General features: G+C 54.2%; 115 protein-coding genes, 1 tRNA gene and 1 other RNA gene (2 of these 117 only partly in view). 91 read left to right on the forward strand and 26 right to left on the reverse strand.

The window, feature by feature from the left end; all coding sequences use genetic code 11:
- The 17 genes from aspS to nadA all read left to right on the forward strand — a co-directional run.
- On the forward strand, window positions 1-1,288 hold the 3' portion of the coding sequence (gene aspS / locus D9N13_RS09530; protein ID WP_290588659.1) for an aspartate--tRNA ligase. Its footprint begins 482 nt before the window's first position; 1,288 of the gene's 1,770 nt are visible here — the last part of the coding sequence; its start codon lies beyond the left edge, outside the window; its stop codon occupies window positions 1,286-1,288.
- 46 nt (window positions 1,289-1,334) lie between these two features.
- On the forward strand, window positions 1,335-2,081 hold the full coding sequence (locus D9N13_RS09535; RefSeq protein WP_290588661.1) for a YebC/PmpR family DNA-binding transcriptional regulator: 747 nt from the start codon (window positions 1,335-1,337) through the stop codon (window positions 2,079-2,081).
- 183 nt (window positions 2,082-2,264) lie between these two features.
- Window positions 2,265-2,444: a hypothetical protein gene (locus D9N13_RS09540; protein ID WP_290588664.1), complete on the forward strand. Its 180-nt coding sequence runs from the start codon at window positions 2,265-2,267 to the stop codon at window positions 2,442-2,444.
- A 135-nt stretch (window positions 2,445-2,579) separates the two neighbouring features.
- Complete coding sequence (gene ruvC / locus D9N13_RS09545) at window positions 2,580-3,104, forward strand: crossover junction endodeoxyribonuclease RuvC (protein ID WP_290588667.1); 525 nt, start codon at window positions 2,580-2,582, stop codon at window positions 3,102-3,104.
- 19 nt (window positions 3,105-3,123) lie between these two features.
- Complete coding sequence (ruvA, locus tag D9N13_RS09550) at window positions 3,124-3,732, forward strand: Holliday junction branch migration protein RuvA (RefSeq protein ID WP_290588670.1); 609 nt, start codon at window positions 3,124-3,126, stop codon at window positions 3,730-3,732.
- Between the two features lie 39 nt (window positions 3,733-3,771).
- Window positions 3,772-4,812: a Holliday junction branch migration DNA helicase RuvB gene (gene ruvB, locus D9N13_RS09555; protein WP_290588673.1), complete on the forward strand. Its 1,041-nt coding sequence runs from the start codon at window positions 3,772-3,774 to the stop codon at window positions 4,810-4,812.
- The gene (gene ybgC / locus D9N13_RS09560) at window positions 4,805-5,209 is read left to right on the forward strand and encodes a tol-pal system-associated acyl-CoA thioesterase (RefSeq protein ID WP_290588675.1); all 405 of its coding nucleotides are present in this window, start codon (window positions 4,805-4,807) and stop codon (window positions 5,207-5,209) included. Before ruvB ends, ybgC begins: the two co-directional genes overlap by 8 nt.
- Before the next feature lie 26 nt (window positions 5,210-5,235).
- Window positions 5,236-5,919: a protein TolQ gene (gene tolQ / locus D9N13_RS09565; protein WP_290589819.1), complete on the forward strand. Its 684-nt coding sequence runs from the start codon at window positions 5,236-5,238 to the stop codon at window positions 5,917-5,919.
- 17 nt (window positions 5,920-5,936) lie between these two features.
- Window positions 5,937-6,374 (forward strand): protein TolR, encoded by a 438-nt coding sequence (gene tolR / locus D9N13_RS09570; RefSeq protein WP_290588678.1) that lies wholly within the window; start codon window positions 5,937-5,939, stop codon window positions 6,372-6,374.
- 3 nt (window positions 6,375-6,377) lie between these two features.
- Complete coding sequence (tolA, locus tag D9N13_RS09575; RefSeq protein WP_290588681.1) at window positions 6,378-7,118, forward strand: cell envelope integrity protein TolA; 741 nt, start codon at window positions 6,378-6,380, stop codon at window positions 7,116-7,118.
- 30 nt (window positions 7,119-7,148) lie between these two features.
- Window positions 7,149-8,444: a Tol-Pal system beta propeller repeat protein TolB gene (gene tolB / locus D9N13_RS09580; RefSeq protein WP_290588684.1), complete on the forward strand. Its 1,296-nt coding sequence runs from the start codon at window positions 7,149-7,151 to the stop codon at window positions 8,442-8,444.
- Between the two features lie 80 nt (window positions 8,445-8,524).
- A complete protein-coding gene (gene pal, locus D9N13_RS09585; RefSeq protein ID WP_290588687.1) occupies window positions 8,525-9,061 on the forward strand; it encodes a peptidoglycan-associated lipoprotein Pal in 537 nt (178 codons plus the stop codon).
- Between the two features lie 5 nt (window positions 9,062-9,066).
- The gene (gene ybgF, locus D9N13_RS09590) at window positions 9,067-9,891 is read left to right on the forward strand and encodes a tol-pal system protein YbgF (protein WP_290588689.1); all 825 of its coding nucleotides are present in this window, start codon (window positions 9,067-9,069) and stop codon (window positions 9,889-9,891) included.
- Between the two features lie 61 nt (window positions 9,892-9,952).
- A complete protein-coding gene (queE, locus tag D9N13_RS09595; RefSeq protein ID WP_290588692.1) occupies window positions 9,953-10,597 on the forward strand; it encodes a 7-carboxy-7-deazaguanine synthase QueE in 645 nt (214 codons plus the stop codon).
- A gap of 1 nt (window position 10,598) precedes the next feature.
- Window positions 10,599-11,276, forward strand: coding sequence for a 7-cyano-7-deazaguanine synthase QueC (gene queC, locus D9N13_RS09600; protein WP_317622485.1), 678 nt, complete (start codon window positions 10,599-10,601; stop codon window positions 11,274-11,276).
- Between the two features lie 141 nt (window positions 11,277-11,417).
- Window positions 11,418-11,493 (forward strand) — tRNA-Lys (locus tag D9N13_RS09605).
- A 255-nt stretch (window positions 11,494-11,748) separates the two neighbouring features.
- Complete coding sequence (gene nadA, locus D9N13_RS09610; RefSeq protein WP_290588694.1) at window positions 11,749-12,807, forward strand: quinolinate synthase NadA; 1,059 nt, start codon at window positions 11,749-11,751, stop codon at window positions 12,805-12,807.
- Between the two features lie 6 nt (window positions 12,808-12,813).
- Here the strand turns inward: nadA and D9N13_RS09615 are convergent, their stop codons facing one another.
- Window positions 12,814-14,265, reverse strand: coding sequence for a M48 family metalloprotease (locus D9N13_RS09615; protein ID WP_290589825.1), 1,452 nt, complete (start codon window positions 14,263-14,265; stop codon window positions 12,814-12,816).
- A 218-nt stretch (window positions 14,266-14,483) separates the two neighbouring features.
- Between D9N13_RS09615 and D9N13_RS09620 the strand changes: the two genes are divergently transcribed.
- Window positions 14,484-14,723 carry a sulfurtransferase TusA family protein gene (locus D9N13_RS09620; RefSeq protein WP_290588697.1) on the forward strand — a complete coding sequence of 80 codons (240 nt, stop codon included), beginning with the start codon at window positions 14,484-14,486 and terminating at the stop codon, window positions 14,721-14,723.
- 33 nt (window positions 14,724-14,756) lie between these two features.
- Complete coding sequence (locus D9N13_RS09625) at window positions 14,757-15,863, forward strand: AI-2E family transporter (RefSeq protein ID WP_290588700.1); 1,107 nt, start codon at window positions 14,757-14,759, stop codon at window positions 15,861-15,863.
- A gap of 17 nt (window positions 15,864-15,880) precedes the next feature.
- Here the strand turns inward: D9N13_RS09625 and D9N13_RS09630 are convergent, their stop codons facing one another.
- The gene (locus tag D9N13_RS09630; RefSeq protein ID WP_290588702.1) at window positions 15,881-16,351 is read right to left on the reverse strand and encodes a peroxiredoxin; all 471 of its coding nucleotides are present in this window, start codon (window positions 16,349-16,351) and stop codon (window positions 15,881-15,883) included.
- A gap of 61 nt (window positions 16,352-16,412) precedes the next feature.
- Window positions 16,413-16,940 carry a glycine cleavage system protein R gene (locus D9N13_RS09635; protein WP_290588705.1) on the reverse strand — a complete coding sequence of 176 codons (528 nt, stop codon included), beginning with the start codon at window positions 16,938-16,940 and terminating at the stop codon, window positions 16,413-16,415.
- Window positions 16,941-17,202: 262 nt separating this feature from the next.
- Here D9N13_RS09635 and dapA point away from each other — a divergent pair, with 262 nt between their 5' ends.
- The 4 genes from dapA to purC are packed head-to-tail and all read left to right on the forward strand — an operon-like array spanning window position 17,203 to window position 20,734.
- The gene (gene dapA, locus D9N13_RS09640) at window positions 17,203-18,078 is read left to right on the forward strand and encodes a 4-hydroxy-tetrahydrodipicolinate synthase (protein WP_290588708.1); all 876 of its coding nucleotides are present in this window, start codon (window positions 17,203-17,205) and stop codon (window positions 18,076-18,078) included.
- A gap of 58 nt (window positions 18,079-18,136) precedes the next feature.
- Window positions 18,137-19,204: an outer membrane protein assembly factor BamC gene (gene bamC, locus D9N13_RS09645; protein WP_290588710.1), complete on the forward strand. Its 1,068-nt coding sequence runs from the start codon at window positions 18,137-18,139 to the stop codon at window positions 19,202-19,204.
- A complete protein-coding gene (locus D9N13_RS09650) occupies window positions 19,204-19,992 on the forward strand; it encodes an MBL fold metallo-hydrolase (RefSeq protein WP_290588713.1) in 789 nt (262 codons plus the stop codon). The genes bamC and D9N13_RS09650 overlap by 1 nt, the downstream gene beginning before the upstream one ends.
- Window positions 19,993-20,020: 28 nt before the next feature.
- Window positions 20,021-20,734 (forward strand): phosphoribosylaminoimidazolesuccinocarboxamide synthase, encoded by a 714-nt coding sequence (gene purC, locus D9N13_RS09655; protein ID WP_290588716.1) that lies wholly within the window; start codon window positions 20,021-20,023, stop codon window positions 20,732-20,734.
- Window positions 20,735-20,796: 62 nt separating this feature from the next.
- On the opposite strand, the gene D9N13_RS09660 is transcribed toward purC, so the two are convergent.
- From D9N13_RS09660 to D9N13_RS09670, 3 genes are all read right to left on the reverse strand, one after another.
- Window positions 20,797-21,561 carry a TIGR04219 family outer membrane beta-barrel protein gene (locus D9N13_RS09660; protein ID WP_290588718.1) on the reverse strand — a complete coding sequence of 255 codons (765 nt, stop codon included), beginning with the start codon at window positions 21,559-21,561 and terminating at the stop codon, window positions 20,797-20,799.
- A 128-nt stretch (window positions 21,562-21,689) separates the two neighbouring features.
- Window positions 21,690-22,124, reverse strand: coding sequence for an SRPBCC family protein (locus D9N13_RS09665; RefSeq protein WP_290588720.1), 435 nt, complete (start codon window positions 22,122-22,124; stop codon window positions 21,690-21,692).
- A gap of 14 nt (window positions 22,125-22,138) precedes the next feature.
- Window positions 22,139-23,362, reverse strand: a complete 1,224-nt coding sequence (locus D9N13_RS09670; RefSeq protein ID WP_290588723.1) for a saccharopine dehydrogenase family protein — start codon at window positions 23,360-23,362, stop codon at window positions 22,139-22,141.
- Between the two features lie 279 nt (window positions 23,363-23,641).
- Between D9N13_RS09670 and D9N13_RS09675 the strand changes: the two genes are divergently transcribed.
- The 5 genes from D9N13_RS09675 to D9N13_RS09695 all read left to right on the forward strand — a co-directional run bounded on the left by D9N13_RS09675 (window position 23,642) and on the right by D9N13_RS09695 (window position 30,374).
- On the forward strand, window positions 23,642-24,079 hold the full coding sequence (locus D9N13_RS09675) for a CBS domain-containing protein (protein WP_290588726.1): 438 nt from the start codon (window positions 23,642-23,644) through the stop codon (window positions 24,077-24,079).
- Window positions 24,080-24,280: 201 nt separating this feature from the next.
- The gene (locus tag D9N13_RS09680; RefSeq protein ID WP_290588729.1) at window positions 24,281-26,110 is read left to right on the forward strand and encodes a diguanylate cyclase; all 1,830 of its coding nucleotides are present in this window, start codon (window positions 24,281-24,283) and stop codon (window positions 26,108-26,110) included.
- A gap of 77 nt (window positions 26,111-26,187) precedes the next feature.
- Entirely contained in the window at window positions 26,188-27,279 is a 1,092-nt protein-coding gene (locus D9N13_RS09685) for a patatin-like phospholipase family protein (RefSeq protein WP_290588732.1), read from the forward strand.
- 14 nt (window positions 27,280-27,293) lie between these two features.
- The gene (locus tag D9N13_RS09690; protein WP_290588735.1) at window positions 27,294-27,953 is read left to right on the forward strand and encodes a class I SAM-dependent methyltransferase; all 660 of its coding nucleotides are present in this window, start codon (window positions 27,294-27,296) and stop codon (window positions 27,951-27,953) included.
- Between the two features lie 258 nt (window positions 27,954-28,211).
- Complete coding sequence (locus D9N13_RS09695; protein ID WP_290588737.1) at window positions 28,212-30,374, forward strand: M48 family metallopeptidase; 2,163 nt, start codon at window positions 28,212-28,214, stop codon at window positions 30,372-30,374.
- Here D9N13_RS09695 and D9N13_RS09700 read toward each other — a convergent pair.
- On the reverse strand, window positions 30,344-30,988 hold the full coding sequence (locus D9N13_RS09700; RefSeq protein WP_290588739.1) for a TetR/AcrR family transcriptional regulator: 645 nt from the start codon (window positions 30,986-30,988) through the stop codon (window positions 30,344-30,346). The genes D9N13_RS09695 and D9N13_RS09700 overlap by 31 nt on opposite strands.
- Window positions 30,989-31,317: 329 nt before the next feature.
- Here D9N13_RS09700 and D9N13_RS09705 point away from each other — a divergent pair, with 329 nt between their 5' ends.
- The 11 genes from D9N13_RS09705 (at window position 31,318) to D9N13_RS09755 (ending at window position 42,414) form a co-directional block, all read left to right on the forward strand.
- A complete protein-coding gene (locus D9N13_RS09705; protein ID WP_290588741.1) occupies window positions 31,318-32,763 on the forward strand; it encodes a glyceraldehyde-3-phosphate dehydrogenase in 1,446 nt (481 codons plus the stop codon).
- 508 nt (window positions 32,764-33,271) lie between these two features.
- Entirely contained in the window at window positions 33,272-34,606 is a 1,335-nt protein-coding gene (locus tag D9N13_RS09710) for a Na(+)-translocating NADH-quinone reductase subunit A (protein WP_290588744.1), read from the forward strand.
- A 3-nt stretch (window positions 34,607-34,609) separates the two neighbouring features.
- Complete coding sequence (locus tag D9N13_RS09715) at window positions 34,610-35,812, forward strand: NADH:ubiquinone reductase (Na(+)-transporting) subunit B (RefSeq protein ID WP_290588746.1); 1,203 nt, start codon at window positions 34,610-34,612, stop codon at window positions 35,810-35,812.
- The gene (locus D9N13_RS09720) at window positions 35,802-36,617 is read left to right on the forward strand and encodes a Na(+)-translocating NADH-quinone reductase subunit C (RefSeq protein ID WP_290588749.1); all 816 of its coding nucleotides are present in this window, start codon (window positions 35,802-35,804) and stop codon (window positions 36,615-36,617) included. Before D9N13_RS09715 ends, D9N13_RS09720 begins: the two co-directional genes overlap by 11 nt.
- 3 nt (window positions 36,618-36,620) lie before the next feature.
- On the forward strand, window positions 36,621-37,283 hold the full coding sequence (locus D9N13_RS09725) for an NADH:ubiquinone reductase (Na(+)-transporting) subunit D (protein ID WP_290588752.1): 663 nt from the start codon (window positions 36,621-36,623) through the stop codon (window positions 37,281-37,283).
- 15 nt (window positions 37,284-37,298) lie between these two features.
- Window positions 37,299-37,910, forward strand: a complete 612-nt coding sequence (nqrE, locus tag D9N13_RS09730; protein ID WP_290588755.1) for an NADH:ubiquinone reductase (Na(+)-transporting) subunit E — start codon at window positions 37,299-37,301, stop codon at window positions 37,908-37,910.
- A 21-nt stretch (window positions 37,911-37,931) separates the two neighbouring features.
- Complete coding sequence (nqrF, locus tag D9N13_RS09735) at window positions 37,932-39,164, forward strand: NADH:ubiquinone reductase (Na(+)-transporting) subunit F (protein ID WP_290588758.1); 1,233 nt, start codon at window positions 37,932-37,934, stop codon at window positions 39,162-39,164.
- A 16-nt stretch (window positions 39,165-39,180) separates the two neighbouring features.
- Window positions 39,181-40,206, forward strand: a complete 1,026-nt coding sequence (locus tag D9N13_RS09740) for an FAD:protein FMN transferase (RefSeq protein ID WP_290588761.1) — start codon at window positions 39,181-39,183, stop codon at window positions 40,204-40,206.
- Window positions 40,207-40,276: 70 nt separating this feature from the next.
- Window positions 40,277-40,504 (forward strand): (Na+)-NQR maturation NqrM, encoded by a 228-nt coding sequence (gene nqrM, locus D9N13_RS09745; RefSeq protein ID WP_290588765.1) that lies wholly within the window; start codon window positions 40,277-40,279, stop codon window positions 40,502-40,504.
- Between the two features lie 128 nt (window positions 40,505-40,632).
- Window positions 40,633-42,030 carry a Si-specific NAD(P)(+) transhydrogenase gene (gene sthA, locus D9N13_RS09750; protein ID WP_290588768.1) on the forward strand — a complete coding sequence of 466 codons (1,398 nt, stop codon included), beginning with the start codon at window positions 40,633-40,635 and terminating at the stop codon, window positions 42,028-42,030.
- Complete coding sequence (locus D9N13_RS09755) at window positions 42,031-42,414, forward strand: VanZ family protein (protein ID WP_290588771.1); 384 nt, start codon at window positions 42,031-42,033, stop codon at window positions 42,412-42,414.
- On the opposite strand, the gene D9N13_RS09760 is transcribed toward D9N13_RS09755, so the two are convergent.
- From D9N13_RS09760 to D9N13_RS09795, 8 genes are all read right to left on the reverse strand, one after another.
- Window positions 42,411-43,334, reverse strand: a complete 924-nt coding sequence (locus D9N13_RS09760) for an HD-GYP domain-containing protein (RefSeq protein ID WP_290588774.1) — start codon at window positions 43,332-43,334, stop codon at window positions 42,411-42,413. The genes D9N13_RS09755 and D9N13_RS09760 overlap by 4 nt on opposite strands.
- A gap of 31 nt (window positions 43,335-43,365) precedes the next feature.
- Window positions 43,366-44,442, reverse strand: coding sequence for an aminopeptidase (locus tag D9N13_RS09765; RefSeq protein ID WP_290588777.1), 1,077 nt, complete (start codon window positions 44,440-44,442; stop codon window positions 43,366-43,368).
- Window positions 44,426-45,154 carry a glycerophosphodiester phosphodiesterase gene (locus D9N13_RS09770; RefSeq protein WP_290588780.1) on the reverse strand — a complete coding sequence of 243 codons (729 nt, stop codon included), beginning with the start codon at window positions 45,152-45,154 and terminating at the stop codon, window positions 44,426-44,428. Before D9N13_RS09770 ends, D9N13_RS09765 begins: the two co-directional genes overlap by 17 nt.
- An 11-nt stretch (window positions 45,155-45,165) precedes the next feature.
- Complete coding sequence (locus D9N13_RS09775) at window positions 45,166-46,086, reverse strand: carbon-nitrogen hydrolase (RefSeq protein ID WP_290588784.1); 921 nt, start codon at window positions 46,084-46,086, stop codon at window positions 45,166-45,168.
- Window positions 46,083-47,123 (reverse strand): agmatine deiminase family protein, encoded by a 1,041-nt coding sequence (locus D9N13_RS09780; RefSeq protein WP_290588786.1) that lies wholly within the window; start codon window positions 47,121-47,123, stop codon window positions 46,083-46,085. Before D9N13_RS09780 ends, D9N13_RS09775 begins: the two co-directional genes overlap by 4 nt.
- A 69-nt stretch (window positions 47,124-47,192) precedes the next feature.
- Entirely contained in the window at window positions 47,193-47,486 is a 294-nt protein-coding gene (locus D9N13_RS09785) for a hypothetical protein (RefSeq protein ID WP_290588789.1), read from the reverse strand.
- A gap of 70 nt (window positions 47,487-47,556) precedes the next feature.
- Window positions 47,557-48,132 carry a PilZ domain-containing protein gene (locus D9N13_RS09790; protein ID WP_290588792.1) on the reverse strand — a complete coding sequence of 192 codons (576 nt, stop codon included), beginning with the start codon at window positions 48,130-48,132 and terminating at the stop codon, window positions 47,557-47,559.
- A 110-nt stretch (window positions 48,133-48,242) separates the two neighbouring features.
- Window positions 48,243-48,863 (reverse strand): TetR/AcrR family transcriptional regulator, encoded by a 621-nt coding sequence (locus tag D9N13_RS09795; protein WP_290588795.1) that lies wholly within the window; start codon window positions 48,861-48,863, stop codon window positions 48,243-48,245.
- 157 nt (window positions 48,864-49,020) lie between these two features.
- Between D9N13_RS09795 and D9N13_RS09800 the strand changes: the two genes are divergently transcribed.
- Entirely contained in the window at window positions 49,021-49,947 is a 927-nt protein-coding gene (locus D9N13_RS09800) for a ferritin-like domain-containing protein (protein WP_290588798.1), read from the forward strand.
- 14 nt (window positions 49,948-49,961) lie between these two features.
- A complete protein-coding gene (locus tag D9N13_RS09805; protein WP_290588803.1) occupies window positions 49,962-51,434 on the forward strand; it encodes a flavin-containing monooxygenase in 1,473 nt (490 codons plus the stop codon).
- Window positions 51,435-51,526: 92 nt separating this feature from the next.
- On the opposite strand, the gene D9N13_RS09810 is transcribed toward D9N13_RS09805, so the two are convergent.
- Window positions 51,527-52,426: an oxidoreductase gene (locus tag D9N13_RS09810; protein WP_290588806.1), complete on the reverse strand. Its 900-nt coding sequence runs from the start codon at window positions 52,424-52,426 to the stop codon at window positions 51,527-51,529.
- A 203-nt stretch (window positions 52,427-52,629) separates the two neighbouring features.
- Here D9N13_RS09810 and D9N13_RS09815 point away from each other — a divergent pair, with 203 nt between their 5' ends.
- The 3 genes from D9N13_RS09815 to lolD are packed head-to-tail and all read left to right on the forward strand — an operon-like array spanning window position 52,630 to window position 55,266.
- Window positions 52,630-53,289: a TetR/AcrR family transcriptional regulator gene (locus D9N13_RS09815; RefSeq protein ID WP_290588809.1), complete on the forward strand. Its 660-nt coding sequence runs from the start codon at window positions 52,630-52,632 to the stop codon at window positions 53,287-53,289.
- Window positions 53,290-53,333: 44 nt separating this feature from the next.
- Window positions 53,334-54,569, forward strand: a complete 1,236-nt coding sequence (locus tag D9N13_RS09820; protein ID WP_290588813.1) for a lipoprotein-releasing ABC transporter permease subunit — start codon at window positions 53,334-53,336, stop codon at window positions 54,567-54,569.
- The gene (gene lolD, locus D9N13_RS09825; protein ID WP_290588816.1) at window positions 54,562-55,266 is read left to right on the forward strand and encodes a lipoprotein-releasing ABC transporter ATP-binding protein LolD; all 705 of its coding nucleotides are present in this window, start codon (window positions 54,562-54,564) and stop codon (window positions 55,264-55,266) included. Before D9N13_RS09820 ends, lolD begins: the two co-directional genes overlap by 8 nt.
- 19 nt (window positions 55,267-55,285) lie before the next feature.
- Here the strand turns inward: lolD and D9N13_RS09830 are convergent, their stop codons facing one another.
- Window positions 55,286-55,753, reverse strand: a complete 468-nt coding sequence (locus tag D9N13_RS09830) for a DUF2062 domain-containing protein (RefSeq protein WP_290589828.1) — start codon at window positions 55,751-55,753, stop codon at window positions 55,286-55,288.
- Here D9N13_RS09830 and D9N13_RS09835 point away from each other — a divergent pair.
- The 8 genes from D9N13_RS09835 to murB all read left to right on the forward strand — a co-directional run bounded on the left by D9N13_RS09835 (window position 55,637) and on the right by murB (window position 62,671).
- Window positions 55,637-55,909 carry a hypothetical protein gene (locus D9N13_RS09835; protein WP_290589858.1) on the forward strand — a complete coding sequence of 91 codons (273 nt, stop codon included), beginning with the start codon at window positions 55,637-55,639 and terminating at the stop codon, window positions 55,907-55,909. The genes D9N13_RS09830 and D9N13_RS09835 overlap by 117 nt on opposite strands.
- A gap of 6 nt (window positions 55,910-55,915) precedes the next feature.
- Window positions 55,916-58,150, forward strand: a complete 2,235-nt coding sequence (locus D9N13_RS09840; protein ID WP_290588819.1) for a ComEC/Rec2 family competence protein — start codon at window positions 55,916-55,918, stop codon at window positions 58,148-58,150.
- A 133-nt stretch (window positions 58,151-58,283) separates the two neighbouring features.
- A complete protein-coding gene (locus D9N13_RS09845; protein ID WP_290589831.1) occupies window positions 58,284-58,919 on the forward strand; it encodes a MotA/TolQ/ExbB proton channel family protein in 636 nt (211 codons plus the stop codon).
- Window positions 58,916-59,332 carry an ExbD/TolR family protein gene (locus D9N13_RS09850; protein WP_290588822.1) on the forward strand — a complete coding sequence of 139 codons (417 nt, stop codon included), beginning with the start codon at window positions 58,916-58,918 and terminating at the stop codon, window positions 59,330-59,332. The genes D9N13_RS09845 and D9N13_RS09850 overlap by 4 nt, the downstream gene beginning before the upstream one ends.
- Before the next feature lie 14 nt (window positions 59,333-59,346).
- Window positions 59,347-60,399: a tetraacyldisaccharide 4'-kinase gene (gene lpxK / locus D9N13_RS09855; RefSeq protein ID WP_290588825.1), complete on the forward strand. Its 1,053-nt coding sequence runs from the start codon at window positions 59,347-59,349 to the stop codon at window positions 60,397-60,399.
- A gap of 7 nt (window positions 60,400-60,406) precedes the next feature.
- Window positions 60,407-61,171: a 3-deoxy-manno-octulosonate cytidylyltransferase gene (gene kdsB / locus D9N13_RS09860; RefSeq protein WP_290588828.1), complete on the forward strand. Its 765-nt coding sequence runs from the start codon at window positions 60,407-60,409 to the stop codon at window positions 61,169-61,171.
- Between the two features lie 13 nt (window positions 61,172-61,184).
- Window positions 61,185-61,652: a low molecular weight protein-tyrosine-phosphatase gene (locus tag D9N13_RS09865; RefSeq protein ID WP_290588831.1), complete on the forward strand. Its 468-nt coding sequence runs from the start codon at window positions 61,185-61,187 to the stop codon at window positions 61,650-61,652.
- A 2-nt stretch (window positions 61,653-61,654) separates the two neighbouring features.
- Window positions 61,655-62,671: a UDP-N-acetylmuramate dehydrogenase gene (murB, locus tag D9N13_RS09870; protein ID WP_290588834.1), complete on the forward strand. Its 1,017-nt coding sequence runs from the start codon at window positions 61,655-61,657 to the stop codon at window positions 62,669-62,671.
- A gap of 88 nt (window positions 62,672-62,759) precedes the next feature.
- On the opposite strand, the gene rne is transcribed toward murB, so the two are convergent.
- On the reverse strand, window positions 62,760-65,723 hold the full coding sequence (rne, locus tag D9N13_RS09875; RefSeq protein WP_290588836.1) for a ribonuclease E: 2,964 nt from the start codon (window positions 65,721-65,723) through the stop codon (window positions 62,760-62,762).
- A gap of 969 nt (window positions 65,724-66,692) precedes the next feature.
- Here rne and rluC point away from each other — a divergent pair.
- From rluC to D9N13_RS09890, 3 genes are read left to right on the forward strand one after another with little or no spacing between them, the layout of a single operon-like run.
- Window positions 66,693-67,637 (forward strand): 23S rRNA pseudouridine(955/2504/2580) synthase RluC, encoded by a 945-nt coding sequence (gene rluC, locus D9N13_RS09880; protein WP_290588839.1) that lies wholly within the window; start codon window positions 66,693-66,695, stop codon window positions 67,635-67,637.
- 4 nt (window positions 67,638-67,641) lie between these two features.
- A complete protein-coding gene (locus D9N13_RS09885; RefSeq protein ID WP_290588842.1) occupies window positions 67,642-68,298 on the forward strand; it encodes an HAD family hydrolase in 657 nt (218 codons plus the stop codon).
- A 13-nt stretch (window positions 68,299-68,311) separates the two neighbouring features.
- Window positions 68,312-69,316: a S49 family peptidase gene (locus D9N13_RS09890; protein WP_290588845.1), complete on the forward strand. Its 1,005-nt coding sequence runs from the start codon at window positions 68,312-68,314 to the stop codon at window positions 69,314-69,316.
- A 66-nt stretch (window positions 69,317-69,382) separates the two neighbouring features.
- On the opposite strand, the gene D9N13_RS09895 is transcribed toward D9N13_RS09890, so the two are convergent.
- Together D9N13_RS09895 and D9N13_RS09900 are read right to left on the reverse strand one after the other, a co-directional pair.
- Window positions 69,383-70,021 carry a TetR/AcrR family transcriptional regulator gene (locus tag D9N13_RS09895; RefSeq protein ID WP_290588847.1) on the reverse strand — a complete coding sequence of 213 codons (639 nt, stop codon included), beginning with the start codon at window positions 70,019-70,021 and terminating at the stop codon, window positions 69,383-69,385.
- Between the two features lie 113 nt (window positions 70,022-70,134).
- The gene (locus D9N13_RS09900; RefSeq protein ID WP_290588849.1) at window positions 70,135-70,713 is read right to left on the reverse strand and encodes a Maf family protein; all 579 of its coding nucleotides are present in this window, start codon (window positions 70,711-70,713) and stop codon (window positions 70,135-70,137) included.
- A gap of 195 nt (window positions 70,714-70,908) precedes the next feature.
- Here D9N13_RS09900 and D9N13_RS09905 point away from each other — a divergent pair, with 195 nt between their 5' ends.
- From D9N13_RS09905 to rmuC, 14 genes are all read left to right on the forward strand, one after another.
- Window positions 70,909-71,439 carry a YceD family protein gene (locus tag D9N13_RS09905; RefSeq protein WP_290588852.1) on the forward strand — a complete coding sequence of 177 codons (531 nt, stop codon included), beginning with the start codon at window positions 70,909-70,911 and terminating at the stop codon, window positions 71,437-71,439.
- A gap of 28 nt (window positions 71,440-71,467) precedes the next feature.
- Window positions 71,468-71,650: a 50S ribosomal protein L32 gene (rpmF, locus tag D9N13_RS09910; RefSeq protein ID WP_290588855.1), complete on the forward strand. Its 183-nt coding sequence runs from the start codon at window positions 71,468-71,470 to the stop codon at window positions 71,648-71,650.
- Window positions 71,651-71,668: 18 nt separating this feature from the next.
- Window positions 71,669-72,658 carry a phosphate acyltransferase PlsX gene (gene plsX, locus D9N13_RS09915; protein ID WP_290588858.1) on the forward strand — a complete coding sequence of 330 codons (990 nt, stop codon included), beginning with the start codon at window positions 71,669-71,671 and terminating at the stop codon, window positions 72,656-72,658.
- A gap of 147 nt (window positions 72,659-72,805) precedes the next feature.
- A complete protein-coding gene (gene fabD, locus D9N13_RS09920; RefSeq protein ID WP_290588861.1) occupies window positions 72,806-73,747 on the forward strand; it encodes an ACP S-malonyltransferase in 942 nt (313 codons plus the stop codon).
- Window positions 73,748-73,778: 31 nt separating this feature from the next.
- Window positions 73,779-74,519, forward strand: coding sequence for a 3-oxoacyl-ACP reductase FabG (gene fabG / locus D9N13_RS09925; protein ID WP_290588864.1), 741 nt, complete (start codon window positions 73,779-73,781; stop codon window positions 74,517-74,519).
- Window positions 74,520-74,656: 137 nt separating this feature from the next.
- Window positions 74,657-74,893: an acyl carrier protein gene (gene acpP / locus D9N13_RS09930; RefSeq protein ID WP_290579527.1), complete on the forward strand. Its 237-nt coding sequence runs from the start codon at window positions 74,657-74,659 to the stop codon at window positions 74,891-74,893.
- Window positions 74,894-75,113: 220 nt separating this feature from the next.
- Window positions 75,114-76,352: a beta-ketoacyl-ACP synthase II gene (fabF, locus tag D9N13_RS09935; protein ID WP_290589834.1), complete on the forward strand. Its 1,239-nt coding sequence runs from the start codon at window positions 75,114-75,116 to the stop codon at window positions 76,350-76,352.
- Window positions 76,345-77,181, forward strand: a complete 837-nt coding sequence (gene pabC, locus D9N13_RS09940; RefSeq protein WP_290588867.1) for an aminodeoxychorismate lyase — start codon at window positions 76,345-76,347, stop codon at window positions 77,179-77,181. The genes fabF and pabC overlap by 8 nt, the downstream gene beginning before the upstream one ends.
- Window positions 77,169-78,206 carry an endolytic transglycosylase MltG gene (gene mltG / locus D9N13_RS09945; RefSeq protein ID WP_290588870.1) on the forward strand — a complete coding sequence of 346 codons (1,038 nt, stop codon included), beginning with the start codon at window positions 77,169-77,171 and terminating at the stop codon, window positions 78,204-78,206. Before pabC ends, mltG begins: the two co-directional genes overlap by 13 nt.
- A gap of 17 nt (window positions 78,207-78,223) precedes the next feature.
- Window positions 78,224-78,859, forward strand: a complete 636-nt coding sequence (gene tmk / locus D9N13_RS09950) for a dTMP kinase (protein WP_290588873.1) — start codon at window positions 78,224-78,226, stop codon at window positions 78,857-78,859.
- Window positions 78,856-79,863 carry a DNA polymerase III subunit delta' gene (locus tag D9N13_RS09955; protein WP_290588876.1) on the forward strand — a complete coding sequence of 336 codons (1,008 nt, stop codon included), beginning with the start codon at window positions 78,856-78,858 and terminating at the stop codon, window positions 79,861-79,863. Before tmk ends, D9N13_RS09955 begins: the two co-directional genes overlap by 4 nt.
- Before the next feature lie 66 nt (window positions 79,864-79,929).
- Window positions 79,930-80,277 (forward strand): PilZ domain-containing protein, encoded by a 348-nt coding sequence (locus D9N13_RS09960; RefSeq protein WP_290588879.1) that lies wholly within the window; start codon window positions 79,930-79,932, stop codon window positions 80,275-80,277.
- A gap of 133 nt (window positions 80,278-80,410) precedes the next feature.
- Window positions 80,411-81,220, forward strand: a complete 810-nt coding sequence (locus tag D9N13_RS09965; protein WP_290588881.1) for a TatD family hydrolase — start codon at window positions 80,411-80,413, stop codon at window positions 81,218-81,220.
- A gap of 5 nt (window positions 81,221-81,225) precedes the next feature.
- Window positions 81,226-82,695, forward strand: a complete 1,470-nt coding sequence (rmuC, locus tag D9N13_RS09970) for a DNA recombination protein RmuC (protein WP_290588883.1) — start codon at window positions 81,226-81,228, stop codon at window positions 82,693-82,695.
- A gap of 70 nt (window positions 82,696-82,765) precedes the next feature.
- Here rmuC and D9N13_RS09975 read toward each other — a convergent pair whose 3' ends face one another.
- From D9N13_RS09975 to D9N13_RS09985, 3 genes are all read right to left on the reverse strand, one after another.
- On the reverse strand, window positions 82,766-83,338 hold the full coding sequence (locus tag D9N13_RS09975; RefSeq protein ID WP_290588885.1) for a hypothetical protein: 573 nt from the start codon (window positions 83,336-83,338) through the stop codon (window positions 82,766-82,768).
- A 320-nt stretch (window positions 83,339-83,658) separates the two neighbouring features.
- The gene (locus D9N13_RS09980; RefSeq protein ID WP_290588887.1) at window positions 83,659-84,591 is read right to left on the reverse strand and encodes a hypothetical protein; all 933 of its coding nucleotides are present in this window, start codon (window positions 84,589-84,591) and stop codon (window positions 83,659-83,661) included.
- Between the two features lie 18 nt (window positions 84,592-84,609).
- Window positions 84,610-85,752 (reverse strand): aminotransferase class V-fold PLP-dependent enzyme, encoded by a 1,143-nt coding sequence (locus tag D9N13_RS09985; RefSeq protein ID WP_290588890.1) that lies wholly within the window; start codon window positions 85,750-85,752, stop codon window positions 84,610-84,612.
- Between the two features lie 223 nt (window positions 85,753-85,975).
- Between D9N13_RS09985 and D9N13_RS09990 the strand changes: the two genes are divergently transcribed.
- From D9N13_RS09990 to D9N13_RS10005, 4 genes are all read left to right on the forward strand, one after another.
- The gene (locus D9N13_RS09990) at window positions 85,976-86,599 is read left to right on the forward strand and encodes a TetR/AcrR family transcriptional regulator (RefSeq protein WP_317622491.1); all 624 of its coding nucleotides are present in this window, start codon (window positions 85,976-85,978) and stop codon (window positions 86,597-86,599) included.
- Window positions 86,600-86,759: 160 nt separating this feature from the next.
- Window positions 86,760-87,410: a DUF4823 domain-containing protein gene (locus D9N13_RS09995; protein ID WP_290588896.1), complete on the forward strand. Its 651-nt coding sequence runs from the start codon at window positions 86,760-86,762 to the stop codon at window positions 87,408-87,410.
- A 197-nt stretch (window positions 87,411-87,607) separates the two neighbouring features.
- Window positions 87,608-90,040: a response regulator gene (locus tag D9N13_RS10000; protein ID WP_290588899.1), complete on the forward strand. Its 2,433-nt coding sequence runs from the start codon at window positions 87,608-87,610 to the stop codon at window positions 90,038-90,040.
- Window positions 90,041-90,060: 20 nt separating this feature from the next.
- Complete coding sequence (locus tag D9N13_RS10005) at window positions 90,061-90,627, forward strand: DUF1285 domain-containing protein (protein ID WP_290588902.1); 567 nt, start codon at window positions 90,061-90,063, stop codon at window positions 90,625-90,627.
- A 97-nt stretch (window positions 90,628-90,724) separates the two neighbouring features.
- Here D9N13_RS10005 and D9N13_RS10010 read toward each other — a convergent pair whose 3' ends face one another.
- The gene (locus D9N13_RS10010; RefSeq protein WP_290588905.1) at window positions 90,725-92,365 is read right to left on the reverse strand and encodes an electron transfer flavoprotein-ubiquinone oxidoreductase; all 1,641 of its coding nucleotides are present in this window, start codon (window positions 92,363-92,365) and stop codon (window positions 90,725-90,727) included.
- A 162-nt stretch (window positions 92,366-92,527) separates the two neighbouring features.
- Window positions 92,528-94,174, reverse strand: a complete 1,647-nt coding sequence (locus D9N13_RS10015; protein WP_290588908.1) for a CocE/NonD family hydrolase — start codon at window positions 94,172-94,174, stop codon at window positions 92,528-92,530.
- A gap of 334 nt (window positions 94,175-94,508) precedes the next feature.
- Here D9N13_RS10015 and D9N13_RS10020 point away from each other — a divergent pair, with 334 nt between their 5' ends.
- From D9N13_RS10020 to D9N13_RS10050, 7 genes are all read left to right on the forward strand, one after another.
- Complete coding sequence (locus tag D9N13_RS10020; RefSeq protein ID WP_290588912.1) at window positions 94,509-95,378, forward strand: OmpP1/FadL family transporter; 870 nt, start codon at window positions 94,509-94,511, stop codon at window positions 95,376-95,378.
- Between the two features lie 3 nt (window positions 95,379-95,381).
- A complete protein-coding gene (locus tag D9N13_RS10025) occupies window positions 95,382-96,170 on the forward strand; it encodes an OmpP1/FadL family transporter (protein ID WP_290588915.1) in 789 nt (262 codons plus the stop codon).
- Between the two features lie 301 nt (window positions 96,171-96,471).
- Window positions 96,472-98,448 (forward strand): FAD-dependent oxidoreductase, encoded by a 1,977-nt coding sequence (locus D9N13_RS10030; protein ID WP_290588918.1) that lies wholly within the window; start codon window positions 96,472-96,474, stop codon window positions 98,446-98,448.
- 20 nt (window positions 98,449-98,468) lie between these two features.
- Window positions 98,469-99,863 carry a cytochrome c3 family protein gene (locus D9N13_RS10035; protein ID WP_290588921.1) on the forward strand — a complete coding sequence of 465 codons (1,395 nt, stop codon included), beginning with the start codon at window positions 98,469-98,471 and terminating at the stop codon, window positions 99,861-99,863.
- 2 nt (window positions 99,864-99,865) lie between these two features.
- Window positions 99,866-100,441, forward strand: a complete 576-nt coding sequence (locus D9N13_RS10040) for a DUF3365 domain-containing protein (protein WP_290588924.1) — start codon at window positions 99,866-99,868, stop codon at window positions 100,439-100,441.
- A 219-nt stretch (window positions 100,442-100,660) separates the two neighbouring features.
- Window positions 100,661-102,343, forward strand: a complete 1,683-nt coding sequence (locus D9N13_RS10045; RefSeq protein WP_290588927.1) for a glutamine--tRNA ligase/YqeY domain fusion protein — start codon at window positions 100,661-100,663, stop codon at window positions 102,341-102,343.
- A 160-nt stretch (window positions 102,344-102,503) separates the two neighbouring features.
- Window positions 102,504-104,366, forward strand: a complete 1,863-nt coding sequence (locus D9N13_RS10050; protein ID WP_290588930.1) for a hypothetical protein — start codon at window positions 102,504-102,506, stop codon at window positions 104,364-104,366.
- 28 nt (window positions 104,367-104,394) lie between these two features.
- Here D9N13_RS10050 and D9N13_RS10055 read toward each other — a convergent pair whose 3' ends face one another.
- The gene (locus D9N13_RS10055; RefSeq protein WP_290588933.1) at window positions 104,395-104,859 is read right to left on the reverse strand and encodes a hypothetical protein; all 465 of its coding nucleotides are present in this window, start codon (window positions 104,857-104,859) and stop codon (window positions 104,395-104,397) included.
- Window positions 104,860-104,991: 132 nt separating this feature from the next.
- Here D9N13_RS10055 and ffs point away from each other — a divergent pair.
- The 11 genes from ffs to D9N13_RS10110 all read left to right on the forward strand — a co-directional run.
- Window positions 104,992-105,088: signal recognition particle sRNA small type (gene ffs / locus D9N13_RS10060), an RNA gene on the forward strand.
- 143 nt (window positions 105,089-105,231) lie between these two features.
- A complete protein-coding gene (gene dnaX, locus D9N13_RS10065) occupies window positions 105,232-107,064 on the forward strand; it encodes a DNA polymerase III subunit gamma/tau (protein WP_290588940.1) in 1,833 nt (610 codons plus the stop codon).
- 29 nt (window positions 107,065-107,093) lie between these two features.
- On the forward strand, window positions 107,094-107,414 hold the full coding sequence (locus D9N13_RS10070; RefSeq protein ID WP_290588943.1) for a YbaB/EbfC family nucleoid-associated protein: 321 nt from the start codon (window positions 107,094-107,096) through the stop codon (window positions 107,412-107,414).
- Between the two features lie 26 nt (window positions 107,415-107,440).
- Complete coding sequence (gene recR, locus D9N13_RS10075; RefSeq protein ID WP_290588946.1) at window positions 107,441-108,040, forward strand: recombination mediator RecR; 600 nt, start codon at window positions 107,441-107,443, stop codon at window positions 108,038-108,040.
- Between the two features lie 27 nt (window positions 108,041-108,067).
- Window positions 108,068-108,796 (forward strand): ZIP family metal transporter, encoded by a 729-nt coding sequence (locus tag D9N13_RS10080; protein ID WP_290588949.1) that lies wholly within the window; start codon window positions 108,068-108,070, stop codon window positions 108,794-108,796.
- Window positions 108,797-108,898: 102 nt separating this feature from the next.
- Window positions 108,899-110,044 (forward strand): acyl-CoA dehydrogenase family protein, encoded by a 1,146-nt coding sequence (locus tag D9N13_RS10085; RefSeq protein ID WP_290588952.1) that lies wholly within the window; start codon window positions 108,899-108,901, stop codon window positions 110,042-110,044.
- 90 nt (window positions 110,045-110,134) lie between these two features.
- Complete coding sequence (rnd, locus tag D9N13_RS10090) at window positions 110,135-111,283, forward strand: ribonuclease D (RefSeq protein WP_290588955.1); 1,149 nt, start codon at window positions 110,135-110,137, stop codon at window positions 111,281-111,283.
- Window positions 111,276-111,530: a YcgL domain-containing protein gene (locus tag D9N13_RS10095; protein WP_290588958.1), complete on the forward strand. Its 255-nt coding sequence runs from the start codon at window positions 111,276-111,278 to the stop codon at window positions 111,528-111,530. The genes rnd and D9N13_RS10095 overlap by 8 nt, the downstream gene beginning before the upstream one ends.
- Complete coding sequence (locus D9N13_RS10100; protein ID WP_290588961.1) at window positions 111,531-111,974, forward strand: YcgN family cysteine cluster protein; 444 nt, start codon at window positions 111,531-111,533, stop codon at window positions 111,972-111,974.
- Window positions 111,975-111,996: 22 nt separating this feature from the next.
- The gene (locus D9N13_RS10105; protein WP_290588964.1) at window positions 111,997-112,350 is read left to right on the forward strand and encodes a hypothetical protein; all 354 of its coding nucleotides are present in this window, start codon (window positions 111,997-111,999) and stop codon (window positions 112,348-112,350) included.
- A gap of 102 nt (window positions 112,351-112,452) precedes the next feature.
- Window positions 112,453-114,539, forward strand: partial view of a vWA domain-containing protein gene (locus tag D9N13_RS10110; RefSeq protein WP_290588966.1) — the 5' portion only. 409 nt of this gene lie beyond the right edge of the window; only the first 2,087 of its 2,496 coding nucleotides appear in the window; it begins with the start codon at window positions 112,453-112,455; its stop codon lies off the right edge, out of view.

The following is a 114,539-nucleotide window of genomic DNA, read 5'->3' on the forward strand; positions in this document are numbered from 1 at the left end:
TGTGGAAACACCGATTCTGACCAAAGCGACACCGGAAGGGGCTCGTGATTACCTGGTGCCCAGTCGAACCCATCCCGGCAGCTTCTTTGCCTTGCCGCAGTCACCGCAATTGTTCAAACAGCTGCTGATGGTGTCCGGTATGGACCGCTACTATCAGATTGCCAAGTGCTTCCGCGACGAGGATTTGCGGGCCGACCGCCAACCTGAGTTCACCCAGATCGACATCGAAGCCTCGTTTGTGAATGAGGAGGATGTCATGGGGGTGGCGGAAACCATGGTGCGCAAGTTGTTCCAGGAACAACTGGGTGTAGACTTGCCGGAATTCCCCCGTATGCCCTATGCCGAAGCCATGTCCCGTTACGGCAGCGATAAACCGGATCTGCGTATTCCGCTGGAACTGGTGGATGTGGACGACCTAATGCGCCAGGTTGAATTCAAGGTGTTTTCCGGGCCGGCCACTGATCCCAAAGGGCGGGTCTGCGCTCTGCGGGTGCCAGGTGGTGCCAAGCTCAGCCGCAAGGAAATCGACGATTACACCAAGTATGTGGGAATCTATGGGGCCAAGGGGTTGGCCTGGATCAAAGTTAACGAGCTGGCCAACGGCATTGACGGGCTACAGTCGCCCATCGTGAAAAACATGACCAACGTGGTAATGGAAATGATGGCACGGCTGGGTGCAGAAGACGGCGACATTATATTCTTCGGCGCCGGCAAAGCCACCACGGTGAACGAATCCATTGGAGCCCTGCGCATCAAACTGGGCCACGACCTGGATTTGGTGCAGGGGCAATGGGCGCCACTCTGGGTGGTGGACTTCCCCATGTTTGAAGAGGACGACAGCGGCAAATGGAATGCCATTCATCACCCCTTTACGGCGCCGTCCTGCGACCCTGAAATACTGGAAAAAGACCCCGGCGCGGCGCTGTCCCGCGCCTATGACATGGTGCTGAACGGCACTGAACTGGGTGGAGGCTCCATTCGTATCCACGATCCGGACATGCAGCGCACGGTGTTTCGCGCCCTCAACATCAGCGACGATGAAGCCAATGAAAAGTTTGGTTTCCTCCTGGATGCCCTCAAGTTTGGCTGCCCCCCTCATGGTGGTTTGGCCTTCGGCCTGGATCGGTTGATCATGTTAATGACCGACGCCCATTCAATCCGTGATGTGATTGCCTTCCCCAAAACCCAGACGGCGGCCTGCGTAATGACATCGGCACCTTCCACGGTGGACCCCAAGCAACTGCGTGAGGTGGGCATTCGATTGCGCCAGGCGGAAGAAAAACAGTAAACCGACGTCGATAGATCGTAGTGATACAGCAGTAAAGGAGCGAACCATGGCCGGTCACAGTAAATGGGCCAATATAAAGCACCGTAAGGCAGCTCAGGATGCCAAGCGCGGCAAGATATTCACCCGACTGATTCGGGAGATCACCATTGCCGCCCGCTCCGGCGCTGCCCCCGAAGACAATCCGCGCTTGCGTCTGGCAATGGACAAGGCGCTGGCGGCCAATATGACCAAAGAGACCATCGAGCGGGCCGTGAAGCGGGGTGCCGGTGGGGATGACGGCGGTCAGTTGGACGAGCTGACCTACGAAGGCTATGGGGTGGGGGGCGTTGCGGTCATTGTTGAAGCCATGACCGATAACCGTAACCGTACCGCCGGTGAAGTGCGTCATGCGTTCAGTAAGTTCGGCGGTAATCTGGGTACCGACGGATCCGTGGCTTACCTGTTTACCAAGCGCGGCGAGATCACCTTTGAACCGGGGGTGGATGAAGAGTCAGTGCTGGAAGCCGCGCTGGAGGCCGGAGCAGAAGACGTGCTCACACTGGATGATGGCAGTATTGAAGTGATTACGGCCTGGGAGGATCTCGGCAAGGTGAAATCCGCGTTGGATGAGGCGGGTCTGGTATCGGCCGGTGCGGAAATCAATATGGCGGCCTCTGTGCAGGTGGATATGGATCTGGACACCGCAACCACCGTGCTGAAGATGATCGACATGCTGGAAGAGTTGGACGATGTTCAAAATGTGTACACCAACGCCAACTTTACTCAGGAATTAATGGAGCAAATGGATACCTGAGGCGCGCTGGCGAGTGGATGCGCCAGCTAAAAGGCCGCTTTCTGCAAAGCGGCCTTTTTTGTGTCTGCAGTAATCGACAAACCCGCTGGTAATATTTCATAACCATTTCAGGCTGCGCTCCTTAAACTGATCCCAATCGTGACCACCCACACATTGCAGTAACAAGCGAGAAAGGTAACCTCCATGAAACTGACCAACCTGTTGATCATCGCACTGACCACCGGCCTGGTGTTGGCTTTGGTGTTGAGCGGTGCCTCTGGTGAGCAATGGGAGTTTCTGGTTGAGTATGGATGGGTTCTGGTTCTCGCCATCGGATTTGTCGGACTCGTGGGTGCTCGCGAGAAAACGCCTGAAATGGCGTAACCCCCCCTAAGCGGCACCACCCCGGGTGCCGCTTTTTTTTCTAAACTTATGAAATTAGTGGAATTTAGGGTCGACTCGTGACCCAGTGCTGCTAGACTAACCCTCAACTATCCAGATAGCAGGATTCCCATTTTCATGGCCATCGTGCTGGGCATTGACCCGGGCTCAAGAGTCACCGGATACGGCGTGATCGCGGCGGAAGGTTCCAGGCTCATCTATATAGACAGCGGCTGTATTCGGACTCAGTCTGCAGAGACACTGAGCGAGAAGCTGGACATCATCTACCGCGGCATCAACGAAGTCATTCAGCTCCACTCGCCCCAGGAAGTGGGTGTCGAGCAGGTATTTATGGCTCGCAATGCCGATTCTGCGCTTAAGCTGGGGCAGGCGCGGGGGGCCGCCATCGTCGCCTGTACGTTTAATCATGTTCCTGTTTTCGAGTATTCCGCCAGGCAGGTGAAGCAAGCCGTGGTCGGCACCGGTGCGGCTGACAAAGTACAGGTACAGGCCATGATCTGTCGTTTACTGGGTTTGGAGCGGGCACCCCAGGCGGATGCTGCCGACGCATTGGGGGTGGCGGTGTGTCACACCCACATGACACAAGGCATGATTCGCATGGCGGGGGCCCGTAAGCTGAGACGTGGGCGCATGCGCCGTTGACCAACCACAAGACATTTCTATGATCGGACGAATCAAAGGTATCATTATCGAGAAGCAGGCACCGGTATTACTGGTGGAGGTGGCGGGAGTGGGTTATGAGGTGGAGGCACCCATGACCACGTTCTACCGCATTCCCGAAGTGGGTAAAGAGGTCATCCTGCATACCCATTTTGTGGTGCGCGAAGATGCCCAATTGCTGTACGGTTTTTTTGAGAAGGATGAGCGCGAACTGTTTCGGCTGCTGATCAAGGTCAATGGCGTCGGGCCGAAAATGGCGCTGGCCATTCTGTCCGGCATGGAAGGCTCTGAATTCGTGCGTTGTGTTCAGGATCACGATACCCATACCCTGGTAAAATTGCCCGGCGTGGGTAAAAAAACCGCTGAGCGTCTGGTGATTGAAATGCAGGATCGGGTTAAGGCTTTCACCGGTTTGGCGCCGCAACCGGAACTGACACCGGTGAGCAATCAACAGCGTAATCCAAGGGCCGAGATCAATGATGCAGAGAGCGCCCTGATCGCCTTGGGTTACAAACCCACGGAAGCGGCAAAAGCCATTGCGGCCATCGATGCTGATGGGTTAAAAAGCGAAGAAATCATCCGTCAGGCATTGAAACGGATGGTGAACTGACAGCGTAATTGAATATTACAAGGCCATAACGACAGCACTATGCTTGAATCGGATCGTTTGATATCACCGCTGACTTCCCGGGAGGATGCCCACGACAGAGCGATCCGGCCCACCTCGTTGGCCGACTACACCGGACAGGAAGCGGTGCGAGAGCAGATGGATATTTTTATCTCGGCCGCGCGCCAGCGCAGTGAAGCGTTGGATCATACCCTGATCTTCGGGCCTCCGGGGCTGGGTAAAACCACTCTGGCCAATATCATTGCCAATGAGATGGGCGGTAATCTGAAAAGCACCTCCGGACCGGTACTGGAAAAAGCCGGCGATCTGGCAGCGTTATTGACCAACCTGGAAGAGGGTGATGTGCTGTTCGTGGATGAGATTCACCGCCTGAGCCCGGTGGTGGAGGAAATTCTTTATCCCGCCATGGAAGATTATCAGCTGGATATCATGATCGGAGAGGGGCCGGCGGCACGCTCCATCAAAATCGATTTGCCGCCGTTTACGTTGGTGGGGGCCACCACCCGGGCAGGCCTTCTGACCTCACCCTTGCGGGATCGTTTTGGTATTGTGCAGCGCCTGGAGTTCTATTCGGTGGAGGAGTTATCCCGTATCGTGTCCCGCTCAGCTTCCATACTGGGTGTGACCATGGAGCACGAAGGTGCGGTGGAAGTCGCCCGCAGAAGCCGTGGCACACCCCGGATTGCCAATCGCCTGCTGCGGCGGGTGCGTGATTTTGCCGAAGTAAAAAGTGATGGCCGGGTGAGCGCCGACGTGGCGTGCAGGGCCCTGGATATGTTGAAAGTGGATTCCCATGGTTTCGATACCATGGACCGCCGCCTGTTGCTCACCATTATGGAAAAGTTTGACGGCGGGCCGGTGGGGGTTGAAAGCCTGGCGGCAGCCATCAGTGAAGAATCCGGTACCCTGGAAGATGTCATTGAACCCTACCTGATTCAACAGGGATTCATGATGCGCACCCCGCGCGGGCGCGTGGCCACCCGTACCGCGTATCAGCATTTTGGTTTGAATCCGCCGCGGGAAGCCTCGCCACCCACCCCGGATCTTTTTAACGATGAGTGAATTTTTCATTACGGTACGGGTCTATCTGGAAGATACGGATGCCGGTGGAATCGTTTACTATGTCAATTATCTGAAGTTTATGGAGCGGGCGCGTACGGAACTGTTGCGCACAATGGGCTCCGAGTTCGGAGAATTGTTCAAAAATCGGCTGCAGTTCGTTGTACACAGCCTGGAAGCCCAGTATTGTAAGTCGGCCAGGGCTGATGATGAACTCAGGGTAACGGCGGGTGTGGAGAAGATCGCCCGCACTTATATCCTGTTTCGGCAGCAGGTGTTCAGGGATCGTGACCTGATGTGTGAAGCCCGTGTGAAAGTGGCCTGTGTTGATGCAGACAGGCATAAGCCTGCCGCCATTCCAAAACAATTACAGCAACAGTTTGCCGCCGTTTTGGCCTGAATAGGAGACCCTCTCCCGTGGAATCTATGTCCGTTGTCAGTTTGATCATCAATGCCTCCGTGGTGGTGCAGTTGGTGATGCTGATACTGTTAACTATGTCCATGATTTCCTGGTACATGATCTGGCAACGCCAGTCCGCCCTGTCGAAAACCAGCAAAGCACTTAAAGGTTTTGAGGAACGTTTCTGGTCCGGTATGGATCTGAGCCGGTTATTCGTGCAGGTGAATACCGAGCCCAATCATTACAGCGGCGAAGAAAATATCTTTCGCGCCGGCTTTAAAGAGTTTGCCCGCCTGCGCAAGAGTGCTCACAGCGACCCGGAAGCTGTGATGGCCGGTACGGAACGCTCCATGCGGGTGGCTTTGCTGCGCGAACAGGAGAAACTGGAAATGTATTTGCCGTTCCTGGCGACCGTGGGCTCCACCAGCCCCTACATCGGCCTGTTTGGTACGGTATGGGGCATCATGCACTCCTTTCTGGCGTTGGCCAATGAAACTCAGGCCACTCTCTCAGTGGTGGCACCTGGTATTGCAGAAGCGTTGATCGCCACCGCCATCGGTCTGTTCGCGGCGATTCCCGCGGTGATCAGCTATAACCGTTTTTCAGCGGAAGTAGATCGATTACTGCACAATTACGAAACCTTTATGGATGAGTTTTCCAGCATCCTGCATCGCAAGGCCCATTCTTCAGAAGCAGAAGTCAAGGCTTGATGAGGCGGTAAAGTTCTATGTCGCAGAAACGAACCACCGTGCGCCGCAAATCAATGTCAGAAATCAATGTGGTGCCTTATATTGATGTCATGTTGGTGTTGCTGGTGGTGTTCATGATCACCGCTCCCATGATGACATCCGGCATTAAAGTGGATTTGCCGGACGCCGATGCGGAACCCCTGGTGCTGCCAAAGGATCAGCAGTACGTGATTGTATCGGTGAATCATAATGGCCAGTATTTCATCAGTACCGCCGATGACAAGCAAACCCCCAAAGCGCTGCCGGACATAGTAGAAGCCGTTGCCGCCCTGAAGAAGCAGAAGCCGGATACCCCGGTCTTGATGGAGGGGGATGAGCGGGTGGCCTATGGCCTGGTGATGCGCATGATGATAGCGCTGCAACAGGCGGGGGTGAATGACGTGGGGCTGGTGACCGAAAACGGTTCCAGGGAGTAGCGCTTGTCCTTTTCCGGTCTGGACATCTCTGCCCTGATTAAGGCCTTTCTGGTCCATGCGATGGTGGTGGGGCTGCTGTTTTTCAGTTGGCCGGACACCGATGAGGTAGTCAAACTGAAGCCTGTGCCCAGGCACGTAACGGCGGTGGTGGTAGAAAAGCCAAAGCCGAAGGTGGCGCCAAAACCTCAGGCCAAGCCAAAACCGGCGCCTGCACCCAAGCCGAAACCCAAACCTAAGCCAAAGCCAGATAAGCCTAAACCCAAGCCGGAACCAGCGAAGCCAAAGCCCAAGCCGGCTCCCAAACCGAAACCGGAAGAGCCCAAGCCGGCACCGAAAGAGGCGCCATCCGAGGCATTCAGCGATTTGCTGAAACAGGAGATGGAGGCCATCAAACAGGATGAGGCGGAAGCGATGCCCGCCGCCGAGTCCAGTGAAACGGCGCAACAACTGGACGAGATACTGCAGTATAAAGCCATTATTCAGCAGACAATGAAACGCTATTGGGCTCGGCCTCCCAGTGCCCGAAATGGTATGGTGGTGACCCTGAGCATCAGTCTGCTGCCCGGTGGAGAAGTAAAATCGGTGGTTATTGATCGTTCCAGCGGCAACAGCGCATTTGATAATGCAGCTGTGCAGGCCGTGCAGAAAGCTGGACGTTTCAGTGTGCCACCGGACCCGCAACTGTTTGACCGGCATTTCCGTAACTTTAAAATGCGCTTCAAACCGGATGATTTACGCTATTAACCTGACATTAGGGTGAGTATGAGACTAGCTATGAAATACCTGACAACGATACTGTGTTGGCTTGTGTTGTTTTCAGCCCCAGCCCGGGCCGAGCTGATCATTGAAATTACCGAAGGCATCACCGATGCCACGTCCATCGCCATCGTACCTTTTGCCTGGAGCGGGCCCCGTTTGTCAGAGGATGTGGCCGCCATTGTGGCGGCCGATCTGCATCGCTCCGGGCAATTTGCGCCGTTGGAACGCTCCAAAATGCTGAGCCTGCCCACCCAGGAGAGTCAGGTTTTCTTCCGGGATTGGCAGTCCAAAACCAACGGTGCCGAATATTTGGTCATTGGTCGCATGAGCGGAACCAATGACGGAAAGTACCGGGTTGATTATCAGCTTTTTGACGTTTACCAGCAGCGCTCTATCAAAAAATGGTTTGCCACCGGCAATGATCTGCGGGCGCTCTCTCACCATATCAGTGATGTGCTGTACCAGCAGTTGACCGGTATCCGGGGGGCGTTCTCCACCAAAATGGTGTATGTCACCATGGAATACCTCAACAATTCCGGTAAGCGGGTACAGCGCTACCGTCTGTATGTGGCGGATGTCGATGGCCACAATGAGCGCATTTTGATGGAATCCAGCGAACCTATTCTGTCCCCCAGCTGGGCACCCAATGGGCGCCATATCACGTATGTCTCGTTCAAAAGCACGCGGCCGGCGATTTACATCATGGATACCAAAAACGGTCGGGAAAAGAAAATTACCGGGTTCAGTGGTTTGAATGGGGCACCCCGGTTCTCACCGGATGGGCGCAGTATGGCCATGGTGCTGTCAAAAGACGGCAACCCTGAGATCTACACCATGGATCTCAGCAATGGAAAATTGAAACGAATCACCAATCACTATGCCATCGATACGGAGCCAACCTGGTCGCCGGATGGACAAAGTCTCATTTTTACCTCGGAAAGAGGCGGTTCTCCACAAATTTATCGTCAACATCTTGATTCTGGAAAGGTTGAACGCTTAACATTCGATGGCAACTACAATGCGCGACCGGCGCTGACTCCGGATGGTAGATTTCTGGCAATGGTGCATCGCTCAAACGGTATCTTCCACATTGCTGTGAAAGATCTGGTTCGGGGAACGTTTAATATTTTGACTGAAACGAACCTGGATGAATCGCCGAGTATTGCACCCAATGCCAGTATGATAATCTACGCCACAATGGATAAAAATCGAGGGGTTCTTGCTGCAGTCTCTCTGGATGGCAGGGTAAAAGTAAAACTGCCGTCGCGAGTTGGAGACGTGCGAGAGCCTGCCTGGTCGCCATTTATGTAAAAAAAATGTTGCAAGCCTGTTTAAAAACTTTAACTGAACCACTAATATCTGCCAGGAGTTACCCCTCTTAGGAGTCAAATATGTCCATGTTTAACCGTAATGCCCTGTTAGCCCTGTTTGCTGCTGTTGCGATTTCTGCCTGTAGCTCTACCCCTGAAGACACCACTGCTGAACCAGCCGATGCTGGGACAACAACGCAAGCACCTGACCAGGATGTTAGCGGCGGTACGATGGACGATACTTATGGCGCTGCACAAGAGCCTACCAATCCAGCGTTGGAAAACCGTGTAGTGTACTTCGATTTTGACAAAGCCAATATCCGACCCGATGCGATCGCGACCCTGCAAGCCCATGCACAGTACCTGTCTCAGAATCCCGGTGCCCGTGTTCGTGTGGAAGGGCATGCGGACGAGCGTGGCACCCGTGAGTACAACATGGCATTGGGTGAGCGTCGTGCCAAGGCTGCTGCCAGCTTCCTGGCTGCCAATGGTGCATCGGCTTCCCAGTTGGAAATCATCAGCTACGGTGAAGAGCGTCCTGTTGCCTTGGGCCATGATGAAAGTTCCTGGTCTCAAAACCGCCGTTCTGAGCTGAACTACACCGCCGAAGCGCCCTGATATTGATGCTTCGATCGTTACTGGTTCTGGCACTATCCACGGTTGCTGCAATCGCAGCAGCCGTTCCTCCCTACGAACCACTGCCTTCCAACTCCAAATCGACCATTCAACCTGCCAGCAAAAACTCCAGGAGCGCCAGTAAGCCACCTGTGGTGGCCGATGATTATGGCGATGCCGATCCGGGGTTTTCCTACAGTGCTGCTGTGGATAGCAGTCCGTCTGCTGCCACTTCGGGTGTGTCATGGGATGTTATGTCCCAGATGCAGCAACTGCAGCAGGAAGTACTGCAACTGCGGGGAATGGTGGAAGAGCTCAAACACCAGATCGACATCATGCAGAAGCAGGAACGGGAGCGCTATCTGGATCTCGACATGCGCATCAATCAGATGCAGTCCGGTGCCCCCTCTGGTGCCACCCGTGGGTCGGGCGGCAGTGCTTCGTCCACGGCCAAACAGGATGACAAGGCCCTGTATGAAAAAGCCAGTCAATTGCGCAAGGATGGCAAGTACATTGAAGCCATCGCGGTTCTGCAGCAGTTATTGCAGCAATCCCCCTCAGGTTTGTACGCGCCATACAGTGAGTATTGGCTGGGGGAGCTGTATATGGTGGCGGACCCGGTAGACCTGGATCAGGCCAAGCGCCATTTTATCAATTTACTGGCCAATCACGGCGACCATGTGAAAGTGCCTGATGCCATGTACAAGTTGGGCAAGCTCTACGCCAGCAAGGGCGAGAACAGCAAAGCCAAAAGCACCCTGAACGAACTGATCAAGCAGTACCCGGACAAGTCAGCCTCCAGATTGGCCCAGGATCTGGTGAAAACGCTGTAGGCGCTGTAATCCGCCACACGCTTGAGTTAATATTGCCCGTTTTCTATTAACGGGGAAGGGTGTGTCCCAGCTACGTATTACTGAAATCTTCTACTCTTTGCAGGGAGAGGCTCGCACCATTGGGCTGCCGACGGTGTTCGTGCGTCTTACCGGTTGCCCTCTTAGATGCCAATATTGTGATACTGCCTATGCCTTTTCCGGTGGTGAGATGCGCTCCATCTCGGAGATATTGGATGAGGTTGCGCGCTATTCGCCGAAATACATTACGGTGACGGGCGGCGAGCCACTGGCGCAACCGGCGTGCCGGGTTCTGCTGACGGAACTGTGTGATGCCGGTTATGACGTGTCGCTGGAAACCAGCGGGGCATTGGATATCCGGGGTATCGATCCAAGGGTCAGCATCGTATTGGACCTGAAAACACCGGATTCTGCAGAGAGCCATCGCAATCTAATGGACAACATTCCCTTGCTCAAAAGCCGTGATCAGGTGAAGTTCGTCATCTGCAGTCGTCAGGATTACCAGTGGGCCCGCATGAAAGTCGATGAATTGGGTTTGACTGAGCGGGTGGGCGATGTGTTGTTTTCACCAAGTTTTCAGCAAATCAAGGCTGCTGATCTGGCAGATTGGATCGTAGAAGATCGACTGCCGGTGCGTTTTCAATTGCAACTGCACAAGTTGCTGTGGTCGGATGAACCGGGGCGTTGAGATGTCAGATATCAAAAAAGCGGTGGTGTTGTTATCAGGTGGGCTGGATTCGGCGACATGCCTGGCCATTGCCCGCCATCAGGGTTATGAATGCTATGCCATAACCTTTGACTACGGCCAACGTCACGAATCGGAATTGGCGGCGGCCCGGCGGGTGGTGGATGCCCTTGGTGCCATGGAGCTGAAAACCATTCACATTAATCTGGGGGATATTGGTGGTTCCGCGTTAACCGACCGCTCGATCGAGGTGCCCCTTGGTCCCACGGAGGGTATTCCTGTGACCTATGTGCCGGCCCGCAACACCATATTTCTGTCGCTGGCGCTGGGTTGGGCCGAAGTGCTGGATGCGGATGCCATTTTTATCGGGGTCAATGCAGTGGATTACTCCGGCTATCCGGATTGTCGAGCAGAGTTTATCTCCGCGTTCGAGGGGTTGGCGAATCTTGCCACCCGCCGGGGGGTAGAGGGGCGGCCCATGGCCATTGAAGCCCCTTTGCTGCACTTGTCGAAAGCAGAGATTATCCAGAAAGGCCTGCAACTGGGGCTGGATTACGGCTTGACGGTCTCCTGTTATCAGGCCGATTCCAGGGGCCGGGCATGTGGTCAATGCGATAGCTGCCGCCTGCGTCGAGAAGGGTTTCAACAGGCTGGTGTTGCCGATCCAACCCCGTATCGTTAAAACCCTGTTTTTTCAGGTGCTTTGGTCAGTGAGGTGAACGGTCTTGGCTGGACGCAAAAAAGCGTATGAAAATCAAGGCCATAAAAATTAAAAAAATCCTTGTGATTTAATTTTTAATCAGTAATATACGCATCCGTTGACGGGTCGTTAGCTCAGTTGGTAGAGCAGTTGGCTTTTAACCAATTGGTCGCTGGTTCGAATCCAGCACGACCCACCACTCTTCGAAAGGCCGCTTTGTCATGCAAAGCGGCCTTTTTTGTTTTTGTCGGGCAAACCGCATTGCGTTGATTCCCGGTTATTTGCCTCAATATAAACAAAAATAGTCAGGCGCTTGGGTCAGGTTCTTCGTTCGTCAGTTATGGTATTATTTGCCCCCACCTTGCCGATTGCCCAAATCCGCTTAGGGGTAGTTAGGGCTGGAAAGATTGATTACCAAGTGATGCCGGAACTGCATCCTGGAGGTTTAAGTAGCATGAATACGTCAGTTGCCGATTTTGTCAGAGATCATCTGGATGGCAGTCATTTGCAATCGCACCTGTCCCAGGCAGAGAAAGCAGAATATCGCGCTCAGATTAAGGAAATGTTAAAGGCGCAAAATGCGGTTCTGGTGGCCCACTACTATACCGATCCCGAGATCCAGTCACTGGCGGAAGAAACGGGCGGATGTGTTTCTGATTCATTGGAAATGGCACGCTTTGGCAAGGATCATCCTGCCCAGACGCTGATTGTCGCCGGTGTTAAATTTATGGGCGAGACGGCCAAGATACTGAGCCCTGAAAAGACGGTACTGATGCCCACCCTGGAAGCCACCTGTTCACTGGATCTGGGCTGTCCGGTGGAGGCGTTCTCGGCATTTTGTGACCAGCACCCGGATCGTGAAGTGGTGGTTTATGCCAACACGTCAGCGGCGGTGAAAGCCCGTGCCGATTGGGTGGTTACCTCCAGTATTGCAGTGGAGCTGATTGAACACCTGCACAAGCAGGGCAAGAAAATCATCTGGGCTCCGGATAAGCATCTGGGCGCCTATGTGCAACGGGAAACCGGAGCCGATGTCCTGTTGTGGGACAGCGCCTGCATTGTACACGAGGAGTTCAAAGCGAAAGGGGTGGAAGACCTGAAAAAGGTTTACCCCGGGGCCGCAGTGCTGGTGCATCCGGAATCACCGGATGCAGTGGTGAAGCTGGCCGATGCGGTGGGATCCACATCGCAGTTGATCAACGCCGCTAAAAACATGAGCAATGAGACGTTTATCGTTGCCACTGACCGCGGTATCTTCTACAAGATGAAACAAATGGCACCGGAGAAGCGCTTTCTGGAAGCGCCCACCGGCGGCAACGGTGCCACCTGCCGTTCCTGTGCCCATTGCCCCTGGATGGCCATGAACGCTCTGGACAGCCTGGCGCTGGAACTGAAAGAACACAATAACGAAATCAGCGTTGATGATGCGTTAATTGAACAGGCGATGCTGCCGTTAAATCGAATGCTGGCTTTTTCCGAGCAACTCAAGCGGATGAAGCAGGGCGCGGCTTAAATCTGCTTAGATTTCCAGGTCGCGCATGGAGTGTTGCATTTCAGCAATACGGTCGCTGATGCGGGCGGTGACGTGAAAGTCATCACGGGCCAATGGCAGGGCATACTGGAGCTGCTCAATGGCTTTCGTGGTCTGGCCATAGAGATAGAAATATTCAGCCTTTGATTGGTAAACCCCCAACCGATTGCCGGCTTTACCGTGTGCCTCCGCCAGCATAAACCACAACAGCGGTTGGGCTTCCCACTGGGTCAGTTGTTCCCTCAGCACTGTGATGGCTTTGTCGGTCTGGTTGTCCAGGGTCAGGGCGTCGGCGTAGAGCACGCTCAGCGGATAATTGCCCGGTGAGAAGTCCAGGCCTTTTTCCAGTAAACGCAGGGCGGTATCGTACTGACCGGCTTTGTTCAGTATTTCTGCTTTGGAAGCAATGTAGGTAATTCGGGTGGGGCGCCTGCTCAGTAGTCGATCGATGGACTGCAGTGCCTTATCCAACTGGTTGGTTTTCAGATAGGCACAGCTTAAGCCATATTCGGTGACTTCGAGAAAGGATGTGGATTCCTGTTTCTGGTTTTCAAGATCACTGATCTTGGCGCTGGCATCCCGGGTGAACTCCACCTCAACCCGCATCTTCATTAAATGAAACTCCAGTGAATCGCTGCTGGGTTTGGCGGGCAGCTGGGCGGCTCGTGCCCGGGCGTCGGTTATGCGGGATTCAGTGACCGGGTGGGTCAGCAGGAATTCGGGTGGCAGGTCTCCGTAATAACGCATGCTTCTTTGCAGTGCCTCAAAGAAATCGGCCATGGCGGCGGGGTTCATGTCCGCCCGCACCAACGTTTGCATGCCGATGCGATCGGCCTCTTGCTCATTGGCACGGCTAAAGCGAAGTTGGGCATCGATGCTGGCTGCCTGGGTCGTGGCTAATGCAGCCATACCGGCTTCGCCCCCTGCGGTGGCGGCAATGGCGATACTGGCCAGTAATGCGGCAAGGCCGGCCCACGAGTTTTGCTGCGAGCGTTCCACACCCCTGGCGAAGTGGCGTTGGCTCAGGTGGGCCAGCTCGTGCGCGATCACACCGCCCACTTCGTCTTCGGTGCGGGCATTTAATAACAATCCACCGTTGAGTCCCATTACGCCGCCAGGTACTGCAAACGCGTTGATGGCAGCATTGTTAATCACCACCAGTGCGATGTCCGGGCGCTCAATATCGCTGGCCGAGGCAAGGCGATACACCAGGTTATACAGGTAATCGTAGATCAGCGGGTCATGAATCAAGGGTACCTGGGCTCGCAGTTGTCGTAACCAGGCCCGCCCCAGTCGGTATTCCTGGTCCGGGCTGACAATGGCCGAGCTGGCGTCTCCCAGGTCGGGAAGGGGGGCAGCAAAGGAAGGCAGCGTGAGGCTTGTCAGCCAGACAACAATCATCAGGCCGGCAATGGGCTTGCGAAAATACTGCTTGGTCATAATCAATGTGGGGCTGCGTTCCTGAAGGTCTGATGGCTTTGACCGGTGATCAACATAAAAGTTTTGCCTCTGGGGCGTTGGAAAGCAATACTTATGAGCAGGGTAGCAGATGGTTTTTGTCGCCACAAAGTCAAAATTATCATTCGCTTAGGGGGAGCGGTATCAATCTTATCTGCCCTTGTATATAGTGTTGTCGACTTTTGATTGAGTGGAATGTAATGAGTTTGACATTGCCCGATATTGAACTGGATGCCCGCGGCCTGGACTGTCCGCTGCCTCTGCTGAAGCTGAAGCAACAGCTGAACCGAATGGACATAGGGCAGATCATCGCGGTGCAAACCAGCGACCCCGGATCACTCCGGGATTTCGAAGCGTTTACCGGAATGGTAGGCCATATCATTCATGAGCAAACGGAGCAGGACGGCAATTTTCTGTTCATAATCGAAAAGCGCGCCTAGCGCAGCGCGCCGCAGGAATCAGCATAACAGCCTATGTTTCAGATATTTAGTGACTGGTATAGAGAGTATTTTTCCAACAAGGAAGCGGTGGTTTTAATTCTGCTGCTGACTGCCGGTTTGACCATTGTCGTGACTATGGGCAAGGTATTGGCGCCGGTATTTACTGCCATCGTGTTGGCCTATCTGCTGCAAGGGCTGATCAACTATCTTGTCAAACGCAGCGTGCCCTGGCTGTTTGCCCTGATCCTTACCTATCTGCTGTTCCTGACCGCGCAAATGGCATTTCTGTTCGTGCTGGTGCCTCTGACCTGGGGCCAGCTGGTGCGCTTTCTCAACGAGCAGGTTCCCCGCATGTTGGCCGAGGCCAACAGCTTTCTGAATGTGCTGCCGCAACGTTACCCTGACCTGGTATCGGAGCAGTGGGTGCGGGAAATCAGCGCCATGACCACCACGACGCTGAAGAGCGTGGGCGAATCAGTGGTGACCTTCTCCCTGGCAAACATTCCCAACCTGATGGGATTATTGATATTTCTGGTGCTGGTGCCATTGTTGGTGTTCTTTTTCCTCAAGGATAAGGACCGTCTGATTGCCGCTGTGGTGGGATTGCTGCCGGCGGAGCGCCCCTTTATTACCCGCGTTATGAGCGAAATGGATGTGCAGATATCCAATTATGTGCGAGGTAAGGCCATGGAAATCATCATCACCGGTGGTGTGACGTACATTGCTTTTGTGGTGTTGGGCGTGAATTATGCTGCATTGCTTGGTTTGCTGGTGGGTTTGAGCGTGGTGGTTCCCTACATTGGCGCCACGGTGGTGACCATCCCGGTGGCGGTGGCCGCCTATTTCCAGTTTGGCTGGGGCCCGGAATTCATGTGGGTGATGGTAGCCTACGGTATCATTCAGGCGCTGGATGGTAATCTATTGGTACCGATCCTGTTTTCAGAGGCAGTGAACCTGCACCCTGTTTCTATTATCACTGCGGTGCTGGTATTCGGTGGGTTTTGGGGATTGTGGGGTGTGTTTTTTGCCATTCCATTGGCCACCCTGGTGAAAGCAGTATTTACATCCTGGCCCCGGGAGCCCCTGCCTGGCCTGGCCCCGGCAAATGATACCGATGGGCCGGGATCCGACGTGCTGTAGGGGCCTGCAAGCAGCGATCAGTTGATGGCTTCTGCTGCTTCCAGAACTTCTTCTACGTGGCCATTGACCCTTACTTTGCGCCATTCCCGCCTCAGTATCCCGTTAGAGTCAATGAGGAAGGTGCTGCGTTCAACGCCCTGTATCTGTTTACCATACATGTTCAGTGGTTGTATGACATCGAACATCTGGCACAGGTAGGCGTCGGTATCGGATATCAGCTCAAAGGGAAACTGGTATTGCGCCTTGAATTGCTCATGGGATTTCAGGATGTCTTTTGAGACACCGAACACCATGGTTTTGGCTTTCAGGAAGTCTTGATAGTAATCCCTGAAATCCAGGCCTTCCGTGGTGCAGCCCGGGGTGTTGTCCTTGGGATAAAAGTACAGAACCACTTTCCAGCCTTTGAGTTTAGAGAGCACAACATCTTTCTGGCTGGTAGCCTGTGCTGCGAAATCCGGAACCGGTTTGTCGAGTTCGACGATTGCCATTGACTCCTCCTAAGCCTTGCATGGGTTGTTATGGTTAATCTGAATGCCTTTATGCGCAGGCTTAACGGCGCGGTTCAATAGTGGCATCCAGATTACGTTCATCACAAAAAGCAATAAAAGCCTCTTTTAAGGGTGCTATTGCGATTGTTGCGGGTACTTTTACTGCAATTTCCAGAGAAAACATTGGGCTGCCGGTATGGGCGGCGGCATAGGTGCCGGTTTCCATCTCTTCGATGTTGATTTTGCGTTCACTGAAAAAGCCGGCAATTTCCCGCACGATGCCGGGGTGATCGAGTGCAACAACGGAAATGTAATAAGGGCGTGATCCGTCGGCTTCCCGCCGTGGCGCGGTGCGTCTCAGTATCGTAGTCAGGCCGAACGCTTCTGCCGCCTGGGGGATGGAAGATTCAGCAGTGGCGATTTGGTCAGGTAGGCCATTGATCAACATGATCAGGGCAAATTCCCCGCCCAGCACTGTCATCCGGGTGTCCAGAATGTTGCAACCGCTTTCTGTGGCGGTTTGGGAGAGCCCGTTGATGATACCGGGTTTGTCCTCTCCGATAGCAGAAATGACAAGGTATTCTTGCATTGCTCAGTCCTGAGTGGTCAAAAAACGAACTGATTGGGCGTATTCCAAAAAGTCCAGTGTTCTTAACCGGTTAAAAACTGAATTTGAGTTTAGCATCGCTATTTAGGAACAACTAGCTGAAAATGCTACAAATAATGGGAAAGACGGTAAAACCCCCTGAAACCCTTAGATTTTGGGCCCCTCAGCCGGTATCCGCTTGTTATTGTTAACACGCGTCAGTACCATACCGGTTTGCCAAATTTAGGTGGAGATAAAGCAGCAAATGATTACCGGCAGCCTGGTTGCGCTCGTCACTCCGATGCATGCTGATGGCAGCATTCATTGGGAAGCTCTGGCGAACTTAATTGACATGCATATTGAGCAGGGTTCCAACGGGATTGTCGCGGTGGGCACCACCGGGGAATCGGCGACCCTGGACGTGGACGAGCACTGCGCCGTAATCAAATTCACTGTTGAGCGCTCAGCCGGGCGAATCCCCATTGTGGCCGGTACCGGTGCCAACTGCACCCGCGAGGCCATCGAGCTGACGCGGGCCGCCAAGCAGGCCGGCGCTGACGCCTGCCTGTTGGTGGCACCTTATTACAACAAACCCACCCAGGAAGGCCTTTACCGCCACCATATGGCCATTGCCGATGCTGTGGAAATACCACAGATTCTTTACAATGTTCCCGGCCGCACTGTCTGCGATATGCTGCCTGCCACCGTGCAACGTATCAGTACCCACCCAAATGTGGTGGCGATCAAGGAAGCGACCGGGAATTTGCAGCGGGGCAGGGAAATTCTTGAATTGTGTGATCCCGAGTTTCTGTTGTACTCCGGCGATGATGCAACGGCCATGGAGCTGATGCTGCTTGGCGCCAAAGGAAATATTTCGGTCACGGCGAACGTCGCACCGAAAGCGATGTCTGACATGTGTGCGGCAGCCATCGCCGGTGATCGGGCGCGTGCGGAAGTTATCAATGAGCCGTTGCTGGGGCTTCATCAAAATCTGTTTCTGGAGGCGAATCCCATCCCCGTCAAATGGGCTTTGCAGCAAATGGGCCTGATGGAAGAAGGTATTCGGCTGCCGCTGACCCCGCTGTCCGAGCAGTTCCATCAGCCACTCAGGGATGCCATGCAACAGGCCGGCTTGCTGTAGTGCATGGCCTTACCAGGCCCAGGGTAAACCAATAACGACAATGTTCCCGGAGAATTCAATGACCATTCTGCGAGCCGCATCGCTACTTGCTTTGCTGATTGCGCTGTCAGGTTGTTCCTATCTGTTTGGTGATAAAGGCCAGTTTCGTGAGCGGGCAATGGATTACCAACAGGCGGAAAGTCTGCCACCCCTAACCATACCTGAAGGTATGGACAGTAAGCCCATCAGCCAGCGCTACCCCATACCGGAGGTGCGTGGGAACAATTTCTATGAACCCCAAGACAGCGAGTCCGTGCCCAGGCCGCAATCATTATTGAATGTTAATGAAGCAGCAGGGCTGGAATTACGGCAGGACTCCGGCCGGCTTTGGTTGGTGGTTGAGCGGCCGGCACAGGATCTTTGGCAGCAGCTCAATGAGTTTGCAGCCAGCAACGCCTCTATTGATAAAGCAGACCGCAGTACCGGTGTGATTGAAACCGGCTGGCTGGCGCCCCGTCAGTTGCCCAGCGAAGGCGGCTTTTGGAAGTCGGTCTGGCGATTTATCACATTCAGTGGTGGAGAGCGCCGGGAGCGCTTTCGGTTCACAATGCAGACCGAGCCGCGGGCCGATTTTGAATCCAATGTCGTGCACATTAATCATGTGCGGGTGAAGACCCCTTTGCCTGAGACAACGGATTGGCCGGAGGAGCCGGAAAACATTGAGCTGGTGACGACGGTCTATGACGAGCTGATGTTGTTCCTTGAGCAGGGTGGCCGCAAAGCGGGCGCCTCGGTTCTGTCCCAGGATCTCAGGGTGCTGCCAAAGTACACCATGACCCGGGATGGCAACGGCTATCCGATTCTGGTCATTAATCAGGACTTCAATCGGGCCTGGCTGGCTGTGGGGCAGGCGTTGCAGAGATCCCGTGTAGGGGTGTCGGATCTGGATAGGACCCTGGGTATTTACTACCTGGCGGAAACCACCCAGGTGGAAGTGGACGACGAACTGGAAGAGAAAGAGCTGCAATTGCGCTTGATCAGTTCCGAGAGCGGTATCCAGGTATCAGTGCAGGTAGATGATGACACTTTGGCGCCTGAAGAACAGTCGGCGCGTATTCTGAACCAGATCCGGGAGAAACTGCAGTAGTGCGATTTGCTTCCATCGGCAGTGGCAGTGAAGGTAATGGGACACTGATTCAAGCCCCAAATCAGCCCGCTGTCCTGGTGGACTGCGGATTCTCCGCCCGGGAGGCCCTATCGCGAATGGCTGACTTTGGGATAGCAGCAGAAGACATCGCTGCGATTCTGGTGACGCACGAACATACCGATCATATTAAAGGCGTGGCCAGGCTGGCCAATCGCTGCCGGATACCGGTATTCACCACCTGGGGTACCTGGGCTGCCAAATTGAACGGGGTGCTGGACGGGGCATTGTTTCACATGATTACACCCCATGAGGATTTTCAGGTGGCGGGTATGAAAGTACAGCCAGTCGCCGTGCCGCACGATGCGCGGGAGCCCTGTCAGTTCGTGATGGAGCACGCCGGTCACCGGCTCGGCTTGCTCAGCGATGTGGGCAGTGTGACCCCCCATATGCTGGACTGCTATGCCGACTGCCATGCTCTGATGCTGGAATGCAACCATGATTTAGCCATGCTTGCGGAGGGGCCTTATCCGGCCTCATTGAAGCGGCGTGTATCCGGGCCCTTGGGGCACTTGAATAATCAGCAATCTGCAGACATGCTATCGCAACTGGATCAGTCTGGATTGCAGCATTTAGTGGTGGCGCACATCAGCCAGAAGAATAACCATCCCGACCTGGCGGTGGAGGCGTTGCTTGATAAGGGGCGGTGTTCGGAATCGATCATCCGCCTGGCCACTCAGAATTCAGGCCTGGATTGGCTATCCGTTCAGGCCACTGAAAACAGATCATAAACTTGTTTTAGAATCAGGTGATTTTAAGATGGAAAAGCGCGAAGAACTTTACAAAGGTAAAGCCAAGTCTGTGTACTCCACCGACGATCCAAAATCGTTAATCCTGGTGTTTCGCAACGACACATCGGCCTTTGACGGTAAAAAGGTGGAACAGCTTGATCGCAAAGGCATGGTGAACAACAAGTTCAACGCTTTCATTATGCAGAAACTCGAGGAAGCGGGTGTTGAAACCCATTTCAACAAGTTACTCAATGATCAGGAGGCGCTGGTAAAATGCCTGAAGATGATGCCTTTGGAATGTGTGGTGCGCAACGTTTCAGCAGGCAGTATCTGTCGTCGCCTGGGCGTCGAAGAGGGGCTGGACCTTAATCCGCCCACCTTTGAGTTCTTTCTGAAGAATGATGCACTGGGCGACCCGATGGTGAATGAATACCATATCCAAAGCTTTGGCTGGGCTGAAAAAGAGCACGTGTTAAAGATGAAAGAATTGACCTTCAAGGTTAACGACGTGCTGAAACAACTGTTCCTGGATGGCGGTATGCTGTTGGTGGATTACAAGCTGGAGTTTGGTATTTATGACGGGCGTGTAGTGCTGGGTGATGAATTCACGCCAGATGGTTGCCGCTTATGGGATGTGGAAACCCGCAAAAAACTGGACAAAGATCGTTTCCGCCAGGGGCTGGGTGATGTGGTGGAGTCTTATGAGGAAGTGGGCTTGAGATTGGGCATCAAGTTTGACTGAGCCGTTACTGCAAGAAAAAACCGCAGCAAAATGCTGCGGTTTTTTTATGACCGAAGCCCCGCTCAGAAATGGAACGTGGCGGCGATATAGGAGCCGTCCAGTGTAACATCGGCGTCCAGGTCTTCTACATCATCCAATTCCAGTGCCAATTTTCTCATCCCGGCTTCCAGGCCCAGGCCAAAGGCGAAGGTATAGCCCACTTTACCCCACAAGTCATAGAGTTGAGCCCCGCCAGCTCCGATCCAGTTTCCCTGCACGCCCACATATAGACCAGTAATGGGTAATTCGAATTGCGCAGAGCCGTATAGCAATGGTGCCACGAAATCGAGATCCTCACTGGCTGTTTCCGATAGCAGCGGGCTGCTGGCACTCAGCTCGCCATCGAACTGACGCGCGGTCAGGCCCAGGTCCAGGCTTACCCAGTTGTCCAGCACTTCGTAATAAAAGGTGTAGTCATTGTGGGAGAAGTCCAGTTTTGAGCGCACCGGTGCACCGGCCGGAAACGTAATGTCATCGAACTCGATGGAATCCGACAGCACGACGCTGGCCGATTCCTCGATCTCAGAGCGGGCAAAACGAACGTTGGGCAGAATGGGGATGCCATGTTCGAGGGCAATGTAAAAGTAGGAGCCGGAATCACCCTCCAGGCCAAGATCATCGTCAAAGTCGATGGAACTGCTGCCACCTTCCAAATCGGTAAAGTCACCAGACAGATCGTAGCTGATGCTGCCTCCGCCCACATAGATTCCCAGAAGGGTGTCAGCGTAACTGACACTGCCGAAGCCAAGGTTCATGCCGATCAAAGCGGCGGTAGCGATAGATCTCATGTTCTGCTCCCTAATTAGTTTCCTGTTAATTAAAGCATACTGGGAGCAAAGGCCAACCTAAGTCAGCCTTTTTATTCATAGGTTTGCGAACACATTCAAGAACCCGGTGAGGTCTGGCTACCAATTGTTCAGTGGTATTGTTTGGCCAGCTTGTGCAATCCCCGCAGGATCACTTTCTCCAGAACGGATTTCACCACCAGTCCGCTTAAGGGAACAGGCACCTTGGGCTCAAATTGAATGGTGTAGTGCAGGTGGGTTTTGCCACCGTTCTCACTGAACACCATGCGGCCCAGGTGGTTCTTCAGGGGGCTGCCCTTGGTGATGGTGTATTCCACCAGTTTATTGGGTTCGAAGGCGGTGACGGTTTCTTCGAAATCCGCCAGTGGCACGGGGGTTATGCGCCGCACTGAACCTATTCCGTTGACGTCATCCTGCCCATCCTTAATCCGTTTGACTTTAGCGTTGAGCACTTTGCCCATTGCTTCGTGGTCGGACAGGGTGGCGAATACGGTTTCGACCGGGGCATTGAATTCGACATTCATTTGAATGAATTGGCTGCTCATAAAGTGTATTTCCGTTAAATCGTTCTGAAAGTGATGCCGGCTGCATTCAGGCGCTCAATCAGAGCGACTCCCATACCTGCGCCAGGCGTGGTAACACCGTAGTTGGCTGGTAGGTCTTTGTCCTGTGCCAGGCACAAAGCAGACTCAGCCAGCATTTTTGCGGTCTCTCCATAACCGGGGTCGCCTCCTGCAACCTCAGTCCATACATGCAGTCCGTCGGCTTCACCGACAAAGTGAACCTTGAACCAGGATTTATTGCGCATTGCCTCGCTTGGGCCCTGCCCGGGATCTTTCACTTCCAGCAGTTTGTTGCGCGTGTATTTAAACTGAGACAGTGCGATCAGCCCCCCAGCGCCCACCACGCCGCCGATCAGTTTGGGCAATTTTTTAACCAGTATGTAGTGTCCATAAATAAAATCCGGTCCGAATTCCTTGCGCTCGGCAGCGGTGCGCTTGACCACCTGAGGGTCGATGGAGGGGAAGGGGCAGGCCCATGCCTTGTGGGCATTTACCCAGAATACCTTGGGTTGCATGACCCGGGTACGGCGCCGGTCGGTGGGCTTGGTTTTGCGGGTTTTATGCCATTCCTTGCGTTTATTGTGATACGCCCGCAGCCGGGAAAACTGGGTGATGGCAGAATGCCAAGTGCCCCCGGAAAAAGTGCCCTTGGCTTCGATGAAACCTTCCACCTTCACCGGGCATTTTCCCGCCTTGTCCTCACCCAGCAACGTATTTAACTGGTGCACGGTATAGAGTGCACCCAGGTCGTGAGGAATGCTGTCAAAGCCACAGCTGTTGATGATTTTGATCTTTTTCTCCACCGCCTGGTCATGTAGTTCATGTTGCAGGCCTTCCACAAACTCCGGCTCTCCGGTCAGGTCCACGTAATGGGTGCCGGCCTCCACACAGGCTCGAACCAGCGGTTCGCCGTATTTGAGATAGGGGCCCACGGTGGTGATGACAACCTTGGCCTGGGCGGCCATGTTCACCAGGCTGGTGTAGTCGTCGGAGTCTGCGTGCAGCGTCTCAATGTGGGCCTGGCTGTTTATGCTCAGCAGGTCCTGTTGACAGGCTTCTACTTTACCGCGGTTGCGGCCGGCGATTGCCAGCTTCAGTGGGTTGGCTCCCTGGCTCCTCACGAGGTATTCAGCAGTGAGTTTTCCAGTAAAACCGGTTGCGCCGTATACCACGATATCGAATGGCCTTTTGGACGCTGTTTTGGCGGCCTTGGTGGTCATGCTCGTCCCCTGTAAGTCATCAAAATTGCAGTGAAAATTGGTGCTTAGAGTAAGCCGTATGAATTATGGGTTTCAAGAGCCTGATGTTACAAATTTGGTTTTTTATAAGGGGGCAGGGCATCAAGGGGGCCAAGGGGGCGGATCATAAACAGTTGAGCTTAAACAAAAGCTGTGACATTGTTGATTAATGGCCGATGCTGCGGAGCGGGCAAGTGGCCGTGGCCTATATTGGCATACATAATAATCATAACAGCAGTCACCGCTGGGTGAGGAGGTTATATGGTTGATAAGTCGGTTGTGGTTCGTGATTGCATGAGCCGTAAAGTGGTCAGCTTTGATATCAAGGATGATGTTGGGGATGTGGTGGCAGTATTACTGGAAAACAAGATAACCGGTGCCCCCGTGTTGGATGAGAATCAGAATGTGATCGGCTTTATTTCAGAGCAGGATTGCATCAAGGAAATGCTGAATACCGCGTTTTATTGCGATCTGACCGCCAATGCCGGCGATGTAATGAAAACCAATGTGCTTACGGTCGAGCCGGATATGGCCATTTCGGAATTGGCGGATCAGCTCACAACCAATAAGCCCAAGATGTATCCCGTGGTGGAAAATGGCAAGTTGGTGGGGATTGTCAGTCGTTCCGATGTACTCCAGGAGCTCTACGATGCCAGCGTTCGCTGCCATCATCTCAGTGATAAGAAAACCGCCCTGTAAGGTTTTCTGGTGTGGCCGGAACAGCTCGGTCACACCAGTCCGCCCCCAGTGTCACGCACCAGCCTAACAAAGTTAGCTTGTTTTCAAGGCATTAGCTTGTAAATGTCTCAGCCCTCTCTATTGTTAAATTAATAACGCGATAAATAGGGATGTAATCAGGGCTTTTTCATTTTGGGAGTGAACACCTTGTTGGTTTGGCTGATGCGTCCCGTTGTCTTTTTTATTCTGCTGTTACAACCCTGGTGTGCGATGGCCCTGTTGTCTGCAGAAGCATCCTCCTCCGCGGTTAATGAGCACGTCCAATTTCTCGAAGATCCTGACGGTCGTTACACGATCGAAACCGTGCGCAAGCCGGATGACCACTGGGTGCCCCAGGGACAAAAAGCTTTCAACCAAGGATACAGTGATTCCACCTGGTGGCTGCATCTGCAATTGGAGAACCCTGCAGACGCATCGACACTGCGTTATCTGGAACTGGGGTATGCGGTTCTGGATTACGTGGATGTGTGGGTTTACGACTCAGGCAAATTACTCGACTCTTATCAGATGGGCGATAAGCGTGTTTTCGCAGAGCGCCCGATTGAGCACCGGTTTTTTGTTGTTCCGCTGCATTTCCCGCCGGGGGCGACCCTGGATATCTACTACCGCATCAAAACCAGCACTTCCGTGCAGGCTCCCCTCACTTTGTGGCAACGGGATGCATTTGAAAACCGCGAGAACCAGGCCAATATAGCCCAGGGTTTGTATTATGGCGCCATGTTTGTCATTGCCATTTACAACTTTCTGATTTTTATTGTTGTGGGCGAACGCAGCTATCTGTATTACGTGGTCGTTGTCGTCTCTCTGCCGCTGTTTATCGCATCACTCAGCGGGCAGGCTTACCATTATATTTGGCCCAATGCCGTGGGCTGGAACGATCACAGCATACCATTCTTTCTGGCACTGACCTTTGGCTCTTCGGCACTGTTCACCCGCCGTTTTTTACAGGTCAGGGAATGGTCACGAGTCCTCAATATTGGGCTTACTGGAATTGCTGTTGCTGCTTTTTCCACCGCATTACTGTCATTTGTTTCGCCTTATCGTTTGAGTATCCATGTGCTGGTGCCGCTGGGTTTGTTTGCCTGCCTGTTTGAAATGCTGGTGGGAGTCATGTCCTGGTATAAGGGCGTTAACAACGCCCGCTTCTATGTGATCGCATGGCTGTTTTTTTTGGGCGGTGGTGTGCTGCTGGCGCTGAATAAACTCAGTATATTGCCGACCAATTTTATCACTGAATACGCGGTGCAGATTGGCTCAGTGCTTGAGGCAGTACTGCTGTCCTTTGCCATGGCCGAGCGCATTAACGTGGAACGCAAGTTGCGGTTTGCTGCCCAGGATGAAGCTTTGCAGGTTACACGCCGGCTCAATGGAGAGCTGGAGCAGCGGGTCAGGGAGCGCACGCTTGAGTTGGAAAAACTCAATTCCCGCCTGGAGGAAATGAGCAATACGGATCAGCTTACCAAGCTCAAGAATCGCCGCTATATGGAAAACGTCATGCAAAAAGAATGGGCCCGCTGTATGCGCTACAAACGGGATTTCGCCATTCTGATGCTGGATGTGGACTTTTTCAAACGGGTTAATGATGAATATGGACACCCTGCCGGCGATACCTGCCTGAAGCTGGTGGCGGAGCGGGTCAATGACTGCATTCGGTGGCCGTCGGATCAGTTAGCACGTTATGGGGGCGAGGAGTTTTGCCTGATATTGCCGGAGACCGGCGCAGAGGGTGCCCGTGTTGTGGCAGAGCGGATCCGGAAAGCGGTGGCGGCGAACCCCATTGAGACGGACAGCGCCACTTTTAACGTTACCGTGAGCATAGGGGTTTGTGTGGGTGTGCCGCCTGAGGGTGGTAGTGTAGAGGCTATGTTGAAATCGTCTGATCTGGCACTTTACCAATCCAAAGAGAACGGCCGCAACAGAGTCACGCTCTATCGTCAGGATCAACTTGGCAATGTGGCCCATTTAAGCATGGGTAGAGCCTCTAAAGAGTAGCCTGGGCTGCATCTGTTCACTTTTTAATTGGGGTAAATAGCGGCATAATTGCGCCAAATCAACCAGTGTCCGGAAGTATGACCGCAGCTATTCACATCAAACGGCCGATCCTGAGCTGGCTCATTGCACCCCAGGCCCGTGACTATATTCAGCAGCATGGGTTCAGCGCTGAAGACATCGGGATCATGCTGGGGGCATCCGGTGGACCCAAGTGGCTGGTGCTCGCCGGGCTGGATCGAGCCCTTTTCTCTGAGTTCCTACCTACCAGAACGGCACCACTCACCACGCTGGCTTCCAGTATCGGCAGTTGGCGCTTTGCGGCGCTGGCGCAGCGGGATTCCCTGGCTGCTTTGGAGCGGTTTGTTGAGGCCTATCTGGCCCAGAGCTATCCTGCCAAGGTTACCATTCATGATGTATCGCGGGTACTGGATGCAGTGCTTTCCCATGTGTTGGGGGAGCAGGGCATTGATGAGATTCTAACCCACCCGGTCTACCGTAATCACATTGTGACCATTCGCGGTGGTGGTCTGCTGCAGTCCGACCATAAGTTGGCCCTGATGGCCGGGCTTTGCGCCACCTTTCTGGCCAATGCAATGGGGCGTACCCATTTGGGCCGGTTCTGTGAGCGGGCGGTATTTGGTGATAGTCGTGACCGTATGATCGAGTTTGATGATTCGCTGCCCACGCGGCGGGTTGCACTGTCCGCCGATAACCTGGAACTGGCGTTACGGGCTTCAGGGGCCGTTCCACTGGTGTTGGCCGGGGTGCGCGATATTCCCGGCGCGCCTGCCGGTGTCTATCGTGATGGCGGGGTGACCGACTACCATTTTGATGCGTCGCTGTCGGTGTCGAACGGGCTGGTTTTCTATCCGCATTTTTATTCCTATTGCGTACCTGGCTGGTTTGATAAAACCTTGAAAAGCCGCCACCATCAGGGGGGAGCCGGTTCCCGGGGCGCCTGGCAGAACCTGGTGATGGTCGCGCCATCGGCAGAGTTTGTAGCATCCCTGCCCGGCGGCCGGATACCGGATCGCAAAGATTTTTTTGCCATGGACAACCAGCAACGCCTGGTTTTGTGGAAACGTACAGTGACTGAATCAGAGCGTCTGGGTGACGCCTTTCTGGATGCGGTTCACCACCAGCGGTTTGACTGCCCGCGGTTTGACTGAAGGGAACACCTGAATTGAATTCACACCGTGACTTACCAGCGATTCTGGACAGTGTGCAGATTTCGCCCCGCCACTTGCCCAAAGTGCCCGAGATTGCTCTGTACCTGATGCAGGATCAAGTGCCCGAGCATCATTTGCAGCAACAGGATTATCAGCGTTTGATGGAGGCCCCGCCTTACTGGGCCTTTTGCTGGGGTGGTGGGCAAGCCCTGGCACGCTGGATTCTGGATAACCCCGCTGTGGTGCAGGGCCGTCGCGTGGTGGATTTTGGCGCCGGTTCCGGGGTGGCCGGGGTGGCCGCCGCACTGGCCGGTGCCGAGGCGGTGGTCTGTGTGGATATAGACGACGATGCGCTCACGGCTTGTCGCTGTAATGGGGAACTCAACGGGGTTTCACTGCAGACCTCACGCAGTCTTGCGCTGACCAATGGTGAATTGCTACTGGCTGCCGACGTGTGTTACGAGGATACCGGGTATTCAGGGGTGATCAATCACATGGCTGCCGCTGGCGATGTGGTGGTGGCTGAATCCCGTTTGCGCAACCTCGCGGAGCGTTTTCCGCAACTGCGCAGGGTGGGTGAGATGCGGGTGCGCACATTGCCAGACCTGGAAGAGTCGGAAAACTATGACCTGGTGCACATTTTTCGCTCTTATCAGTTCCCAAAAATCCTTTAAAATTCGTGCTGTTACAAAGGTCAACATTTCTTCACATAATGCCCAACGGATGCCCACGTAGTTATCGCGCCGCCTTTGCTATAGTCCTTAGCATAAGAGTACCCCGATACCCTATAACCCAATTCACCTTAACTATGTATTCAGACCAATCCCGCTTGTATGTCGGAGCTGTTATCAATGCTGCAAGGCGCAACTCACAATTCAGATCTGGCACTCAGTTGGAGTGCGTCGGGGCGCCTTGCTCAAGGGAAGGGGCCTGTGCTTACTGAAGGTTACAGCCAGGACGACATTAAGAACGGCTTCAGGGTGGATTCGCTTACCCCCAAGCCCCTCGGCGACCGCCTGAAGATGGGGTGTGCTGCGCTCTTTTCCATATTGATTCCGGTGTTCTTTCTTGCCGCTTTGTTGTTCATCACAGGAAGCTGGTTGAATTTGACCTGGCTAACGTTGACCTCGGAACAGGGCTATTCCGGCCTTTCTTTGGGCATCTATTTGTTGGGCGACGTGTTTCTGTTGGGGTTTCTCTATGCTCTTTACCGCCGCCTGGTATTGACCCGCAAACAGTCTAAAACCTATTACACCGTCAGTGAGGCTACTCAGCCCGAGCTGCATGCCTTTATTCGTCACATTGCGGACATGCTGGGAGCGCCCAACCCGAAGAGCGTGAAGCTGGATGCAGAGGTCGGGCTGGTGTTGAGGCCTGCCAGCCTGCGTGATGTGTTGGTGGGTGAGGGTCCGGAGGTGGTGATTGGATTGCCGTTATTGTACGGCCTCAGTGCCCGCCAGTTGTCCGGGGTAATCGCCCACGCGTTTGCCGGTTATTCCCGGGAAGCACGATTACATGGGTATCCTTTGTTGAGCAGTGTGGATCGCTGGTTGTTTACCCAGACTGGTTTGGGCCGTCTCAATGCATTGAGCCAATCAGATTTTGATTCGCGCTCCCGTTCCCGCCTGGATGCGATATTCAAGCCGTGGGATGTGCTGGTGCAGGGCACCTTCTATCTGGTATACCGAGTGGTCAGTTCCATGACGTTTGACGTCAGCCGCAAGGTGGATATGGCCGGGGATTTGCTTAGTGCGCGGATTGCCGGTTCCACTGAGTTCCGTTCCACCCAGTTCCGTCTGCGCTCGTTGCATTACGGGCAAGTCAATGCCAATCAGGAGCTGGTGGGAAGCTGGCGTACCAAGAAGCTGTCGGATAACTTTCCTGCCCTGGTAGTGGATCACGCGGACACGCTGCAGTTGTCGTTGCGCCCCCGGTTGATTCAGGAAATGGAAGAGTTGGTGACGCCATTAACCCGCAGTCGCATAGTGGATCTGGGGCGTATCGTTAACGTTGAGCATACCCAGGAAGAGGGGGCGTGTTTTCTGTTGGGCGCGGCTATTTCACTGTTGCGGGATCCGGCTAAAGTCAGCAAGGCAGTTACCTTGTCCCATTATCGGCATATTGGGATCCGGCATCCTGATGTGTATGCCGCGCAAAAAATGCAGTCGATCCAGAAGGCCGAGCGGGAGAAAGCCAAGCGCCATCAGGTGTTTTTGGGGCTGGAACGCAGCGGCCGTATCGTGCGGGTGGATGAGTTCGAACGCTATCAGGCCAATGCCGTGGAATCCCGCCTGGTGGACTACAGGATGCTTTCCGACAAGCTATCGCAGAGTGAGTCCGAAATCGCCCATTTGGCGGATGCCGTGCGGGAATTTGAATTCCGCAAGAATCTTTTGCATACCCGCAAGGCCCTGGAAGAGTGTCGCGATGCCGATGGCGAGGTACTGCGGGATCTGGAAGTGCAATGGCTTACCCTGATCAAGGATCAGAGTGACTATAAATCCCGTTTGGCTGCCTTCGAAACCTGTTTTTCCCGCAAAGCCGCTATTGCTCTCAGCCTGGCGCTGGATTCCGCCGTGGTTCAGGAGCAATTGCAGATGAGCCGCCACGAATTGCAATCCCACTTTGCACGGGTGGTGGATGCCCTCAGTTTTCTGCATCGCAGCTTTGAGAGCATACAGCGTTTGCGTTCCTACACGCAGGTGTTGGGACAGATTCTGGTAGAGATCGGCTCCGATATGAAGGTGAATCCGGGGCTGGTGGAAATGAGCAATCGTTATCAGCGTTACATGATGATCGAACTGGATGCGTTGAATCGCGTGTTTGCCGGGGTCAACTATCCTCTGGGCGGATTTAATTTCCGTGGCGCAGGGGCCTCAAGCCGTGAATCGGGCATGTTAACCGTGGGTGATGTGGTGCGGGAAGAAGTACCTGATCTGGATTCCGCAGGCTCATGCCCGGAAGCCTGTCACCGCGTTGCCAACGCCGTATGTCAGTACCTGGATGCGTTCAACGAGCAGGTGCAGCAGCGTATTACGGTGGTATTGAACGCCGTGGACCTCGCTTACCCCATGGACGAGGAAGCATCCAGATAGGTGCTGGCCACCGCGTCCAGCATCTCTTTGCCCTCATCGGGCAGGTAGGGTGTCAGATGGCTCACAACCTGATACACACCCGCTTCCAGGTCATCCGGTTCTTCCCGATGGATCATGTGCCGAATGTGTTGATAGTTGAGCCAGTACGTTGCGGTGATGGTGATATTGGTGGCCAGGCGTTGAGCCTCGTCCTGGGCGATCTGAATCAGTGATTGCTCCTGCATCATTTGCAGAATCAGCAAAGCCGAATCTCGCTTTTTGTCGAGAATACGATTGAACTTCTTTTGCAGTTTTTCATTGCGTTCGAGAACGGTGACGGGATCCCGGTACAGGAACCGGAATTCCCAGATCTTCTCAAAGATCATGTGCACGTACATCCAATAATCCATCATGTCCAGCCCCGGATCGGTAGGGGATTGCAGGGCTTCGTGCATACCGGCTTCGAATACTTGAAACAGCTCGGCGATGATTTCGTCTTTATTGCGGAAGTGGTAGTACAGATTGCCGGGGCTAATCTCCATTTCATTGGCGATATCAATGGTGGTGACGTTGGGTTCGCCACACAGGTTGAATAACTCCAGGCTGGTTACCAGAATGCGGTCACGTGTTTTCATTTATGATTATCTTATTCCCTATACGGCTTTGTCTGCGCGCTGTGCCCCCTGTCTAGCCTTAAGCATACGTCAGCACTGCTTCCAAGTCATCAAGCCAATTGCCGGAGGTGGATTTAACTCTATGAAAATTCTAGCAAAAGGCGATATATTTCGAAGACGTATCCCGTCCTGGGTCAAGTCAGATTGATAATTGCGCCCATTAAAATGATAATAGGCGCCCCGACGAACCGGCTAATGGTATTTTGCGAGCAAATAATGGTGCAAAGCCAGGGCAAATGGCCGGTTGAAGCAACAAACCGCTTTGAGCAATGTATTAAAAGGTATTAGCCGTGGCAGACAAGTCTACTCAACATTTGCAATCCTGGATCAACCGAGAAGCGCTGGCCGAGTCCATGATCCCCATGATCGGTAAGTTGTATCGCGAGCACAACGTGGTCACCTCAGTCTATGGAAGGCCCATCATCAATCGTTCAGTGATTGATATCATCAAAGCCCATCGCTTTGTTCGTCAGCTGCAGGTTGAGGCGCTGGATGTGTCTGAAACCTTTCCGGTGCTGGAAGCGCTGGTGGGCTTGAACCTGGGCCCTGCCCGAATCGATATCGGCAAATTGGCGGTCAAATATCGAGCAGAAGGGAAAGGCCAGGACGTGGCTGACTTTGTGCGTTCGGAAGTGGCTGATGCCCTGGATCCCAGCGCCTCATCCATTGCTCCGCCCAAAGACATTGTCCTATACGGTTTTGGCCGCATCGGCCGTCTGCTGGCGCGAATCCTGATTGAGAAAGCGGGCGGCGGTGCGGCGTTGCGTCTGCGTGCCATTGTGGTTCGTCAGGGCGGTGCCGAGAATGATCTGGTAAAGCGTGCCAGTCTGTTGCGTCGCGATTCAGTACACGGTTCTTTCCGCGGCACAATTTCCGTGGACGAAGAGAATCAGGCAATTATTGCCAATGGTAATTACATTCAGGTGATCTATTCCAATGACCCTGAGTCGGTTGACTACACCCAGTATGGCATCCAGGATGCCATTGTGGTGGACAACACCGGTAAGTGGCGTGATGAAGAAGGTTTGGGCAAACACCTGAAATGTCCCGGTGTGGCGCAGGCGGTTTTGACCGCTCCCGGCAAAGGCAGCGTGAAAAACATTGTCATGGGAGTCAACGACGACCTCATCACCAGTGATGACCATATCCTGTCCGCAGCAAGCTGTACCACCAACGCAATCGTGCCGGTGTTGAAAGTCATCAATGACACCTATGGAATTGAGAACGGCCACGTTGAAACCGTACACTCCTACACCAATGACCAGAACCTGATCGATAACTACCATAAAGGCAACCGTCGCGGCCGCAGCGCGGCACTGAACATGGTAATTACAGAAACCGGTGCGGCTAAGGCCGTTGCCAAGGCATTGCCTGAGTTGCAGGGTAAGTTGACGGGTAACGCGATACGGGTTCCCACGCCGAATGTTTCCATGGCGATTCTGAACCTGTCTCTCGGCAAGGAAACGTCCGTGGAAGAGATCAACGGACAATTGCGTGAAGCCTCCCTGGAAGGTCCGCTGCGCAAGCAAATCGACTACGTAAACTCCCCCGAGGTGGTCTCCACCGACTTCGTGGGCTCGCGCTACGCCAGTATCGTCGATGCGGAATCCACGATTGTGAACGGCAATCGCTGTGTGCTTTACGTTTGGTACGATAATGAGTTTGGTTACAGCTGCCAGGTGGTCAGGATGCTGCAGAAAATGGCCGGAGTGACTTACCCGGCGTTTCCCAAATAAACTGGCTGTATCAGTAAGATATTGAAAATCCAGGCAGGGGCGGCAAATACCGCCCCTGCCTGCGTTTCAGCTCAGTCGCTCACTTAAACCGGTCAAAGTGCAATAAATTCGGTTCTCAACTAGCCAATGCGGACGATACAAATTATAATCCGCCGGCAAATTTAGGGTTGAGGGACTGGATTCGTCCAGATTTTCGTGAATGCACCTTCCTGAAGTAATCGGAGTGTTGGCCAACAGAAGTACGATTTCATATTAGAGTAGACGAAACAGTCACTCTTAAACCATGGAAAACCAAGCTGAACAAAGCATCCACACAGCTCTGATCTGCGTGGTTTTTGTACATTCGGTTTACTGTATCCGTACTACACTGTTGTCTGACGGAGCTCAGATGTGAGCGGTCTCTGAACCTCTGCCTTAAGTTTAAGCATCTACACTTGAACGGGAATTGTCGGCTCATAAGGCATAACAATTCACTAAAGCGTAAATTTAACAGAAACGGTTAGGGGCTATGATCAAGATCAAGCGAGGTCTGAATCTCCCCATAAGCGGCGCACCCAAGCAGACCATCGAAGATGGGCCTAGCATTCGGACTGTAGCCGTTCTGGGTAGTGACTATGTGGGTATGAAACCCACGATGCATGTCAAAGTAGGTGATCAGGTCAAGAAAGGCCAGACGCTTTTCGCTGATAAGAAAACCGAAGGGGTACTGTTCACGGCACCGGCTTCGGGCACCATCTCAGCAATTCACCGTGGTCATAAGCGGGTATTGCAGTCTGTAGTGATCGATGTGGCGGGTGACGAAGAGGAATCCTTTGACGCTTATGCCCCAACCGAGCTGAGCAGCATCGGCCGGGACAAAGTCCAAGACAACCTGGTTAAATCCGGATTGTGGACTGCGTTCCGCACACGCCCCTTTAGCAAGGTTCCCGCGCTGGGTTCCGAACCAAGTTCAATTTTTGTCACTGCAATGGACACCAATCCTTTGGCCGCCGATCCTGCCGTGGTCATTAAGGAAGAAGCAGTGGCGTTCCAGCAAGGTCTGGACGTGCTGTCCAATCTTGCCAAGCAGGTCTGGCTGTGTAAGGCCGCAGGAGCAGGAATCGGCGGCAACGGTATCGCCAAAGAAGCGGAGTTTTCCGGCCCTCATCCCGCCGGTTTGGCCGGTACCCATATCCATTACCTGGATCCGGTATCCGCCAACAAGTTTGTCTGGCATATCAATTATCAGGATGTGATCGCGGTCGGTAAACTGTTCACGACCGGTAAACTGAGCCTAGAGCGCGTGATTTCGCTGGCCGGACCCCAGGTCAGCAATCCCCGCCTGCTCCGCACCGTGCTCGGTGCCAGCACCGACGAGATCATCGCCGGTCAGGTGGAGAGCGGTGAAAACCGCGTTATCTCCGGTTCGGTATTGTCCGGCACCAATGCCCATGGTCCTTATGCCTTCCTGGGCCGCTACCACAACCAGATCACGGTGTTGAAAGAAGGCCGCGATCGTGGAATGTTGGAATATTTGTGGGCCGGCAAAGACAAGCATTCCGTGCTTAACACGTTCCTTTCCGCCCTCAGCCCCGGCAAGCTGTTTTCGTTCACCACCACCACCAATGGCAGCCCCCGGGCTATGGTTCCGGTTGGTTCCTACGAGAAAGTGGTGCCCCTGGATGTACTGCCTACCCAGTTGTTACGCTCATTAATCGTCGGCGATACCCAGACCGCCCAAGAGCTGGGATGTCTTGAGTTGGATGAAGATGACGTGGCTCTTTGTACTTATGTTTGCCCGGGCAAATATGAATACGGCCCCATCCTGCGCGACAACCTCGACCGAATTGAGAAGGAGGGTTAACCGGTGCTACGTGATTTCTTCGATAAACTGGAACCGCATTTCGAGAAGGGTGGCAAGTACGAAAAGTACTACGCGCTCTACGAAATGGTGGACACGTTCTTTTACAGCCCACCTTCAGTGACCCATGCCGCCTCTCACGTACGCGATGGCATTGATCTGAAGCGTATTATGATTACGGTATGGTTGTGCACCTTCCCCGCCATGTTCTTCGGTATGTACAACGTAGGTGCGCAGGCCCTGGGCTACATGGCGGAGAACGGCATCACCGCGACCGGTGACTGGCGCTTCTTCTTTACCGATCTGCTGATCGCATACAACCCGGACAGTATCTGGGATTGCTTTATCTATGGTGCAGCCTACTTTATTCCTATTTACGCGGTCACCATGATTGCTGGTGGATTGTGGGAAGTTTTGTTCGCTGTGAAGCGCGGACACGAGGTTAACGAAGGCTTTTTCGTCACCTCCGTGCTGTTCGCACTGACCTGTCCTCCCTCGATTCCGTTGTGGCAAGTAGCGTTGGGTATATCCTTCGGTGTGGTGCTGGGTAAGGAAGTGTTTGGCGGTACCGGCAAGAACTTCCTCAACCCGGCGCTTACCGGCCGTGCCTTCCTGTTCTTTGCCTATCCGGCATCCATGTCCGGCGATTCAGTCTGGACTGCGGTGGACGGCTTCTCCGGTGCCACTGCGCTGAGCGTGGCGGCCAACGGCGGTATGGAAGCACTGCAAGGCTCCCTGACCTGGTTCGACGCCTTCTTCGGCAACATGCAGGGTTCCGTCGGCGAAACCTCTTCGCTGGCCTTGCTGATTGGTGGGGGATTCCTGCTGATTACCGGAATCGCGTCCTGGCGCATCGTATTGGGCGTATTCCTGGGCACTGCGGTCATGGGGCTGGTGTTTAATGCAGCCGGCAGTGACACCAATCCAATGTTTGAGATTCCATTCTACTGGCATTATGTGCTGGGTGGTTGGGCTCTGGGCACATTCTTTATGGCCACCGATCCGGTGTCCGCATCCATGACCAATAAAGGGAAAGTGGTATTCGGTATTCTGATCGGGGTTATGGTAATGCTGATTCGGGTGGTCAACCCGGCCTTTCCGGAAGGCATGATGCTGGCGATCCTGTTTGGTAACCTGTTTGCACCAACCATTGACCACTTTGTCATTCAAGCCAACATCAAGCGGAGGTTAGCACGCAATGTCCAGTAACGATTCAACCGGAAAAACCCTGCTGGTTGCGTCACTGCTGTGTATCGTATGCTCAATCGTAGTATCGACCGCCGCAGTGGCCCTGAAAGGGGAACAAGTAAAAAACAAACTGTTGGACAAGAATAGAAATATTCTTGCTGCAGCAGGCATGTTGGAAGAGGGCAAATCCGTACAGGAAATCTTCGAACAGCGTTTGGAAGTGAAGCTGGTGAATCTGGATACCGGTGAGTACCTGACCGAGGAAACTGCAACGGAAGACTGGCAGAAAGCCGCATTGAAGAATCCAGTTGCCTATGATCAGCGCAAAGCCGCCAAGACCAAGGGCCAGAATGAAATTCTGGAGGGTTCAGAGGATATTGCCAGTATCAAGCGTCAGGCCCAGTATGCAACGGTGTATTTGGCCAAGGACGAAGCCGGTAACGTAGAGACCATTATCCTGCCGGTTCACGGTTACGGCCTGTGGTCTACACTCTATGGCTTTTTGGCCTTGCAGACCGATGCCAAAACAGTGGTGGGCCTGGGTTTTTATGAACACGGTGAAACACCCGGTCTGGGCGGCGAAGTGGACAACCCCAAGTGGAAGTCTATGTGGCCAGGCAAGGAAGTGTTCGATGAAGAAGGTGATGTGGCAATTCGCCTGGTAAAAGGCTCGGTAGACCCCAAGGCGCCGAATGCCGAGCACAAGGTGGATGGATTGGCAGGGGCGACCCTCACCAGTAACGGTGTGACCAATCTGTTGCAATTCTGGCTGGGTAAAAATGGGTTTGGCCCATACCTGGAAAAAGTCAAAGAGCAGGGGGTGTAAGACATGGCATCTGAAACCAAAAAAGTCCTGTTTGGACCAATATTTGATAACAACCCCATTGCATTGCAGATCCTCGGGATTTGTTCTGCGCTGGCGGTTACCAGTAATCTGAACACCACGGTCACCATGTGTATCGCGTTGACCACGGTAACTGCGTTTTCCAACTTTTTTATCAGTTGTATACGTAAGCAGATCCCATCCAGCATTCGGATCATCGTACAGATGGCGATCATCGCGTCGCTGGTTATTGTGGTGGACCAGTTTCTCAAGGCGTACGCCTATGCCATCAGCAAGCAGCTGTCGGTATTTGTGGGCTTGATCATAACCAACTGTATCGTCATGGGGCGGGCGGAAGCCTACGCCATGAAGAACCCACCGATTCCCAGTTTCCTTGACGGCGTCGGTAACGGTTTGGGCTACAGTGCTGTGCTGTTGAGTCTGGGTGTGGTGCGTGAGTTGTTTGGTGCAGGCAAGCTGTTCGGCATTGAAATTCTGGCCACAGTGAACGACGGTGGTTGGTATGTGCCCAACGGCCTGTTGTTGTTGCCGCCCAGTGCATTCTTCCTGATCGGTTTACTGATCTGGGCGCTGCGTTCCGCCAAGCCTGAGCAAGTGGAGAAATCAGAATTTTCCATGGCCCCTCAGTCCAAGGCATTGGCCCATTAATCGGAGGTTATTAAGATGTTAGAGCATTATTTAAGCCTGCTGGTTAAGGCAATATTCGTAGAAAACATGGCGCTGGCCTTCTTTTTGGGTATGTGTACTTTTATAGCCGTATCCAAGAAAGTGCAGACCGCACTGGGGCTGGGTATTGCCGTTATCGTGGTGCAGACAATCACGGTGCCGGTCAATAACCTGATCCTCACGGGGCTGTTAAAAGAAGACGCCCTGGCCTGGGCCGGTCTTGAGGGTGTGGACTTGAGCTTCCTCAGCCTGCTCAGTTTCATCGGTGTTATTGCGGCGCTGGTGCAGATTCTGGAAATGTTCCTGGATAAGTATGTACCGGCACTGTACAACGCACTGGGTGTATTTCTGCCTTTGATAACGGTGAACTGCGCGATTCTGGGTGGCTCCCTGTTTATGGCGGAGCGCGATTATACATTCGGCGAAAGCGTTGTTTATGGCGTTGGATCCGGCGCCGGTTGGGCGTTGGCCATTGTGGTGCTGGCCGGTATCCGTGAAAAGATGAAATACAGTGATGTGCCCTCCGGCTTGCGTGGGTTGGGTATTACCTTCATTACCGTTGGTTTGATGTCGCTGGGCTTTATGTCTTTCTCTGGCATTCAGTTGTAAGCAGACGGGGAGAGTAGAGTTATGGATCAATCAACAATCTTTTTGGGCGTGGGCATGTTCACCGTCATCGTATTGGCGTTGGTGATGTTGATTTTGATGGCGCGCTCCCGCCTGGTGAGTACCGGTAATGTGCACCTGGATATCAACGACGATCCGGAGAAAGGCATCGATGTACCAGCCGGCGGCAAGCTTTTGAATACCCTGGCGGACAAGGGCATTTTTGTGTCATCGGCCTGCGGTGGTGGTGGCACCTGTGCCCAATGTAAGGTGATCGTGAAGGAGGGCGGCGGTGACATACTGCCCACTGAAGAGACTCACTTTACACCCCGTGAGGCAAAGGAAGGCTGGCGCCTGTCCTGCCAGGTGGCAGTGAAGCAGGATATGAAAATCGAGCTGGACGAAGCCTTCTTTGGCGTTAAAAAGTGGGAAACCACCGTTCGCTCCAATCATAACGTGGCGACCTTCATCAAGGAATTGGCGCTGGATCTGCCGGAAGGTGAGATCGTTAATTTCCGCGCCGGTGGTTACGTACAGCTGGAAGCGCCGGTACACCATGTTAAGTACAAGGATTTCGATATTGAGGAAGAGTTCCGTGGTGATTGGGAACGATTCGGTTTCTTCAATCTGGAATCGAAAGTGGATGAGCCGGTTATCCGGGCTTATTCCATGGCCAATTACCCGGAAGAGTATGGTGTGCTGAAGTTCAACATTCGTATTGCCACACCCCCACCGGGCTCCCACGGTATTCCGCCCGGCCAGATGTCCTCCTGGGTTTTCAGCCTGAAGCCGGGTGATAAGGTTACCGTATACGGTCCCTTTGGTGAGTTCTTTGCGACGGATACTGACAATGAAATGGTATTCATCGGTGGTGGTGCCGGTATGGCACCCATGCGCTCCCACATATTTGATCAGCTCAAGCGCCTCAAAACCAATCGCAAGATTTCATTCTGGTATGGTGCGCGCAGTCTTCGTGAGTTGTTTTACAAAGAAGATTATGATCAGTTGGCCGAAGAGAATGATAATTTCGACTGGCACATTGCGTTATCCGACCCTCAACCGGAAGATAACTGGAGCGGCCTGACCGGGTTTATTCACAATGTGTTGTACGAGCAATATCTGAAGGATCATGATGCACCTGAAGATTGTGAATACTACATGTGTGGGCCTCCGATGATGAATGCCGCCGTGCTGAAAATGCTGGAAGATCTGGGTGTTGAACGCGATAACATCTTCCTTGATGATTTCGGCGGCTGATCGAGTTAGCGTGCCAATGAAACCCTTGCAGCCCGTTATCATCAGTCTGGTTTGGATCAGCCTGTTGATAACGGGCTGTTCTCGTTCTGAGGCTCCGGATCTGCTGGAGTTCAGCGGTCGAACCATGGGTACCTGGTATACCGTTAAAGTGGTGGATCTACCGCCCACCAGCACGGCGCAGGCGTTGGCAGCAGTAATTGAAGCAGAGCTCAACAACGTCAACAGTAAGATGTCCACCTACAAAGCCGATTCCGAGTTGTCGCGCCTGAATCAGGCTGCGGTGGGCGAGCCATTCCCGGTATCGAGGGACACTTTTGAAGTCATATCGCGGTCACTGGATATCTGGCGCCTGAGTCAGGGAGCATTCGACATTACCATCGGCCCGCTGGTCAATCTGTGGGGATTCGGGCCCAACGGCAGTCCGGACCGGTTACCGACCCGAAGCGAAATGAAGCAAGCCTGGAATCGTGTGGGGTCCGATGGTTTGACCTTACACATGGATGATCTGGAATTGGTTAAGCGTAAGGATCTGTATGTGGATCTTTCAGCAATCGCCAAAGGCTATGCGGTGGATCGGGTGGCAGAGGCTCTGGAGAACCAAGGGGTACGCCGCTATCTTGTGGAAGTGGGTGGAGAAATCCGCGCCGGCAACAGTAAATCCCCCACCCATTCCTGGCAGGTGGCGGTGGAGGAACCGGTTTCCAGTAAACGTGAGGTTCACAAGGTGATTAAGCTGGATAATTCCGCCATGGCCACGTCAGGGGATTACCGCAACTATTTTGAGGTGGAAGGGAAACGTTATTCCCATACCATCGATCCGCGGGATGGCAAGCCGATTTCTCATGATCTGGTGTCAGCCACAGTGATTATGCCCAGCTGCGCCGATGCCGATGCCTGGGCCACGGCAATGATGGTGCTGGGGCCGGATTTGGGATTACAGATCGCAGAAGCAAACAATCTGGCCGTGTATATGATTGTGAAAGCCGGGTCCGGTTTTGATAGTCGTTACAGCCCGGCCTTTGGCCGCTATATTAATGAATAGTGAAACTGTGATTTGTTAAGCCCGCTACCCAGGGTGTAAACTGCAGTAACAGTGTAGTAAGGAGTTGGTTATGACAACCTTTTTGATTGCGTTCGTGTTTTTTGCCCTGGTGATCGCTGCAATGGCGGTGGGTGTCATATTCTCCAATAAACCCATTCAGGGATCCTGTGGCGGCCTTAATAACATAGGGTTGGATGGCGATTGCGAAATTTGCGGTGGCAATCGCGATAAATGTGAAGAATCCCAGAAGCAGGATGGAGCGCCAGCCGATCTTGCCTACGATGCCACCAAACGCTAGATACCGCCTGAACTCAGCAAGAAAAGCCCCGCAGGATACCGAAAAGTTCCTGCGGGGCTTTTCTTTTTCTATACTGAAAAAAGACTGATTTTCAGATGTTTATTCTTCAGTAGTATCAGGGTTTAAAAATGCCGACGCATTATGAAGTGGTAGTAATCGGAGCGGGGCCGGCGGGTGAAGGTGCTGCCATGCGGGCCGGTAAAACCGGCCTGAATGTGGCAATGGTGGATGACAAACCCATGGTTGGGGGCAATTGCGCCCATCTGGGTACCATACCGTCCAAGGCCTTACGTCATGCAGTCAAGCAAATCATTACGTTCAATACGGATGCCCTGTTTCGTGATATTGGTGGGCCGCGTACGTTTTCGTTTCCCAAAGTGTTAAAACGGGCAGAGAGTGTGATCGCCAAGCAGGTTAAGTTGCGCACCACGTTCTATGCCCGCAATCGCATCAAGGTGTACAGTGGCCAGGGCCGGTTTACGGATTCGCACACCCTTGAGGTGGTGAAGGCCGATGGTTCCATTGAGACCCTGATTGCCGATAAATTTGTCATCGCCACGGGCTCCCGTCCATACCGCCCAACGGATGTTGATTTTAATAATCCCCGAGTCTATGACAGCGATACCATTCTTAAACTCCAACACACTCCCCGTAAGATTGTCATCTACGGTGCCGGTGTGATTGGCTGTGAATACGCTTCTATTTTTTGCGGATTGGGAGTGCGTGTGGAACTGATCAACACCCGGGAACGCCTGCTGGATTTTCTGGATTATGAGATATCCGATGCGCTCAGCTATCACCTGCGGGATATCGGCGTGCTGATTCGAAATGGTGAAGAGTATGAAGAGGTGGTGTGCCGGGAAAACGATGTCATTGTTAAGCTGCAATCCGGCAAAGTGGTGAGAGGGGATGCCTTTCTGTGGTGTAACGGTCGTACGGGTAATACCGACAGTCTGAATCTGAATGCAGTGGGTTTGACGGCAAACCATCGTGGCCAGTTGGAAGTGAATGACCATTATCAAACATTAAGTGCTCATGTCTATGCCGCAGGTGATGTCATCGGCTGGCCCAGTCTGGCCAGCGCAGCTTATGATCAGGGGCGTTCTACCGGAGCCTGCGTAGCGGAACTGGATGACTTTTATCTGGTCGAAGACGTGCCGACGGGTATTTATACCATTCCGGAAATCAGCTCCCTGGGGTTGACCGAGCAGGAGCTTACGCAGGAAAAGGTGCCTTATGAAGTGGGGCAAGCAGCGTTTAAAACGGTAGCTCGTGCACAGATTACCGGGGAAACAGTGGGTATGATTAAACTACTGTTTCATCGTGAAACTCTGCAGATTCTGGGAATCCATTGCTTTGGAGACCAGGCATCGGAAATCATTCACATAGGCCAGGCGATTATGAATCAGCCTGGTGGCGCCAATAGTATTGAGTATTTTGTGAACACTACCTTCAATTATCCAACGATGGCTGAAGCCTATCGCGTGGCGGCACTCAATGGTTTGTATCGGGTGAGAAGTCTCTGAATGTTACCAATTCCTTTGCAGTCCCATCAGATTACCTGGTTTTTCAGGCTGGCGTTATTACTGAATTTGCTGGCCATCAGTTGGTTGGCCTTCAGTGCCCGCCCGTTGATGATCATGCCCGATATGCTCAGTGACAAGATACACCATTTTATTGCTTTCTTTGTGCTTGCCTATTGCCTGGATGCCGGCTTTCCGAAACGGCGCTTTCTGGTGTACAAGTTGGTCCCGCTGCTGTTCTATGGCATTGCCATAGAACTGATCCAGAGCCGCATACCCAATCGTGATGTGTCAGGATTGGATTTGTTGGCGGATGCGCTGGCCATCGTTAGTTACTGGTTGATCCGCCAGCCAATGCGAAAACTGCTGGTACCCGCAAAGCCCTAGTCGAACAGCGCCGACAGCTCTACGGATGGTCGTGCTGGCGGCGAGGTGGCACCAATGACTTTGTAATCGGAATTGGTGGTGTCCCGGCGCACCGGCCCCATGTAAGGAATTCTGTTGGCGTCGAACAATGCACGCACCAGGGGAATTGGGCTGTTTTTCTGGCGTTTTACCACGATAGCGGTTTCCCCATTGGCCAGTTTGACCCAGGTTCCCGGAGGGTAGATGCCAATGGATTTGGCAAAGTTCAACAACAGGCCTTTTATCCTGGGGTCTTCATCATTTTGAAAGTGGGCCAGTGCTTCCCGGGCCAGCACCGGTTTTCGGTGGGCCCGGTTATCGATGCGCGCGGTATACACCTCGCACATGGATACCACTAAAGCCAGATCTGAAATATCCTTGCTGGGCAGATGATTGGGATAGCCACTGCCATCGGGGCGTTCGTGATGCTGACGAATGGCCTTGATCATGTGCGGGTCCATAAAGCCCGCTGCTTCCATCAGCGTGGCGCTTTGTAAGGGGTGCTTTTCCAGTTTTATTCTTTGTGCCTCAGTCAACTTGCCGTCCATGCGGTTCAGCAGCACCTGAAATTCATAGAAGGTAATGTTGCAAAAGAGGACGGCCTGCATCAGCGCACGAGTCCTGTGTTCGTCCAGTTGTTGTTGCTGGGCGAACAGATGGGAGATCACGGCACAGTAGATGGGTTGTTTCAGGGGCGAGGTTTGTTTCGATAAATGAATGGCCGCCAGGGCAGCGTCGGGATTGGCGTCCGTGATGGTGGCGATGGTACCCATCAGTTTATCCATCATCAGCGCCGCTTTTTCGTGCTTGGATTTGATCGCGGTATACAAATCGGACAGCACCGGGATCAGGCCGTCCAATTGGGTAAAAGGATCAATGGTTTTCTTGGCCACTTGCGTCATGGTCGGAACTAACCGCCTTGAAATCAGAAACTTAATTCTGAGTATAGACGATGTTGCCGGAGGCAAGCTCATTTAGGTGCTGGTGCCGGTCGTCCCGTTCCAAAGTGGCAAGCCGGCGGCATTCCTGGATGAAAGTGGTTAAATTTTGCCCGGAAACTTCATAAAGCGCCAAGAAACCCGGTTTCAATCCATGGTACGCCGCCACGGTGCTTAATTGAGCATTGTTAAGGCCTTTGGCCACCCAATTATCGTATCCATCGTATTGCCATGTCTGTTTGAAGTCTGCGTAGTCCTGGTGCATGTCCTGGATCAGTTGGGCCTTGCGCCGGCGCTTTTCAGAAGTCTCCAGGTCTGACTGAAACAGATCCGTACGTTGCTGCTGGTGTTGCAATACCAATTGGGTGAACGCGGCCTGTCGTGCCTCCATCCGGCGGTAGGTTTGCCAATCTTCCTGCAACGCCTGCTGTTGGATCCAGCGCTGCAGGAGCAGGGTCTCCACACTGGAGGCAAAGCTCTCATTGAACTCAGTGTCATCCTGCACATACAGTACCTGGTGTGCCAGCTCATGGAACAGCAGGGCCGCCAGTGAAACCTTGCCACGCTGTAAAAAGGTGCTGAGCACCGGATCGTCAAACCACCCTAAGGTGCTGTAGGCGCCCACTCCGGATACATAGGTGTCAAAACCCTCTTGCTTTAACGCTTTGGCGTACGCTTCGGCATCGGTTTCGTCGAAGTAGCCACGATAGCTCACACACCCGGCGATAGGGTAGCACCAGGTATGGTTTTGCATGGACAGTTCCGGTGTGGCAAATACGTTCCAGGAAACGTATTCCCGTTGCAGATCCACGTATTGCAGATAACTTTGGTTGTCTTCCAGCTGCAGCTGTTCGAGCGCGAAGCTGCGCGCGCTCAGCAAATAGTTCAGTGCCTGCCTGGTGGCAGCGGGTGTGGTTGAATCCTGCAACAGTTCTGCAATCGGGCGTTGCCGTTGCATCAAATCCAGCTGACCCCTGGCGGCCTGCCAGTAATAAGCGGTATCGCAACCGGATACCAGCGCACAGAGTGCCAGGGCAACGAGGTAAACCGGGGTTTTATTCTGCATCCACATGAAGGTGTTTCAATAGCAGGCTGGGTACATCGGTAATGATGCTGTCCACACCCCAGTGTTGCAACCGGCGGGCGGCATTCACCTCGTTGACGGTCCAGGTGGATACCTCCAGGCCAAGGTCATGGGCCGCATCAATCATACCTGGTGAGCAGCGGTGATGGTTGATGACCAGGTGGCTGCAGTGATGGTTCAGGCACACTTCCAGCGGATCCCGGGTGAAGCGTTCTGCAACGAACCCCCGTCGAACCTGGGGTGCGATACGATGCATGATGCTGAGCAGGTTTTGGTCCGAGGAGGTAACCACGGCGTTGTTAAGCAGGGTAAAACGGTCAATCAGTGTAGCCAGCCCCCGGCCAATGCGTTCCAGAATAGCCTTATCGGCGGTCTTCACTTCCAGTTGGATGCTTTTGAGATCCGGCCACTTTGCAATGACCTGCTCCAGCTCGGGTACACCACAGGGCTCCGGCCAGTTGGGCAGGGGCAGGGTGGCATCCAGTTGCTGTAACTGGTGGGTGTCAAGCTCCAGCACTTTGCCTTTACCGTTGGTGGTGCGGTTGACGGTGGCATCATGCAGTACCACCAGCTTGCCATCTTTGGAGAGCCGGACATCCAGCTCCACATGATTGATGCCCAGCTGGCGCAGATGGTGGAAACCAGCCTGGGTGTTTTCCGGTGCTTCTTTGCGTGCTCCGCGATGGCCGATGAGGATCATGGCGCTTAAACTCAGGGTTTCAGGAAGCGTTTGCTGAGGCCGCCGTAGGCATCAATGCGGCGGTCGCGGAAATAGGGCCAGATACGGCGCAGGTATTCAGTGCGGCCGGTATCAATTTCAGCAATCAGATATTGGGCGCTGTGGGCGTCGGCTTCAGCGATGATATTGCCTTGCGGCCCGGCAATAAAACTGCCGCCCCAAAACTGGATACCTTCACTTTGCCCGGCTGGGTCCGCTTCCAGCCCCACCCGGTTGGCTACCACCACCGGCAGATGATTGGCCACCGCGTGAGAACGCTGAATCAGCGTCCAGGCATCTTTTTGACGCGCCTGCTCGGCATCGGTGTCGGCGGGATCCCAGCCAATGGCGGTGGGATAGAGTAAAAGATCCGCGCCCGCCAATGCCATCAGGCGGGCGGCTTCCGGATACCACTGATCCCAGCATACCAGTACGCCTAATTTCCCGATGCTGGTTGCAATGGGTTTAAAGCCGCTATCGCCATCCAGCGTTTCGGCATCGCCGGGGGTAAAGTAAAATTTTTCGTAGAATCCGGGGTCGTCCGGAATGTGCATTTTGCGATAGTAACCACACAGGCTGCCGTCGCGATCGAACACCACGGCCGTATTATGAAACACGCCGGGGGCGCGTTTCTCGAATATTGATCCCACCAATACCACGTTGTACTGCTTGGCCATAGCGCTTAGGCGCTGGGCACTGGGGCCATCCAGGGGCTCAGCCAGGTCAAACAGGCTGGTGTCTTCGGTCTGGCAGAAATAGTGGGTGCAATGTAATTCCTGCAGCAGCACCAGATCCGGCGCCGTTGCGGTTGCCAGGCCTTCCAACAAGCGTTCGGTTTCTGCCAGGCTGCGGGATTTATCCGGCCAGGCTGGTTGCTGGATGACACCCACTTTCAACAGGCTGCTGTCACTCATGCAATGACCCCCTTGGGTAGCTGCATGGTGGCGCAATGCGGTCCACCATATTGTTTGATGAGGTTATGCCCGGGTACGGCCACAATCTTCTTATGCGGGAAACAGAGTTGCAAGCTGTCCAGCGCCGGTTGATCGTGATCACAGCCAAACACAGGCACGATGACACTGCGGTTGAGAATCAGGAAATTAATGTAACTGCCGGGCAGGCGCTTGCCTGCTTCGTCGAATTGTGGGCTGGGAAGGCCGATGGGCACCAGTCGATAGGGGGCGCCGTTTGCCTGTCTGAAGCCCTGTAGTTGACGGGCCATGGCAGCAAGGGGAGCGAAGTGTGGGTCCTGTTCGTCGCCGCAACTCGCGTACACGATGGTGTCGGGGCCAGTGAAGCGAGCCAGATTGTCGATATGGCTGTCGGTGTCGTCACCAATGAGGGCGCCTTCACTGAGCCACAAGGCACGGTCCAGCCCCAGCTTCTCCAGTACCAGTGTTTCGATTTGCTGGCGGCTCAGGTGCTGGTTGCGATTGCTGTCCAACAGGCAGTGCTCGGTGGTCAACAGGGTGCCCTGGCCATCGGTTTCGATACTGCCGCCCTCCAGCTCGAAATCGATACTGGACATCGGAGCCTGCCACAAACTCTGTAACGCCTGATTGATGTTGTTGTCCAAGCTGGCATCGTATTTGTCGCCCCAGCCATTGAAGCAGAAGTCCAGCAGGCGCATCTTGGCGCGGTCGGGACTGCCGCCATCGGCCAGGGTAATGGGGCCGTAATCCCGGCACCAGGTATCGTTGTAAGGCTGGATCAGAAAACGCGGTGCATGGGCGCAGCGCTGTGCCAACAGCGACTCGATGTGGGCCTGGTGGGCCGGGTCCTGGCATAGAATCAGCGGTGGTACTTCGCCGGCAATGGCAATCGCCAACGCGGCGTAATCCTCATCGATGGCGTGCAGCCAGGGTTGCCAGTCGGTACAGGCGTGGGGCCATGCCATCAATACGGCAGCCTGTTCTGCCCACTCCGGAAGCAGTTGAAAGCGTGTGGTCATATGCTCGGAATTGATAGTGGAGACGAGGCGGTAAAATAGCGTAATACCGCCCCGGTTAAAAGCGGGATTTTAGTTACGGTGCAGAACGCTGTGGATCACATGATCATGCTCGAAGTAAACGGTGTAATGGTCGTACACCCAGCGTGTGATGGGCGGCTCACCAACGGCGGCGTACTTCTCACCGGGGGCCCCGAACTGATTGTTCACCTGATCCATGCTCATGCCGCTGCGTGGACGGGGTTCATTGGAATATTCACCGCCCTGCTGGCCCACTGGAACCGGCATGCTGACGTTATCTGCCAGGGCAGAAACACTGCAAATGAGGAGCGCGCTGGCGAATAGGGGCTTTATTATATTCTTCATGGTAAAGACCTTTTTTCGGCTGTTTGCCTTGAGTATCTTTTTAGTTATAGCAGATAAATCTTTGCTTTCGCTATTTGTTTTCGTCTGAAGTATGGGATTGTTCACGAATCTCGCGGGATTGGATGCGGCGGATATGGCGTACAATCTGTTTCCGGTCCGGTTCCTGCAACACTTCAAATTCCACACCGATCCGGTAGATGACCGGTTGCTCTTCGATTTTTTCACAGGCTTTGACGATGCCGATGCTGGCGATGGTGGCGTAGCTGGGAAACAGCACCAGGATCAAGTGCAGGTAACTGTCTAAGGGCAACTCGGTGCTGTTATAGAAGGAAATACCGCCTTCACTGAGGTTGATGGATTCCCGTTGGCTGATCTGCTGGTCGTGGCTCACCACGTATTTGGCGATCAGATCAATTTTCTCTTCCATGTAACGCAGGTAGCTGCCCAGGGCCCGGTTATAGTCACCGACCTGGCGCAACAACTCGCGGCTCTCATTGTCGATGGATTGCAATTGACTGATCAGCAGTGCCTGGCGCGGCAGGCTGTATTGTTCACCGTAGGGGTCGTCCGACAGCAGATGCTTCTCAATGGGTGTCTTGATCAAATGCACCCTGTCTTCAATACGATAAAAGTCCCGTCTTTCCATTATTCCCGTTTCCTAACCGGTTTTTAGTCATTTTAGACTGTTTGCGGTGGCGCGGTAAGGTGTTGCCCTGAAACCTTGCCAGCCAGCTATGATCGGCGGGTTGTCACCGTTCAGGATTCAAGGCGATTGATATCCCCTTCGATATTGTATTGCACCATTCTGGCCAGCCCCTCTGTCAGGGCATCGAAATCAAAGGCCGGGCTGCGTTCACTGAGGTGACGGATCACCGTGGCAATACCACCATGGATCATGATGTAGCTCATCACGGGAATATTCGGCAGGCGGCTCAGTTCCGGGTGATGCATCATGAACTGGATGGTGAGTTCCGCCAGTACGTGATTGACCGGCTTCAAGTAGTGACCCGGGGTGAAATGCCCCATCTGGGTGGCGTAAGTAAGATACAAATTGTCCCTCTGCCGGAGAAAATCCCGAAAGGCGTAGAGCAGGGCGCGGGTGGCGTCTTCAGGTGATTGCTTGACCAATTCCGGAATCAGGGGTTTCACCACCCCCACGATTTCATTGACCACATGCTCGTGTATGGCGGCAAACACGTCGTCTTTATTGGAAAAATATTCATAAAGGGATCCGACACCAATACCGGCGGCATCTGCTATTTTACGGGTGGTGGTGCCCTCCACGCCATGCTGCTGAATGCACAGTAAGCCAGCTTCCACAATGGCTGCCACCGTTTGGCGGGAACGTTCCTGTTGGGGTTTGCGAGTCTTTGGCATATCCGAATTGAACCCGAACAAATGATCGGGTTAATGTTACATCATACGGTGTAACAGTCAAGCAAGTGCTTGGTTGTTTTTATTCCAGTGAGCGCAGCCAGTGAGCACAGGAAGGCGCTCCAACCCAATCCAAGGTATCAGCGGGAGGAACGGAACGATGGCAATGATTGATCTGGATAAGATGCTGGAGAAAATCAAGGGCACTCAGTGGGCGTTGGCGGATTTCCAATGGGACGCCCCCGGAGCGGAGCAAATAACGCCGGAACAATGGCCGAAGCTGAAAGCGTTCATGGCGGACCTGATGTGGATAGAGCACGTGGGCGCGCGTGGTTTTGCGGCCATGGCGAAGAAGGCGCCTACCGATACCCTGCGCCAGATTTACCACTATTTTCATGCCGAGGAACAGCGTCATGCCAATGCGGAGATGGCATTGATGAAGCGCTGGGGCATGCTGGAAGGGGATGCTATACCGGAACCCAATGTCAATTTGCGCCTGGTGATCGAATGGCTGGACCGTTATGCCGATGAGATGCCGTACTATGTGCTGGGCACCGTGATCCCCATGCTGGAAGTGGCTCTTGACGGTGCCCTGTGCAAATTCCTGCTGGATACGGTGGATGATCCCCTGTGTCATGATGTATTCCATCGTATCAACGACGATGAATCCCGTCATTTGGGCGTGGGGTTCACGGTGATGGAGATGCAGGGACACAGTGCCACTTACATCAAAGCCGTGCAGATGTTGGGGCCATTGCTGGATCCACGGTTGATGCTGGGTATTCTGTCTTATGTGCCCTTGTTAAATAAAATGCGGGATAACATCGTCGCCATGGGCTTGCCGGAAGAAAACCTGTATGCCGCCATGCAGAAGTTTGAGCGTATTGGAGGGCGTACCGCAGATGGCCGGCGCAATCCCTGGTATCAGATTATCAAGCGCCATGGCCGGATCATGGTGAACCGCAACAATCGCTTCTACCATGGGCCGGTGGATGCCTTGGTGAGCGTAACCGGAAAAATTCCCCGTGCCGCGTTGCCCAGGGTGCCATCCTGGGTGAAAGAGCTGACCTATCAACCGACCGCATAATCGAGAATCAGGGTATGACAAAGCACACCAACCACGCCGATGTACTGATCATCGGTGCCGGCTTTGCCGGCTTGGGTATGGCCATCCGCCTCCGGCAGGCCGGAATCCATAACATTATTATTCTGGAGCGCAGTGATCAGGTGGGTGGAACCTGGCGTGACAACCAGTATCCCGGGGCTGCCTGTGATATTCCATCTAACCTCTATTCCTACTCTTTTGCCCCCAACCCGAATTGGTCCCGCAGTTATTCCGGCAGCGCCGAGATCCTGGATTATGTGCACGCCATGGTGCGTGATTTTGATTTGCTGCCATTGATCCGGTTTGAGCAGTCGGTCAACGGTTTGGCGTTCGACCTGCAACAAGGGCTCTGGCGCGCCACCACCAGCGCTGGAGAATGCTTTTCCGGCCGTGCCGCGGTAATGGCATCCGGGCCACTCTCTAACTGCAGCTTACCTGATATCCCCGGCATTGATGGTTATGGGGGCACCATGATCCACAGTGCCCGCTGGGATCATGGCTATGACTTCAAGGGAAAGAAAGTGGCGGTGGTCGGCACTGGGGCCAGTGCAGTGCAAATTATTCCCGAGCTGGTGAAGGAGGTGGAGCAGCTGACCGTTTTCCAGCGTACAGCGGGCTGGGTATTGCCGCGACTGGATCTGGCAACACCGGAATGGAACAAAGCCCTGTTTCGTTCCCTGCCTGTTACCCAGAAGATGACCCGGCAGGCGCTGTATGGTGTACACGAAGCCATGGCGCTGGCGCTGATCTGGCAGTCACCGCTGACAGCGCTGGCGGAAAAGGTGGCTCAGGTGCACTTACGCAATCAGGTAAAAGACAAATGGCTCAGACGGCAGTTGAATCCGGACTTCCGCATTGGCTGCAAGCGGGTATTGATGTCCAACGACTATTACCCCGCATTGCAGCGCCCCAACTGCAAACTGATTACCTGGCCCATCGTAAACTTGTGCGAAAAAGGCATTCGAACCGTGGAAGGTATTGAACACCAATTCGATTGTATTGTGTTTGCAACGGGGTTTGATGTGGGCAATGCCGGTACGCCTTTCCCGGTGCAGGGCCTGGATGGTCGTGAACTGGGGCAGGAGTGGCGTGCCGGTGCCCGCGCCTATAAGAGTATTAATGTCGCGGGTTACCCAAATCTGTATTTTACCTTCGGGCCGAATTCCGGGCCTGGCCACAATTCGGCACTGGTCTACATGGAGTCGCAACTGGAATACGCCGTGAAGGGTATTCGCAAGATTCTGGATGGGAATCTCCTGGCGCTGGATGTGAATGCGTCCGCGCAGTCGGCTTTTAACCGAACTATCCAGAAACGATTGGCAAAAACCAACTGGAATTCCGGTTGCAAAAGCTGGTATCTCACTGCTGATGGCTTTAATGCCACTATGTATCCGGGTTTTGCGACACAATACAGTGCGCAAATGAATGAATTCAAAGAGTCAGACTACCACGCCGTCAGCACCGTGTGATGACGCCCGACTTTATGGGTTGTTCTTGACAGGTGCGACTGAACCCTGTGTTTTCCAGTCGCACCTTTTTTTACACGCTGCCGGTGAACCGTTCAGTTAGCGGCAAGAAACGATTCCCGCGTCAGACGTTCTGATACTTCCCACAGTTTTCTTGCTACTTCGGTATTGTTGGACAAGGCATTGGAATAGGCCAGATCCGGTTCACCCTGCATTTCCATAAATCCACTGGGACCAATGTATTCGCCACCTTTGAGCGCATCACTGGTTGCGGCGCAGAGCGTCGGCAGTGCGCCTCTTGCCTGGGATTGGGAGAATATCGCGTTAAACACACCGCCGCCGGGGACGTGCCGTTGCAGATGGGTATTGGAATAGCCGGGGTGAGCGGCCACCGCCATCACCTTGGAGCCGCGTGCAGACAACCGGCGCTGGAGCTCCTTGGCAAACATCAGATTGGCGAGTTTGCTTTGGCCATAGGCCAGCCAGCGGGAATAGTGTTTTTCCCAGTTCAAATCATTAAAGCGAATCCGGCCAATGCGATGGGCGACACTGCTGATCACCACCACGCGGCCGGCGTTAGCCTGTTCCAGCAAGGGCAACAGCAGCGCCGTCAAGGTGAAATGGCCCAGGTGGTTGGTGCCGAACTGGCTCTCGAAGCCGTCTGCGGTTTTGCTGTAGGGCGGGGCCATGATGCCGGCGTTATTCACCAGAATATCCACGTGATCTACTCTCTGTTTCAAGGCATCGCTGAAGGCACGTACGGAGTCTAAACTGGACAGGTCCAGGCCCATTAAAGTGAGTTCAGCCTGAGGGGTGGCCTGTTTTATCGTTTCGAGGGCGGCGGCGCCTTTTTCCAGGTTGCGACAGGCCAGAATCACGTGGGCGTTCCTGGCGGCAAACACCTTGGTGGCTTCCAGTCCGATACCGCTGTTGGCACCAGTCACCACAATGATTTTATCCTTCAGATCCGGAATCGTGTCGATGGACCAGTCCATACTGTCCTCCTTAGCTTCGAGCAAGGCTTGGGGCCATTGCAGATGGGTACCTGCCCCCTGCGTCATCCATGACTTTGGGCGGGATGGGTAGAAATACAGGGATTACCAAAATAAAAGACCAATGGTCACTTGTCAACAGGGCTGGTCAGGGTGTTGTTGCGAGTGAGAAGATGGGCAGCAGCGATCGTGCTAGAATCGGGTCCATGAAGTGTGTAAGTGATTTCAAGCGGGCGCGACAGCCTGAACAGAGAGAGCAGCGCAGACAGGATATTCTGCAATCTGCTGCCCGGCTGATGGCTGAGAAAGGCTTTGATCAAGTGAGCCTGAACGCCATTGCCAGAGGCGCGGGAGTAGCAAAATCCAATGTCTACCGCTATTTTGAAAGTCGTGAAGAAATCTTCCTGACCTTGCTGCGGCAGGACTGGGATGACTGGCTGGTGCAGTTTGAACCCGCAGCCAAACCCCTGGCGGATAGCGGCGATATTCAGAAACTGTCGGCGTTAATCGCGACTTCCATTGCCGAGCGACCACGGATGTGCGAACTGGTGAGCGTACTGGCGTCGGTGCTGGAGCAGAATCTGTCCGAGCAGGCGTTGCTGACCTTTAAAACCGAGTCCATGCAATTGGGTGGGCGCATCATGGCCATTGTGCAGTCGGTGTTACCCACTTTGCCTGCCCATAACCTGATGGCGATCGGGCACACCTTATTCGCTTTGATCGCCGGGTTGTGGCCGTTGGGAAATCCCCCAGAACCGGTACAAAAAGTCATGTCACGACCTGAGTTGGCAGCATTTCAACTTCAATTCAGGCCCGCGCTGGAATTGGCATTGAACTTGATGCTGAAGGGAGCCTCTAACCCTTGACCTTGCCGTAGCTTTACTCTTAACCCTGTGGTTTAATGCGCCCCATGTTCAGACCTGTATCCTTGTATATTGGATTACGATACACCCGCGCCAAGCGCCGTAATCATTTTATTTCCTTTATTTCGCTGACCTCCATTCTGGGGCTGACCCTGGGGGTGATGGTGCTTATTGTTGTGCTGTCTGTGATGAATGGCTTCGACCGTGAGCTGCAGCGACGTATCCTGGGCATGGTCCCGCAGGCCAGCATTGTGGGTTACCAGCCTTTTTCAGGGTGGGAGGACATCGTTGCCAATGCCGAGCAACATGCGGAGGTAGAAGGGGCTGCCCCCTTTATTCAGCTCCAGGGGTTACTCAGTAATAAAGGGGCGGTGGACAGCGCCTTCATCAGTGGCATCCACCCGGATTATGAAAGCCGGGTGTCGATTCTGCCGCAGCATCTCAAGTCCGGTTCCCTGACGGAACTGCAGTCAGGCAGTTTCAATATCATTCTTGGCTCGGCGCTGGCCCGTAAGCTGGGGCTGGCCATTGGTGACAAGGTCACCCTGGTTCTGCCGGAGGCCGCGGTAACACCGGCCGGTATCATTCCCCGTTTCAAGCGTTTTACCGTTGCCGGTACCTTTCAGGTGGGGGCCGAGCTGGATGGTATGGTGGGCTTCATCAACCTTGAGGATGCGGCACGCCTGGCCCGAATGAAGGGCAAAGTGGAAGGTGTGCGTCTCAAGGTGAAAGATCTGTTCAGTGCCGGCCGGATTTCCTGGGATCTGGCCACAAAGCAGGAAGGACAATTCTACGCCACAGACTGGACCCGAACCCATGGAACCCTGTTCCAGGCCATCAAAATGGAAAAAACCATGATGGCACTGTTGCTGCTGCTCATTGTGGCGGTGGCAGCATTCAACATTGTGTCCAGCCTGGTGATGGTGGTCACTGACAAAAAATCCGATATCGCCATTTTACGCACGCTGGGGGCTTCTCCCGGTACGATCATGGGTATATTCATGGTGCAGGGCAGTTTTATCGGGGTCATAGGCACCTTGGCAGGTACCGCGCTGGGTGTCACCGTGGCCCTCAATATCAGCGATTTTGCCCTCTGGCTTGAGCAGGTTTTGAATACCAAGTTGTTCGAGCAGTATTTTGTCAATTACCTGCCTTCGGAATTGCGCTGGGAGAACGTCATCTTCGTCAGCAGCATGGGCTTTTTGATGAGCTTCGCGGCCACCCTGTACCCGGCCCGCAAAGCATCGAAAGTACAACCGGCAGAGGCGTTGCGCTATGAGTGATGTAATTCTGGAATGCCGTGAACTTGGTAAAAGCTTCGATGAAGGGCCAAGCCGGGTTCAGGTATTGAAGCAGGTTGAATTCGCCCTTAAAAAAGGTGAATTTGCGGCCATTATTGGTAATTCCGGCTCAGGCAAAACCACGTTGCTGCACCTGCTCAGTGGGCTTGATGTGCCATCGCAGGGGCAGGTGTTGATTGATGGCAAGGATTTCAGTTCCCTCAGTGACAAGCAGCGGGGCGTGGTGCGCAACCACCATATTGGCTTTGTCTACCAGTTCCATCATTTGTTGCCTGAGTTCAGCGCGTTGGAAAACGTTTCGATGCCGTTGCTGTTGCGGCGGTGCTCCCTTGGTGAAGTGAAACAACGGGCCTGCGCCATGCTGGAGAAAGTGGGGTTGGGTCATCGTATGCAGCATAAGCCGGCTGAATTGTCAGGGGGTGAACGGCAGCGTGTGGCAATCGCCCGGGCGCTGGTGACGGAACCTTCCTGTGTGATGGCCGATGAACCCACGGGCAATCTGGATGTGCATACGGCCCGCGAAATCCAGGCGTTAATGCACGATTTGAATCGCAGTCTGCAGACATCGTTTTTAATCGTTACCCATGATCTGGGGTTGGCGAGTCAGGTGGACAGAGTGGTTAAGATGGAAGACGGGCACCTGGCGGAGGCCGATAGAGCCGGTCTGGCTGCTCTTTGATGGCGCTGCAACTGCCGCTTCAGTGATGTTTCTTGAGGCGGCGTTCCCGGCGATGATGCCATGAGCGGTAGATATGCATGCGCCATAACAATCGGATCGCAACAAAGCTGAGGGTTGCGCTGACCAGGCCCACCAGGGCGCAGCCAATCATCAGTGGGCCGATGGCTTTCCATCCCAATTCCGCGATCTGTTTCAGAAAGCCATCGAAATCCGTCAGAATTATATTGAAGTCAACACCAATGGGATTGCCTTGTGTATCCACGGGTACCCCCACGATCCAGGCTCCCACTTCATAGCAAAAGTAATATAAGGGAATATAGGTAAACGGGTTGCTGACCCAGGTTGATGCCACGGAGATAGGCAGGTTACCGTGAATAAAAAAGCACAAGAATATTGCGACGAAAATTTGGATGGGCAGGGGAATAAAGGCGCACAGTACGCCTGCGAAAATACCCGCCGAGACCGAGCGTCGGTTGAGATGCCACAGATTGGGGTCTTTGATTCTCGGGCCGAGTTTCGAAATCCAACGGTTCTCGATAATGGTGTGGGGCGCTGGAATGTATTTTTTGAATATATTTTTCAAGGCCGATGGTTACCTGATTCCTGCCAAAGCGCGCCTATTATGCCGCCAATGGAGGCATAACACTAGATGTGGTCAATGGTGTTGGGGCTCCCTGTTGGAATTCTTATTGCGGTACTGATATTGCCGGTGTATCCGCCGGGCTTCGGCGCTTATGCGTTGATTGTATTGCTATTGTCGCTGGCGGCCGCCGTTGTATGCCTGCGCTATGGATACCCGGCCTTGCGGGCGCTGCGGCAGATTTCGGTGCTGCTGGCGGCATGCCTGGCGGGCGTTGGGCTAGGCACCTTTGTCGAGCAGAGACTGAACCCCTGGGGGCTGCAACCGGGTACCACCTATTACCTGACCGGGACCGTGTCGGGTGTTCCAAAATGGGGCAAGTACAGTCGTCGTTATTGGTTGGAAACTGAGTGCGTCGGCACCCGCGCCGACCGTTGTGATGTATTCCAGAATTTCCTCACCCTGCTGTGGCCCGTGGTGGTTGAGTTGACGGTTTCCAACCCCAAGGTGGAGCTGCAACCAGGGCAAACAGTACGCATCCAGGTCCAGGCCAGGTCATCACGCCAGGACGCCAGTCCGGCGCAATTTAATGTGGCGCGCTGGTTGCGGACGAACCATGTGGTGGCTCGGGTCAAACTGGCCAAATCCAGCCCGGTGGCTGTGTTGAGCGAGCCGCTGGTTTCCGTTGATCGCTTGCGGGCCGATCTCAATCGTTACCTGGCGACGCGGCCGTCACTGCAAGGGGCGGGCGGGTCATCAGGGTTGTCCCCCTATCCGGTGCTGTTGGCGCTGGTGACCGGCGACAGGGCGTTGATGGAAGATCGGCACTGGTATGTTTTCAATCGCACCGGTACCACTCATCTGGTGGCCATATCCGGTCTTCACGTTGGGTTGGTGGCAGCTTTTGTCACTCTGGTGACTTTGCCCCTGTTTCGCCGCTGGCGCTGGTTAACGGCCCGTTACCCGGCCAGCCACGGAGCTTTGATTCTCGCCTGGGGCGCTGCTTTGTACTACACCGCACTTGCCGGGTTTGCGCTGCCCACCCAGCGGGCGCTGATCATGCTCAGTGTGTTTGTGCTGTTGAAGCTGACCGGCAAAGCCCGGCAACTCTGGTTTGGTCTGGCGCTGGCATTTTGCCTGGTACTGGTTTGGGATCCCGTGGCCTGCCTGAGTCTGGGATTCTGGCTTTCCTTTGTGGCGGTTTATTTAATCCTGTGGCTGATTGGCGGGAGCGTTGACAAGCCGTCCATCGCCCGGCAGTGGACAACAGTGCAATTAGGTTTGTTTGTGGGGTTGGCGCCGGTTTTACTCTGGTCGGTACACTCGGTTTCCCTGGTGTCTGCGGGCACCAATATCATTGCCATTCCGGTCATCGGCTTTGTGGTGGTACCGCTGACACTGATCTGGGCTTCCCTGTGGACGGTGTGCCCGGATCAGGTTCAGTTTCTGTTGCAGGCGGTGGCAGTGATAACGGATGGTTTGCTTTGGCTGCTGGAGATGATGGCATCGGGGCATTATAGCGTTTGGTCTGTGGGGCAGCGTGGCTTTGGCAGTTTGTTACTGGCTTTGCTGGGGGTGTTGTGGCTGGTGAGTGCCGGTCTGCCCGGCCGGATCTGGGGGTGGTTGTTGATGTTGCCGCTGCTGTTGCCCCAGGTCCAGGGTACCGGGCTCTATGTGATGGGGTCGGGAGTGGCGCGTTTGCTGGTTCATGATGAAGAACGAGTGTGGTCCATATCGGACTCCCATTGGCCGCAGCCGGTGGCGCGCTGGCAATCCTCGCTGTTGCAACACTGGGGTATCGGATGGGTGCAGGGTGGTTTGGGCTATCACAACAGTGCGGCCCTGTGGTTAGCCCCAGGGCCGGTGATCACCGAGTTCACCCTCAGGGTTGATGGGATTGGTTCGCGTCATTTGTCCACGGCTACCTATCACAACCCCTGTGAAAAGGCGCACTGGCGAATCGGCGACACAGAGTTTCAGCGTTACTCGGCAGAGAGTTATCCCGCTCAGTGCGCGGTAGGGTTTGAATTTAATCACAAGCGGTGGTTGTATTGGCCCGTGCAAGGGGTGCGAGCCCAGTTGGCGATACAGGAGCAACTGGCCGGTGAACAATTTGATATGTTGCTGCTGATGCCGGGAAGAGGGCGATCCACCTTGCCCGGTTTACTGACTTTGCTGACCCCGGATGCCCGACTCATCACCATGAAAGCCTTGTCCGCTAATGACCAGGAAGCAGTGGAGGCATCAGGCATTCCGGTTCATGTTGTTAAGGCTCATGGCTATTACCATGAGCCCCTCCCTTGAGCCGTATAATGCGCTTCATCGGTGTCCATAATTGGATCAAAATGAGATCCAGGCAGCGCCCGCGCTGCGAAAAACTGGTACAGTGTGCTAGAGTAAAAAACAGTTATAAAATAGGAGATTACAGCGCGTGCGAGTGCTAGATGTGATTTTGTCCGGTGGGGTAGTGATGTACCCCATTATTTTGTGCTCTATTCTGGCGTTGGCCATTATTGTTGAGCGGCTGTGGGCCCTGCGAGTGAATAAAATCAGCCCCCGTAACCTGATCGCGCAGGTTTGGGGATGGGTCAAGAACGGTAAAATGGATGGCAAGAAAGTCAAGGAGCTGAGGGATTCCTCACCCCTGGGGCGGGTGTTGGCTACCGGGCTTATCAATGCCAAGCATGGCCGCGATATCATGAAAGAAGCCATTGTCGATACGGCCACCCATGAGATTCATGAGATGGGGCGTTTTCTGAATTTGTTGGGTTCCATTGCGGCCGTGGCGCCTTTGCTGGGTTTGCTGGGCACCGTCATCGGCATGATCAAGGTGTTTAACGCCATCGTGCTGGAAGGTGCCGGTAATGCCGCCATTCTGGCCGGGGGGATTTCAGAAGCCCTCTATACCACAGCAGCGGGCCTGGTGGTGGCGATTCCCGCGTTGTTCTTTCATCGTTTCTTCAGTCGCCGTATTGATGAGATCGCCGTGTTGATGGAACAGGATGCCGTCAAACTGGTGGACGTGATCCATGGTGATCGTGAGGCAGAAACCGCGGAAGGTGACAAAAAGTGAAGTTTCAACGTCAGCCGGTAGAAGAGGTAAATGTCAATCTCACCCCTTTGATTGATATTGTTTTTTTGCTACTGATTTTTTTCATGGTGTCCACCACGTTTACCCGGGAGCGGGAATTGACGGTGGAACTGCCTGAAGCGGTGGGTGAATCCAGCGCAGAGACCCCTCAGTATATTGAGATTGAAGTCAGTCAGGATGGTGAATATGCGGTCAATCAGCAGCGGCTGGTGAATCGCAACAGAGAGACGTTGATCAAGGCGTTGAAGGCAGAAGCCGATGGCGATTTTGATATTCCCCTGATAATTACCGCGGATGCCAATGCCACCCATCAGGCGGTGATGACGGCCATGGATGTGTCGGGCGAACTGGGTTTTACCAAACTCAGGCTAACCGCGCAGCAACCGGAGCAATAACCGCTCCGGTTGCCATGACAGTGTTGCACCGTTTCTTCAATTCCATCTGGTATCAACCCAATGCTTTAGCCTGGTTGTTCTGGCCACTGGCTTGCGTGTTCGGGTGCCTGGTTCAGCACCGGCGCCGACAGTATCTTGGTGGTAAAAAAGCGGCCTTTCATCCTGCAGTGCCGGTCATCGTGGTTGGCAATATCAGTGTGGGTGGTACCGGTAAAACGCCGGTGAGCATCTGGCTGCTGGAAGAGTTGAAGCGGCGAGGGCTGCGACCGGGACTGGTCAGCCGTGGTTATGGCGGTAAAGCGCCTTCCTATCCTTATCTGGTGTCGGAGACGGATGAAGCCTCAGTAACCGGAGACGAACCGCTGATGATTCACCTGCGTACCGGCGTGCCCGTAGTGGTGGACCCGGATCGTTCAAGTGCGGTGCGCTATCTGCTACGAGAATGCGATGTGGACGTCATCATCAGCGATGATGGTCTGCAACATTATCCCCTGGCCAGAACCGTGGAGTTGGCGATTGTTGATGGCAGCCGGGGTTTCGGTAACGGCAAGCTGATGCCCATGGGGCCGTTACGGGAGCCTGTGGCGCGTCTGCAAACTGTCGATGCCATCGTCGTAAACGGGGGCCTCGATCATACTCTTGGACAGAACTTACAGATACCGGCGGATAAGTGCTTCGACATGACGTTGCAGCCTGATGCCTGGCGGCCATTGCACACTCGCGCCGGGGATGATGCCCAACCCTGGCGCGGCGATGAATGCCATCTGCCGGTGCATGCCCTGGCAGGAATCGGTCATCCCCAGCGTTTCTTTCAGACGCTGGATCAACTGCAGATTCCACACCAGCCCCATCCTTTCCCGGACCATCATGATTACACTGAACTGGATGTGGAGGCATTTGAAAGCGGCTGGGTGCTGACCACGGAAAAAGATGCGGTCAAATTGCGTAAATTCGCGCAATTAAAAGGGGCTTACCTACCGATGAATGCCCGGGTTCAGCCGGGATTGATCGATGTTATAATAGCCCGACTCGACGATTTTGACCGTCACCATCGCCATTTGTATTGAGAAATCCATGACAGAGTATCGCGTCATTATTCCCGCCCGCTATGCCTCCACCCGGCTGCCGGGCAAACCGTTGCTGGATATTGCCGGCAAACCGATGATTCAACGAGTGTATGAGCAGGCGAGCCGCAGTGGTGCCGCAGAGGTGATCATTGCCACCGATGATAGCCGCATTGAGGAAGCCGCCAGGGGCTTTGGCGCCAGGGTGGTCATGACCCGGGAAGATCATGAATCAGGCACGGATCGCTTACAGGAAGTGGTGACCGCCTTATCGTTACCCGATGAGGCCATTGTTGTGAATGTACAAGGGGATGAGCCTCTGATTCCTCCGCAGGTGATCGACCAGGTGGCACGGAATCTGGCACAGTCAACGGCTGGCATATCGACTCTGAGTGAACCGCTGGATGACATCACCACAGTGTTCGATCCCAACGCTGTGAAAGTGGTGGCGGATGCCGCTGGCTATGCCCTGTATTTCAGCCGGGCGCCGATTCCTTTCAGCCGCGAAACCTATAACGTGGCGAATAATACTGGCGCACTGCCCCCGCACATGTCGGTACAACGCCATATTGGTATTTATGGTTATCGCGTCAGTTTGTTGCACGACTTTGTGCGCTGGGGTTCCTGCGCGCTGGAGAAAACCGAATGCCTGGAACAGCTTCGTGCCATGTGGCATGGCGTAAAAATTCATGTGGAGCAGGCTGCTGTCACACCGCCGGCTGGCGTGGATACCCAGGCGGATCTGGACCGGGTGAGGGCGCACTTCAAAACCTGATGAAGGTACCATAGTGAAGAAAGTACTGTTTGTCTGTCTGGGTAATATCTGCCGCTCACCCACTGCGGAGGCGGTGTTTCGGGTCAAAGTGAAAGCAATGGGGTTGCAGGGCCAAGTGCTGCACGATTCCTGTGGTACCGCAGGCTATCATGTGGGCGAGGCGCCCGATCGCCGGGCGACCCAGGCCGCGCAAAAGCGGGGTTATGCCATGGCCGATTTGCGCGGACGCCAGGTAAGTGATGCCGACTTCCAAGAGTATGATCTTATCCTGGCCATGGATCGTGCTAACTATGCCGAGTTGAAACGGCGCAGCCCAACGCGGTTCCACAGCAAAATCCAGTTATTTCTCAAGTACGGATCGTCCGACGAACGGGAAGTGCCGGACCCTTATTACGGTGGCGATGAAGGTTTCGATCATGTGCTTGACCTGGTGGAAGACGCCTGTGAGGGGTTGCTGCAGCGCCTCCGGGATGAGCCCTGATCGTGTCAATAACCATCGCACAGGATTATTCCTTACGCCCTTTTAATACCCTGGCGGTGGCGGCCCGCGCGGCCCATTTCTGCAAGGTGCAGTCGGTGCTTGAGTTGCAACAGGTACTGGCGCAAAACACCGATCCCTTATTGATCCTGGGCGGCGGCAGTAACCTGGTGCTGACCGGCGATTTTCCTGGCCTGGTTATTCTCAACCGGATTCCAGGGATTGAAATGCTTGAGCAAACAGCGGATCAGGTGTTGATACGGGTGGGTGCGGGCGAGATCTGGGATCATCTGGTCGAGACCTGTGTGGCGCGGGGATGGTTTGGCCTGGAAAACCTAAGCTGGATTCCGGGCTCGGTAGGGGCGGCACCGATTCAGAATATTGGAGCCTACGGGGTTGAGCTTAAGGATGTTGTGGAATGTGTGGAAACCCTGTGTCTGGAGGATTTGCTGCCCCGCACATTCAGTGCCCGGCAATGCCGGTTCGGTTATCGCGACAGCGTGTTCAAACGCAGTGAACAAGGCCGCCACATTATTACCCACGTGCAGTTGCGATTATCCAGGCAGCCATCGCTGCATCTGGATTATGGAGAGATTCGTCGCTGTGCCGAGCAGTGGGGTTATGACATCGCGCAACTGACTCCGTTGGATGTGCGTCAGATTATCATCAGAATACGTTCTGCAAAGTTACCTGATCCGGCAACGGCACCCAATGTCGGCAGCTTTTTCAAGAATCCGTTGGTCGGTGCGGCTGATTTTGAGCGTATCAAAGCGGATGCGCCCGGTGTGGTGGCCTATCCCCAGGCGGATGGTACGTTGAAACTGGCCGCGGGTTGGTTGATCGACCAATTGGGCTGGAAAGGGCGCCGCCAGGGATGCGCTCGTGTGCACGATCGCCAGGCTCTGGTGCTGATTAATGAAGGCAGCAGCAGTCACGACCTGTTAGAACTGGCCGGAAACATACAGCAGGCAGTGCTGCAGCGATGGGGTATCGAGCTGGAAATTGAGCCCAGTGTTGTATAACTAAAAAAAGGGCCTGCCCCGATGACGGGGCAGACCCTTTTCCTAAGAGCGGCACTATCTAATGCTCAAATCTATCTAATGCTCAACTCTAACCTTCTTTCTTTGCTGCTTCTGCGGCCTTTGCCGCTTTAGCTGCTTCCTGGCGGCGGCGGATTTCCCTGGGGTCATTGGACGCCCGTTGGCCGGGTTGCTCTGCCGGCTGATCTGCCTTGGGTGCAGGCTTTTCAGTGGCGGGTTTGCTGGCAACGGGATTGGCCGCTGCGGGCTTGGTTTCCGCTGCTTTGGGCTCAGGCGCTGGTACCACCTTAGCCTGTTGCTTCTCCGGTGCATTAGGAGCAGCCTGTGGCTCGGGTTTGGCCGCCGCTTTGGGCGGCTCCGCCTTGGCTGCAGGTGCGGCCGGTGCCGGCGATTTGCCTTGGGCTGGTTCCGCGGGAGCCTTGTTCGGCTCCGGACGGTTGTTGCTGGCAGCCGGTTTGGCCTCCGCTACAGTAGGCTTCGGGGCCTGGGGTTTGGCTGCTTCGGATGTTGGCGCTGCCGGTTCAGTTCGGTTGGGTTTTTCAACCGTGTTTTTATCAGCAGTACCTTTATGGGCAGCAGCCTTCTCAGCAGCGCCTTTCTCAGCGGCGCCTTTATCCACAGCGCTTTTGTCATCGGTGCCTTTCTCAGCAGCCTCAGCAGCGACCGGCTTGCCTGCGGCCTCAGCAGCGGGCTTGACCTGATTTTCCGCTGGCGCTGGTTTTGCCGGCTGGGAAGCAGAAGCCGTCTTTTCCTGGCCCTGGTCAGTACCGTCACGCTTGTCTTTGGCAACCTCCTGCGGTTTGGTTGAACCTTTTTCCGCCGGAGCAGGTTTGGTTTCCCCCGCAGCAGGTGCCGGTTGGTTACCATTACCTTGTTCGGGCGCTGGATTCTTATCCCGGTCGGTAGACTGCGCTTTACTCTGACGACGACGGCGGTTATCACTGGGATTGCGGCGGCGGCCACGGCGGGCATTGCCAGAATCCTGATTGTCACCGCTGTTGTCGTCCGATTTTTGCTTGTTTTCCGGCTTTTGGTCGCGATTATCCGGTTGGTCTTTCTTCTGGTTACGACCACGGCCGCCGCGACCCTGTTTCGGTTCCCGGTTCTGGTTATCCTTGCCGGACTCTTTACCGGAATCCTTGCCGGCTTCCTTATCTGTCTGGTCCTTACGCTTGTTGCGTGGCTCCCGGGTGTCATCCTTGCCCTGCTTTTCGTCCCGGCGGTTGCGATTACCACCGCGCGGGTTACGATTACCGCCACGCTGGTCGCGATTGCTGCGCTGGTTGCGATTATTGGCTTGGCCGCGCTTGGGTTGTTGCTGGGTGGTTTCCTGTTCTTCATTACTGCTGAACAACTGGATGAACCAGGCAAACAAGCGTGAGAAAAAGCTCGGATCCTTCTTGACGATAGGTGTCGGCGCAGGGGTGTTGGGCTGAATCATCTGAACCGCAGCCTGCTCCTGGCGATGAATGGGGCTTTCGCCCGGTGCCAGCAGGGTTTCTTCCACTTCATCGGCGGCATCAATCAGATCGTAGCTGGTGGTGCCTTCGCCTTCCACCTGGTCGTTGCGGAAACGAGACACTTCAAAGTGGGGCGTTTCCAGGTTGGGGCTGGGCAAAACCAGAACCCGAACCTTGTTGCGGCCTTCAATTTCGACAATATTGTCACGCTTTTCGTTCAGCAGGTATGTGGCAACGTTGACCGGTACCTTGGCGTGGATTTCGCTGCTGTTTTCCTTCAGCGCCTCTTCTTCGATCAGGCGCATGATGTTCAGCGACAGGGAATGCAGGTCACGGATAAAGCCTACGCCACTGCAGCGAGGGCAGATATGCCCGCTGGTTTCGCCCAGAGAGGGGCGCAGACGCTGACGGGACAATTCCATCAGACCAAAGCGAGAAATTCTTCCCACTTGCACCCGGGCCCGATCCAGCTCCAGCGCGTCGCGCATGCGATTTTCGACTTCGCGCTGATTGCGGTTGGCATTCATGTCGATGAAGTCCACAACGATCAGACCACCGATATCCCGCAACCGCAACTGGCGCGCAATCTCATCCGCGGCCTCCAGGTTCGTCATCAGTGCGGTTTCTTCGATGTCAGCACCCTTGGTGGCTTTGGAGGAGTTGATGTCGATGGACACCAGTGCTTCCGTTGGATCAATAACAATGGAACCACCGGATGGCAGCTTCACTTCGCGCTCAAATGCCGTTTCAATCTGGGATTCAATCTGGTAGCGATTGAACAGGGGAATGTTATCGGTATAGAGCTTGATCTTACTTTCGTATTGCGGCATTACCTGACGCACGAACGTCAGCGCCTCCTGATGAACCTCTGCTGTGTCGATCAGAACTTCACCGATATCCTGGCGCAGGTAATCCCGCACCGCCCGTATGATCACATTGCTCTCTTGATAGATCAGGAACGGGGCCGGGCGCTTGTCGGAGGCTTCAGTGATCGAACTCCACAGGGTCAGCAGGTAATCCAGATCCCACTGCAGTTCTTCCACGCTGCGGCCAATACCGGCCGTGCGAATGATGACACCCATGTCCTGAGGAATATTCAGGGCATTCATCACTTCCCGCAGCGCGGCACGATCATCGCCATCGATACGCCGGGAAATGCCACCGGCACGGGGGTTATTTGGCATCAATACCAGGTAACGGCCCGCCAGGCTGATAAACGTGGAAAGGGCGGCACCCTTGTTGCCACGTTCTTCTTTGCCCACTTGCAGGATGACTTCCTGGCCTTCCTTGATCACATCCTTGATGGTGAATCGGCCCTGAATGTCTTTGGGGTTTTTAACAAAGTATTCACGGGAGATTTCTTTCAACGGCAGGAAGCCGTGACGTTCCGAGCCGAAATCCACAAATGCGGCTTCCAGGCTGGGTTCAATACGGGTGATGCGACCTTTATAAATATTGGATTTTTTTTGTTCGCGGGTACGGTGTTCGATATCCAGATCGTATAAACGCTGTCCATCGACCAAGGCAACACGCAACTCTTCTGAGTGTGTTGCGTTAATCAACATTCTTTTCATGCAGGTGTGTATCCAGCAATAAATGCGTACAACAGCGGTATAAAACACGGATTACGGGCGGGAAGTGAGGTATCAACCGATCTGAGCAACCTCGCTGCAGATCAGCGGCCTGACCCATCATAATGGCAGGCAACTGTGACAACGCGGAGTCTGACTTAATGCGTCGTAGCACACACTGTCCGGCTTGAACTACTGTTGCATTCAAGACCGGTTAATTCACTTTTCACCGGGGCGGTTTGCGCTCTGTTAGCGGGTCGCCCTTTATCTGGCCATGATGCTCGATTTTTGATCGCACTGTGTGAAATCGTCTGTGCGATGGACTGATGGAGCGTTTCAAATCAGGCCGCGATAAATAATCTAGTCTTTATAATCACTGTTAAACGCGTGTTTAACATTCACGTGCTCCATACTGACTTTTGGTCAAACGGATGCAACGTACCTATTTTCTTTCTTTCATTTGCGCTTGCTTGCCGGCCCGCTTGGCGCACCGGTTTGCATTGCTGATTTTTTGCTCACTGTGCGTTTTGGAACGTTGGTCTGGCACGTATCGGCACAAGTTAGTGGTTCCGCCGCACAGTGTTGCCGTATGGGGCGTCGCCCGACTCTACAGCGATTATCGTTTGGTGGGGTCAGTATTCAGGCCTGAGCGCTGACAGTACTGAAACATCCACGTCGGATAATGTTAACGTGCCGCAAGTTCAGTTCGCGCTTGTCGTACGTCAGTCATGCAGCGTACGTTGAGCAGAAGTGTTGCGGCTGTTGGGCCTCTGGCAGCGGATATAGCAGGATAATTAGGTGATCGCCGCAATTCTGGGTAGAATATGCAGCCCTTGGATTCCTGGCTTTGACTGGCAGGGCGGTTCAGGGAAACCCCTGATAATGCCTTGCCTGCCGCTTTCGTAGGCTCACCGCAATATAGCAGGAATTGTTAACCTCATCAAACAGATAGCTTTAAGTCCTTGATTCTTCATGAGCAGTAATGATAAGCGCCCCTCGGTAGCCATGGTCACGGTTACCGAAGACCAATTTGGTCAAAGGCTCGATAATTTCCTGATGACCCGCCTGAAAGGTGTACCAAAATCAGCGATTTATCGCATGATTCGCAAGGGAGAGGTGCGTGTGAACAAGGGGCGCACCAAGCCTGATTACAAGCTGCAGCAAGGGGATCTGGTGCGGGTACCGCCGGCGCGAACCAAAGAGGTGTCCGCTAGTACGCCTTTTGTGGGAGATAGCTTGAAAAGCCAGCTTGAAAGCGCCATTTTGTATGAAGACGATGGATTAATCGTGCTCAACAAGCCCAGCGGCCTGGCCGTGCATGGCGGCAGCGGGGTCAGCCTGGGTGTGATTGAGGCACTGCGGCAGATACGGCCGGGGCAGCGTTTTCTGGAGCTGGTGCACCGGCTGGACCGGGATACCTCCGGCTGTTTAATGGTGGCGAAAAAGCGAAGTGTCCTGAAAAAACTGCATGAGGATCTGCGGCTCGGCGCAATGCAGAAAACCTATCTGGCCCTGCTCTGGGGGCGCTGGAGCGGGCTGGAGCATCGAATCGAGGCACCGTTGCGCAAGTTTCATTTGGCGTCAGGAGAGAGGGTGGTCCGGGTTTCGGCCGATGGCAAGCCGTCCCTGACCCTGTTTCGCCAGCTGGAACTGTACGAACAGGCCACACTGGTCGAAGCCCGGCCGATCACCGGCCGCACCCATCAAATCCGGGTGCACGCCCAGCATGCCGGTCACCCCATTGCCGGGGATGACAAGTATCTGCATCGTGAGCAGGCGGTCTATTTCGAAGAGAGGGGGCTCAAACGGCTGTTTTTGCATGCCGCCAGTCTAGAATTGCAGGATTTGGACGGCAATTCCCGTTTGTTTGAAGCTCCTTTGCCGCCGGAACTGAGCACCTTTCTGAGCAGGTTGTAATGGCATGTCTGAATATAAACTGATTGTATTTGATTGGGATGGCACACTCATGAACTCGCTGTCCCGTATCGCCGCCTGCATGCAGGCGGCGGCCCGGGATCTTGCGATCGACCCCGCTACTGAACTGCAGGTGCATGAGATAGTGGGGCTGGCGCTGGATCTGGCGATTCAGCGCTTGCACCCGGCCCTGGGAGTGGAACAGATTCAAGCCATGCGCCAGCGTTATTCCCATCATTATATTGAGGCAGAGGCCAATCCCAGTCCATTTTATGACGGTATTCCACAGATGCTCAGCAGCCTGAGTGACCGTGGTACGTTGCTCAGTGTCGCCACCGGTAAGAGCCGCAAGGGCTTGTCACGGGTGTTCAATGCCCACGGTGTGGGGGAGCTGTTTCACAGTTCACGCTGTGCCGACGAAACCCGTTCCAAGCCGGAGCCCGATATGTTGCTGGAGATTCTGGAGATGCATGAACTGGCGCCCCGTGACGCGGTCATGGTGGGGGATACGGAATTTGATCTGGAGATGGCCAGTCGCGCCGGTGTGGATGCGGTTGGCGTTACCTGGGGTGCCCATGATATAAATCGGCTCCAACGCCATAACCCGAAAATATGCGTGGACAGTGTGGATCAGTTATCCCGCTGGCTACACCAGGCAGTGTAAGGAAAGAGAATACATGACTGAAAATCAGAACAGTAACAGTAATTATCAGCGCAATGACCGGGGTCGCTTTAACCGGCCCCGTTCCAGTAAAGAGTGGAAGCTGATTGAAAAAATGGTGATGTCGTCCCAGGATGAGCATCGCAAGGCACGGCGCTGGGGCATCTTTTTCAAATCCCTGACCTTTGTGTATTTGTTTGTCATGCTGATGATCTTCAATCCCGGTATGTGGGATTCCGGCACTGTTACCGCCAGCGAGCCCCACGTAGGCCTGGTGGATCTTAAGGGTATGATCATGGACGATTCTGAAGCCAGCGCCGACCGCCTGGTATCCGGCCTGCGTGACGCGTTTGAGGCAGAGCATTCCAAAGGGGTGATTCTGCGTGTCAACAGTCCCGGCGGCAGCCCGGTGCAGTCCGGTCTGGTGTATCGGGAAGTACAGCGTTTGAAACAATTGCACCCGGAAAAGAAGGTGTATGCGGTCATCACGGATATCGGTGCGTCCGGAGCTTACTACATCTCAGCCTCAGCCGATGAGATCTACGCCGACCCCGCCAGCCTGGTGGGCTCCATTGGCGTCGTCAGTGACGGTTTTGGTTTTGTCGGTGTAATGGAGAAGCTGGGTGTTGAGCGCCGGGTATATACCTCCGGCACCAATAAAGCCATGCTGGATCCGTTCCAGCCGGAGGACCCCAAGCAGAAGGAATTTTTCTCCAGCATTCTGTCTGATGTGCATCAGCAGTTCATTGATGCGGTGAAAGAAGGTCGTGGTGATCGGATCAAGGATGATGATATTGTGTTTTCCGGATTGTTCTGGTCCGGGCGCCAGGCATTGGAGTTGGGGCTGGTGGATGGCCTTGCCAGTCCGGGCCAGGTGGCACGGGAAATTATCGGGCAGGAAGAAATCGTCGATTATACCCCCCGTGTCAGCCCGTTGCAGGCGTTTACCAGCCGCCTGGGCGTATCGATGGCGGACCGGTTAATGGCCACTCTGGGCATCGGTACCATCTCGTTGAAATAACCCGCCAGCAAAAGGGCGCCCTGTCGGCGCCCTTTGCTTGCTCATGATTGTTGGTTGCAATAAATCTCAGCTCACGTTCAGCAACCGATTGATTATGGTATCCACCGTGCTTTGCATGGTGTGGTATTCCACAAACACAACGCCGTTTTCATCGTTGCGCGTTGGCAGCCAACTTAATCGCATCAACATGAAGCCGTGTACGCAGGCAATAAAATCTGCAGCGCTGAGCTTGTTGCCTTCTCCGCAATGGCGGTCGATCAGGTTCTGCACCCGGGTGTGCATATCGTTGATTTCTGAAGGCAGTCCGAAGTTCTGATTGACTGCGGCGCGATGATTCAGCGGGTCATAACCCAGCGGTACCGATTGATCGCGAAGAATCAGGCGAAAGTAAGCAGGGTGGTCACCAAGAAATGCCAACATGTCCTGGGCGCCTTTCTTCAGTGTTTCAATGGGAGATTCACCTGGTTTGGCAACATAAAGCAAAGTCATGCCTTTGCTGATGCGGCTGCCCATTGCCGCCAGTATGTCTTCTCGCCCGCTGAAGTGTGCGTACACAGAAGGCAGTTTGATACCGATTTTGTCGGCAACATCCTGCAGCTTCAAATGTTCGATACCATGTAACGCAGCCAACGCTTCTGCTTCGTCGATAATCTTTTCTTTCGTGTTTCTGCGTCTTGGTTTGTTGATCTGAATATCATCGGCCATCAGTTTTTCGCCTCTATCACAGGGTGCGCGACATACAGCTCGCACACGCCGTAGCACCTAACAATATAAGTGTAGACGCCCGCTGAAATTTGTTCAGAAATTGGCAAAAAAAATTACGGAATTTGTATACCCTGATTTCTAAGCAAATCAGCTAATTTTATTAGGGGTAAGCCAATCAATGCGTTAGGATCATCTCCTTCCAGTTTGCGGAATAAGCTAATTCCCAGACCTTCTGATTTAAAGCTACCAGCGCAGTTAAATGGCGCCTCTTTGTCCAGATAGCGGTTAATTTCATCGTCCTTCAGATGGCGGAAGTGAACATGAAAGGGCTCAACCACTAATTCACTTCGGTGAGTACTGGCATCATAGAGGCAGAGGCTGGTAAAAAACGTGACCGTGTTTCCACTGCTGGCCTTCAGTTGCAGAAAGGCCTGTTGTTGATTACCGGGTTTGCCGTTGATCTTGTCATTCAGCACTGATACCTGATCGCTGGCAATGATCAGCGCACTGGGAAAATGCGCTGCAACCGCTTTTGCCTTGGCAATGGCCAGGCGGCCGACCAGGTCTTTGGGTGTTTCTCCCGCATGGGGGGTTTCGTCAATATCGGGTGAGCAGGTCTCGAATTCCGGTATCAGTTTGCGCAATAATTCTTTGCGAAAAGGGGAGCTGGAACCCAGCACGATCTGTTTCACTGTTTTCTCCGAAAAGCGGTCAGAAGATCAAATGGTTAGCGGCGGGCGCTCGGTTAAGCTAAGAGACTTAGGCGGGCTTGCCTTGTGTGCCCGGGCGGCGGTCATGATCTCATAGCCAAAATGCCTGATCCAGTTGAAAAAAAGCCTGTTAAAGCCTTTGACAGAGTACGGCCTTGACCCTAGAATTGCGCGCTTATGTTTGAGCACCCACTGCCATTAACGATTAAACCGGTCAAACTTGCCCGCCAGGAAGGCAAGCTCAGCGGGTTTATGCCGTTGCAGCAGCTGACCACTCTGGCAGCCGATTGTGTTTCAGAAGAAGGGCGGGTCGAAGCCGATCTGCAACTCAGAATGGAGCAGTCCCGGCCGGAAATACACGGTACGGCCAATGCAGAAGTGAAGTTGGTGTGCCAGCGTTGCCTGGAACCGGTGGCAGTGAAAGTGGATGTGAGTATTGCTCTTGGTTTTGTCCAGGACGAAGCCCAGATCGCCCAACTGCCGGAAAGCCTTGAGCCGTTCATGCTCGAGGAAGAGGAAGTTCCTCTGGCGGAGCTGCTCGAGCAGGAACTGATTTTGGCGCTGCCCATCGTTGCTTACCATGATACCTGTGAACCGTATCCGTACGCAGGCAAGGAAGAAGCCGAGGCTGCGGTGGCAGATGAAAAGCCCAACCCTTTTGCTGTGCTGGAACAGCTAAAGGACAGTTTGAAAAAATCCGATAAGTAATAGTTGTAACGTTAGTCAGGAGCATACAATGGCAGTTCAACAGAACCGTAAAACCCGATCCAAGCGTGGCATGCGCCGTTCTCATGACAGCCTGCCCGGCCAAACTCTGTCTGAAGACGTAACCACCGGTGAAACTCACCGTCGTCACCACGTAACACCAGACGGTTTTTATCGTGGTCGTCAGGTTATCGCCAGTAAAGACGACGAGTAAGTAAGCCAAGCCGTCTGCATGGTTACCCTTGCGGTTGACGCAATGGGCGGGGACTTCGGTCCCGATGTGACAGTACCCGCAGTTCTGCGTGCTCTTTCTGAGCAGCAGGATTTGCGGGTTTTGTTGTTTGGCAATAAAAATACGATTCAATCCCTGTTGGGGCCTCGCAATGTCGATCGTTTGGTGGTACGCCACACGGAGCAGGATATCGGCATGTCAGAATCCCCTGCCATCGCCTTGCGCACCAAAAAACAATCCTCCATGGCGCTCATGTTGCAAGCTGTCCGTGATGGTGATGCCGACGGTTGTGTCAGTGCCGGCAATACCGGAGCACTGATGGTGTTAAGCCGCCATATTCTGAAAACCACCGAATCCATTGATCGGCCCGCCATTATTTCCGCATTGCCGCGGGAAGACGGTAAGCACACCTTTGTGTTGGACCTGGGCGCCAATGTGGGGTGTGATTCGGAGCAGTTGTATCAGTTCGCGGTGATGGGACAGGCCGTTGCTCAGGTGCTTGACGACACCCGGCAGCCATCCGTTGCCTTGCTCAATATCGGCAGCGAAGAGATAAAAGGCAATGATCAGGTGAGGGCAGCCAACGATCTGCTGCGGGAGGACACCGGGTTGAATTATATCGGCTACGTGGAAGGATCGGATTTGTTCCGGGCCAAAGCCGATGTGGTGGTCTGCGACGGTTTCGTTGGAAATGTGGCGTTGAAAACCATTGAGGGACTGGCACGGTATGTGATGTCGGAAGTGCGCAGGGAATTCAGGCAAAACTGGTGGAGCCGGTTGCTTGGGCTGTTGGTGTTACCGTTGTGGAAAAAAGTGGAAGAGCGCATCAATCCCAGTGGTTATAATGGCGCAGCGTTTGTGGGGTTAAGGGGCGTAGTGGTAAAAAGCCACGGCAATGCGGACGCCTATGAATTCAATCAGGCCATTCTGTCAGCCAGGCAGTATGTGGATAAAAATCTACCGCAGAAAATAGAGAATCTGTTGAGCTGACGTTGCTAAATTTTGTTACTTTTCCGGCAAGCAGCCTTTGCTTATGCCGGGTATGATTGGGAAAATCTGCCAGTACAGGGATCGCCAAACTGCACTTCGCCGCTGGCAGTTAAACTGGCAGTTAAAGTAAGGTACACAAGGTATTTCATGAATAAAGAACTCGCATTTGTCTTCCCCGGACAAGGATCTCAATCCGTTGGTATGATGGCGGATCTCAACCAAGCCCACCCAGAGGTTAAGCAGACGTTTGACGAGGCCTCCGAAACCTTTGGCCAGGACATGTGGTCACTGGCGCAAAATGGTCCGGAGCAGCACCTGGCCCAGACCGAAATCACCCAGCCCATTATGTTTGTTGCCGGCGTTGCCGCCTGGCGGGCCTGGTCGGCGACTACCGATATCCAGCCTGCGTTGATGGCGGGACACAGTCTGGGGGAATACAGTGCCTATGTTTCAGCGGGTGCCATCAGCCTTGAAGAGGGTGTCAGGCTGGTCAAGCGTCGCGGTGAACTGATGCGCGATGCCTGTCCGGGTGGGCAGGGAAAAATGGCAGCCATCCTGGGCCTGGATGACGATAAGGCCATTTCTGTGTGCGCGGATGCCGAACAGGGCCAAGTGGTTCAGGCAGTAAACTTTAATTCCCCCGGGCAGGTGGTGATTGCAGGTCATGCGGAGGCGGTGGATCGGGCCATTGCTCTGGCAAAAGAGGCGGGCGCCAAAAAAGCCATGCCCCTGGCGGTGAGTGTGCCGTGTCATTCGGATCTGATGAGGCCGGCGGCTGAATCGCTGGCCGAGCAATTGCGGGCCACCAACATCCAAGCACCGTCCATTCCGGTGGTGAACAATATTGATGCAGAGATTGAGCTGGACCCTGCCAAGATCCGTGACAAGTTGATCGCCCAGCTGTACAGTCCGGTGCTTTGGGTTGCATCGGTCAACACCATGGCTGCAGCCGGGATTACCTCCCTGGTGGAATGCGGCCCGGGTAAGGTTTTGTGTGGTATGAGTAAGCGTATCGTGCGTGGTATGAACGTATCCACATTACAGGATCAAGCCGGCTTTGACGCCACTTTGGCGGCACTGACGGAATAAAAAACGACAACAATGAGAAAAGGAGCGCGAAATGTCCCTAGAAGGTAAAGTGGCCCTGGTTACAGGCGCCAGCCGTGGTATAGGCAGGGCTATCGCCGAAGCGTTGATCAAACAGGGTGCAGTGGTATTGGGTACCGCCACCACTGAATCCGGTGCCGAGCACATTTCTGAATACATTAACGCCGCCGGTGGTAACGGGCGGGGTTTTTGCCTCAATGTGACGGATCCCGCCAGCATCGATGTGGTCATGAATCAAATTCAGAAAGAGTTCGGTGCGCCGCAGATACTGGTTAACAATGCCGGTATAACCCGGGACAACCTGATGTTGCGCATGAAGGAAGAAGAATGGGATCAGGTTATCGATACGAATCTTACTTCCGTGTTCAGAATGAGTAAGGCTTGCCTGCGGGGTATGACCAAGGCCCGCTGGGGCCGTATTGTGAACATCAGTTCCGTGGTGGGTTTGATGGGGAACATGGGGCAGGCGAACTACAGCGCTGCCAAATCCGGCCTTGAGGGCTTTACCCGTTCCCTGGCGCGGGAGATCGGTTCCCGTGGTATTACGGTCAATGCGGTGGCGCCCGGATTCATCGATACTGATATGACCAAAGAGCTGCCGGAAGCGAATAAAGAGGCGATGCTGAGCCAGATTCCTGCTGGCCGACTGGGGCAGCCCGAAGAGATCGCCGCAGTGGTTTCTTTCCTTGCCAGTGAAGAATCTAGTTACATTACAGGGGCAACAATTCCTGTTAATGGCGGTATGTATATGTGATATAGTTGCCGCACTGGTTTGATGGTGTCTGCCTGGGCTCTGACCGAAGTGGGGGAGGGTTCTACAGGCACAATGATTATATATAAACGATAAAACCCTAATTTCTGTAGGGATCATTCACAGGAGATAAGAGTCAAATGAGTAGCAATATCGAAGAGCGCGTCAAGAAAATCGTGGCCGAACAGCTTGGCGTTAAACTGGAAGAGGTCACTAATGACGCTTCTTTCGTCGAAGATCTGGGGGCTGACTCTCTTGACACCGTCGAGTTGGTAATGGCTCTGGAAGAAGAATTTGAAACTGAAATTCCTGACGAAGAAGCAGAAAAAATCACCAAAGTTCAGGAAGCGATTGATTACGTGCAGGCAAACCTGTAAGCACGCCGTCAGAGCAGTAAAGCCGCTGATTTTTCAGCGGCTTTTTTTTGTGTGGGGTGTGGGAGTTGCGGCACTGCTGAGTGTTTTTTGAACTAAACTTTTTACGTCTGGTTACGAAATCTTTTGAAAGACATTTCAGGTATATAACAATAATGTAACAGGGGTAAACTAGCGTCCCCGGTAGAAATACTTAGAACTGAGAATAGTATTTGGAGGAAATATTGTGAGCCGCAGAGTGGTGATCACTGGAATGGGGGCTGTTACCCCCCTGGGTAACAGCGTAGAAGACACATGGAAAGGTCTGCTGGAAGGAAAGAGCGGAATTGCCCCCATCGAGAACTACGATGTCTCCAGCTATTCAACCCGGTTTGCCGGCCAGATCCGCAATCTGGACGTGACCGAGTACCTGTCGTCAAAAGAAGCCCGCAAGATTGACCCTTTTATTCAGTACGGACTGGTTGCCAGTATACAGGCGATACGGGATTCCGGACTGGAAGTGACGGATGCCAACCGTAAGCGAATCGGTGTCGCTGTGGGGTCGGGAATCGGTGGTATCGGCACCATCGAGCGCAACAAGGAGTTACTGGATAAGGGCGGTATTCGCAAAGTCAGCCCGTTTTTGGTGCCCGGTTCCATCATCAATATGATATCCGGAAATTTGTCCATTATGTTTGGCCTGCAAGGGCCGAATTGGGCCATTACCACTGCCTGCACCACGGCCACTCACTGTATTGGTTACGCCTCACGCATGATCAAGTACGGTGATGTGGATGTGATGATTGCCGGTGGCGGTGAGTGCGGTTCGTCTCCGCTGGGTATGGCGGGCTTTGTCGCAGCAAGAGCCCTTTCCACTCGTAACGATAACCCACAGGGTGCGAGCCGCCCCTGGGATCGTGATCGTGATGGCTTTGTGTTGTCCGATGGTGCCGGCGTATTGGTACTGGAAGAATATGAGCACGCCAAAAAGCGGGGTGCAAAGATCCATGGCGAGCTGATCGGTTTTGGTGCCAGCAGCGATGCTCATCACATCACGGCGCCGCCGGAGAATGGCCGCGGCGCAGCGGATGCCATGTTGAATGCACTGGAAGATGCAGCCATCGCCAGAGATTCTGTGGGTTATATCAATGCCCACGGTACCTCCACCCAAGCGGGTGATATTGCGGAAACCAATGCCATCAAGACAATTTTTGGTGCTCATGCCCACAAGCTTTCGGTCAGTTCCACCAAGTCCATGGTGGGGCACTTGCTGGGGGCAGCCGGTGGTGTGGAGGCGGTGTTTACATTACTTGCATTGCAGAATCAGGTAGCGCCACCCACCATCAATCTGGATAACCCGGATGAGGGCTGTGATCTGGATTACGTGCCGCACACCGCCAAGCAGCGCGAAATCAACGTGGCGTTATCCAATTCCTTCGGCTTTGGCGGCACCAACGGCACCCTGATCTTCAAGCGTGCCTGACAACGGCGTTGATGTTTCAACCTGGTTCAACGGACAGCCTGGCGACCGGCTGTCCGTTTTCGATCGTGGCCTGGCCTATGGCGACGGTGTCTTCGAAACCATTCGTATAACACCACAGGGCCCGGTGTTGCTTGATTTTCACCTGCAACGAATGCGCAAAGGTTTGGATCGGCTTGGAATCGATTGTCACTGGGACAGCCTGGAAGCAGAAATCCGGGCTTATCCCGGACTGCGGCAGCCCGCCGTGGTCAAAGTGGTGTGCACCCGTGGCGTGGGCGGCAGAGGCTATGCAACCAGCCAGGTACAGGGCCCCACCCGCGTTATCTCCACCCACCCGTTACCGCAGTATCCGCAGCATTATGCGGCCCGGGGAGTCAGTATTTTTTCCTGTCGTCAACGTCTGTCCATTAACCCGGCCCTGGCCGGGATCAAGCATCTCAATCGTCTGGAGCAGGTTCTGGCCAGGAAGGAATGGGACAGTGACGATTACCAGGAAGGGTTGATGTTGGATAGCCTGGGCAGAGTAGTGGAAGGGGTATTCAGTAACCTGTTTCTGGTGCTGGGTGGCCGTGTTATTACACCCAATCTGGAGCAGGCCGGAGTAGAGGGTGTGATGCGACGTTGGTTGTTGGATCAGTTTGCCAGCCAAGGGGTTTCCACTCATGTCGGTCAGATCACGTTGCAGGATATCCAACTTGCCGATGAGTGGTTTTTTTGCAACAGTGTTTATGGTGTATGGCCGGTGCGCCAATGGGAAAATCGAACCTGGGCAGTGGGTGATATGGCTGGCCGGGCTCAGCAGTGGGTAATGGATCATTGGCAATTCTGAAAAAACGCGTGTTGTTGTTGCTGGTGCTGGGTGCTGTTTTTGCAGGCGTCGCGTTGTTTGCTGTTTCCTGGCTGAATCATTGGGCGCAATCACCTCTGCTGCTGCAGCAGGACAGGGTGCTCAATGTTCCCCAGGGGTCATCGCTTTACAAGCTTTCCATCGAGCTGGAGCAGTCGGGCCTGATTGAGCACGGACGTTACCTGCGTTGGTATATCAAGCTCAATGATCTGGGCCATCTGATTCAGGCGGGCGAATACCATGTGCCGCTGGGCACGACACCGGCACAGTTGATCGAAAAGATCCAGAATGGTGCCGTCATCAAGTATTCGGTCACCTTAATTAACGGCCATACTTTTCAGCAATTTCTGCAGGCTCTTGCGGCCGATCCGGTGCTGGTGCAGCGCTTGCCAGGAATGAGTACCGAGCAGATACTGCAGGCATTGGGGGAGGAGCATAAACACCCGGAAGGCCTGTTTTATCCGGACACCTATCATTTTCAACGGGGTGATTCCGATCTGCAGGTGCTGCAACGAGCCCACCAGCGGATGCAGAAGCTGCTGCAGCAGGCCTGGGCGCAGCGAGAAGAAGGCCTGCCCTATGGGAATGCCTATGAGGCCCTGATCATGGCCTCCATCGTGGAGAAGGAAACAGCCGTGGGTGAGGAGCGGTCTTTGATCGCCGGGGTGTTCGTGAATCGCCTCAACAAGCGGATGCGCCTGCAGACCGATCCCACGGTCATTTATGGCTTGGGGGATCAGTACCAGGGCAATATTACCCGGGCCCATCTTAAGGCCTACACACCGTATAATACCTATCGCATAAACGGCCTGCCGCCGACCCCCATTGCCAATCCGGCTTTACCCGCCATCGAAGCTGCGTTGCACCCGGCAGCGACAAAAGCGTTATACTTCGTGGCCAAAGGTGATGGCAGCCATCATTTTTCGGAAACTTTGCAGGAGCACCAGCGTGCCGTCCGCCAGTATCAGTGGAAACGACGCTCCGACTATCGTTCCAGCCCCAAGTAGACAGCGAACCCGATTTCATGACTCAACGTGGCAAATTCATAACGGTTGAGGGTACCGAGGGCGTGGGTAAGACCACCAATCTCGAGTATATCCGCAACTGGCTTCAACATAACAAGATCGAATTCCTCAGTACCCGGGAACCCGGTGGTACGCCGCTGGCAGAGCAGTTGCGGGGGTTGTTACTGCAGCCGCGCGACGAACCGGTGGACCAGACCGCAGAATTGTTGATGGTGTTTGCGGCCCGTGCCCAGCATCTGAATCAGGTCATCCTGCCGGCGCTGGAGCAGGGAATATGGGTGCTCTGTGATCGCTTCACCGATGCCACTTATGCCTATCAGGGCGGGGGCAGGCAAATGGATAGCGGTATAATCGCGCGCCTGGAGACGCTGGTTCAGGGTGACCTGCGACCAGACGCGGTCATACTGTTGGATGTTCCCGTTGCAGTGGGGTTGGCCCGTGCCAAAGGCAGGGGCGTACTGGATCGCTTTGAGCAGGAGGATATTGCCTTCTTCGAGCGGGTGCGCGGTACCTATCGTGAGCGTGCCCAAGGTAATCCAGCTTACCATCTGGTGGATGCCGGACAGGCTCTGCCGCAGGTGCAGGCGGAACTGGATAAGGTGCTTGTTCAGCTGAAAGGGCGGTGGCTGCCATGAGCCAGTTGGAAACGGATCACGTGCAGGCAGCGCTGCCCTGGCAGCATGAACAGTGGGATGGATTAATGGCCCGCTTGCAGGAACAGCGCCTGCCCCATGCGTTGATGCTGCGGGGGGAGCCCGGTACCGGCAAGAACCGCTTTGCGGTGGCCCTGGCGCAGTATCTGCTGTGCCATAAGCCCTCCGCCAATACTGCCTGTGGTCAGTGCAAGGGGTGCCTGCTGAATCTGGCCGGCTCGCATCCGGACATTGCGTTGCTGGAACCGGAAGACACCGGTAAAGCCATCAAGGTGGATCAGGTGCGTGGGGTGGTGGATTTTGTCGGTAAGAAAGCCCAGCTGGATGGCTTTCGGGTGGTGATCATCAGTCCCGCAGAAGCCATGAACGTTAATTCCTCCAATGCGCTGCTGAAATCCCTGGAAGAGCCGGGGGAGAAAACAGTACTGATCCTGGTTTCCAATCAGATTACCGGGGTGCTGCCCACGATTCGCAGTCGCTGTCAGGTTATGGACTTTCCCATACCGGATCGTCTGCAGGCCCTGTCCTGGCTCAATACCCTGGTGGGTGATGCAGCGAAATCCGAAAAACTGCTTAATGTAGCCAGCGGGGCTCCGGTGCGGGCGCTGGAACTGAATCAAAGTGAATGGCTGGGCGAGCGGGCCACGGTACTACAGCAGTGGCTGGCGGTGCTCAGTGGAAAGCGGGATCCGGTGCGCACCGCCGATGCCTGGATCCAGTACCCGCTGTTGGATGTGCTGGCCTGGTTGCTGGCCTGGCAGATCGACCTGGCGAAACTGGTATCCAGTCAGAAGCAAAGCATCATGAATGAGGATTTGCGTGCGGACCTGAGCGCTGCCAGTGCTCTGATCAATGTGAGCCGGCTCTTTGCCTGCCACGATCATCTGCTGCAGGTAAAGCGCATGCTCAACAGTCAGGCCAATCCTAACCCTCAGTTATTATTAGAAGAAATTTTGTTGAAATGGTCACAGGCCCGCCTGCGTTAGCTGGCATACACTAGGTCAGATGCTAAACTCAACTACAATCATAAGTGAATTTGGTTCGATAAGACTATGGCAATTGGTGGTTCCCGAAGCGGTATCCTGTCGCTGACAATCAAAGACAAGGCAGTGCTCTATGCCGCTTACATGCCCTTTATCAAGAACGGTGGACTCTTCATTCCGACCAACAAGCAATACAAGTTGGGTGAAGAAGTCTTTTTGCTGCTGAACTTGATGGAAGAGACTGAAAAAATTCCGGTGGCCGGCAAGATTGTCTGGGTGACACCGAAAGGCGCCCAGGGCAACCGGGCCGCGGGCATCGGCGTGCAATTCAACGACCAGGACGATACCGCCCGCTCCAAGATTGAGACCTATCTGGCGGGCGCCCTGGATTCAGACCGCCCCACTCACACCATGTAATGTTCATCTGCCGGGGCCGGGACATCACCGGCCCCGGCTGCCAATGTTCCCCGCTTACCTCGAACCGGCAACGGGTTCCGTGTAAAATCCCCACTCATTGTTTTATGGTCATTTCATAACAGGAATCCTAATTATGCTGATTGATTCCCACTGTCATCTCGACAAACTGGATCTGGCAGCCCATGGGGGCGATGTGAACGGCGCGCTGCAGGCTGCTTACGCGCGCCAGGTCAGTCATGTTCTGTGCATTGGAATCAATCTGGAAAACATGGGTGATGTGATTGCCCTGGCGGAAGCCCATGATCCGGTATTTGCGTCGGTCGGGGTTCATCCCCTGTATCAGGAGAGCCGGGAACCCACCTGTGACGAACTGTTGGCCATAGCGGCGCACCCCAAGGTGGTGGCCATTGGCGAAACCGGCCTCGATTATTTCTACGGTGAAGGCGACCTGCAGTGGCAGAAGGACCGCTTTATTGTGCACATCGAAGCGGCAAGAGAGTGCCAGTTGCCCCTGATTATTCACACCCGTGGTGCCAAGGAGGATACTTTGGGGTATTTGCGAGCGTATGGCGGGGGTGCCGTCAACGGCGTTTTGCATTGCTTTACCGAAGATCTGGATATGGCCAAACAGGCGGTGGACATGGGGTTTCTGATTTCCATTTCCGGCATTGTCACCTTTCGCAATGCGTCCGCGTTGCGTGATGTGGTGAAAGCATTGCCCCTGGATCGCCTGTTGGTGGAAACCGACGCGCCCTGGCTGGCGCCGGTTCCCCATCGCGGCAAGAAAAATGAACCGCAGTTTGTGGTGGAGGTGGCGGAGAAAGTGGCTGATTTGAAAGGGATGACCGTGGCGCAGGTGGCACAGCAGACCAGTGCCAATTTTTTTGGGTTATTTCAAAAAGCCCAACCTGGAGTGGCCCGGTCGGAGGCGCAAAACGGATGACAGAGATGCCGTTAGTGATCGCTTTGGGTGGTTTACTGCTGGGCTTGGCACTGGGTTTGGCATTGGGCTTGGCCTTGGGTCATTTCCGGGCGCAGGCAGCACTGCAAAAACTACGCTCCGATGGGGAGCGTGAACGGGCGCTACAGCAACAATCCTCAGAACAGCAGGTGCAGAAGCTGGCGCAACTGGAGGCGCTGGAACGGGATCTCAAGTTAAGCCTGGAGCAGGCCCGGCAACAGTTGGGTGAGGCTCAGCGTGGCTTGGCCCAGGCCGAAGAGCAGGGCCGGCATCATCAGCAACTGCAGCATAAGCTGGCAGCTACCGAGCAAACGGTGGTAGAGCTGCAGAATGAATTGCGGCGGGAACACGGACAGGTGACGGACCTGAGAGCGCGCCTGGAAGCATCGCAGAAAGAGACCCAGGAAAAGCTGCAATTGCTGCAGGAAGCCAAGGAGCAGATGAAGCTGGAGTTTCAGAGCATTGCTCACAAACTTTTTGAAGATAAAAGTGAGAAGTTTACCCAGCAGAACAAGAGCAACATGGGTGAAATCCTCAATCCGTTGAAGGATCAATTATCGGAGTTTAAGAAAAAGGTGGAGGATGTGTATGACAAGGAGAGTCGGGACCGGGTCAGTTTGCTGCAGGAAATAGTATCCCTTAAGGAACTCAATACCCGCATGAGTGCAGACGCCCTGAATCTGACTAAAGCATTAAAGGGCGACAGCAAAGCTCAGGGAAACTGGGGTGAAATGGTGCTGGAGAAGGTGCTGGAAGCCTCCGGCCTGCAGAAAGGACGTGAGTACGAAACCCAGGGCAGCTTCAGTAACGAGGATGGCCAGCGCCTGCGACCGGATGTGGTGGTACATCTACCTGAGAACAAACACGTGGTGATCGATTCGAAAGTGTCGTTGACCGCCTGGGAACGCTTCTCCTCCGAGACGGAAGAGCAACAGGAGCTGCAGTTACGAGCGCACATCGAATCCATTCGCGCTCACATCAAGGATTTGAGCGCCAAGAATTACCAGGATCTGTACGGCATCAATACACCGGATTATGTGTTGATGTTCATCCCCATTGAGCCCGCATTTCTGAAGGCGCTGGAAACCGATGCCCGCCTGTTTGGCGATGCCTTTGACAAGAACATCATGCTGGTTTGTCCGTCCACCCTGCTGGTAACGCTGAAGACCATTCACAATATCTGGCGCTTTGAGTATCAAAATCGCAATGCTCTGGAGATTGCCCGTCAAGCCGGGGCTTTGCATGACCAGTTTGTGCTGTTTGCGGAAGCGCTGGAAGACATTGGTGACAAACTGGATAAGGCGCAACGGGCCTATGAAACCGCCCACAAGCGGCTTTCCTCCGGCAAGGGCAATCTGGTTGGTCGGATTCAACGTCTGGAAACACTGGGCGCGAAAGCGCGTAAGAGTATACCGGAAACGCTCAGATTGGACTCTGAGGAGGAGGAAGAGGTTTAGCCATCCGGCTCTTCAGATGGCGAATATCGACATCCATGTGAGTTCACTGCCGACTATTCGCGGGTCCAACTTAACGGTGTTTGCAGGGTTCAATAAAATCAATGACGAACTGATCGAAACCGATCACAAGCACGCCGATCGGGTGACGTGAACGGGGGTTATACACCGGGGCAGATATTTTGATCAGCATAAGATGGGTGCTTTCATCCAACATTTCTGATTGCACGTACACCTGACCGGCGGTAAGGCCGATTGCTTGCAGGAACTGTGCTTCATCCCCTTGCCAGAAATCGGTGGTTTTTTCAGTGGCTGCCACCAGTCCACCGTTGCGGCCGATGAGCAAACCTTCACCCTGGATGGAGATATGTTTGATCCAGTCCCGCATCTCATCTGCAGAAGGGTTGTTTATGATATCCCCCAGGCGTTGATCCTCCGGCTTCAAACTATTCCAAATCTTGTCCATCTGCTGTGGATTGGGAGGCGATGAATTGTAATTGTTGATACCGGCAATCAATTGCGGGTGACTGGCCAATTCAGTGACTTCCTTTTCCAGGCATTCTATGTGGTTGTAGGCTGCTGCGTACTGAGTTTCTGCACAAACCGCAGAGCAGATTAACATCAGAAATGCACAGAGTGTTCGCATCAAGTTCTTATTCTCCACCCTTCCATGTTTAATCAGTCTAGCAAAAACTGCCAAAAAAAAACCCGGTATCCTGGGGGGGGAACCGGGTTAAGACCAATAGGAGTTAAATATGCGGTACTCGATCCTCGGTACCTGGACCACACTAGGTGACCCAACCAATGTTCTTTCTCACGTTTGGGGGGAAGTGAGCAACATCAGTAATGGTAAGTATTGTCGAGGTTCGGAAAACGTCCAGTATGTACTTAAACTTATTCGCAATTAAAATAGGACACATCCTTTGCTTTAAGAATAAGTGGCTGGCCGCCGCCGTTCAGCCCCTGTCAGTCTTGCCGTGAGTTGATTGGTGTCACCTTGTGTGCGTTGTCTGCCTGTGGGGCTTGGGGCGCTTTTGCTGTTTCTTCAACCGGTGTCGGGGCGGGTGTTTCCTCACCGGATTGGAATACAAGCGCTGGATCCTGCTCCACACCTGAATAGATGCCGCTGCCTTTCCAGGGTATCAAGCGCTCATGTTCATACAGTTTAAAATCAATAAAGGGATATTTGATGATTTCAAAATTGGGGGATTGGTCAATTTCATAGGGCATGCACAATACTGGATGGCGCCTTAAGAGTTGCACACCCTGTTCTCCCGTTGTTTTCACCAGCGGATACACTGGGAACTGGATGAAACCAAAGCATTCCGCAACAAATGCAGCGGTCACGTTCTTGGTATGGCGGCCGGCCCAACGCTTGAAACCACTGCAACGCCAATCCGTGGGCAGCAGGCTCCAGGGAAAAAAGAACCGGAACAGATCAAACAGATAACCGCCCCCCTTGTGGGCACCAAGGCGGTTGATCGCGAATCGTATTACCTGGTCGGCATCTTTGCTGCTCAAACTTTTCGGGCGGCATAGGCGTATGTGATCCTGCTCGTACAGGTCCAGAGGGGTTACCACAATGCCTTCACCCAATCGCGCTTCGATCAGCAGTGGGGTGTCCGGTGGCCCGTTGAAAAAGTGGCTGATGATGGTTTTCAGGTCGGAATCAGCGATATCCAGAGGCCGCCCTATGTACAGTGCTGCATGGCTCCAGGGTGATCGGGTTACGGTCTGAATGACCCGGTCGGATTTGCTGCATCCTTCCACCAGTACCACGTCGCAGGGTTGAACCTCAGCACGAACCCGGTGGAAATCACTGAGGCCATGGTCCCGGACTTCCCGTGATCGGGTCAGCCAGTCCAGAATAAAAGTAATGATCTGTTTGAACATTTGCATAGGAACTCCAATCCCGGCCTAAGCGCTGGGAATAAGGTCAACAGCTTTGCGCAGCACCGGGTAAGGCGTGTAAAAGTGCGGTGAAAAGCGAATTCCACCACCACGACAGGCGCATACCACACCTTGCTGTTTCAACCGTTCAAAGAGTAATTCTGGCGCAATTTCACGATGACGGAAAGTCAGAATGCCGGATCGCTGAGGCCGATGGATATCGGTCAACAGTTCCAGGTCAGAGCGCGCCAACAGAGCCTGTTGCAGGTACTGAATGTTATCCATAAGTGCGCTCTGTACCTGGTGCATCCCGATTTCCAGTAACAGTTCCAGGCTGGCATTCAGCGCATAGGCGCCCAGCATATTGGGGCTGCCACACTCAAAGCGCTTGGCATCGGTGGCGATTTCCCAGGTTTTGCGATTGTAATTTCCGCGGTCCTCCACCATATGCCAACCATATTGATTCAGGGAGAGCAGGTCCATGGCCCGGTCGCTGACGTAAAACAGTGCGAGGCCTTCTGGTCCAAGCATCCACTTGTGACCGTCCGCCACCACAAAATCGGCCTGGCAGGCCGTTACATCAAAGGGCAGGGCGCCGATACTCTGAATGGCATCCACACAGAACAGGATGCCCTGTTCCCGGCAGGCATTGCCCAATTGTTCAAGGTCGAGCACCAGGCCGTTGCCGTACTGTACGGAGCTCACTGACAGCAGTCGCACGGAGCTATCCAATGCGGCAATGATATTCTGCTCGGGGGTATCCGTATCCTGGCCGTTGCCAAGGGGCGCCTCTATCAGTGAGACGCCTTTGGATGCCAGGGATTCCCATACGATTCGGTTGCTTGGAAACTCCTGGTCGGTAATGACAATGGCGTCACCCGCCTGCCAATTGAGTCCGTAGGCGATGGCCGACAAACCCTCCGAGGTGTTTTTCTGCAGGGCAATATTGGCGACGGATTCGGCTCCGATCATCTGCGCCAGTTTACTGCGCAGGCTTTGCTCGGTCTTAAGCCAGGCGGGGTAATCCGCGGCTCCGCGATGAAGGTTCTCACGGGCAAACTTTGCAACGGCCGTGGCCGCCCGCTGTGGCCAGGGGGACACGGCGGCGTGATTGAGGTAGTAAACGTCAGAATCCTGTGGAAATTCCTGTTGCAGCGATAGTTCAGACACAAAAGCTCATCCTTGTTGATCGAAGGGATAGTCTATATTGTCAAAGGGTGTGACTCAAAGGTCACCCGAAATGGATTCGGCCGTTGTTTTACAACCTATTGTTCTATAAGGTCAATGTGGTCAAAAAGCTGCAATAATTGCCGTCAAGTAATAGGAAATAGAGTTTAAATTGCGCATAATTGCGCCCCAAAATCGTGGTATCGGAGTTATGTAGATGACTGATTTGCAGAAAGCCAGCCAGAAAGCCCAGGAATTTCGCAAGCGGGAAGAGGAAATTCTCGAGCGAGCACAGGAACTGTTCATCGCCCACGGCGAAGACAAGGTCACCGTGGAGATGATTGCCGATGCGGTCAATATTGGCAAAGGCACCATCTACAAGCATTTTGAAACGAAAGACGAGATTTATCTGCGGCTGATGATTCGATACGAAGAAGAGTTGGCGGAGATGTTTGATCGGCTCAATGAAGGCGACTCAAAAGACCGCGCCAAATTGGCCAAGGATTATTTTTCCTTCCGCATGAAGGATCCGGATAAGTACGCATTATTTGACCGCTTGGAGCACAAATTAACCAATAAAACCTCCTGTCCTGACCTGGTTTCCAAGCTGCATGAGATCCGGGCCAGCAACCTGGATAAGCTGGCGGGGGTAATCAAGGCCAAGATTGACGATGGCACGTTGGAGGATGTTCCACCGTATTTTCACATCTTTGCCGCCTGGGCGTTGGTACATGGGGCCGTCGCCCTCTATCACTCCAAGTTTTATCAGGAGTTCATTGAAGACAAAGATGCCTTTTTCAATTTCCTCGGTGACGTGGGGATTCGAATGGGGAATCGGCGCAGCAAATAGTTGTTTTTCACATGGTACCGGTCAGGATACTTCCGCATCCGCTGCGTGGTGATGAGTCTGCGCAGCGCTTGATTCACCCCGCCTTTCCTTGATTCAACCAACCTTTCCCAATCAGATCAATTAACTATACTGAGATCACCATCTGGTTTCAGGAGCCGACGTGTTGTTCAAATACTTACTAGCTGTGTTGTTGCTTGGCGTATCGGCGTGCAGTTCCAATTCGTATATTGCCAATACCTCCACTGATGCACTGGACAGTCTGTCCCCGGTTGACAGCCGCCAGGTGAGCCGAGAGCAACAACTGGTCCTGGCCAGCCACTACCATATTGAGGTGGGTTACGCGGCTGACGGCCTAAGAAGTGAGGACATTACGGACTTGAACCGCTTGGCTCGGGATGCCCTGGCGCGGCATCTGCGCCGTTACTTCGCCCATGTGGAGGTTGCGACGACGCCGCAGACTCTGCAGCAGGCTTTACGTACCGCGGCCAGTCATTCCGCTCAACTGCTGCTGTTCCCCAGAATTGAAAACTGGCCGAATATCGAGCCTATCCGGTTGCGCGAGTGTCAGGACGAGGAAGGTAACGTCATGACCAGCCTGGGGCAGTGTGAAGAGAAAGACGAGGCCCAGTCGGATGAGCTGGTAGTGGTGGTGGGGATTTACGATGTCCTCTCCGGAAAACATCTGGATTCTGTTCATGCCCGCTCCCGACGCGGGGTGGCAGCCTATCTCTATGAAGACAGTGAGCAGGAACTGGAGGTCTTGAACCAGTTGATGGTGCAGCGCCTTGCGCCTAACGCTAGGCGCTACTGAGCGTTATGCATCTGTCACTGATTGATGGTAACATTTGTTTTGTCCAACAGTAGCACAAGGCAGAACAACAAGGCGTCGGCAACATAACACTGTAATCTTGTTCAACCACGTTTGGGTACCAGGGATGTACGCTTCGATCATTGCGCACTATGTATATGTGACATTGGCCGCCATTGCCGGTCAGGGGGACCTCACCGGTGAAGCAGCTGTTTGACCGGCTATCGGTTGCCAATAAACTGGTTTTGATTAACCTCGTGGTGGTGGTGGCGGCGCTGGCTTCCGCGTTCCTCTTTTTTCTTTTCTCTGAGCGGGCTGAGCATCGTGAGCATTTTGTGGATGATCTGCGAACTCACAGCAGCATCATGGTGCAAAGCCTGATACCGGCTCTGGAATCCGGCGATGAAGCGTTGGCGCAACGGATACTGGACGCCAACAGCCATGAAGATAGTGTTATCGAAGCCATTTTGTTTGATCAGCAGCGCCGGGTTGTGGCCTATTACAACCGCAATCGCCGGCCCCTGGCAGAGACGGATTACGCCTATCTGTACGGCGGCCGGTTACAGTGGCCCGGCGATAACAGCAGTTCGGTGGTGTTTTCGCGGGAAGGGGTTTTCCTGTTCCAGCAGATTGAATACGGTGATGGACTGCTGGGGGGGTTGTTTTTACACTCATCCCTGGCGGGTATCAATGCCACCAAAAACTATACGTATTGGGTCTTTCTGGTGGTGTTTCTGGTGGCACTGCTGGTGTCGCTGTTGATTATCCGGCGCATGATCTCGGTGGTGGCCGAGCCCATCCATAATCTCTTGAATGCTGTAAACGAAGTCAGAAACGATGGTAATTATGCCGTGCGCGTTGAGGGGCATATGCAGGATGAGCTGGGGGAGCTGGCAGAAGCGTTCAACAACATGTTGCAGGCAATAGGGGAGCGCGATGCGGAGTTGAGCAAGCAGCATCTCAAGCTTGAAGCGGAAGTGCAGGAGCGAACGCAGGAGCTTCGCATTACCAATGAAAACCTGGAAAAGACTGTAAAAGCCCTGCAACAGGCCAATCGTGCCATTCGGATCTCTGAAGAGAATAAACGCATTGCCGAAGCCAGCGCCCGCGCCAAGGCACATTTTCTTGCCAATATGAGTCACGAGCTGAGAACACCCATGAACGGTGTTCTGGGCATGCTTTCCCTGCTGCACGATACGACATTAAGCGAAGAGCAGCGCGAATATCTGGATGTGGCCTACGAGTCCGGTCATGTTCTGCTGGAACTCATCAATAACGTGCTGGATTTGTCTAAGATCGAGCAAGGCAAGCTGGTATTGGAGAGCATCCCCTTCGATTTGCGGCAATCCATAGAAGAGGTGCTTTCCATTCTGGCTGAACCCGCCCAGAGTAAAGGCCTGGAATTGGCTTTGGACTGGACGCCCTTCACACCCACCCGGGTCATCGGTGATCCGGTACGATTTAAACAACTGTTACTGAACCTTATCGGCAATGCGGTGAAATTCACCCCCAGTGGCCATGTGATGGTGACGTTTCGCTTGGTGGGAGACTTCGGTTCCCGTAAGCGCTACCGGTTTGAAATCTGTGACACTGGTGTGGGCATCAAAGATGAGGTGTGTAGCCTGATTTTTGAAAAATTCTCGCAGGCGGATGCTTCCACCACCCGTGAATACGGAGGCACTGGGTTAGGGCTCGCGTTGTGCAAGCAATTAACCCGCCTGATGGAGGGAAAGATCGGCGTGCACAGTCAGTATGGTCAGGGCAGCACATTCTGGTTTGAGGTGCACTTCGAAGAGCAGGACAATGTGGCGGGAGCAGAACGAGTACTGGCGGCAGAGTCGGCGGCATTGCTGTTGCTGGAGCCTGATCGTGCGGCGCAGTCCAGCTTTGCATCGTATCTGGGGGCAATGGGAGCCCGTACGGATGCGGTGATGGATATGGAGAGCTTTGTGGGGCGCTTGGAATCCAGGGAAAAAGATTACCACGGCGTCATTATGAGTATGAATGCCGGTGTCGACGTGATTCGCTCCATGCTCGCCGCCAGTATTGTTACCCAGCGCTTCAACAATGTGCAGATCATGATAAGCGGTACTACCTACCAAAGACAGGCACTGACAGCAGAAGAACGGTTGCAGCACAGCTTTATTTGCAAACCACTGCGCTATGACCGCTTGCTTGCCGTATTAGAGGATGCCATCGGGGATAAAAAAGCCCAATTGCAGGTCCAACCTACAGACAGCAACATTGTTTCACTCTCAAACAGGAAACTGTTGGTGGTGGAGGATAACCTGGTGAATCAACAGGTGGCGCGGGGGCGATTGGAAAAAATGGGATTTGATGTTCATGTTGCGGAAAATGGTGCCACTGCGTTGGAAATGCTGAATCAGGAGCGTTACGATTTAATCTTTATGGATTGTCAGATGCCGGTCTTGGATGGTTACCAGGCTACCCGCCGCATTCGTGAAACGGAGCAACGGGAAGCGTCCACAAGAATTCCCATCGTCGCGATGACCGCACATGCTATGGCCGGTGATCGTGATCAGTGCCTGCGGGCGGGGATGGATGATTACGTTTCAAAACCATTCAAAACAGAAGAACTGAAATCCATACTGGAACGCTGGCTAAACCAATAGGACTTTTCAACAGGTACATCATGAACGACAAGCTCAATCTTAATGATCTGGCCGACAAGGTTGAACAGACCGCAGAGACGGAAAAAAAACTGCCGCCCCTGGAAAAATGGAATCCCCCGTTTTCCGGGGATCTGGATATGCGAATCCAGCGGGATGGTAAGTGGTTTTATCTGGGCTCTGAGATCAAGCGCCAATCCCTGGTTAACCTGTTTTCCACAATACTGTGGCGGGAGGGTGATGAGTACTTCCTGGTCACACCGGTGGAGAAGTACCGGATTCAGGTTGAAGATGCGCCCTTTGTGGCAGTGTTGGTGGAGCAGGTAGAAGAGCAGCAGGGGCCGGCGCTGCGCTTCCAAACCAACGTCGGTGATTTTGTGGTGGCGGGGGAAGATCATCCAATTCGGGTGGATGTGGATCCTGAAAGTGGCGAACCAGCGCCATATATTCTGGTGCGGAAAAATCTGGAGGCGCTTATATCACGCAATGTGTTCTATCAATTGGTGGACCAGGCTGAGGTGGGCTCCGGTGATGGCAATGAGTTGTTCATAGACAGTCGCGGCTGTCGTTTCAGTCTCGGGCGCTTTTAGCGGATATCGAGTTTGGGCAGGGCTTCCCGCCCTCCGCAAAAAAAAGAGCAGGTATAGTACCTGCTCTTTTTTTGGGCCTGTTTATCTACATGCTGGTCTACATGTTGGGATAGTTGGGCCCACCGGTACCTTCAGGAACCACCCAGTTGATGTTCTGACTGGGGTCTTTGATGTCACAGGTTTTGCAGTGTACGCAGTTTTGCGCGTTGATCTGAAAACGCTTACTGCCGTCTTCATTATCCACCACTTCATACACGCCTGCCGGACAATAACGTTGTGCTGGCTCAGCCCATTTCTCCAGGTTAACCTCGATGGGAATGGACGGATCCTTCAACTGCAGGTGGCAGGGCTGATCTTCTTCGTGATTGGTGTTGGATAGAAACACCGAACCCAGCTTGTCGAAGCTCAACTTGCCATCAGGCTTGGGGTAGTTGATGGGTGAGTAGTTGGCTGCCGGTTTGATGCAGGCATAATCCGGTGTGGTGTCGTGCAGGTTCACCGGCAGTTTGCCATTGAAAATATTCTGGTCGATAAAGTTGAACGCGGCCCCGATAAAGGTGCCGAATTTGTGCATGGCGGCACCAAAGTTACGGCTGCGGAACAACTCATCAAACACCCAGGAGCTTTCGAACTTGCTGGTGTACGCAGTCAGCTCGGCTGGAGGGGTGTCCTGTGCCAGTGCTTCAACCACGGCTTCGGCTGCCAGCATGCCGCTCTTCATGGCAGTGTGAGTGCCTTTGATCTTGCTGAAGTTAAGTGTGCCGGCGTCACAACCAATCAACAGACCACCGGGGAAGGTCATTTTGGGCAGTGAATGCAAGCCACCTTTGATAACCGCCCGTGCACCGTAGGAAACGCGCTTGGCGCCCTGCAGGGTGTCGGCAAACAGCGGATGATGTTTCATGCGCTGGAATTCGTCGAACGGGCTCAGGTAGGGATTGTCATAGTTGAGATCCGTAATGAGACCCACCACCACTTGATTGTTTTCCGAGTGATACAGGAAGAAGCCGCCGGTGGCACCGTTTTCGGCCAGTGGCCAGCCGGCGCCATGCACCACCAGGCCTTCCTGGTGCTTGGCAGGGTCGATATCCCACAGTTCTTTGATGCCGATGCCGTAATGCTGGGGATCTTTGCCCGCATCCAGCTTGAAGTGCCTGATCAGCTCTTTGCCCAGATGGCCGCGGCAACCTTCCGAGAAAACAGTATATTTTGCGTGCAACTCAAAGCCGGGCTGGTAGCTTGGCTTTTGCTCACCGCTCATTGAAACGCCCATATCACCAGTGGCTACGCCTTTGACGCTGCCGTCTTCGTTGAACAGAATTTCAGCGGCGGCAAAGCCGGGGTAGATTTCAACGCCCAGGCCTTCAGCCTGCTCGGCCAGCCAGCGGCAGACGTTGCCCAGGCTCACAATGTAGTTGCCATCGTTGTGCATGGGCTTTGGAATGCCAAAATGGGGAACCTTGGACGCCTTGCTGTCACTGGTCAGAAAGTAGACTTCATCACCTTTAACCGGGACGTTCAGGGGAGCCCCCAACTCTTTCCAGTTGGGAAACAGCTCGTTCATGGCACGGGGTTCGATGACGGCACCGGACAGGATGTGGGCTCCCACTTCGGACCCTTTCTCCACCACACAGACGGTGATTTCCTCGTTCAACTGTTTCAATTTACATGCAGTCGACAGTCCGGCAGGACCCGCACCCACGATGACGACATCATATTCCATCGATTCACGTTCCATAGCGTGTCTCCTCTGGCAAGCCTATGGATAAATGTAAGGAGGGCGGCCGAACAGTTGGCCCAATCTGGATGGCCCCAAGTGCTGATGATTGGGGGCGCCCGCTAATTCAAACGGGCGTATTATAGGAGAGAAGTAAAACAAAACCAATGAATTGCGCAGAATTCAATGTTTCATTTGGTTGCCGGAACTAACCCGTTTTGGCTCGGCATCCAGTAATGGAAGCTGGATCAGGCCTTCCAGGGTGGCGTTCATGAACCATCCGCTGTGGCTGAATCGATACTGGTTGTGATAACCGAACAGCCAGGTACCGACGGTGTCACCGGGCTCCAGATGAGTACTGATGGCCATCATTTCCACTTGGTGATCACCTGCGCCCCTGAGGGGCGTTACCTGGTCGCTGACTAATTCATAGTAACGGCCCCTGGCCCTTTTTACCGCCACACCCAGAAACACCATGGGGTCTGCCTCCTGGCTGGCAAGATGCCCCCGGAACAGGGGGATGCCCACCATATTCTGGGGCTGTTGGGCCACATAAAGCGGGGTGAAGGCAGGGCGCAGCGTGCCGGAGTTGTTATGGGTGGCAAGCGTTGGGGAACGGTCCGTGGGGGTAAACCATCCCAGCATGCGCTCCAATGCCCACAGAGGCGCTTCAAAAAATCCAGTAAAACCGGAGCGTATCTCGCTGGGGGGAACGGTGAAGGTTCTTCCCCCGCGCTGAACATGGCTCAGAACAATGCCCCGTTGGTAGTCCTGGGTCAGGCACAGGGTGGGAATGTGGTCGGCTTTGCCGGTAATGCCCTTCAGTTTCTCGTCCAACCAATCCACTACCACCTGGGTAAGCTCCAGGGTTTGGTTGCCACAGTGCACCACCGGTTCGATTTCATACCCCGGGGTGGGAAAGGACCACTGGGTAAACGGCAGTAGATGGCCTCCCTGGGTACCAATCAGCCTGACATCCCGGCCACTCTGCTCCAGGCAGGCTTTGTTGCCAAGGGCTTCGTTGATGGGAAAGGCCACATCCCGAAAGCCCTGTATAAGCAGGGTATCGGCGCTGACCTGAGTGTAATCTGAGCAGTAGGATTTTGGTGATCTCTGGGTGAGGTAGTCTTCTATTTCAGGCCCTAATTCTCCGTCCCTGGCGTCCCAGTATGAGCGGTTGATAATGGGATCCATCGACCCGGGGTGCAACGTGTTACTGACCATGAGCAAGGTGGTGAGCCAGCCACTTTTGGGAACCGTGTTGGGGGCCAAACTGGCGGGAAAATCGTACCAGGTGGTAATGGGAATCATGGCATCGATGCGGGGTTCATTGCGGCTATTGAGCAGCATGGCGCCACCGCTGTAGCTTTCACCCAGGGTACCGATCAATGGATCACCGGAAGGGTCGCGGCTGATTCGAACCAGGTTTTCCAGTGACCAGTCGATCACTGTGCTCAGATCGATTACCTCGTGCTGGGGAGACATCAGGCGATTGATGTCACTGCTGTCGCCATGTCCCCGCTGATCGTAACTCACCACCCAGTAACCTGCTTTCCAGACTTGCAGTGCGGCTTCGCCACTGAACACCAGCTGACCGTAAACACTGATCGGCCCTGACATGCGAAAAATACCGAAACCATGGCTGTGAATGACCAGTGGCGCAGTTTGACCGGGTTTCAACACTGGCTGAAACACGGTTGCGCGAAGTTGTTGGCCATCATGGGTGGTAATCGAAACGTCGTAATAGTCGGCCGGAATCGCCGTGTTTTGTTGCAGGTAGTGAGGGCCTTCCGTAGGCACACTGGCGCAGCCAATGAGGGCGATAACCATGCTGACGGCAATTGCCAACTGATTGATAACTATAGTCAGTATCCTTTTTAAGCCGGAATTAGGCCGATTTTGGCCAACGCTGCAAAGGCGCTTTTGGTAAGTTGTAATGGAGGTCATTCGTCTTAAATCTTGTGGCTTTGTGCGGGTGGTTTTCGGATTCGAACAATTCCCTGGCTTGAAACAGGCCGAAACTTGGTAAGAAAGGGATTGTGAACACACTATAATCGAAAATATAATGTTCGGAAATGATTTAAATCGAATATTTTGTTTTCGTTAAAGGGTGTTTGCCACCTGCAAAATGAAAACACAATAATAATAATTGAGAAGTCAGATTATGAGCCCAAACCCGGTGCGTTCTGCATTATTGATGTGCGGAATCAGTTGTACGCTATTGTTGCCCGCTCAATCCCATGCCCAGCTGGCGCAAAATATCTTTATCGGTAACCCAAAGGCACTGGCTTTGGGCAATGCAGTAACGGCGGATCCCCCTGGCATCGATGCCATCCACTTTAACCCCGCCGGGCTCGCCAAGCTGCGCGGGCGGCAGTACGAGATCAAGGGCATTGCCGCGGATTTCTCACTGGAAGCGGAGTTTTCACCCGGCCCTGAATTGCAGACCGCATTTGAACTGTTCCCGGAGACCCTCTCTGATCCGCTGGTGAATGGGCAGACCAGTGAGCTTTCGGGAACCTCCGTGATGCTGCCTTTTTTCGGCCTCACGGAAATACCGGCACTATTGGCGGCCACCGGTGGTGCCAGTTTTGAAGTGGAAGAGCAGAATATGGTGCTGGCTACCGGTGTGTTCGCGCCGATGTTGCTGGGCTTGAAACGGGAGCCTGATGATCCCGGTATTTATTCCGGGGAGGAAGTGGGGATCACCCGCTTAACCTATTTCTCACCGTCGGTGGGCTATCGCATCAGCGACACCCTGTTTGTTGGTGCAGCGCTCAATTTCAGTTATGTGGGGGTGGGCCTGAATTTCGATATGCGGCTACCCAATTTCACCTTTGGTGCATTTGATACGCTGCAGCAGGGTGGCTGTTTTGATCCGGACGGCAGTATTGTCTCCAACCCCCTGAATGACATCATCTGCCCCCAGGATCTGGAGGATCCTGCTCGTTTATCGCCCTTTCAGGGAATGGCGTACATCGAGGCGGAATTTGAGCGGCCCCTGTCCACCACCTTCAATGTGGGGGTGTTGTAGGATGTGCAACCCTGGCTGAGCCTGGGAATGGTGTACATGAGCGGTGCGCGGGACCGCATTGATGGCGATGTGCGTATTGACTATTCCCCGGGTGTGCAGGGGTTTGTCAATAACCTGGCCCAAGACCCTACAGTGGTGGGGCTGATTGCCAGAGGCGTGGGCCTGGAGGCGATCTCAGTGGATGAAACCCCTGCCAGCCTGACCCTGGAGTACCCCCAGCATTTTTCTGTCGGGGCATCCATCAAGGTCACACCCCGCCTTAAAACCAACATCGATATCAAGTGGACCGATACAGCGGTGTGGGATGAATGGAATATCCAGTTTGAGGAATCCGTGCAGTTTCTGGGGGTGCTGGGAGCCATTGTTCAAAGTCTGGATCAGGGCACAACAGGGGGGTATCTCGGCGCCGACAGCCTGGTATTACCCAGAGACTACGAAAGCGTGTGGACCTGGGCCATCGGCTTCGAGTACCAGTACACTGACCGCCTGGCGTTTCGCCTCGGCTACGAACCCCGCGGCAGCTCCATTCCGGAAGATAAGCAGGATCTGTTCGTGCCGATTGGGGATACCAAGCTCTACTCCACTGGTTTTGCGTTCCACTGGTCCAGGGACACCTTTATTGAAGGCTCCCTCGGCTACGTGCATTCAGAGCAGGATATTCCCTCCAATGGCAGTACCAATTCCACTTCCACAGCCATCGATAATTTCATCTATAACCCCTATGCCGGCTACAACATGAAAACGGAGTTAAAGGTGATTGTGGGTGAAATCAGCATCCGCTCTACCTTTTGATATAACCCGTAGCAGGGTTGAACGGGAAAAAGGCACCTATACGGTGCCTTTTCAGTTTTTGATGACGCTATTTTGAGGCGCTCATTTTCGGTCTGATATTTCATTTCCCGCTAATTATGAACCGATTTGGTGAACAGGAAAATCAAGCCTGCCTGCATGCGGTGCAAAAAAGAGATTTTCAGGCCTAAACAGAAAGGTTGGTTGGATTTGGCACAGCTCTTGTAAAGGCAAACCCATCTAACTGTCTGTGTGAGTTGTCATGGCCGAGCCCCAGTTAATTAGCCAATGGGATGATGGAACAGTGCCGAGTTCCGATAGTCCTGATCCGCTGCCCAACCATAAGGTCATGGTGGTCATCGGAAGCGGGCCGGTGGGTGTTCAGTTTGCACGGGAGCTTCTCAATCGTGGGTATCCCGGCGTCATCAAACTGTTCGGCGACGAGCCCTGGCGACCCTACAACCGTATTCAGCTCTCTTCTCTGGTGGCGGGGGAAGTCCGTTACAGCGAGATACTGTTTCCCGAAATTCGCGATGAGCGGGACAACTTTCAGTTCATTAACCGGCGTGTAGTACAGCTTGATCAGCGCAGGCAGACACTGCTGGACGACAAAGGGGTTAGCCACCGCTTTGATCAAGTGGTGTTTGCCACAGGTTCCAACCCCTGGGTGCCCAATGTGACGGGCATTGAGCTGTCCGGTGTGTATGTTTTTCGAGACCTGAACGACGCCCAGCAGTTGATGGCCCGCAGCGTGCGCACCCGGCGCACCGTGGTGGTGGGTGGCGGGTTGCTGGGAGTGGAAGCCGCTCGCGCCATGCAGCGCAATAACACCCAGGTTGTCCTGGTTCACCAAAGTAATCGCCTGATGAACCGGCAGCTTGATATCGAAGGTGGCGCCATTCTTAAGCGAACTCTGGAAGGGTATGGAATAGAAGTGTTCCTCAACTCCGGTGTGCGCAAATTGGTGGGTCAACGCAATGTTACTGCGGTTCTGCTGCGTAATGGGCAAACCATTGAGTGTGACACCGTTATTTTTTCCACCGGAATTCAACCCAATGTGGACCTGGCCCGCGGTAGCGGGGTAAAGGTAGGTCGCGGTATTGTGGTGAATGATCACCTGCAAACCAGTCAGGAGAATGTGTTTGCCATCGGGGAATGTGCAGAGCACCGGGGTGACATTTATGGTTTGCTGGCACCCGGCCTGGAGCAGGCTGCCATTCTGGCTGACCGGCTGTGTGAGGGCTCGGCGACTTATACGGGTTCCATTGCTGCCACGCAATTGAAAATTCTCGATCTGCCGATATTCACCATTGGTTGGATCAGCGATGAATATGAGAATCAGATCGATCAGACCATCACCTTTCACAATGAGAATGGTGATTACCGCAAACTGTTTCTGAAACGCAGTCGGTTAAAAGGGTTTGTTGCGGTAGGCGCGTGCGCTGAGCGCAGTCGCCTGCAGCAGGCGGTAGTTAATGAACAACGGATTTTTCCCTGGCAGGTTGCCCGCTTTAAATCCGAAGGTCGAATCTGGCCACAGGAAGATACCGCCCATGTAAGGGAATGGCCTGCGTCCGCTATTGTCTGCAATTGCCGGGCGGTGGATAAAGGCACCTTGGTGGAAGCCCAGTTGCAGGGTTGTCAGTCGGTTGCCGATCTGGCCCAGTGTACCGGAGCGTCTACGGTGTGCGGCTCATGTAAGCCGTTACTGGCCGACCTGGCGGGGGCACCCTTTGTGCCGGAACCGGTGGTGGCGACTGGTAAACCCTTGATTGCAGTGGTTGCGCTCAGCGCGTTACTGGTGGTGGCTAATTTCCTGTTACCGAGCCCCGTTTATTCGGAGCACTTTGAATCCGCCAGCTGGTTGGAGTCGTTCTGGACGGATTCGCTGTTGAAACAGATTACCGGCTTTACGTTACTGGGCATCAGTGTGGCGGGTATTCTGATTTCCTTACGCAAGCGGATCAAAAAGTTTACCTTGGGAGGCTTTCCCTGGTGGCGCTTTATTCACACTGTGCTCGGCGTTCTGGCGCTGGTGATTCTGTATTTACACACCGGCTTTTCACTGGGTGAGAACATTAACCAGTATCTAATGCTCGATTTCCTGTTGCTGGCCCTGGTGGGTGCCTTCGCCGGTGCGGTAATCGGTGGCGAGCGCTATACCAAGATGGGTTACACCGGCAAGCAGATGCGACAGTGGTTTACCCATGCTCACATTGTTCTGTTTTGGCCTTTGCCGGTGTTGTTGGGCTTTCATGTGTTGAGCGTGTATTTCTTTTGATGGGTAGCTGAGGTTTCGGTGTGAAAAAGGGTGTTAGAAAAGTAACCCTGTTGTATTCCCTACTGACAATCGCAGTGTTGGTGATGGCGGGAATCTGGGCCAATGAGCTGTTTATGAAAACGGAAAAAGAAACTTTTCTGATTGGTGAAACCACGCATGGCCACCATCAAATTGAAATGGCTTGCGCCACCTGTCATCAATCACCATTTGGTGGCGGGGATGTGTTGCAGGATGCCTGTGTTGGATGCCATGCGGCAGAGTTGAAAGCGGCGCATGATTCGCACCCCAAATCGAAATTTACCGATCCCCGTAATGCGGATCGGTTGGAGCAAATAGATGCACGCTATTGCGTTGCTTGCCATCGTGAACACCAACCGCGTATCACGCGGGACATGGGGGTGACCATGGCGACGGACTATTGCGTGGCCTGCCACAAGGATATTGCGGAAGATCGCCCGTCCCATGAAGGCATGGCATTTGATACCTGCGCTTCCGCCGGGTGTCATAATTACCATGACAATCGGGCGCTGTATGAGGATTTCCTGCTTCAGCATTCCAACGAGCCTGCCATCAGTGCGCAACCGATTATTGCTGCAATGCAAGCCTATGTTGCCGAGCCCGCGGCAGTGAATGCTGCCCCGCAACCGGATTACCCCGTGCAGACATTCAAGGCCGCCGAGGCGGAAAAGCAGTGGTTGCACAGTGCCCATGCCACCGAGGACAGTAACTGTTCATCCTGTCATGGCGCGGGGGAGCGATTTACCGAACAGCCGGATGCGTTGGTGTGTTTGGATTGTCATCAAGCGCAGGCAGAAGGGTTTCTCACCGGCAAGCATGGCATGCGTCTGGCGGTAAAGCGGGATGCGGTGGAATCATTCCCCTTAAATCCGTCACTGAAGGCTTTGCAGAATCCAGAAGTGAGATTGCTCACACCCATGACCCCGGCCCAGGGCCGGCTGCCATTCAAGGCGGACGTTCATGATCAGAGCCTCACCTGCAACACCTGTCATGGGGCTCACGATTACCCGTTGGGCGCCAGTGCCGCAGTGGAGGCCTGTATGGGGTGCCATGATGACCGGCATACCAATGAATATAAGGCATCGCCTCATTACGCCCTGTTGTTGCGCGAGGCAGCCGGTGAGTTGCCGGCAGGCAGTGGGGTGACCTGCGCCACCTGCCACATGCCCAAACTGGAGAGCGAGCAGGAGCCCGGGGAGTTCCATACCCAGCACAACCAGAACGCGAATTTAAGGCCAAACGAAAAAATGATTCGGACCGTTTGCCTGGACTGTCACGGTTTGCAATTTGCCTTGGATGCCCTCGCGGATCCAGCGCTCATTGAGAACAACTTCCAGGGGCGGCCCAGCGTTTCCATCGACAGTATTAAAATGGCAATAGAGAGAGTGAAGGAGTGATCATGAAAGTAACTAAACTGTGGGGTTCATTGGTGTTAGCCGGTTCTGTGGTTCTGACCGCAGGCTGTGGGGGTGAGGAGAAGGCGGCTGGGATTGATCCTAAGATCATGGCCGACTCCCTGTTTGCCGTTATGGCATCCGACCGGGCTAACTATACAAAGCTGATTATCAAACGCCTGGGAGCCCAGGGTAAATTCATCAAACCCGATGAGCATTGGGAAGATCTGGAAAACGGTGCTCCGCTGCCGGCTCAGATGTTCCGTTTCGGCGCCGAGGCAGTGGCTGAGCGCACCGACGCGTTCACCTATTCGCTGCAATCGCTGTGGCCCATCAACAAGCAGAATGCACCGGTGACGGAAGCGGAAAAGGCGGGTCTGCAGTATATCGTGGACAACCCCGGCAAAAACTACTACGGCGAGGAAGAACTGGGTGGTGTGAAGTACTACACCGCTGTGTACCCGGATGTGGCCGTGGCGACCCCTTGCGTGGATTGCCATAATGAGCACAAGGATTCCCCCCGCACCGATTTCAAAATCGGTGACACCATGGGTGGTGTGGTGGTCCGTATTCCTATGTAAAAAGGAACCATCAAGCGGTCAGAATAGCGGTCAGGTTAAGATACCCGGGCTGCTATGGTTAAGTGGAGACGCTTGGCCGGGCGCTGTGCCAGATTTGCAATGCTGGCACAGCATTCTGACGCGCCTTATTGGGTTGTGCTCCTGAATCCCCTATACTACGCGGCAGTAGCAGCCGCCAGCCATTTTACCTGGCGTATCAGACGGGATTATTGAGATCATATGAGCAAATCCGAGCCAGTTAAACCTGCCCACTTTATTCGCCAAATCATCAGCAAAGACCTGGATTCAGGCAAAAACGATGGTCGGGTGGCCACCCGGTTTCCCCCGGAGCCCAATGGCTATCTCCATGTGGGGCACGCCAAGTCAATCTGCTTGAATTTTTCCATGGCGGAGGAGTTCGGCGGCACCTGTAACCTGCGCTTTGACGATACCAATCCGGAAAAAGAAAGCCAGGAATATATAGAAGCCATCAAGCGGGATGTCACCTGGCTTGGTTTTGAATGGCATGCCGATGTTCGCTATGCGTCGGATTATTTCGACCGGCTTTACGAGTTTGCCGTGGAGCTGATCAAGCAGCATAAGGCCTATGTGGATGAATCCACTCCCGAGCAAATCCGTGCCATGCGGGGCACACTGACTGAGCCCGGTCAGGACAGCCCTTACCGCAGCCGTACCGTGGAAGAAAATTTGCAGCAGTTTGAGCGCATGCGGGCGGGTGAGTTCGCTGATGGCAGCGCGGTGTTGCGGGCCCGGATCGATATGGCATCCCCCAATATCAATATGCGGGATCCGGTTATATACCGGGTGCGGCGTGCTCACCACCATCAGACCGGTGATAAATGGTGCATATACCCCATGTACGATTACACCCACTGTCTTTCTGATGCGCTGGAAGAAATCACCCACTCCCTGTGTACCCTTGAGTTCGAAGACCATCGGCCATTGTATGACTGGGTGCTGGATCAGCTGGATGTGCCCTGTCATCCCCAGCAGATTGAATTTGCCCGCCTCAACCTGAATTACACGGTCACCAGCAAGCGCAAGCTCAAACAGTTGGTGGATGAACACCATGTCAGCGGCTGGGATGACCCCCGAATGCCCACCATCGCCGGCATGCGGCGGCGGGGATACACACCGGCATCCATTCGCAATTTCTGCGAAATGATCGGGGTGACCAAGAGTGAAGGGGTGGTGGACGTCAGCATGCTGGAGTTCGCCATTCGTGACGACCTGGATAAACATGCCCCAAGGGCAATGTGCGTCATGCACCCACTTAAGGTGGTGATTACCAACTGGAACCAGGTTGCAGAGCAGTCCCTCACCATACCGGCCCACCCCAAGGACGAAACGTTGGGCAGTCGTGAGATATTCTTTGGCAACACGCTGTACATTGATCGCAGTGACTTTGAAGAAGAGCCTCCCAAAGGCTTCAAGCGCTTGATTCCGGGCGGCGAAGTGCGTTTACGGGGTGCCTATGTGATTCGTTGCGATGAGGTCATCAAAAACGAGCAGGGCGAGGTGGTCGAATTGCGTTGCAGCTACGACGATCAAACCCTGGGTAAAAACCCGGAAGGCCGCAAGGTGAAAGGTGTGGTGCACTGGGTGTCTGCCGCCAAGGCATTACCGGTGGAAGTGCGACTGTATGATCGGCTGTTCAATCATGAAAGCCCGGATGCCGCCAAAGACGGTACGGACTTTGTGGATCACATCAACCCAGACTCGCTGACGGTCATTACCACTGCCATGGCAGAGCCGTCACTGCAAAATGCCAAAGCTGAACTGCCCTATCAATTTGAGCGGGAAGGCTATTTTGTATTGGACAGTGAGGATGCCACCGCGGATAAGTTGGTGTTCAACCGCACGGTCACCTTGCGGGATACCTGGGCCAAATCGCAAAAGTAAGATGCGGCAACCCCCAGGCTGCTTGGTTTATAAGGCTGCGGATCCCCGGATTCGCGGCTTTTTCTTTTGCTGAAGTTGACCGTTTTGAACAATCCATCGCAGCCGCTCTACGTTATAACGAGGGGTATTAAAACAATAATACATAAGAAGGAGATCAGGGATGAGCATTGCCAAGACTTCCGCGATCCTGTTCATGGCTGCGTCTGTGTTGCTGGGTGGCTGTTATAGCCCGGAAGGCCCCATACCCGAAGCCAAACATGATAAGTTACAGCCCTTGTGGTCAGATTCTGAGGTTGATGCGGTTGTGTCGGTCACCTACGAGTCAGTGCCCGCCATCCACCAGATCGATGATCCCATGTTGCCCGAGCAGTGCCGGGATGTGAATTTCCTCCGCTTCAAAACCCGGGACAGCGGCCCGGATGCGGCCCAGGCCGATGCCGCTGTGTTATTGGTGCCCGGCATTCTGGAAGGGGCCAATGGCTTTGAATATATTGGCCGGCAGCTGGTGTATATGGCGAAAACGTTCCGCAGCCAGGACATAGAGATCTGGGCCATGGACCGGCGTGCCAACTGTTTGGAGGATCTGACCGGAATGCAGGCTGCCGAGCAGGCTGCAACGGTGCAGGAGGCAGAGGACCTGATCCTGGGGTATTACTATTTCCAGCAACCCGTTAACGGTAAATTTTTCGCGGGTTTTCTACAGGGGCGGGATATGCCTTTCTTGGTGGATTTCGGCATGGAACAATCCACCGAAGACATGTACGCCGTGATACAGGCCATGATTCCCGATCCGGCCGTGAGCCGCAAGAAGGTATTCGTGGGCGGACACTCCCTGGGTGGGGCGCATACCTCCATGTTCCTGGCCTGGGATCTGGATGGGGATGTGGCTACCACGGAAGACCAGGGTGCCAACATGGTGGCCGGTGCCATCGGCTTCGATACCACGATTGGCAATATTACAGATGCGGTAGGTGCGTCGCCCGCCACCGTGCCGGTGATGGACGTGCAGGCGACCCTGCAGCAGGCCACGGCGCAAGCCGCGGCAGAAGGTGATACCGAAGCCGATGCTGGTTACCGTCGAACACTGCGCTGGATTGAAACCGGCATATTGCCCAAGAACATCGATATTCCCCTGGTATTCAGTGCTGAAGCCATAGCCTTGCCGGAAGCGGTGGGCCTGTTGGCGGCCAAGGCACCGGATGAGGAAAGCACAGTGCTGGATCGCCTGCCCAAGTCACCGGTGCTGAAAAATCTGTTTCGTTTCTTCCATACCCGGGACGCCAACAATTATGCCTGGGGACCCTTTATTGATGACTTTCGTTATACCAATGAGGCCCAGGTTGGGCTCATGTTTGACGACCATTTTTCCATCCTCAGCTTTCTGCAAACCAGTCTTGGTCATCTCAATGGCGGTGCGGTGGTGACGAAATCCCCTTTCTTCAACCTGATGCGCAGTATTCCCATTTTGGGCGATCTGGTGAATGCGGTATCCGGCCCCAAGCAGCAGCATATTGCCGCTGATGCCGGCCCCAATCGGCGTAGCCTTGGGCAGGGGCCCCTTTACAGTTGGGCCGACATGGATGAGATCGGAACCCCTTCGGACCCAACATACGGTGATCAGACCGGTATGGTTGAGTACACCAATTTAACTGAAGAAATGGTCCGTATGGAGGACTTTGTCAGGGCTCTTTATATCGGGGAAACCAATTTAACGGAATGGTACTTCCCGGTGCGCATCGTGGTGGATATTAATGCAGCCAGCAAACCCTTTGCACCACAGTACGGACTGCATACTTATTTTCAGCAGGCCTATAAACAGGTTCCAACGTTGCTGCTGATGGCAAAAGGCGGCGGCTTATCGTTCCCCATGCCGGATGAGCCCGATCGTTTACTGGAGGTGGTTGACCTGGAGGGCCAGTCCCACCTGGATCCGATGTTTGCCAGCGTCAACATGCCCGCATTGCATCAGAACCAGGTGGCGGACAGGTTGCTGGATTTTGTTTTTCAGCACGTGCAACCCTAGTCGGTAGGCGGGTGGAGTCTGCCCGCTGTCAATGCCGCTCGACGGCACGCAAGGCGGCGCCGGAACCACGCAGGCTTTCCTTGAGCTCGGTGCCATCGGGCAGACTAAGGATCAAATTGCTGCCTTTTTTCAGCCCATCCCAATGGCGCCGGTCGATTTCCACCGTGATCAGCGCGCGCTCATCATGGATGTGACCCTGGGCCGTGCGATAGTACTTGTCCACGTCCACGCCTACATCAATGAAGGGGAAATTCGGTGACTTCCGGTGCTTGTGCAGTTCCGGGAGTTGATCCCTATCCACGGGAATGTTGATCTTGGCCCAGACGGTTTCAGTAGGGGAGGCCACCATATACACCTGCAACTGATAAGTGGGTGTGATGGCCATCAGGGTGCCATCGACGGTTTGGTTGGTCCAGCGATCAGCAGCCTGAGTCGACGCGCTGCAGACCAGTAGCACCAGGGGCATCAGAAAATGTAGGCTCAGCGCTTTCACAAAGTTCATCCTGTATTGAGTGGTATTCACCCCTAGCTTAGCGCATTCTGCACAAAATACTGTTACTTCAATTGCTTGCCTTGAAATGGTTCACGAAATAAGGAATAATCGCCCACCTTGTCATGGTGGCTCTATTGGTCCCCTCGCAACGATAACCTGTGAACCCCGCCAGGCCCGGAAGGGAGCAACGGTAGCAGGCGACTCGTGTGCCGGGGTGTGGCTGATAGAGTCGCCTCCACTTCCCTCCATTCCCGAATCCTGCTTTTAAAATCAATTCATTGGTTTATCAAAGCGTGCTGCCGTATTACACTGGGCGTCTTTTGTTGGCCTTGCCGGCCTGCCAGATATCACCCAGAGCAGAACCAAAATTACATGAGTTATCAGGTCCTTGCGCGTAAGTGGCGTCCCCGAACATTCCGCGAGATGGTGGGGCAGGAGCACGTACTGAAAGCCCTTATCAACGCCCTTGATCATGGTCGGTTGCACCATGCCTATTTGTTTACCGGTACCCGCGGCGTGGGGAAAACCACCATCGCCCGCATTCTGGCGAAATCCCTAAATTGTGAAACCGGCATAAGTTCCGAGCCCTGTGGCCAGTGCAGTGCCTGCCAGGAGATCAACGACGGCCGATTTGTGGATCTGATCGAGGTGGATGCCGCCTCCCGTACCAAGGTGGAAGATACCCGTGAGCTGCTGGAAAACGTGCAGTATGCTCCCACCCGTGGCCGCTACAAGGTTTATCTGATTGACGAAGTCCATATGCTGTCGGGTCACAGCTTTAATGCTTTACTGAAGACTCTTGAAGAGCCACCGGAGCACGTCAAATTCCTGCTGGCCACCACCGACCCGCAGAAGCTACCCATCACCATCCTGTCCCGTTGTTTGCAGTTCAGCCTCAAGGCCATGACACCGGAGCGCATTGTTGGCCACCTGAAAAAAGTGCTGGACGCGGAAATTGTCGAGTTCGAAGAACCTGCCCTGTGGCAGTTGGGGCGCGCGGCTGATGGCAGTATGCGGGATGCCATGAGCCTGACGGATCAGGCTATTGCCTTTGGTAATGGCAAGGTTCAGGAAGCAGATGTGCGCGCCATGCTGGGCAGCATCGATCGTGAGTATGTGTTTGGCATTGTCGAGGCGCTGGCGCAAAATGAGGCTGAGCAGCTGCTGCAGCGGGTGGCGGAAATGGCGGAGCAGAGCCCCGATTACGCGGGGGTGCTGGCGGATCTGATCAGCACCTTGCACCGTATGGCGGTGGCCCAGATCGCCCCGGAAGCGGTGGACGACAGTGATGGTGATCGAGCCCGAATATTGGAATACGCCGGTCGCTTCGCACCGGAGCAGTTGCAGCTGTTTTACCAAACGGCGCTCCTGGGCCGGCGCGATCTGCCTTTGTCACCGGATGCCCGCAGTGGCTTCGAAATGACCCTGTTGCGGCTTTTGATGTTCCGGCCCCAGGGTGTCGTACCCATGGCCGGCGGCACGGCCACCCAGCCTGCAGGAGTGCCACAGCCGGGAAAGCCCTCTAGCCCTGCTGAGGCGGCAGGGCTGGCCTCCACAAACCCTGCCACCAAAACGGCTCAGGCTATCCCAACGCAAACGCTGGGCGGCGCTGACGGCCATATGGCACAGGTGAGAGCCACGTTGGGCGAGGGGCGTGACACCAGGCCGCCATCGGCCAACGCCGCGGTGAGCACCCCCGCGGCACCGGCCAGGACGCCGCCTGCCGCGCCATTACCCGGTGAATCCGCTGCCGCAGAGACGGTTTCCAACCATGCACCACCCCAGCCCAAGGCGAAAGTCAAAACCAAGGTCATCAAACTGGGGGACGAATGGGCAGATCTGGTAGGGGTTCTGGAGTTGGATGGCCCGGTCAGAAACTTTGCCCGCAACTGTTCCCTGGAAAGTAAGTCAGACGGCCTGTGGACCCTGGCCATCAGCCCCCGGTTTGAAGTGTTGTACAAAGATGAGAATCGAGATCTGCTGGCGCAGGCATTGTCGGCAAATGCCGGTCAATCCATTAGACTGAAAGTGGATGTGACCGAACCCAGCATGCCCACCCCGGATCAACTGTTGGCAACATATCAGCAGAAAAGAAAAGAAGCTGCGATCGCCCTGATGCAAGAGGATGCGTTTGTCCGGGATCTGCAGAACCTGTTCGGCGCTACACTGGATCTTAATTCGGTAACGCCGGTAGATGAAGATTGAACCCTAGTGAGATATGAGAAGGTGACAGCATGAAAGGCCCTTTTGGTGATTTGATGAAGCAGGCGCAGGAAATGCAGGAGCGCATGCAAAAAATGCAGGAGGAACTGGCCAATGTGGAGGTCAATGGTGAATCCGGCGCCGGGCTGGTAAAGGTGACCATGACCGGGCGACACGATGTGAAGCGGGTGCAGATCGACGATAGCCTGCTGGGCGAAGATAAGGAAGTGCTGGAAGATCTGTTGGCGGCGGCGGTGAACGATGCGGTGCGACGGGTTGAACAAACCAACCAGGACAAAATGGGTGGTCTGGCGGCTGGAATCAACTTACCACCTGGCTTTAAGTTTCCTTAATAATTCATTGAAATTTCTGGTGTTGAATGAGCTTTAGTCCGCTGACCCAACGTCTTATCGAGTCGCTTACCTGCTTACCCGGGGTTGGCCCCAAGTCCGCCCAGCGCATGGCTCTGCATTTGTTGGATCGTGATCGGGTGGGGGCGCAGAAACTGGCCGATACGTTACAGTTGGCGATTGATAAGATCGGCCGCTGCCAGCGTTGCCGAAACTTCTCCGAGGCGCCGGTGTGCCATACCTGTAGCCAGATGTCCCGTGATCCCGGGTTGTTGTGCGTGGTGGAGACGCCGGCGGACGTGATTGCCATCGACCAGTCCGGCAGTTTTCGCGGGTTCTATTTTCTGCTGCTGGGGCACCTGTCACCCATCGATGGCATCGGGCCTGAAGAGATCGGAGCCGATCTGTTGGACAAACGCCTGGCGGAAGGTGAAGTCACCGAACTGGTGATCGCCACCGGTACCACAGTGGAAGGGGAAGCCACTGCTCATTACCTGTCTGAGATGGCGCGCCGTCATGGTGTAGTGGCCTCACGAATTGCGCACGGCGTGCCTATGGGTGGCGATCTTGAGTATGTGGACAGCAACACGCTCACCCTGGCGTTGCAGGGCCGTCGCGTGATCGAGTAGCAGTGTGAACAGCCCGAAGGCCTGCCAGTGAACGCCCTGTGGATGGTTTTGTTGTTGGCCTGGGGCTCAGGTTTGATGGCTTTCCTGGGTGGCGTGCTGGCGCGTTGTGTACCCCTGGGCAACGGAGTCAGGTCACAGGAATTTCTTCATGGCTTGGTGGGGTTCGGCGGCGGCATCCTGTTGGCGGGTGTGGTGTTCGCCTTATTGCCGGATGCCATCGAGCGCCTGGAGCCCTGGTTACTGGCGGCGGTGTTTATTGCCGGCGGGGCGGTGTTTTGTGCGGTGGATGCCTATCTGAGTCAGCAGGGCGGTTCCAGGGCTCAATTGCTGGCCATGCTGATGGATTTTGTGCCGGAAGCCATCTCTCTGGGGGCAGTGTTTGTCTACAACCGTGAGCTTGGTATTCTGCTGGCATTGTTTATCGGCGTTCAGAATCTGCCGGAGGGCTTTAATGCCTTCCGGGAAATGACAGCCACTTCCAAACCGGATGCCTCCCACCGGCCTGGGGCGGTGCTTGGGCTGCTGTTTCTGGTGTCCTTTCTTGGGCCCGTGGCCGCTGCCACCGGCTATTTCCTGTTGCAGGATCACCCCAATGTAACCGCTTCGATTATGGCGTTCGCAGGGGGCGGTATCCTTTACCTGCTGTTTGAAGACATCGCGCCCCAAACCACCATGAAAAATTATTGGTTACCGCCCATGGGAGCGGTGTTCGGCTTTCTGGGGGGCATGATCGGAAATATGCTGATTGGCCATTAAAAAGGGTGATTGGTCGCTGTGTTTCATGGCTGAAACCAAGCGCTTGCTTGGTGTTGTTCGTCCGGGTTATAGTCCAGCAAGACGTAACACAGAGGACAGATCATGACGGACTACCAACGCTACTTTGGTGAAACCCAGAACCTGGTGCGGGAATCGGTGCGGGCCTTTGTTGCCCGCGAGATCTCCCCCAATGTAGAGCGCTGGGAAGAAGCTGGTGAATTGCCCAGAGACCTGTATCAGAAAGCCGGTGACGCCGGCATTCTGGGTATCGGCTACCCGGAGCAATACGGTGGCACCGGTTTCGATATGTTCAGCAAGATCGCTGCCAGTGAAGAGATCATGGCCGCCGGTTCCGGTGGGGTAGCGGCCAGCCTTGGTTCCATCGATATTGGTTTGCCACCGGTGGTGAAGTGGGGCAGTGACGCGCTCAAGGCCCGCATCTGCCCCGACGTGATTGCCGGTCGCAAAATTCAGTGCCTCGCCATCACCGAGCCCGGTGGCGGCTCCGATGTAGCTAACCTGCGCACCAAAGCGGCGAGAGAGGGTGATCACTTTGTGGTGAACGGCTCCAAAACCTTCATCACCAGTGGTGTCAATGCAGACTACTACACCGTGGCAGTCCGTACCGGTGATCCCGGCTACGGTGGCATCAGCCTGTTGCTGGTGGAAAAGGGCACCCCGGGTTTTGGTGTGGGCAGGAAGCTGAAAAAAATGGGCTGGTGGGCCAGCGATACCGCTGAGCTGTTCTTTGACGATTGCCGGGTACCGGCGGCGAATCTCATCGGCCAGGAAAACGCCGGTTTCTATGTGATCATGACCAACTTCCAGATGGAACGTCTCAATTTGGCGGTGATGGCCAACTGCACGTCGCGGCTGGCGCTGGAAGCATGCCTGCAGTATGTGAAACAACGGGAAGCCTTTGGTAAAACCCTCAACCGGTTTCAAACCCTGCGTCATAAACTGGCGGACATGGCCACCCAGACAGAAGCCTCGACGGAATTCACTTATCGCATTGCCGCCCGCATTGCCGCCGGTGAGAACGTGGTCAAGGAAGTGTCGATGGCCAAGAACTTTGCCACCAGTGTCAGTGACAAGGTCACCTACGATGCTGTACAGATTTTTGGTGGTATGGGGTACATGCAGGAGTCCCTGGTGGAACGGCTGTATCGGGATAATCGCATATTAGCCATTGGTGGTGGCACCTATGAGATCATGAACGAAGTCATTGCCAAGCAGCTTGGCCTGTAGAATCAAATGGTTAGCGGGTTCAGGTAGTCATATTCGGCCATTCTCTCTATAATGCGCTGGTTATCGCCCCAGCCTTCAGAGAGTGTACTAGTGAGTTACCAGTGGATTGATCAGCCCAACCAATTGCAGTCGCTTGTGGAGCAGATTCAATCCTGTACCCGGTTGGCTGTAGACACCGAGTTTGTTCGCACCAATACCTATTATTCCCGCCCCGGTTTAATCCAGATCGCCGATCGCCAACAGGTCTTTCTGGTGGACCCCACGGTTTTTTCCACCCAGCAGTTACAGCCACTGGGAGATATCCTGTTCGCCCCGGACATGCAGTTATTGATGCACAGTGCCGGTGAGGATCTGGATGTGTTTCTGGGGCTGTGGAAGCGCCTGCCCAGTAACCTGTTCGATACCCAGATTGCCGCCAGCCTGGTGGGTTTCGATCGTCAGATGGGGTTGCAACGGCTGCTCATGGACATCATTGGCGTGGAGCTTTCCAAAGAGGAAACCCGTTCTGACTGGTTGCAGCGCCCGTTAACGGCCCGCCAACTCCATTACGCGGAAGCCGACGTCAAATATCTGCATCAGGTAGCGGATATTCTGCAACAGAAGCTGCAACAGACCGGGCGCGAATCCTGGTTCGCTGAAGAGTGTCAGCAACTGGTGGCCAAGTACCAGCACAAAACTCCGGACGAATGGCTGTATTTGGGCTTCGGCAGTGGCTGGAAACTGAAGCCGGCCCTGCAGGGCGCGTTACGTCATCTGGCCAGCTGGCGGGAGCAGACAGCCCGCCAGCACAATATCCCCAAAACCTTTATTGCCAAGGACGCGAATCTGTATGCCCTGGTAGAGAAACAACCCAGCAGCAAAGCGGTGCTGTCGGAACTGGGTTTTCAGGGCAGTCAGATTCGACGTTATGGGGATCAATTGTTGCAGCAGCTGCACATCGGCCTGCAGGCGGGCGAGCCGCCGCTCCCTATTCCCCGCCCGCTCTCAAAGAGCCAGCAGAAGGATTACAAGGCGCTGCGGGACGTGGTTGCCAGCTGTGCCGAGACCCTGGGTTTACCGGCGGACCTACTGGCCAGTAAGGCGCAGCTGGTGAATTATCTGAAAGCCAGGATGGCAGGCACACTGACAACCGACTCTCCCTTTGCGGGCGGCTGGCGGGAAACCGCACTGCAGCCCAGCCTGGATGCATTCGTTTTACCGTCAAACAACAACAATAAGGACGAACTGGACCATGACTGAAAAAATCATGTGCTCTGTGTATCGCAGCCCCAAGAAAGAAGGTATGTACATCTATGTTCCCAAACAGGAACCTTTCGAGCAGGTACCCGAGGCGCTGTTGCAGTCTTTCGGCACGCCGGGCCATGTTATGGATCTGTTGTTGACTGCCGACCGTTCCCTGGCGCGGGTGGATGTGAAGCTGGTCATGCAGGGTATCCAGCAAAACGGCTACTATTTACAGATGCCTCCCCATGAAGGTCTGTTTTGAATGGCAGAACGCTTCTGGGACACCAAATCACTGGAAGAAATGACGGCTGAGGAGTGGGAGTCGCTGTGTGATGGCTGCGCGCTGTGTTGTCTGCAGAAACTGGAAGATGAGGACAGCGGCGAGGTGTTTTATACCCGGCTGGCCTGCGAGTTGCTGGATATCAACAGTGGTTTGTGCCGAAACTATGCCAAGCGTTTTAAACTGGTGGACGATTGTGTCAAAGTGCGGCTCGAAGACAAAGAGTATTTTCACTGGATGCCATTCACCTGTGCCTATCGCTCCCTGTATGAGGGGCGGGGTCTGCAAGACTGGCATCCTTTGATCAGCGGTGATCGTGAATCGGTACACCGGGCCGGCATTTCGGTGCGGGGCCGGGCCGTACCCTCGGCCGGTATACCGGATGATCAGTGGGAAGAGCACATTATCCGCTGGGTTCGCTATTAAGCTAAACAGGATTGGATGAATCATGTTGGATTACCTTGAATACCTTACCACCTGGGGCATTTATTTGCTGGCGGCCATCGGCCTGATGACGGTCTGGTGGCGCATGACCCGGCCCATTCCCTGGCCACTGCCACGGCAGACACTGCGAGTGCTGGTGGCGGCCACCATTCTAGTGCCGGCCCCGGTTATGTACGGTAGCCTGGACTGGGCGCCTGCCCTGTTCGTACTGCTGCTGGATGTCACCCTGGTGAGTGAAACCGAAACCGAGACCCTGCGGGCGATACCGTTTCTCCTCTATGGCCTGATTCTGGGGCTGTTGGTGCTACTGGCGGATGGCTTGTTCCGTCACTGGCAGAAAAAAAAGACTGCATTTTAATTTCAATGGCTTGCCGTCACCTTTTCACCCCGTGATCAGGAAATTACCGTCAAAGCTGCTATAACTAAACCATGTTGGCGTAACGTTTTTGACGGAGATTGCGTGAGAGTACCCTCCCTACCCGGAATAATGTTGATCCTGCTGCTGTGGACGGCGTTGTTTGCTGTTCAGGGTGCCTATGGGGCGCAGACCAAGGGGGCGCAGGCCAAGCCGGATATGCGAGTGTTGATCGACATATCCGGCAGCATGAAAAAGAACGACCCCCAGAACCTGCGGGTACCAGCGGCCAAGTTGTTGTTAAACCTGGCGAAAGACGAAAGTCGTTTCGGTATGTGGTCGTTTGGCCAATACGTTAACAACCTGGTTCCTGTGGCGCCGGTGTCCCCGCAGTGGAAAGAGCAGGCGGTGGGTAAGCTGGAGGCTATTAATTCCGCGGGTTTGTTCACCAATATCGGTCTGGCGCTGGAAAAGGCCGCCATGGGGCAAACCACTCCCGATGACCAGTGGGAGCGTACCATCGTATTGCTGTCCGACGGCATGGTGGATATTTCCAAGGATCCTGCCGTCAACGCCACGGAGCGGATGCGTATTCTCGATGAGGTGATTCCCCGCCTGAAGCAAGCGGGCTTCCGTATTCATTCAGTGGCCCTGTCGGAAGGGGCGGATCAGGAATTTTTGAAATCCGTGGCCCTGCGGACCGGTGGCTCCTTCTCTCTGGCCCGCAATGCAGATGAGCTGTTGTCGATTTTTATTGAAACCTCCGACAAGGTGAATTTGCCGGAGCAGGTGCCGATTGAGGGGGACAGTTTCACCATTGACGATTCCATCCAGGAATTCACCGCCTTGATTTTCCGTAAATCCTCAATCCGGGAAACCAAGCTGATCAGCCCCGAAGGCATACACTACAGTCTCTCGCAGGGCAGCCGCAATGTGAGTTGGTTTGCCGACAAGCAATATGATCTCATCACGGTTTACAACCCCACTCCGGGCACCTGGAAAGTGGTGGCGGACCTGGATCCGGCCAACCGTGTCACCGTTGTGTCAGATCTCAATGTCACCATGCAGGGCTTGCCGGAGAATGTGCTGGAGGGTGAACGGCTGACCATGACCATGTCATTGGATGAATACGGCCGTGTTATTACCAACCCCAATTTCCTTGAACTCATGGATATAACCTTTCGCCAGGAAACCGGAGCGGGTGAAACCTTTGAAGGCAAGTTGTCCGATGGGCCCGATGGTGAAAAGGTCGTACCGGAAGACGGTGTGTTCAGTGCCCGGTTGGGCCGTACCATCACGGAAGGTGAGCATACCTTCACAGTCCTGGTGGATGGCAAAACCTTCAAGCGCAAAAAGTCCCTGAGGATGACCGTACACAGAGAAGTGCTCAAAGTGGACACCCAATACCGCGATCAGGACGGGCAGGTACTGCGTTATTTGATGGCTGAACCCATTGCCGGGCTGGTAAACCCCGAGGACGTTGAAATCGTAGCTCAGATCAGCGACCCCAATGGGGAAAAAAGCATTCAGAAGGCGCTGCCGGAAGCCGGTGGTTATCGAATCGATGTACCGCCGTTCGGTGCGCTGGGGGAGTACGAAGTCTTGATCAAGGTATCGGGTACTTCTGCCAATGATAAGCCCTTTGAACTGATGCAGGGCCCGTACAAGGTGGATTACACCCCGCTTCAGGTGGTAATGGATGAACCGGTGGATGAGCCAGAGCCGTTATTACCGGTTGAGACCTTTGATGCCAACGCCATGGAAATCCCAAGCCTGGAGGTGGAAGAGCTACCCCCGGATGATATTCCGCCCTTACCGGAGGTTGAACCGGTACCTGAGCCCGAGCCCATGCTGATGGGTGAGGGTGAAATTGTTCAGCAGAATACGGCGGACGAAGAGGGAACCAACTGGTTGTTGCTGGCGGGAGTGTTCATTATCGGCAATATACTGGTGATTGGCGGAGGCATCTATTTTTACATCAAGATCGTGCGCAAGACGGAGGAAGAACAGAGCCGGGTAGTGGAAGAGATCACGCAGATTCAGCAGAAAAAAGCGGAACAGAAAGCAAAGCCTGCCGCGGCACCGGTGGCTGATCTGGAGCTTGATCTGGATTCCGGTACGGAGATGGATCTGGGTGATGAAGATGAAGCGACTCAGATTCGAACCATCGATGCCGATGAGGGTGTTGGTTC

Origin of the sequence: Ketobacter sp. GenoA1, assembly GCF_003671475.1 — a bacterium.
In the GTDB taxonomy this organism is placed as follows: Bacteria; Pseudomonadota; Gammaproteobacteria; order Pseudomonadales; family Ketobacteraceae; genus Ketobacter.

What these genes read in the sequence shown, in the direction of transcription:
- dnaX (WP_290588940.1), top strand. Translation starts at nt 105,232, where the DNA reads ATGAGTTATCAGGTCCTTGCGCGTAAGTGGCGTCCCCGAACATTCCGC.
- D9N13_RS09815 (WP_290588809.1), top strand. Translation starts at nt 52,630, where the DNA reads ATGAAGTGTGTAAGTGATTTCAAGCGGGCGCGACAGCCTGAACAGAGA.
- D9N13_RS09675 (WP_290588726.1), top strand. Translation starts at nt 23,642, where the DNA reads ATGGTTGATAAGTCGGTTGTGGTTCGTGATTGCATGAGCCGTAAAGTG.
- nadA (WP_290588694.1), top strand. Translation starts at nt 11,749, where the DNA reads ATGAATACGTCAGTTGCCGATTTTGTCAGAGATCATCTGGATGGCAGT.
- sthA (WP_290588768.1), top strand. Translation starts at nt 40,633, where the DNA reads ATGCCGACGCATTATGAAGTGGTAGTAATCGGAGCGGGGCCGGCGGGT.
- rluC (WP_290588839.1), top strand. Translation starts at nt 66,693, where the DNA reads ATGAGCAGTAATGATAAGCGCCCCTCGGTAGCCATGGTCACGGTTACC.
- D9N13_RS09800 (WP_290588798.1), top strand. Translation starts at nt 49,021, where the DNA reads ATGGCAATGATTGATCTGGATAAGATGCTGGAGAAAATCAAGGGCACT.
- nqrF (WP_290588758.1), top strand. Translation starts at nt 37,932, where the DNA reads ATGGATCAATCAACAATCTTTTTGGGCGTGGGCATGTTCACCGTCATC.
- kdsB (WP_290588828.1), top strand. Translation starts at nt 60,407, where the DNA reads ATGACAGAGTATCGCGTCATTATTCCCGCCCGCTATGCCTCCACCCGG.
- acpP (WP_290579527.1), top strand. Translation starts at nt 74,657, where the DNA reads ATGAGTAGCAATATCGAAGAGCGCGTCAAGAAAATCGTGGCCGAACAG.
- rmuC (WP_290588883.1), top strand. Translation starts at nt 81,226, where the DNA reads ATGCCGTTAGTGATCGCTTTGGGTGGTTTACTGCTGGGCTTGGCACTG.
- D9N13_RS10100 (WP_290588961.1), top strand. Translation starts at nt 111,531, where the DNA reads ATGGCAGAACGCTTCTGGGACACCAAATCACTGGAAGAAATGACGGCT.
- D9N13_RS10005 (WP_290588902.1), top strand. Translation starts at nt 90,061, where the DNA reads ATGAACGACAAGCTCAATCTTAATGATCTGGCCGACAAGGTTGAACAG.
- ybgF (WP_290588689.1), top strand. Translation starts at nt 9,067, where the DNA reads ATGCTTCGATCGTTACTGGTTCTGGCACTATCCACGGTTGCTGCAATC.
- D9N13_RS09620 (WP_290588697.1), top strand. Translation starts at nt 14,484, where the DNA reads ATGAGTTTGACATTGCCCGATATTGAACTGGATGCCCGCGGCCTGGAC.
- D9N13_RS09760 (WP_290588774.1), bottom strand. Translation starts at nt 43,334, where the DNA reads ATGACGCAAGTGGCCAAGAAAACCATTGATCCTTTTACCCAATTGGAC.
- D9N13_RS09785 (WP_290588789.1), bottom strand. Translation starts at nt 47,486, where the DNA reads ATGAAGAATATAATAAAGCCCCTATTCGCCAGCGCGCTCCTCATTTGC.
- queC (WP_317622485.1), top strand. Translation starts at nt 10,599, where the DNA reads ATGTCAGATATCAAAAAAGCGGTGGTGTTGTTATCAGGTGGGCTGGAT.
- ruvA (WP_290588670.1), top strand. Translation starts at nt 3,124, where the DNA reads ATGATCGGACGAATCAAAGGTATCATTATCGAGAAGCAGGCACCGGTA.
- D9N13_RS09710 (WP_290588744.1), top strand. Translation starts at nt 33,272, where the DNA reads ATGATCAAGATCAAGCGAGGTCTGAATCTCCCCATAAGCGGCGCACCC.
- D9N13_RS09840 (WP_290588819.1), top strand. Translation starts at nt 55,916, where the DNA reads ATGTGGTCAATGGTGTTGGGGCTCCCTGTTGGAATTCTTATTGCGGTA.
- D9N13_RS09770 (WP_290588780.1), bottom strand. Translation starts at nt 45,154, where the DNA reads ATGATCCTCATCGGCCATCGCGGAGCACGCAAAGAAGCACCGGAAAAC.
- D9N13_RS09660 (WP_290588718.1), bottom strand. Translation starts at nt 21,561, where the DNA reads ATGAGATCTATCGCTACCGCCGCTTTGATCGGCATGAACCTTGGCTTC.
- tolR (WP_290588678.1), top strand. Translation starts at nt 5,937, where the DNA reads ATGTCGCAGAAACGAACCACCGTGCGCCGCAAATCAATGTCAGAAATC.
- D9N13_RS10040 (WP_290588924.1), top strand. Translation starts at nt 99,866, where the DNA reads ATGAAAGTAACTAAACTGTGGGGTTCATTGGTGTTAGCCGGTTCTGTG.
- D9N13_RS09965 (WP_290588881.1), top strand. Translation starts at nt 80,411, where the DNA reads ATGCTGATTGATTCCCACTGTCATCTCGACAAACTGGATCTGGCAGCC.
- D9N13_RS09810 (WP_290588806.1), bottom strand. Translation starts at nt 52,426, where the DNA reads ATGGACTGGTCCATCGACACGATTCCGGATCTGAAGGATAAAATCATT.
- nqrE (WP_290588755.1), top strand. Translation starts at nt 37,299, where the DNA reads ATGTTAGAGCATTATTTAAGCCTGCTGGTTAAGGCAATATTCGTAGAA.
- D9N13_RS09725 (WP_290588752.1), top strand. Translation starts at nt 36,621, where the DNA reads ATGGCATCTGAAACCAAAAAAGTCCTGTTTGGACCAATATTTGATAAC.
- tolQ (WP_290589819.1), top strand. Translation starts at nt 5,236, where the DNA reads ATGTCCGTTGTCAGTTTGATCATCAATGCCTCCGTGGTGGTGCAGTTG.
- ruvB (WP_290588673.1), top strand. Translation starts at nt 3,772, where the DNA reads ATGCTTGAATCGGATCGTTTGATATCACCGCTGACTTCCCGGGAGGAT.
- lpxK (WP_290588825.1), top strand. Translation starts at nt 59,347, where the DNA reads ATGACAGTGTTGCACCGTTTCTTCAATTCCATCTGGTATCAACCCAAT.
- D9N13_RS09615 (WP_290589825.1), bottom strand. Translation starts at nt 14,265, where the DNA reads ATGACCAAGCAGTATTTTCGCAAGCCCATTGCCGGCCTGATGATTGTT.
- D9N13_RS09685 (WP_290588732.1), top strand. Translation starts at nt 26,188, where the DNA reads ATGACCGCAGCTATTCACATCAAACGGCCGATCCTGAGCTGGCTCATT.
- bamC (WP_290588710.1), top strand. Translation starts at nt 18,137, where the DNA reads ATGACCATTCTGCGAGCCGCATCGCTACTTGCTTTGCTGATTGCGCTG.
- D9N13_RS09895 (WP_290588847.1), bottom strand. Translation starts at nt 70,021, where the DNA reads ATGGCCGATGATATTCAGATCAACAAACCAAGACGCAGAAACACGAAA.
- D9N13_RS09625 (WP_290588700.1), top strand. Translation starts at nt 14,757, where the DNA reads ATGTTTCAGATATTTAGTGACTGGTATAGAGAGTATTTTTCCAACAAG.
- D9N13_RS09775 (WP_290588784.1), bottom strand. Translation starts at nt 46,086, where the DNA reads ATGAGTGACAGCAGCCTGTTGAAAGTGGGTGTCATCCAGCAACCAGCC.
- D9N13_RS09700 (WP_290588739.1), bottom strand. Translation starts at nt 30,988, where the DNA reads ATGAAAACACGTGACCGCATTCTGGTAACCAGCCTGGAGTTATTCAAC.
- pal (WP_290588687.1), top strand. Translation starts at nt 8,525, where the DNA reads ATGTCCATGTTTAACCGTAATGCCCTGTTAGCCCTGTTTGCTGCTGTT.
- rpmF (WP_290588855.1), top strand. Translation starts at nt 71,468, where the DNA reads ATGGCAGTTCAACAGAACCGTAAAACCCGATCCAAGCGTGGCATGCGC.
- D9N13_RS10020 (WP_290588912.1), top strand. Translation starts at nt 94,509, where the DNA reads ATGAGCCCAAACCCGGTGCGTTCTGCATTATTGATGTGCGGAATCAGT.
- D9N13_RS10050 (WP_290588930.1), top strand. Translation starts at nt 102,504, where the DNA reads ATGAGCATTGCCAAGACTTCCGCGATCCTGTTCATGGCTGCGTCTGTG.
- ruvC (WP_290588667.1), top strand. Translation starts at nt 2,580, where the DNA reads ATGGCCATCGTGCTGGGCATTGACCCGGGCTCAAGAGTCACCGGATAC.
- D9N13_RS09720 (WP_290588749.1), top strand. Translation starts at nt 35,802, where the DNA reads ATGTCCAGTAACGATTCAACCGGAAAAACCCTGCTGGTTGCGTCACTG.
- D9N13_RS10015 (WP_290588908.1), bottom strand. Translation starts at nt 94,174, where the DNA reads ATGGTTATCGCCCTCATTGGCTGCGCCAGTGTGCCTACGGAAGGCCCT.
- rne (WP_290588836.1), bottom strand. Translation starts at nt 65,723, where the DNA reads ATGAAAAGAATGTTGATTAACGCAACACACTCAGAAGAGTTGCGTGTT.
- dapA (WP_290588708.1), top strand. Translation starts at nt 17,203, where the DNA reads ATGATTACCGGCAGCCTGGTTGCGCTCGTCACTCCGATGCATGCTGAT.
- D9N13_RS09670 (WP_290588723.1), bottom strand. Translation starts at nt 23,362, where the DNA reads ATGACCACCAAGGCCGCCAAAACAGCGTCCAAAAGGCCATTCGATATC.
- D9N13_RS10010 (WP_290588905.1), bottom strand. Translation starts at nt 92,365, where the DNA reads ATGGAACGTGAATCGATGGAATATGATGTCGTCATCGTGGGTGCGGGT.
- D9N13_RS09665 (WP_290588720.1), bottom strand. Translation starts at nt 22,124, where the DNA reads ATGAGCAGCCAATTCATTCAAATGAATGTCGAATTCAATGCCCCGGTC.
- D9N13_RS09975 (WP_290588885.1), bottom strand. Translation starts at nt 83,338, where the DNA reads ATGCGAACACTCTGTGCATTTCTGATGTTAATCTGCTCTGCGGTTTGT.
- fabG (WP_290588864.1), top strand. Translation starts at nt 73,779, where the DNA reads ATGTCCCTAGAAGGTAAAGTGGCCCTGGTTACAGGCGCCAGCCGTGGT.
- D9N13_RS09980 (WP_290588887.1), bottom strand. Translation starts at nt 84,591, where the DNA reads ATGCAAATGTTCAAACAGATCATTACTTTTATTCTGGACTGGCTGACC.
- D9N13_RS09905 (WP_290588852.1), top strand. Translation starts at nt 70,909, where the DNA reads ATGTTTGAGCACCCACTGCCATTAACGATTAAACCGGTCAAACTTGCC.
- D9N13_RS09805 (WP_290588803.1), top strand. Translation starts at nt 49,962, where the DNA reads ATGACAAAGCACACCAACCACGCCGATGTACTGATCATCGGTGCCGGC.
- D9N13_RS10085 (WP_290588952.1), top strand. Translation starts at nt 108,899, where the DNA reads ATGACGGACTACCAACGCTACTTTGGTGAAACCCAGAACCTGGTGCGG.
- D9N13_RS09680 (WP_290588729.1), top strand. Translation starts at nt 24,281, where the DNA reads ATGCGTCCCGTTGTCTTTTTTATTCTGCTGTTACAACCCTGGTGTGCG.
- plsX (WP_290588858.1), top strand. Translation starts at nt 71,669, where the DNA reads ATGGTTACCCTTGCGGTTGACGCAATGGGCGGGGACTTCGGTCCCGAT.
- D9N13_RS09795 (WP_290588795.1), bottom strand. Translation starts at nt 48,863, where the DNA reads ATGCCAAAGACTCGCAAACCCCAACAGGAACGTTCCCGCCAAACGGTG.
- D9N13_RS09820 (WP_290588813.1), top strand. Translation starts at nt 53,334, where the DNA reads ATGTTCAGACCTGTATCCTTGTATATTGGATTACGATACACCCGCGCC.
- D9N13_RS09790 (WP_290588792.1), bottom strand. Translation starts at nt 48,132, where the DNA reads ATGGAAAGACGGGACTTTTATCGTATTGAAGACAGGGTGCATTTGATC.
- D9N13_RS09885 (WP_290588842.1), top strand. Translation starts at nt 67,642, where the DNA reads ATGTCTGAATATAAACTGATTGTATTTGATTGGGATGGCACACTCATG.
- tolB (WP_290588684.1), top strand. Translation starts at nt 7,149, where the DNA reads ATGAAATACCTGACAACGATACTGTGTTGGCTTGTGTTGTTTTCAGCC.
- D9N13_RS09740 (WP_290588761.1), top strand. Translation starts at nt 39,181, where the DNA reads ATGAAACCCTTGCAGCCCGTTATCATCAGTCTGGTTTGGATCAGCCTG.
- D9N13_RS09755 (WP_290588771.1), top strand. Translation starts at nt 42,031, where the DNA reads ATGTTACCAATTCCTTTGCAGTCCCATCAGATTACCTGGTTTTTCAGG.
- D9N13_RS09540 (WP_290588664.1), top strand. Translation starts at nt 2,265, where the DNA reads ATGAAACTGACCAACCTGTTGATCATCGCACTGACCACCGGCCTGGTG.
- D9N13_RS09535 (WP_290588661.1), top strand. Translation starts at nt 1,335, where the DNA reads ATGGCCGGTCACAGTAAATGGGCCAATATAAAGCACCGTAAGGCAGCT.
- D9N13_RS10105 (WP_290588964.1), top strand. Translation starts at nt 111,997, where the DNA reads ATGTTGGATTACCTTGAATACCTTACCACCTGGGGCATTTATTTGCTG.
- D9N13_RS10070 (WP_290588943.1), top strand. Translation starts at nt 107,094, where the DNA reads ATGAAAGGCCCTTTTGGTGATTTGATGAAGCAGGCGCAGGAAATGCAG.
- D9N13_RS09635 (WP_290588705.1), bottom strand. Translation starts at nt 16,940, where the DNA reads ATGCAAGAATACCTTGTCATTTCTGCTATCGGAGAGGACAAACCCGGT.
- fabD (WP_290588861.1), top strand. Translation starts at nt 72,806, where the DNA reads ATGAATAAAGAACTCGCATTTGTCTTCCCCGGACAAGGATCTCAATCC.
- D9N13_RS09960 (WP_290588879.1), top strand. Translation starts at nt 79,930, where the DNA reads ATGGCAATTGGTGGTTCCCGAAGCGGTATCCTGTCGCTGACAATCAAA.
- purC (WP_290588716.1), top strand. Translation starts at nt 20,021, where the DNA reads ATGGAAAAGCGCGAAGAACTTTACAAAGGTAAAGCCAAGTCTGTGTAC.
- lolD (WP_290588816.1), top strand. Translation starts at nt 54,562, where the DNA reads ATGAGTGATGTAATTCTGGAATGCCGTGAACTTGGTAAAAGCTTCGAT.
- D9N13_RS09765 (WP_290588777.1), bottom strand. Translation starts at nt 44,442, where the DNA reads ATGTGGATGCAGAATAAAACCCCGGTTTACCTCGTTGCCCTGGCACTC.
- tmk (WP_290588873.1), top strand. Translation starts at nt 78,224, where the DNA reads ATGACTCAACGTGGCAAATTCATAACGGTTGAGGGTACCGAGGGCGTG.
- recR (WP_290588946.1), top strand. Translation starts at nt 107,441, where the DNA reads ATGAGCTTTAGTCCGCTGACCCAACGTCTTATCGAGTCGCTTACCTGC.
- D9N13_RS10095 (WP_290588958.1), top strand. Translation starts at nt 111,276, where the DNA reads ATGACTGAAAAAATCATGTGCTCTGTGTATCGCAGCCCCAAGAAAGAA.
- D9N13_RS10045 (WP_290588927.1), top strand. Translation starts at nt 100,661, where the DNA reads ATGAGCAAATCCGAGCCAGTTAAACCTGCCCACTTTATTCGCCAAATC.
- D9N13_RS09890 (WP_290588845.1), top strand. Translation starts at nt 68,312, where the DNA reads ATGACTGAAAATCAGAACAGTAACAGTAATTATCAGCGCAATGACCGG.
- D9N13_RS09780 (WP_290588786.1), bottom strand. Translation starts at nt 47,123, where the DNA reads ATGACCACACGCTTTCAACTGCTTCCGGAGTGGGCAGAACAGGCTGCC.
- ybgC (WP_290588675.1), top strand. Translation starts at nt 4,805, where the DNA reads ATGAGTGAATTTTTCATTACGGTACGGGTCTATCTGGAAGATACGGAT.
- nqrM (WP_290588765.1), top strand. Translation starts at nt 40,277, where the DNA reads ATGACAACCTTTTTGATTGCGTTCGTGTTTTTTGCCCTGGTGATCGCT.
- D9N13_RS09630 (WP_290588702.1), bottom strand. Translation starts at nt 16,351, where the DNA reads ATGGCAATCGTCGAACTCGACAAACCGGTTCCGGATTTCGCAGCACAG.
- D9N13_RS09955 (WP_290588876.1), top strand. Translation starts at nt 78,856, where the DNA reads ATGAGCCAGTTGGAAACGGATCACGTGCAGGCAGCGCTGCCCTGGCAG.